This window comes from Nocardiopsis sp. CC223A (genome assembly GCF_030766825.1).
In the GTDB taxonomy this organism is placed as follows: domain Bacteria; phylum Actinomycetota; class Actinomycetes; order Streptosporangiales; family Streptosporangiaceae; genus Nocardiopsis.
Genome location: NZ_JASFDV010000017.1, coordinates 1 through 95,887 on the forward strand (window position 1 = coordinate 1; position 95,887 = coordinate 95,887).

The 95,887-nt window shown below is 73.3% G+C and carries 96 protein-coding genes and 3 pseudogenes; 46 read left to right on the forward strand and 53 right to left on the reverse strand.

The genetic code is table 11. The features are described 5' to 3' along the window. Positions 1–9: 9 nt before the first annotated feature. Positions 10–456, reverse strand: a complete 447-nt coding sequence (locus QJS33_RS09165; RefSeq protein WP_306367455.1) for an iron chaperone — start codon at positions 454–456, stop codon at positions 10–12. A gap of 200 nt (positions 457–656) precedes the next feature. On the opposite strand from QJS33_RS09165, the gene QJS33_RS09170 reads away from it, so the two are divergent. After that, positions 657–1,205, forward strand: coding sequence for a PadR family transcriptional regulator (locus QJS33_RS09170; RefSeq protein WP_306367456.1), 549 nt, complete (start codon positions 657–659; stop codon positions 1,203–1,205). Continuing rightward, complete coding sequence (locus tag QJS33_RS09175; RefSeq protein WP_306367457.1) at positions 1,202–2,254, forward strand: serine hydrolase; 1,053 nt, start codon at positions 1,202–1,204, stop codon at positions 2,252–2,254. The genes QJS33_RS09170 and QJS33_RS09175 overlap by 4 nt, the downstream gene beginning before the upstream one ends. On the opposite strand, the gene QJS33_RS09180 is transcribed toward QJS33_RS09175, so the two are convergent. Continuing rightward, a complete protein-coding gene (locus QJS33_RS09180; protein WP_306367458.1) occupies positions 2,190–3,125 on the reverse strand; it encodes a helix-turn-helix transcriptional regulator in 936 nt (311 codons plus the stop codon). The two genes, QJS33_RS09175 and QJS33_RS09180, sit on opposite strands and share 65 nt — an antisense overlap. 87 nt (positions 3,126–3,212) lie before the next feature. Between QJS33_RS09180 and QJS33_RS09185 the strand changes: the two genes are divergently transcribed. The 4 genes from QJS33_RS09185 to QJS33_RS09200 all read left to right on the forward strand — a co-directional run bounded on the left by QJS33_RS09185 (position 3,213) and on the right by QJS33_RS09200 (position 7,598). Then, positions 3,213–4,007: an SDR family NAD(P)-dependent oxidoreductase gene (locus QJS33_RS09185; protein WP_306367459.1), complete on the forward strand. Its 795-nt coding sequence runs from the start codon at positions 3,213–3,215 to the stop codon at positions 4,005–4,007. A 125-nt stretch (positions 4,008–4,132) separates the two neighbouring features. Continuing rightward, positions 4,133–4,627 (forward strand): NUDIX hydrolase, encoded by a 495-nt coding sequence (locus QJS33_RS09190; RefSeq protein ID WP_306367460.1) that lies wholly within the window; start codon positions 4,133–4,135, stop codon positions 4,625–4,627. Between the two features lie 136 nt (positions 4,628–4,763). After that, positions 4,764–6,983: a molybdopterin-dependent oxidoreductase gene (locus QJS33_RS09195; protein ID WP_306367461.1), complete on the forward strand. Its 2,220-nt coding sequence runs from the start codon at positions 4,764–4,766 to the stop codon at positions 6,981–6,983. Positions 6,984–7,142: 159 nt separating this feature from the next. Then, positions 7,143–7,598 (forward strand): nitroreductase/quinone reductase family protein, encoded by a 456-nt coding sequence (locus QJS33_RS09200; RefSeq protein WP_306367462.1) that lies wholly within the window; start codon positions 7,143–7,145, stop codon positions 7,596–7,598. A 16-nt stretch (positions 7,599–7,614) separates the two neighbouring features. On the opposite strand, the gene QJS33_RS09205 is transcribed toward QJS33_RS09200, so the two are convergent. Continuing rightward, positions 7,615–8,019, reverse strand: a complete 405-nt coding sequence (locus QJS33_RS09205) for a hypothetical protein (RefSeq protein WP_306367463.1) — start codon at positions 8,017–8,019, stop codon at positions 7,615–7,617. 230 nt (positions 8,020–8,249) lie between these two features. Here QJS33_RS09205 and QJS33_RS09210 point away from each other — a divergent pair, with 230 nt between their 5' ends. Genes QJS33_RS09210 through QJS33_RS09220 form a run of 3 tightly spaced genes read left to right on the forward strand, consistent with a single transcriptional unit; the run spans position 8,250 to position 9,979 of the window. Next, positions 8,250–8,585, forward strand: coding sequence for a helix-turn-helix transcriptional regulator (locus QJS33_RS09210; RefSeq protein WP_306367464.1), 336 nt, complete (start codon positions 8,250–8,252; stop codon positions 8,583–8,585). A 47-nt stretch (positions 8,586–8,632) separates the two neighbouring features. After that, the gene (locus QJS33_RS09215; protein WP_306367465.1) at positions 8,633–9,499 is read left to right on the forward strand and encodes an SDR family NAD(P)-dependent oxidoreductase; all 867 of its coding nucleotides are present in this window, start codon (positions 8,633–8,635) and stop codon (positions 9,497–9,499) included. Between the two features lie 9 nt (positions 9,500–9,508). Beyond that, positions 9,509–9,979 (forward strand): MerR family transcriptional regulator, encoded by a 471-nt coding sequence (locus QJS33_RS09220; protein WP_306367466.1) that lies wholly within the window; start codon positions 9,509–9,511, stop codon positions 9,977–9,979. Here QJS33_RS09220 and QJS33_RS09225 read toward each other — a convergent pair. Together QJS33_RS09225 and QJS33_RS09230 are read right to left on the reverse strand one after the other, a co-directional pair. Further along, complete coding sequence (locus tag QJS33_RS09225) at positions 9,976–11,136, reverse strand: GDSL-type esterase/lipase family protein (RefSeq protein ID WP_306367467.1); 1,161 nt, start codon at positions 11,134–11,136, stop codon at positions 9,976–9,978. The genes QJS33_RS09220 and QJS33_RS09225 overlap by 4 nt on opposite strands. A 10-nt stretch (positions 11,137–11,146) precedes the next feature. Continuing rightward, positions 11,147–11,725 carry a TetR/AcrR family transcriptional regulator gene (locus QJS33_RS09230; RefSeq protein WP_306367542.1) on the reverse strand — a complete coding sequence of 193 codons (579 nt, stop codon included), beginning with the start codon at positions 11,723–11,725 and terminating at the stop codon, positions 11,147–11,149. A gap of 598 nt (positions 11,726–12,323) precedes the next feature. Here QJS33_RS09230 and QJS33_RS09235 point away from each other — a divergent pair. Next, positions 12,324–13,163, forward strand: a complete 840-nt coding sequence (locus QJS33_RS09235; protein WP_306367468.1) for an alpha/beta fold hydrolase — start codon at positions 12,324–12,326, stop codon at positions 13,161–13,163. On the opposite strand, the gene QJS33_RS09240 is transcribed toward QJS33_RS09235, so the two are convergent. Beyond that, complete coding sequence (locus tag QJS33_RS09240; protein WP_306367469.1) at positions 13,152–13,958, reverse strand: TetR/AcrR family transcriptional regulator; 807 nt, start codon at positions 13,956–13,958, stop codon at positions 13,152–13,154. The genes QJS33_RS09235 and QJS33_RS09240 overlap by 12 nt on opposite strands. Positions 13,959–14,028: 70 nt before the next feature. Between QJS33_RS09240 and QJS33_RS09245 the strand changes: the two genes are divergently transcribed. Next, positions 14,029–16,296, forward strand: coding sequence for an excinuclease ABC subunit UvrA (locus QJS33_RS09245; protein ID WP_306367470.1), 2,268 nt, complete (start codon positions 14,029–14,031; stop codon positions 16,294–16,296). 120 nt (positions 16,297–16,416) lie between these two features. Further along, positions 16,417–16,557: a hypothetical protein gene (locus QJS33_RS09250; RefSeq protein ID WP_306367471.1), complete on the forward strand. Its 141-nt coding sequence runs from the start codon at positions 16,417–16,419 to the stop codon at positions 16,555–16,557. A 180-nt stretch (positions 16,558–16,737) separates the two neighbouring features. Here QJS33_RS09250 and QJS33_RS09255 read toward each other — a convergent pair whose 3' ends face one another. Continuing rightward, positions 16,738–17,694 (reverse strand): GlxA family transcriptional regulator, encoded by a 957-nt coding sequence (locus tag QJS33_RS09255; protein ID WP_306367472.1) that lies wholly within the window; start codon positions 17,692–17,694, stop codon positions 16,738–16,740. Between the two features lie 70 nt (positions 17,695–17,764). Here QJS33_RS09255 and QJS33_RS09260 point away from each other — a divergent pair, with 70 nt between their 5' ends. Next, positions 17,765–18,814 carry a saccharopine dehydrogenase NADP-binding domain-containing protein gene (locus tag QJS33_RS09260; RefSeq protein ID WP_306367473.1) on the forward strand — a complete coding sequence of 350 codons (1,050 nt, stop codon included), beginning with the start codon at positions 17,765–17,767 and terminating at the stop codon, positions 18,812–18,814. Between the two features lie 75 nt (positions 18,815–18,889). On the opposite strand, the gene QJS33_RS09265 is transcribed toward QJS33_RS09260, so the two are convergent. Beyond that, the gene (locus tag QJS33_RS09265) at positions 18,890–19,621 is read right to left on the reverse strand and encodes a hypothetical protein (RefSeq protein WP_306367474.1); all 732 of its coding nucleotides are present in this window, start codon (positions 19,619–19,621) and stop codon (positions 18,890–18,892) included. A 378-nt stretch (positions 19,622–19,999) separates the two neighbouring features. On the opposite strand from QJS33_RS09265, the gene QJS33_RS09270 reads away from it, so the two are divergent. Continuing rightward, complete coding sequence (locus tag QJS33_RS09270; protein WP_306367543.1) at positions 20,000–20,542, forward strand: sugar O-acetyltransferase; 543 nt, start codon at positions 20,000–20,002, stop codon at positions 20,540–20,542. 61 nt (positions 20,543–20,603) lie between these two features. On the opposite strand, the gene QJS33_RS09275 is transcribed toward QJS33_RS09270, so the two are convergent. Further along, positions 20,604–22,487: an ABC transporter ATP-binding protein gene (locus QJS33_RS09275; RefSeq protein WP_306367475.1), complete on the reverse strand. Its 1,884-nt coding sequence runs from the start codon at positions 22,485–22,487 to the stop codon at positions 20,604–20,606. A gap of 216 nt (positions 22,488–22,703) precedes the next feature. On the opposite strand from QJS33_RS09275, the gene QJS33_RS09280 reads away from it, so the two are divergent. Next, the gene (locus tag QJS33_RS09280; protein WP_306367476.1) at positions 22,704–23,264 is read left to right on the forward strand and encodes a GNAT family N-acetyltransferase; all 561 of its coding nucleotides are present in this window, start codon (positions 22,704–22,706) and stop codon (positions 23,262–23,264) included. Positions 23,265–23,270: 6 nt separating this feature from the next. Here QJS33_RS09280 and QJS33_RS09285 read toward each other — a convergent pair whose 3' ends face one another. Then, positions 23,271–23,690: a MarR family winged helix-turn-helix transcriptional regulator gene (locus QJS33_RS09285; protein WP_306367477.1), complete on the reverse strand. Its 420-nt coding sequence runs from the start codon at positions 23,688–23,690 to the stop codon at positions 23,271–23,273. A gap of 74 nt (positions 23,691–23,764) precedes the next feature. On the opposite strand from QJS33_RS09285, the gene QJS33_RS09290 reads away from it, so the two are divergent. Next, entirely contained in the window at positions 23,765–24,253 is a 489-nt protein-coding gene (locus QJS33_RS09290) for a macro domain-containing protein (RefSeq protein ID WP_306367478.1), read from the forward strand. A gap of 121 nt (positions 24,254–24,374) precedes the next feature. On the opposite strand, the gene QJS33_RS09295 is transcribed toward QJS33_RS09290, so the two are convergent. Then, complete coding sequence (locus QJS33_RS09295) at positions 24,375–25,124, reverse strand: SDR family oxidoreductase (RefSeq protein ID WP_306367479.1); 750 nt, start codon at positions 25,122–25,124, stop codon at positions 24,375–24,377. Positions 25,125–25,213: 89 nt separating this feature from the next. On the opposite strand from QJS33_RS09295, the gene QJS33_RS09300 reads away from it, so the two are divergent. After that, complete coding sequence (locus tag QJS33_RS09300; RefSeq protein ID WP_306367480.1) at positions 25,214–25,687, forward strand: Rrf2 family transcriptional regulator; 474 nt, start codon at positions 25,214–25,216, stop codon at positions 25,685–25,687. Positions 25,688–25,690: 3 nt separating this feature from the next. Here QJS33_RS09300 and QJS33_RS09305 read toward each other — a convergent pair whose 3' ends face one another. Then, on the reverse strand, positions 25,691–25,855 hold the full coding sequence (locus QJS33_RS09305) for a hypothetical protein (RefSeq protein ID WP_306367481.1): 165 nt from the start codon (positions 25,853–25,855) through the stop codon (positions 25,691–25,693). A 304-nt stretch (positions 25,856–26,159) separates the two neighbouring features. On the opposite strand from QJS33_RS09305, the gene chrA reads away from it, so the two are divergent. Further along, positions 26,160–27,386: a chromate efflux transporter gene (gene chrA / locus QJS33_RS09310; protein WP_306367483.1), complete on the forward strand. Its 1,227-nt coding sequence runs from the start codon at positions 26,160–26,162 to the stop codon at positions 27,384–27,386. A 60-nt stretch (positions 27,387–27,446) separates the two neighbouring features. Here the strand turns inward: chrA and QJS33_RS09315 are convergent, their stop codons facing one another. The 3 genes from QJS33_RS09315 to QJS33_RS09325 all read right to left on the reverse strand — a co-directional run bounded on the left by QJS33_RS09315 (position 27,447) and on the right by QJS33_RS09325 (position 29,682). Then, positions 27,447–28,163, reverse strand: coding sequence for a response regulator transcription factor (locus QJS33_RS09315; protein ID WP_306367484.1), 717 nt, complete (start codon positions 28,161–28,163; stop codon positions 27,447–27,449). A gap of 202 nt (positions 28,164–28,365) precedes the next feature. Further along, positions 28,366–29,163 carry a class I SAM-dependent methyltransferase gene (locus QJS33_RS09320; protein ID WP_306367485.1) on the reverse strand — a complete coding sequence of 266 codons (798 nt, stop codon included), beginning with the start codon at positions 29,161–29,163 and terminating at the stop codon, positions 28,366–28,368. Positions 29,164–29,259: 96 nt separating this feature from the next. Further along, positions 29,260–29,682: a helix-turn-helix domain-containing protein gene (locus QJS33_RS09325; protein WP_306367486.1), complete on the reverse strand. Its 423-nt coding sequence runs from the start codon at positions 29,680–29,682 to the stop codon at positions 29,260–29,262. Positions 29,683–29,856: 174 nt separating this feature from the next. On the opposite strand from QJS33_RS09325, the gene QJS33_RS09330 reads away from it, so the two are divergent. Then, on the forward strand, positions 29,857–30,342 hold the full coding sequence (locus tag QJS33_RS09330; protein ID WP_306367487.1) for a VOC family protein: 486 nt from the start codon (positions 29,857–29,859) through the stop codon (positions 30,340–30,342). 61 nt (positions 30,343–30,403) lie between these two features. Here QJS33_RS09330 and QJS33_RS09335 read toward each other — a convergent pair whose 3' ends face one another. Next, complete coding sequence (locus QJS33_RS09335; protein WP_306367488.1) at positions 30,404–31,159, reverse strand: cyclopropane-fatty-acyl-phospholipid synthase family protein; 756 nt, start codon at positions 31,157–31,159, stop codon at positions 30,404–30,406. A gap of 31 nt (positions 31,160–31,190) precedes the next feature. Then, positions 31,191–31,949 carry a (2Fe-2S)-binding protein gene (locus QJS33_RS09340; RefSeq protein ID WP_306367489.1) on the reverse strand — a complete coding sequence of 253 codons (759 nt, stop codon included), beginning with the start codon at positions 31,947–31,949 and terminating at the stop codon, positions 31,191–31,193. Between the two features lie 184 nt (positions 31,950–32,133). Here QJS33_RS09340 and QJS33_RS09345 point away from each other — a divergent pair, with 184 nt between their 5' ends. From QJS33_RS09345 to QJS33_RS09355, 3 genes are read left to right on the forward strand one after another with little or no spacing between them, the layout of a single operon-like run. Then, positions 32,134–33,450, forward strand: a complete 1,317-nt coding sequence (locus QJS33_RS09345; RefSeq protein ID WP_306367544.1) for a sensor histidine kinase — start codon at positions 32,134–32,136, stop codon at positions 33,448–33,450. Continuing rightward, positions 33,447–34,187 carry a response regulator transcription factor gene (locus tag QJS33_RS09350; protein WP_306367490.1) on the forward strand — a complete coding sequence of 247 codons (741 nt, stop codon included), beginning with the start codon at positions 33,447–33,449 and terminating at the stop codon, positions 34,185–34,187. Before QJS33_RS09345 ends, QJS33_RS09350 begins: the two co-directional genes overlap by 4 nt. 47 nt (positions 34,188–34,234) lie before the next feature. Further along, a complete protein-coding gene (locus QJS33_RS09355; RefSeq protein WP_306367491.1) occupies positions 34,235–35,209 on the forward strand; it encodes a DUF4097 family beta strand repeat-containing protein in 975 nt (324 codons plus the stop codon). 3 nt (positions 35,210–35,212) lie between these two features. Here the strand turns inward: QJS33_RS09355 and QJS33_RS09360 are convergent, their stop codons facing one another. Continuing rightward, entirely contained in the window at positions 35,213–35,596 is a 384-nt protein-coding gene (locus QJS33_RS09360) for a hypothetical protein (RefSeq protein ID WP_306367492.1), read from the reverse strand. A 128-nt stretch (positions 35,597–35,724) separates the two neighbouring features. Here QJS33_RS09360 and QJS33_RS09365 point away from each other — a divergent pair, with 128 nt between their 5' ends. Further along, complete coding sequence (locus QJS33_RS09365) at positions 35,725–36,738, forward strand: Gfo/Idh/MocA family protein (RefSeq protein WP_306367493.1); 1,014 nt, start codon at positions 35,725–35,727, stop codon at positions 36,736–36,738. On the opposite strand, the gene QJS33_RS09370 is transcribed toward QJS33_RS09365, so the two are convergent. The 4 genes from QJS33_RS09370 to QJS33_RS09385 form a co-directional block, all read right to left on the reverse strand. Then, positions 36,719–37,618 (reverse strand): GNAT family N-acetyltransferase, encoded by a 900-nt coding sequence (locus QJS33_RS09370; RefSeq protein WP_306367494.1) that lies wholly within the window; start codon positions 37,616–37,618, stop codon positions 36,719–36,721. The genes QJS33_RS09365 and QJS33_RS09370 overlap by 20 nt on opposite strands. Before the next feature lie 100 nt (positions 37,619–37,718). Further along, on the reverse strand, positions 37,719–38,675 hold the full coding sequence (locus QJS33_RS09375; protein ID WP_306367495.1) for a YafY family protein: 957 nt from the start codon (positions 38,673–38,675) through the stop codon (positions 37,719–37,721). A gap of 89 nt (positions 38,676–38,764) precedes the next feature. Beyond that, positions 38,765–39,169, reverse strand: coding sequence for a RidA family protein (locus QJS33_RS09380; RefSeq protein ID WP_306367496.1), 405 nt, complete (start codon positions 39,167–39,169; stop codon positions 38,765–38,767). A 780-nt stretch (positions 39,170–39,949) separates the two neighbouring features. After that, positions 39,950–40,423, reverse strand: a complete 474-nt coding sequence (locus QJS33_RS09385) for a small multi-drug export protein (RefSeq protein WP_306367497.1) — start codon at positions 40,421–40,423, stop codon at positions 39,950–39,952. 236 nt (positions 40,424–40,659) lie between these two features. Between QJS33_RS09385 and QJS33_RS09390 the strand changes: the two genes are divergently transcribed. Together QJS33_RS09390 and QJS33_RS09395 are read left to right on the forward strand one after the other, a co-directional pair. Next, positions 40,660–41,781: a sensor histidine kinase gene (locus tag QJS33_RS09390; RefSeq protein WP_306367498.1), complete on the forward strand. Its 1,122-nt coding sequence runs from the start codon at positions 40,660–40,662 to the stop codon at positions 41,779–41,781. A 20-nt stretch (positions 41,782–41,801) separates the two neighbouring features. Next, complete coding sequence (locus QJS33_RS09395) at positions 41,802–42,407, forward strand: response regulator transcription factor (RefSeq protein WP_306367499.1); 606 nt, start codon at positions 41,802–41,804, stop codon at positions 42,405–42,407. Positions 42,408–42,666: 259 nt separating this feature from the next. On the opposite strand, the gene QJS33_RS09400 is transcribed toward QJS33_RS09395, so the two are convergent. Together QJS33_RS09400 and ddaH are read right to left on the reverse strand one after the other, a co-directional pair. Further along, complete coding sequence (locus QJS33_RS09400) at positions 42,667–43,710, reverse strand: NAD(P)/FAD-dependent oxidoreductase (protein ID WP_372339619.1); 1,044 nt, start codon at positions 43,708–43,710, stop codon at positions 42,667–42,669. Positions 43,711–43,786: 76 nt separating this feature from the next. Then, positions 43,787–44,533 carry a dimethylargininase gene (gene ddaH / locus QJS33_RS09405; protein WP_372339621.1) on the reverse strand — a complete coding sequence of 249 codons (747 nt, stop codon included), beginning with the start codon at positions 44,531–44,533 and terminating at the stop codon, positions 43,787–43,789. Between the two features lie 166 nt (positions 44,534–44,699). Here ddaH and QJS33_RS09410 point away from each other — a divergent pair, with 166 nt between their 5' ends. Both QJS33_RS09410 and QJS33_RS09415 read left to right on the forward strand, forming a co-directional pair. Continuing rightward, positions 44,700–45,818 carry an FAD-binding oxidoreductase gene (locus tag QJS33_RS09410; protein ID WP_306367501.1) on the forward strand — a complete coding sequence of 373 codons (1,119 nt, stop codon included), beginning with the start codon at positions 44,700–44,702 and terminating at the stop codon, positions 45,816–45,818. A gap of 77 nt (positions 45,819–45,895) precedes the next feature. Then, positions 45,896–46,177: a YiaA/YiaB family inner membrane protein gene (locus tag QJS33_RS09415; protein ID WP_306367502.1), complete on the forward strand. Its 282-nt coding sequence runs from the start codon at positions 45,896–45,898 to the stop codon at positions 46,175–46,177. Between the two features lie 58 nt (positions 46,178–46,235). Here QJS33_RS09415 and bioB read toward each other — a convergent pair whose 3' ends face one another. Further along, positions 46,236–47,297, reverse strand: a complete 1,062-nt coding sequence (gene bioB / locus QJS33_RS09420) for a biotin synthase BioB (protein WP_306367503.1) — start codon at positions 47,295–47,297, stop codon at positions 46,236–46,238. 190 nt (positions 47,298–47,487) lie between these two features. Next, positions 47,488–48,126 carry a CHRD domain-containing protein gene (locus QJS33_RS09425; RefSeq protein ID WP_306367504.1) on the reverse strand — a complete coding sequence of 213 codons (639 nt, stop codon included), beginning with the start codon at positions 48,124–48,126 and terminating at the stop codon, positions 47,488–47,490. Between the two features lie 452 nt (positions 48,127–48,578). Here QJS33_RS09425 and QJS33_RS09430 point away from each other — a divergent pair, with 452 nt between their 5' ends. The 3 genes from QJS33_RS09430 to QJS33_RS09440 are packed head-to-tail and all read left to right on the forward strand — an operon-like array spanning position 48,579 to position 51,302. Beyond that, positions 48,579–50,006 (forward strand): sugar porter family MFS transporter, encoded by a 1,428-nt coding sequence (locus QJS33_RS09430; protein ID WP_372339620.1) that lies wholly within the window; start codon positions 48,579–48,581, stop codon positions 50,004–50,006. A gap of 32 nt (positions 50,007–50,038) precedes the next feature. Then, the gene (locus QJS33_RS09435) at positions 50,039–50,956 is read left to right on the forward strand and encodes an AraC family transcriptional regulator (RefSeq protein WP_306367505.1); all 918 of its coding nucleotides are present in this window, start codon (positions 50,039–50,041) and stop codon (positions 50,954–50,956) included. After that, positions 50,895–51,302, forward strand: coding sequence for a VOC family protein (locus QJS33_RS09440; RefSeq protein WP_306367506.1), 408 nt, complete (start codon positions 50,895–50,897; stop codon positions 51,300–51,302). Before QJS33_RS09435 ends, QJS33_RS09440 begins: the two co-directional genes overlap by 62 nt. Before the next feature lie 42 nt (positions 51,303–51,344). Here QJS33_RS09440 and QJS33_RS09445 read toward each other — a convergent pair whose 3' ends face one another. Next, positions 51,345–53,006, reverse strand: coding sequence for an ATP-binding cassette domain-containing protein (locus QJS33_RS09445; RefSeq protein WP_306367507.1), 1,662 nt, complete (start codon positions 53,004–53,006; stop codon positions 51,345–51,347). 327 nt (positions 53,007–53,333) lie between these two features. Next, the gene (locus tag QJS33_RS09450; protein WP_306367508.1) at positions 53,334–53,549 is read right to left on the reverse strand and encodes an SHOCT domain-containing protein; all 216 of its coding nucleotides are present in this window, start codon (positions 53,547–53,549) and stop codon (positions 53,334–53,336) included. A 153-nt stretch (positions 53,550–53,702) separates the two neighbouring features. On the opposite strand from QJS33_RS09450, the gene pabB reads away from it, so the two are divergent. Genes pabB through QJS33_RS09470 form a run of 4 tightly spaced genes read left to right on the forward strand, consistent with a single transcriptional unit; the run spans position 53,703 to position 58,666 of the window. Continuing rightward, positions 53,703–55,697: an aminodeoxychorismate synthase component I gene (pabB, locus tag QJS33_RS09455; RefSeq protein WP_306367509.1), complete on the forward strand. Its 1,995-nt coding sequence runs from the start codon at positions 53,703–53,705 to the stop codon at positions 55,695–55,697. Between the two features lie 53 nt (positions 55,698–55,750). Further along, entirely contained in the window at positions 55,751–56,362 is a 612-nt protein-coding gene (locus QJS33_RS09460) for a DUF4291 domain-containing protein (RefSeq protein ID WP_306367510.1), read from the forward strand. After that, positions 56,359–57,114 carry an MBL fold metallo-hydrolase gene (locus tag QJS33_RS09465; RefSeq protein WP_306367511.1) on the forward strand — a complete coding sequence of 252 codons (756 nt, stop codon included), beginning with the start codon at positions 56,359–56,361 and terminating at the stop codon, positions 57,112–57,114. Before QJS33_RS09460 ends, QJS33_RS09465 begins: the two co-directional genes overlap by 4 nt. Positions 57,115–57,160: 46 nt before the next feature. Continuing rightward, positions 57,161–58,666: an amidase gene (locus QJS33_RS09470; protein ID WP_306367512.1), complete on the forward strand. Its 1,506-nt coding sequence runs from the start codon at positions 57,161–57,163 to the stop codon at positions 58,664–58,666. A gap of 50 nt (positions 58,667–58,716) precedes the next feature. On the opposite strand, the gene QJS33_RS09475 is transcribed toward QJS33_RS09470, so the two are convergent. After that, a complete protein-coding gene (locus QJS33_RS09475; RefSeq protein WP_306367513.1) occupies positions 58,717–59,670 on the reverse strand; it encodes an NADP-dependent oxidoreductase in 954 nt (317 codons plus the stop codon). 70 nt (positions 59,671–59,740) lie between these two features. Between QJS33_RS09475 and QJS33_RS09480 the strand changes: the two genes are divergently transcribed. The 4 genes and pseudogenes from QJS33_RS09480 to QJS33_RS09495 all read left to right on the forward strand — a co-directional run. Beyond that, positions 59,741–60,700, forward strand: a complete 960-nt coding sequence (locus QJS33_RS09480; RefSeq protein ID WP_306367514.1) for a GlxA family transcriptional regulator — start codon at positions 59,741–59,743, stop codon at positions 60,698–60,700. A 131-nt stretch (positions 60,701–60,831) separates the two neighbouring features. After that, positions 60,832–61,494, forward strand: a complete 663-nt coding sequence (locus QJS33_RS09485; RefSeq protein ID WP_306367515.1) for an NADPH-dependent F420 reductase — start codon at positions 60,832–60,834, stop codon at positions 61,492–61,494. 59 nt (positions 61,495–61,553) lie between these two features. After that, complete coding sequence (locus QJS33_RS09490) at positions 61,554–62,024, forward strand: MarR family winged helix-turn-helix transcriptional regulator (protein ID WP_306367516.1); 471 nt, start codon at positions 61,554–61,556, stop codon at positions 62,022–62,024. Positions 62,025–62,048: 24 nt separating this feature from the next. Continuing rightward, a pseudogene (locus QJS33_RS09495) lies at positions 62,049–62,258 on the forward strand (GNAT family N-acetyltransferase); the annotation flags it as partial. Between the two features lie 120 nt (positions 62,259–62,378). On the opposite strand, the gene QJS33_RS09500 reads toward QJS33_RS09495, so the two are convergent. The 5 genes from QJS33_RS09500 to QJS33_RS09520 all read right to left on the reverse strand — a co-directional run bounded on the left by QJS33_RS09500 (position 62,379) and on the right by QJS33_RS09520 (position 66,065). Next, a complete protein-coding gene (locus tag QJS33_RS09500) occupies positions 62,379–63,077 on the reverse strand; it encodes a hypothetical protein (protein WP_306367517.1) in 699 nt (232 codons plus the stop codon). Between the two features lie 650 nt (positions 63,078–63,727). After that, positions 63,728–63,931 (reverse strand): hypothetical protein, encoded by a 204-nt coding sequence (locus QJS33_RS09505; protein WP_306367518.1) that lies wholly within the window; start codon positions 63,929–63,931, stop codon positions 63,728–63,730. Positions 63,932–63,968: 37 nt separating this feature from the next. After that, positions 63,969–64,091: a hypothetical protein gene (locus QJS33_RS09510; protein ID WP_306367519.1), complete on the reverse strand. Its 123-nt coding sequence runs from the start codon at positions 64,089–64,091 to the stop codon at positions 63,969–63,971. Between the two features lie 40 nt (positions 64,092–64,131). Continuing rightward, positions 64,132–64,785 (reverse strand): flavin reductase family protein, encoded by a 654-nt coding sequence (locus QJS33_RS09515; RefSeq protein ID WP_306367520.1) that lies wholly within the window; start codon positions 64,783–64,785, stop codon positions 64,132–64,134. Between the two features lie 128 nt (positions 64,786–64,913). Beyond that, positions 64,914–66,065: a winged helix DNA-binding domain-containing protein gene (locus QJS33_RS09520; protein WP_306367521.1), complete on the reverse strand. Its 1,152-nt coding sequence runs from the start codon at positions 66,063–66,065 to the stop codon at positions 64,914–64,916. 767 nt (positions 66,066–66,832) lie between these two features. Here QJS33_RS09520 and QJS33_RS09525 point away from each other — a divergent pair. Both QJS33_RS09525 and QJS33_RS09530 read left to right on the forward strand, forming a co-directional pair. Further along, positions 66,833–69,181: a phosphoketolase gene (locus QJS33_RS09525; protein WP_306367522.1), complete on the forward strand. Its 2,349-nt coding sequence runs from the start codon at positions 66,833–66,835 to the stop codon at positions 69,179–69,181. Next, the gene (locus QJS33_RS09530; protein WP_306367547.1) at positions 69,181–70,263 is read left to right on the forward strand and encodes an acetate/propionate family kinase; all 1,083 of its coding nucleotides are present in this window, start codon (positions 69,181–69,183) and stop codon (positions 70,261–70,263) included. The genes QJS33_RS09525 and QJS33_RS09530 overlap by 1 nt, the downstream gene beginning before the upstream one ends. A gap of 63 nt (positions 70,264–70,326) precedes the next feature. Here QJS33_RS09530 and QJS33_RS09535 read toward each other — a convergent pair. Beyond that, positions 70,327–70,872: pseudogene (locus QJS33_RS09535) on the reverse strand (pyridoxamine 5'-phosphate oxidase family protein); the annotation flags it as partial. 219 nt (positions 70,873–71,091) lie between these two features. On the opposite strand from QJS33_RS09535, the gene QJS33_RS09540 reads away from it, so the two are divergent. The 3 genes from QJS33_RS09540 (at position 71,092) to QJS33_RS09550 (ending at position 73,924) form a co-directional block, all read left to right on the forward strand. Then, positions 71,092–72,093, forward strand: a complete 1,002-nt coding sequence (locus tag QJS33_RS09540; RefSeq protein ID WP_306367548.1) for a tyrosine-type recombinase/integrase — start codon at positions 71,092–71,094, stop codon at positions 72,091–72,093. A gap of 21 nt (positions 72,094–72,114) precedes the next feature. Beyond that, on the forward strand, positions 72,115–72,915 hold the full coding sequence (locus QJS33_RS09545; RefSeq protein ID WP_306367549.1) for an exodeoxyribonuclease III: 801 nt from the start codon (positions 72,115–72,117) through the stop codon (positions 72,913–72,915). 244 nt (positions 72,916–73,159) lie between these two features. Continuing rightward, the gene (locus QJS33_RS09550) at positions 73,160–73,924 is read left to right on the forward strand and encodes an alpha/beta fold hydrolase (RefSeq protein ID WP_306367550.1); all 765 of its coding nucleotides are present in this window, start codon (positions 73,160–73,162) and stop codon (positions 73,922–73,924) included. Positions 73,925–73,989: 65 nt separating this feature from the next. Here QJS33_RS09550 and QJS33_RS09555 read toward each other — a convergent pair whose 3' ends face one another. The 3 genes from QJS33_RS09555 to QJS33_RS09565 all read right to left on the reverse strand — a co-directional run bounded on the left by QJS33_RS09555 (position 73,990) and on the right by QJS33_RS09565 (position 76,798). Beyond that, positions 73,990–74,739, reverse strand: a complete 750-nt coding sequence (locus tag QJS33_RS09555; RefSeq protein WP_306367523.1) for a class I SAM-dependent methyltransferase — start codon at positions 74,737–74,739, stop codon at positions 73,990–73,992. A gap of 164 nt (positions 74,740–74,903) precedes the next feature. Beyond that, positions 74,904–75,551 carry a response regulator transcription factor gene (locus QJS33_RS09560; RefSeq protein WP_306367524.1) on the reverse strand — a complete coding sequence of 216 codons (648 nt, stop codon included), beginning with the start codon at positions 75,549–75,551 and terminating at the stop codon, positions 74,904–74,906. Further along, a complete protein-coding gene (locus tag QJS33_RS09565; RefSeq protein ID WP_306367525.1) occupies positions 75,548–76,798 on the reverse strand; it encodes a sensor histidine kinase in 1,251 nt (416 codons plus the stop codon). Before QJS33_RS09565 ends, QJS33_RS09560 begins: the two co-directional genes overlap by 4 nt. Positions 76,799–77,143: 345 nt before the next feature. Between QJS33_RS09565 and QJS33_RS09570 the strand changes: the two genes are divergently transcribed. Continuing rightward, positions 77,144–78,517 (forward strand): amino acid permease, encoded by a 1,374-nt coding sequence (locus QJS33_RS09570; RefSeq protein WP_306367551.1) that lies wholly within the window; start codon positions 77,144–77,146, stop codon positions 78,515–78,517. 199 nt (positions 78,518–78,716) lie between these two features. Here the strand turns inward: QJS33_RS09570 and QJS33_RS09575 are convergent, their stop codons facing one another. Next, positions 78,717–79,124 carry an ankyrin repeat domain-containing protein gene (locus QJS33_RS09575; RefSeq protein ID WP_306367526.1) on the reverse strand — a complete coding sequence of 136 codons (408 nt, stop codon included), beginning with the start codon at positions 79,122–79,124 and terminating at the stop codon, positions 78,717–78,719. Between the two features lie 135 nt (positions 79,125–79,259). On the opposite strand from QJS33_RS09575, the gene QJS33_RS09580 reads away from it, so the two are divergent. Further along, complete coding sequence (locus tag QJS33_RS09580) at positions 79,260–79,778, forward strand: hypothetical protein (protein ID WP_306367527.1); 519 nt, start codon at positions 79,260–79,262, stop codon at positions 79,776–79,778. A 100-nt stretch (positions 79,779–79,878) separates the two neighbouring features. On the opposite strand, the gene QJS33_RS09585 is transcribed toward QJS33_RS09580, so the two are convergent. From QJS33_RS09585 to fdxA, 6 genes are all read right to left on the reverse strand, one after another. Continuing rightward, entirely contained in the window at positions 79,879–80,505 is a 627-nt protein-coding gene (locus QJS33_RS09585; RefSeq protein WP_306367528.1) for a LysE family transporter, read from the reverse strand. Between the two features lie 46 nt (positions 80,506–80,551). After that, positions 80,552–81,505: a zinc-binding alcohol dehydrogenase family protein gene (locus QJS33_RS09590; protein WP_306367529.1), complete on the reverse strand. Its 954-nt coding sequence runs from the start codon at positions 81,503–81,505 to the stop codon at positions 80,552–80,554. 8 nt (positions 81,506–81,513) lie between these two features. Further along, the gene (locus tag QJS33_RS09595) at positions 81,514–82,605 is read right to left on the reverse strand and encodes an alanine--glyoxylate aminotransferase family protein (RefSeq protein WP_306367530.1); all 1,092 of its coding nucleotides are present in this window, start codon (positions 82,603–82,605) and stop codon (positions 81,514–81,516) included. 68 nt (positions 82,606–82,673) lie between these two features. Then, positions 82,674–83,048 (reverse strand): cupin domain-containing protein, encoded by a 375-nt coding sequence (locus QJS33_RS09600; protein WP_306367531.1) that lies wholly within the window; start codon positions 83,046–83,048, stop codon positions 82,674–82,676. A 16-nt stretch (positions 83,049–83,064) separates the two neighbouring features. After that, a complete protein-coding gene (gene amrS / locus QJS33_RS09605) occupies positions 83,065–84,501 on the reverse strand; it encodes an AmmeMemoRadiSam system radical SAM enzyme (protein ID WP_306367532.1) in 1,437 nt (478 codons plus the stop codon). A gap of 66 nt (positions 84,502–84,567) precedes the next feature. Continuing rightward, a complete protein-coding gene (gene fdxA, locus QJS33_RS09610; protein ID WP_306367533.1) occupies positions 84,568–84,903 on the reverse strand; it encodes a ferredoxin in 336 nt (111 codons plus the stop codon). Between the two features lie 519 nt (positions 84,904–85,422). Between fdxA and QJS33_RS09615 the strand changes: the two genes are divergently transcribed. Further along, positions 85,423–85,812, forward strand: coding sequence for a hypothetical protein (locus QJS33_RS09615; RefSeq protein WP_306367534.1), 390 nt, complete (start codon positions 85,423–85,425; stop codon positions 85,810–85,812). A 121-nt stretch (positions 85,813–85,933) separates the two neighbouring features. Here the strand turns inward: QJS33_RS09615 and QJS33_RS09620 are convergent, their stop codons facing one another. From QJS33_RS09620 to QJS33_RS09655, 8 genes and pseudogenes are all read right to left on the reverse strand, one after another. After that, entirely contained in the window at positions 85,934–87,280 is a 1,347-nt protein-coding gene (locus tag QJS33_RS09620) for a hypothetical protein (protein WP_306367535.1), read from the reverse strand. A gap of 128 nt (positions 87,281–87,408) precedes the next feature. Next, positions 87,409–88,629 carry a site-specific integrase gene (locus tag QJS33_RS09625; protein WP_306367536.1) on the reverse strand — a complete coding sequence of 407 codons (1,221 nt, stop codon included), beginning with the start codon at positions 88,627–88,629 and terminating at the stop codon, positions 87,409–87,411. A 23-nt stretch (positions 88,630–88,652) separates the two neighbouring features. Further along, positions 88,653–89,153, reverse strand: a complete 501-nt coding sequence (locus tag QJS33_RS09630; RefSeq protein ID WP_306367537.1) for a hypothetical protein — start codon at positions 89,151–89,153, stop codon at positions 88,653–88,655. 10 nt (positions 89,154–89,163) lie between these two features. Then, on the reverse strand, positions 89,164–89,487 hold the full coding sequence (locus QJS33_RS09635; RefSeq protein ID WP_306367538.1) for a hypothetical protein: 324 nt from the start codon (positions 89,485–89,487) through the stop codon (positions 89,164–89,166). Positions 89,488–89,641: 154 nt separating this feature from the next. Then, positions 89,642–93,238, reverse strand: a complete 3,597-nt coding sequence (locus tag QJS33_RS09640) for a TM0106 family RecB-like putative nuclease (protein ID WP_306367539.1) — start codon at positions 93,236–93,238, stop codon at positions 89,642–89,644. A 165-nt stretch (positions 93,239–93,403) separates the two neighbouring features. Beyond that, positions 93,404–94,141, reverse strand: coding sequence for a septal ring lytic transglycosylase RlpA family protein (locus QJS33_RS09645; protein ID WP_306367540.1), 738 nt, complete (start codon positions 94,139–94,141; stop codon positions 93,404–93,406). A 293-nt stretch (positions 94,142–94,434) separates the two neighbouring features. After that, a complete protein-coding gene (locus QJS33_RS09650) occupies positions 94,435–95,583 on the reverse strand; it encodes a protein phosphatase (RefSeq protein WP_306367541.1) in 1,149 nt (382 codons plus the stop codon). Between the two features lie 110 nt (positions 95,584–95,693). After that, positions 95,694–95,887, reverse strand: a pseudogene (locus QJS33_RS09655) (sirohydrochlorin chelatase); the annotation flags it as partial.

Below are 95,887 nucleotides of genomic sequence, written 5' to 3' on the forward strand. Positions count from 1 at the left end.
GGGCGGGCCTCAGCCCGCCGCCCGCCGCACCAGCTCGGAGATCCGCTTCTCCACCTCGTCGGTGATCTCCACCAGGGCGAACGCGGTCGCCCACATCGGCCCCTCGTCCAGCTGCGCCGGGTCGTTGAACCCGAGCGTGGCGTAGCGCGCCTTGAACTTGGCCGCGCTCTGGAAGAAGCAGACGACCTTGCCGTCCAGCGCGTAGGCGGGCATCCCGTACCAGGTCTTGGGCGCCAGGGCCGGGGCTTCGCGGGTGACGATCGCGTGCACGCGCTCGGCCAGGACCCGGTCCTCGTCCGGCATCTCGGCGATCTTGGCGAGCACGTCCCGCACGGCCTCGGCCGCCTTCTCCTCGCGTGTGGCCCGCCGCGCCGCCTTCTTCTGCTCCTGGGCGTGCTCCTTCATCGCGGCCCGCTCCTCGGCCGTGAACCCCTCGTACCCGCCCTTGTCCGCCATGATCGCTCCCCGTGGTCGTGGATGGTGTGTCCGGGCCGGTTCCTCCCGGCCCCCTGTGACCACCATCTTTCCCCGGCACAGGGCCGGGGCGCCTCCGTGGTGACCACGGAGACCGCCACGGAACGCGGGTCCGCGTCGTTCATGCCTTAGGGGACAGCACAACTATTGGACCATGCACATATGTGAGCTATCCTCTATGCATGTCACTGCGGCACGCCATCCTCGGGATCCTGTCCATCCGGCCCATGAGCGGCTACGACCTCAAGAAGGCCGTCGACGGCAGCGTCGGCCACTTCTGGACCGCCGACCGGTCGCAGATCTACCGCACCCTCTCCGCGCTGGTGGACGAAGGACTGGCGTCCCGCGGCACCGTCGTGCAGGAGGGCCGCCCCACCCTGCACCCCCACACCGTCACCGACGCGGGCCTGGCCGAACTCGACCGGTGGCTCGCCTCGCCCCTGAAGACCCCGCCCACCCGGGACGCCTTCCTGGCCCGGGTGTTCTTCGCCGACCGCCTGCCGCCCGAGGACATCCGCGCACTCCTGGACGCCCGCCGCCGGGAGGTCGCCGCGGAACTGGCCGAACTGGAGGCCGTCGAGACCCCGGACCCCGCCGACCTGCCCGCGGGTGTCACCGAACTCGGCTACGCACTGCGCCTGGCCGCCCTCGACAACGGGATCGCCCACGCCCGGGCCGAACTCGCCTGGCTCGACGCCACCGAACGACGACTGGAACGGATCACCCCATGAGCCCGCCCCCCGCCGCCCGGCTGCACCGGATCGCCGCCCGCTACGCCGCCAAGCCCACCGTGTCGGCGTTCGCCGCCGCCATCGAGCAGCCCTCCACCGGGTTCTCCTGGAGCCACGGCGACACCGAACGCCCCTACTTCATCGCCAGCGTCACCAAGCTGTACACCGTCGCGGTCGTCATGCAGCTGTGCGAGGAGGGCGCGCTCACCCTCGACACCCCCGCCGCCGACCTGATCGGCGCGGACACGATGCGCGGCCTCAACACCCACGGCGGCCGCGACCACGGGCCGCGCATCACGGTGCGCGAACTGCTGGCCCAGACCTCCGGCATCCCCGACTACTTCGAGCAGAAGCGCCCGGACGGCACCACCTTCCTGGCCGACACGCTGCGCGCCGACGCCGCCTGGACCTCCGACGAGCTCATCGGCATGGCCCGCGGCCTGCCGAGCCCGTTCGCCCCCTCGACCCCGGGCCGGGCGTTCTACAGCGATACCAATTACCAGCTGGTCGGGCGCATCATCGAGGCGGTCACCTCCGGGAGCCAGGAGGCCGCCCTGCGCACCCGGATCACCGGCCCGCTCGGCCTGCACGACACCTGGATGCTCACCCCCGACACCCTGGACCGCTACGGCGAGGCCGCCCCGGTCCTGCACCGCCGCCGGGCCCTGCACATCCCCGAGGCGATCGCCTCGTTCCCGCCCGACGGCGCGATCGTCTCCACCGTCTCCGACCAGCTGAGGTTCCTGCGGGCGTTCACCGGCGGGAAGCTGTTCCCGGAGCACCGCCTGGCCGAGATGACCGCGCACTGGAACCCGGTCTTCTCGCGTCTGGCCCCCATCGACTACGGGATCGGGATCATGCGGTTCCGGGTGCCGCGCGTCCTGTCGCCGTTCGCGCCGGTCCCGGCGATGGTCGGCCACTCCGGCGCCTTCGGCAACGCCCTGTACCACCTGCCCGAACGCGGCCTGTACGTGGCCGCGACCGTCAACCAGATGGAGCCGCGCTCCCTGGTGCACAACCTGGTGGCGCAGCTCGTCGCCCGGCTCTGACGGGCCGTCCGGGCCCGGTTCGGCCGGACGCGTCCAGCCGCTGGGTGCCGACCACCGAGAGCAGCCGCAGCGCGCCCTCCGACGGGGAGCCGGGCTCGGCCGTGTAGATCACCACCCGCTGGCCCCGGTCGGCGACGTCCAGCACGTCGCAGTCCAGGGTGAGGGGCCCGACCAGCGGGTGGTCGACGGTCTTGCGCAGGGCGGGCATCGGGTCCACGTCGTGGGCGTCCCACAGCCGGGCGAACTCCGCACTCCCGGCGCGCAGGTCGCCCACCAGGGCCGCCACCCCGGGATCGTCGGGGTAGCGGGCGGCGGTGACGCGCAGGTCCCGGACCGCGGCCCGCGAGAACGCCGCCAGGTCCGACAGCCGGTACCGCCGCCGGTCCGGCCCCGGCGGGGCCAGGAAGACCTGCCGCACGAGGTTGCGCTCCTCGCGGGACAGGGCGGAGAAGTCGCCCATCAGCGCGGTCGCCAGGTCGTTCCAGGCGATCACCTCGTAGGTCGCCGACAGCACGACCGCCGCCGCGCCCGGCAGCTTGTCCAACAGGCGCAGGAGGCTCGGCCGCACCTCGCGTGAGGGGCCGGTCGGCGGTCCGGGCGGGGAACCGGCGAGGTAGTGGAGGTGGTCGCGTTCGGCGTCCGACAGGCGCAGCGCCCGGGCCAGCCCGGCGAGCACCTCACGTGAGGGGTGCGGGCCGCGCGCCTGCTCCAGCCGCGTGTAGTACTCGGTGGAGATGTACGCAAGCTGCGCCACCTCCTCGCGGCGCAGCCCCGGGGTGCGGCGCCGCGGACCGGCGGGCAGCCCCACGTCGGCGGGGGTGATGCGCTCACGCCTGCCGCGCAGGAAACCGGCCAGTCCTCGTCTGTCCACCCTCTCAGTGTGCCCGGGCTCGGCGCGGCCGAGCCAGGTACCGCCGGTACCTGGATCCGTTCCCGCACCGGGGCCACGCTCACCGGCATGGACACTGCAACCGCACATGACACCGACACCTCCGGCCTGCTGGCGGGCCGGACCGTTCTCGTGACCGGCGCGAGCCGGGGCATCGGCGCCGCCGCGGCCCGCCTGTTCGCCGCCGAGGGCGCCCGGGTGCTGCTCACCGCCCGGACCGGGGAACGGCTCAAGGCGGTGGCCGAGGAGATCCGGGCCGCCGGCGGCACCGCCGAGTACACGGTCTGCGACCTGGCGGACACGGACGCCGTCCGTGCCGCGGTCGGGCACACCGTCGACGTGTACGGCCGACTCGACGCCGCCTTCAACAACGGTGCCACCGCCGTGCCGCCCGGGCCCCTGGACCAGGCCTCCGAGGCCGACCTGGACCACGTCTACACGGTGAACCTCAAGGGCACCTGGGCGGCCGTGGCCGCCCAGGTCGCCGCCATCCGCGCGACCGCCGGCACGGGTTCCATCGTCAACTGCTCCTCCGTCGGCGGCTGGCGGGGCAACCCCGCCCTGCCCGCCTACGGGGCGATGAAGCGGGCGCTCAACAGCCTCACCGAATCGGCTGCGGTCACCTACGGGCCCGAGGGCATCCGCGTCAACGCCGTCGCGCCCGGCACCACGCTGACCGACATGGTGAGCGCCTGGGAGGAGGTGGCGCCCGGCGTCGTCGACCTCCTCAACTCCCGGACCCCGCTGCGCCGGGCGGCCGCGCCGGAGGAGATCGCCCAGGCCGCCGCCTGGCTGCTCAGCGAGCGGGCCTCCTACGTGAGCGGGGTGGTCCTGCCGGTGGACGGGGGGCTGCACACGGCGTGACCCCGCCGCACGGCCGGGACACGACACGCAGGGAGGGGTCCGTGGCGGCCCTGCGCCGCGGTCGGTGGCGCCCACACCCTGGACGTGGTCTACGCTCGGGCCCGTGAGCGACGGCGGGCGGTGCGATGGACGAGGAAGAGGAGCGGCGGTTCTTCGCGGGCCTGCCCGCCACCCGGAGCGCGGCCGGGGCGCTGATCCTGTCCCCGGCAGGCGAGGTCCTGCTTGTAGAGCGCCCCTACCGGCCCGACCGGCCCTGGGGCCTGCCGGGCGGGATCGTCGAACGCGACGAGTCCCCGCTGGCGGCCTGCCGCCGGGAGCTGGAGGAGGAACTCGGGGTCCGGGCCGCCGTCCGGCGGCTGGTGGCCGTGGACTGGGTGCCGGGTGAGGGCGTGCGGACCACCGCCCTGCACTGGCTGTTCACCGCCGACCTGCCCCCGGGGGCCGAGCCGCGGCTGCCCCCGGAGGAGCTGTCGGGGTGGATGTGGGCGGCCCCCGGCCGCATGGGCGACCTGCTGGCCCCGAACACGGCCCGCCGGGTGTCGGCGGGGCTGGCCGCCGCCGCGGCGGGGGAGACGGTGTACCTGGAGAACGGGCACCCGGTGCCGGACGGGGAGCGCTGAGCCGGTCCGGCACCGGGTTCCCGTGTCCGGTCCGCCCGGACGGTGCCGCGGTGGGCGCCCCGACCTGTACACCCGGTGCGGGCGGCGGTAGTGTCACCCCAAACCGACTGTTCGGTATGTCGACGGGAGTCCCCCCATGGAAACGGCGCTTCGGATCTGCCCGCTGTGCGAGGCCACCTGCGGCCTCACCCTCACCATCGACACCGGGCGGGTGACCGCCGCCCGCGGCGATCGCCGGGACGTCTTCAGCTCGGGGTTCGTCTGCCCCAAGGGCGCGACCCTGCCCGCCCTCGACAACGACCCCGACCGCCTGCGCCGCCCCATGGTGCGCGAGGGCGAACACTGGCGCGAGGTCGACTGGCCCGAGGCGTTCGCCGCCGTCGACGCCGGGCTCTCCGGGGTCGTACGCCGCCACGGCCGCGACGCCGTCGCCGCCTACCTGGGCAACCCCAACGTGCACACCCTGGCCGGACAGCTGTACTCGGGGCTGCTCGCACGCACCCTGGGCAGCACCAACGTCTACAGCGCCAGCACCGTCGACCAGATGCCCAAGCACGTCTCCTGCGGGCTGATGTTCGGCGACCCGCTGGCCATCCCCGTCCCGGACCTGGACCGCACCGACCACCTGCTCATGCTCGGCGCCAACCCGGTCGAGTCCAACGGCAGCCTGTGCACCGCACCCGACTTCCCCGGCCGGCTCAAGGCGCTGCGCGCCCGCGGCGGGCGCCTGGTCGTGGTCGACCCCCGGCGCACCCGCACCGCCGACCTCGCCGACGAACACGTCCCCGTCCGGCCCGGAACCGACGCCTACCTGCTCTTCGCCATGGCCCAGACCCTCTTCGCCGAGAAGCTCGCCGACCCGGGAGCCCTGGCCGGTCACGTCGAAGGCCTGGAACAGGCCCGCGACCTGGCCGAGGAGTTCACCCCCGAGGCCGTCGCGCCCGTCTGCGGTGTGGACGCCGACCGCATCCGCGCGATGGCCCGCGACCTGGCCGCCGCGCCCACCGCCGCCGTCTACGCCCGCGTGGGCACCACCACCGCCGAGTTCGGCACCCTCACCAGCTGGCTCGTGGACCTGCTCAACCTGATCACCGGCAACCTCGACCGCCCCGGCGGAGCCCTCTTCCCCCGCCCCGCCCACCGCCCGGCCGGTCCCGGCCGCAGCCGCCCCTTCCGGCTCGGACGCTGGCGCAGCCGCGTGCGCGGCCTCCCCGAGGCCAAGGGCGAACTGCCCGCGGTGACCCTCGTCGACGAGATCGCCACCCCCGGCGCCGGACAGGTGCGGGCGCTGGTCACCGTGGCCGGGAACCCGGTGCTGTCCACCCCCGGCGGCGACCGCCTGGACCGGGAGCTGGCCGGCCTGGAGTTCATGGTGAGCGTGGACCCCTACCTCAACGAGACCACGCGGCACGCGCACGTCATCCTCCCGCCAGCACCGCCCAGCCGCACCCCCCACTTCGACCTCGCCTTCGCCGAACTGGCGGTGCGCAACACCGTCCGCTACTCTCCCGCGCCCCTGCCCCTGGGCGAGGGGGAGGCCGACGAGTCGCTCATCCTGCGCCGGCTCGTGCAGATCGCCGCCGGCCAGGGCCCGGACGCCGACCCCGACGCGGTGGACGAGGCCGAGACCGCCCGGATCCTGGCCCGCGCCACCGCCGACCCCGACTCGTCCGTGCACGGACGCGACCCCGCCGAACTGGCCGCCGCCCTGTACCCGGGAACCTGGTCCGAACGCCGGGTCGACCTGCTGCTGCGCCTGGGCTCCTACGGCGACGCCTTCGGCGCCCGCCCCGACGGGCTCACCCTCCAGAGCCTGCTGGACGCGCCGCACGGCGTGGACCTGGGTCCGCTGGACCCCCGCCTCCCCGAGATCCTGGCCACCGCCTCCGGCCGCGTCGAGGCCTGCCCCGCCCCCGTGGCCGAGGACGTCGCCCGCCTGAGCCGGGGCCTGGCCGCACGCCGCCACTCCCTGGTGCTCGTGGGCCGCCGCCACCTGCGCTCGAACAACAGCTGGTCGCACAACGTCCCCCGGCTCACCGGCGGCAGCAACACCTGCACTCTGCACGTCCACCCCGACGACGCCGAACGCCTGGGCCTGGCCGCGGGCGCCGAGGCCACCGTGCGCAGCGCCTCCGGCGAGGTGAACGCCCCCGTCGAGCTCACCGACACCGTCGCCCCCGGCGTGGTGAGCCTGCCGCACGGCTGGGGGCACGGCCTGCCCGGCACCCGCATGACGGTCGCCGCCCGGAACCCGGGGGTCAACGTCAACGCCGTCACCGACCCCTCGGTGGTGGACCCCCTTTCGGGCAACGCGGTCCTCAACGGCGTCCCCGTCGCGGTGCTGCCCCACGGATGACGTCCGCGGGGGCCTCCCGGGCTCCGCGGCCGAGGGCGCCGGCCGGGGCGGTGCGCGCCGCCGCAGGCCGGGACCACGGACCGGGCCCGGCCCGCACCCTCAGGGATTCCTGAGTCGGCCGTGAGTCCGCCCGAACCCCGGGCGGGCACTCTCACGGGTATGAGCACACCCGAGGACGACCGTCCCATCGACAGCCCCGACCCGTCCGTCGCCGAGCACGTGCGCCGGTACATCGCCACCGGCGGCGCCAGCGGCTACCTGGAGGGCGGAACGACCAACCTCGTCCTCACCCACCGCGGCCGCGCATCGGGGCGGCTCTACCGCACCGGCCTGTTCTTCGGCACCGACGGGGACTCCCTGGTGCTGGTCGCCTCGGGGGCGGCGATCACCCACACCCATCCGCAGTGGTACCTCAACGTCACCGCCCACCCGGAGGTGGAGGTCCAGGTCCGCGACCGGCGCCTGCGCGTGCGCGCCCGCACCGCCCGGGGCGCCGAACGCGAACGCCTGTGGGCCATGATGGCCGACCGCGCCCCGGTCTACCGGACGTACTACGGGCCGCGCACCCGCCGCACCATCCCGGTGGTCGTCCTGGACCCGGTCGGCCCGGCCTGACCGCTCCCGGGCGGCGTCAGTCCCAGAGAACCGACCACACGGCCATGCCCTCCGGCACCGGCGGCACGTCGAGGTGGTCGCCCACCAGGCCCGGGATCACGCCGCTGGACTCCAGGCCCTCGATCCACCCGGTACAGGTGACCTCGTCGGCCGCCGTGCACAGCGCGACGGCCTCCGCGGCCACCTCCTCCAGGTCGAGGGTCTCGGGGTGGAGCTGGACCCGCACCCACGCCACGTCGCCGCGGCGCTCGATCCCCCGCAGCCGACCGGCCAGGATCGACAGCGGCGGCCGTCCGTACCCCCACTGGTTGGGTGCGATGGACTCCTCCTCGGTGTTGCCGTCGAAGAACTCGTCGAGTGTGAGCAGGGGCATGGCGCCCGCATCGGAGGTGCGGGCGATCACCCGGGCCGCGGAGATCATGCCGCGATCCTCGCACGCCCGTCCGACACCGCCCCGCCAGGAGCGGGGCGGGTCGCGCGATCCGCGCAGGCCGGCACCCCGGGCCAGGGCGTTCGGCCGGGTCGACGGTCCCGTCACCGTCGGCCTGCTGCGGCCGTGTCGCCCGCGCGCCGGATGCCGACCCGGGTCGCGCCGCCTTCCGTGATCGGGTTCGCGGCACCGGACTTCGACCCCGTTCGTACAATGGCCGCATGCACACCGAGCGCATCCCCCGCCACCCCGACGTCGCGGCCCTCACCCTGCAGCGGCTCTTGGAGGCGCTGGTGGACCCGGTGCGGCGCAGCATCGTCGAGCAGCTCTACGACGCCCCGGCCGACGTCGCCTGCGGGGGCTTCGACCTGCCCGTCAGCAAGTCCACCGCCACCCACCACTTCCGGACCCTGCGCGAGGCCGGGCTCATCCGCCAGTACTACGAGGGCACCTCACGGATGAACACGCTGCGCCGGGAGGAGATCGACGCCGCCTTCCCCGGCCTGCTGGACGCGGTCGTGGCCGCGGACCGGGCCGAGCGGGCCGCCGCCCGCTGAGATCCGGGTTTGCGTTCGAGTGCGCTCGAAGGCCTAGCGTCGCCCCCATGACGACGACACCGAACACCTGGATCATCACCGGCGCCTCCCGCGGCCTGGGGCGCGCCCTGGCCGAGGCGGCCCTGGCGGCGGGCGAGCACGTGGTGGCGGCGGTGCGCCGCCCCGAGGGCGTCGCCGACCTGGCCGCCGACCACCCCGACCGCTTCCTGGCCCTGGCCCACGACGTCCGCGACACCGACGCCGCCCCGGTCCCGGCCCGGGCCGCCCTGGACCGGTTCGGGCGCATCGACGTCCTGGTCAACAACGCGGGCCGGGCCGTGGTCGGCGCGGCCGAGGAGGTCGGCGACGCCCCGCTGCGCGAGCTGATGGACCTGCACCTGTTCGGCCCCGCCGCGCTGGTCCGCGCCGTCCTGCCCGCCATGCGCGCCCAGGGGTCGGGGACGATCGTGCAGATGAGCAGCCAGGGCGGGCGGATCTCCTTCCCCGGGGTGTCGTCCTACTCCGCGTCCAAGTTCGCCCTGGAGGGCTGGTCGGAGTCCCTGGCCGGGGAGGTCGCACCGTTCGGGGTGCGGGTGATGCTGGTGGAGCCCAGCCGGTTCCGGACCGGGTTCAACGACGCCGACGTGCTGGAGTTCGCCGCCGACTCGCCGGTCTACCGCGACGTGCTCGCGGCGGTGCGCGCCGACATGGCCGGGGCCGACGGCCGCCAGGAGGGCGACCCCGAGCGGGCGGCCGAGGTCATCGTGTCCCTGGTGCGCGGCGGCGAGGTGCCGCTGCGGCTGCCGCTGGGCCGCGAGGCCGTCGAACGCCTGAGCGCGGCCCACCGGCGCGGCCTGGCCGAGGTGGAGCGGTGGGCCGAGACGGCCCGCGGTACCGACTTCGCCGGGGTACCGGCCTCGGTCCGGCCGGTCTAGTCTGACGCCATGGCCACCGATGAGCTGATGAACCGGGCCCTGGCCGCGCTGGAGGACGGCGCCCCGCCCTCGGTCGAGGCGATCCACCGGCTCACCGACCGGGCCGTCGGCGCCGGGCCGATGACGATCGCCGAGGTCGCCGAACGGTTGGACCTGTCCCCGCACACGCTGCGCTACTACGAGCGCGAGGGGCTGGTCCGGGTGGCCCGGGACGCGGGCGGGCACCGGGTGTACGACGCCGAAGCGGTACGGCGCCTGGTGTTCCTCACCCGGATGCGGCTGTCCGGGATGGCCATGCGCGACCTGCGCCGCTACGTGGGACTGGTCGACGCCGGGGAGCACACGGTGCCCGAGCGGCTGTCCATGCTGGTCGAGCACCGCGAGGCCACCCGCCGCCGGATGCGCGAACTGGCCCTGTCCCTGGCCGCGATCGACTACAAGATCGCGACCTACGGGGGAGCGACCGGCCCCGACGTCTAGGCCGGCGGGCCGCCGGCCCCCAGGACCAGGTCGGCGAACCGCTCGCCGATGCGGCGGTGCGCAGCGGTGTCCGGGTGCAGGGAGTCGGGCATGGGCAGCTCGGCCGCGTCCGCCTCCCCGTACAGTTCCAGGCCGTCCAGGTAGTGCAGGTGCGGGTCCCGGGACGCCCGCTCCTTGACGATGCGGGCCAGCTCGCGGCGGATGTCGGTGAGCGCCAGCCGTCCGGCCGCGCGCTCGGCCGCGTCGCCCTGGGCCAGGTAGGACAGCCGGCCCTCGGCGAGGGCGGACACGTCCATCTGCGTGGGGCCGGGCACCTCCTCGTGGATGGCGCAGTGGATCGGGGAGACCACCAGCAGCGGCGTGTCCGGGTGGCCCTCCCGGACGGTGTCCAGGAACCCGTGCACGGCCGGGCCGAAGGCGCGCCTGCGCATGGCGTCCTGGTTGACGACGTTGATGCCGAGCTTGACGCTGATCACGTCCGCCGGGACACCGCGCATGGTGCGGGCGGTGAAGGGGTCCACCACGGCGTTGCCGCTCAGGCCCAGGTTGACCAGGTCGACCCCGGCCCGGGCGGCGGCGACCGCCGGCCAGATCGCGGTGGGGCTCGCCGCGTCCGAGCCGTGGCTGATCGAACTGCCGTGGTGCAGCCACACCCGCCGACCGCGGTCGGCGGCCGGGGCCACGGGCGCGTCGGTGCGCAGGGCGACCGGGGTGGTGGCCTCGTTGTGCGGCAGCCAGATCTCGACGTCCTTGTCGCGGTCGGGCAGGCCGGTGAAGCGCACGGTCCCCACCGGGCCGGGGCGGTGTTCGACGGCCCCGGTGGTCATGTCGATGACCAGGGTGTCCCCGCCGTCCACGCGCCCCTGGGCGGTGAGGTGCCCGTCCACGAGCAGGTCGTAGACCCCGGCGGGGCGCGGCGGGGCGCCGACGTAGGAGCGCTTGGTGGGCAGGGCGTCGAGTTCGACGACGGTGGCGCGGGTGCGCAGGGCCAGGCGGACGCCGGAGGTCTGGGCGGCGATGTCGGCCATCAGCGGGTCGGGCGCCTGGGCCAGGGCCCACTCGGGCAGGCGCACCGGGCGCGGCCCGTGTTCGGTGGGCCGGATGTCGACGGCTCCGCGCAGCAGGTCGGCGGTGACCGGGGTGGTGGTGAGGTCCATGGCGGGGTTCCTAGTGATGGTCGGGTGCGGGCCAGTTGCGCAGCAGGGAGTCGAGGGCGTCGATGGTGCGCGACCAGGTCGCCCCGGTGTCGGGGGCGCTGTGGTCGAAGCCCCCGCCCATCTCCAGGCTCACGTAGCCGTGCAGGGTGGCGCCCAGCAGCCGGACGGCGTGGGTCTCCTCGGCTTCGGGCAGGTCGTAGCCGCGCAGGACGGCGCGGGTCATCCGGGCGTGCCGGGGCCCGGCACTGGCGGCGGCGGTGCCGGGGTCGAGCCGGAACCGGGTGGCGGCGTAGCGGCCGGGGTGCTCGCGGGCGTAGTCGCGGTAGACGTTCGCCAGCGCGGCCAGGGCGTCCCTGCCCGAGCGCCCGGCCAGGGCGTCGGCGGCCCGGTCGGCGAGCTCCTCCAAAGCCAGCAGGGTGATGCGGGTCTTGAGGTCGTGGGAGTTCTTCAGGTGCGAGTACAGGCTCGCCGCCTTGACGTCGAACCGGCGGGCGACCTCGGAGAGGGTGACGTGCTCGAACCCGGCCTCGTCGGCGAGATCGGCCCCCGCCCGGACCAGGAGTTCGGTGCTGAGCCCGGCGCGTGCCATCATGACTTCCCCTTTCGACTACAGCAACCCTACATCTACCTAAAGGCTTTAGGTAGATGATGGATTCCCATAGGAAGCGGGACCCCGGTCGCACCGACCGGCCGGGCCGCCCGCGCAGAGCCCGGGTCAGGAGCCGTCGCCGGTGAAGTAGTGGGAGATGTCCTCCCAGGTGAAGGGGTCGTGCCAGGCCGGGGCGCCGGTGAGCCGGCCCGACATCGCGGTGACGGCCTCCTGGGGGAGCCGGTGTACGCGCGGTGGCGCTCGGCGGGGCCGCCGTCGCGGTATTCGAGCCGGTACCCGCCCTCCCGGTACCTCCACAGCACCTGCACGTAGTCGTCGTCATCGCGGTCGACGATGAGGAATTCGTTGCCCCTCTCCAGGTTGGTCGCCATCGTGTCCACGTCCTGCGGAGTGGGGCCGTGGACCGTCCGCCCGCTCTCGTCCCATGCCTCGGTCGTTATGGGGGTGCGTATCGGCCATGAGCGCGACATCCGCGGTCAAAACTCCCCATCATCCCCTTTGACTCCCCTTGTTTGGGAAGTTTAGAGTACTTCAAAGACTCCAATGGGGAGTTATGGGGAAGGAAGGGGGAGTTCCGATGAGTGTGATCTACCGGTCGGCGGCCGGGGAGCGGGAGATCCGGCGGCGGTACCGGGAGGCACTGGAGGCCTGGCCGGTGCCCGCCGAGCAGGTGCGCGTGCCCACCCGGGAGGGGGAGACGTTCGTCCTGGTCTGCGGCCCCGAGGACGCGCCGCCCGTGGTCCTGCTGCACGGCTCGGGCGCCGACTCCTCGGTGTGGGCGGGCGACGCCCCCACCTGGTCGCGGCACCTGCGGATGTACGCCGTGGACCTGGTCGGCGAGCCCGGGCTGAGCGCCCCCGCGCGCCCCGCCCTGGACTCCGACGCCGTCGCCCTGTGGCTGGACGACGTCATGGCCGGGCTCGGACTGTCCCGGGCGGCCTTCGTCGGGATGTCCCTGGGCGGGTGGACCGCCCTGGACCACGCGATCCGCCGCCCCGGGCGGGTCGAGCGGCTGGCGCTGGTGTGCCCCGGCGGCATCGGCCGCCAGACCCCGCTGCGCATGGCGCCGGCCATGGCCTGGACCCCGTTCGGCCGGTGGGGGAGGCTCCGCTCGGTGCGGGCCGTGCTGGGCCTGCACGAACCTGAGCACGCGCCGCTGGTGCGGGACGTGGCCGCGGTCTTCGGGGAGTTCCGGCCGCGCACCGAGACGCTGCCCGTGTTCTCCGACGCCGCCCTGCGCGGCCTGGACATGCCGGTGCTGGCGGTCATGGGCGGAAAGGACGTCATGATCGACTCCGCCGACACCGCGCGGCGGCTGCGCGCCCACGTCCCGCACGCCGACGTCACCGTGCTGCCCGGCGTCGGCCACGCCGTCATCGGGCAGGGCCCCGCGGTGCTGGACTTCCTACGGGGCTGAGCGCCCCGAGGCGCCCAGGTGCGCCTCCAGGGAGTCCAGGACCGAGGCCAGCCCCGACCGGAACGTCTCGCGCGCCTCCTGCTCCAGGTAGGGCTCGGACTCGTTCTCGTTGGTGAACGCCCCCGCCTGCGCCATCAGGGCCAGGGTGGGAAAGCGCGCGTCGAAGTCCGGGGCGACCTCCTCCAGCAGACCCGACCGCTCGTGCCACCACACGTCCTCGGGGATCCCGGTGACCGCCTCCGCCCGGCGGGCCTCGGCCGCGACCTGCACCTGGCCGCGCACCAGGTTGAACAGGGTCCCGTAGGTGGTGCGGATGCGCACCGGGGGCAGGCCCGCCCGGTGCAGCACCGCCGCCAGCGACTCGAAGAGCCGGTACTCGTTGGGGCCCAGCACCGGGCGGGCGGTGGAGACCTCCAGAGCCCAGGGGTGGCGCAGGTAGAAGTCCCACAGCCGCACGGCCCAGGCCTCGGTCGCGGTGCGCCAACCGGGGGAGCGGTCGGCCTCCGCGGCGTCGGCGGGCTCGCCGAAGACGTGGTCGTACATCAGCTCGACGAGTTCGTTCTTGCTGGCCACGTAGGTGTACAGGGACATGGCGGTGCGGCCCAGGCGCTCCCCGACCGCCCGCATGGACAGCGCCTCCATGCCCTCGGCGTCGGCGACCTCCACGGCGGTGGCCACCACCAGGTCCACGGTGAGTTCGGGCCGGCGGCCGGCGGCGCGGGGCGCGTCCCCCGGGGTGCGCCACAGCAGGGACATCGCGCGGCGCGCGTCACCGCGTCCGGGGTACACGACCACGATTGTCCTCCTTATGCCATAAACTCGATCAGCCTGAGAGTTTATCGCATAAGGAAACCTGGAGAGCAGCGTGCGAACCGAGCATCCGGCCGACGGCCACGACACCATCCAGGTCCGCGGCGCCAGGGAGAACAACCTGGCGGGGGTCGACGTCGACATCCCCAAGCGCCGCCTGACCGTCTTCACCGGCCTGTCCGGCTCCGGCAAGTCCTCCCTGGTCTTCGGGACCATCGCCGCGGAGTCACAACGGCTCATCAACGAGACCTACACGACCTTCGTCCAGTCGTTCATGCCCAGCGTCGGCCGCCCCGAGGTGGACACGCTGCGCAACCTCAGCGCCGCGATCATCGTCGACCAGGAGCGCATGGGCGCCAACTCCCGGTCCACCGTGGGCACCGCCACCGACGCGGCCGCCATGCTGCGCGTCGTCTTCAGCCGGGTGGGCACCCCCCGCCTGGAGCCCTCCAGCGCGTTCAGCTTCAACAACGCCGAGGGCATGTGCCCCGAATGCGAGGGCCTGGGCCGGGTCAACACCATCGACATCGACGAACTGGTCGACGCCGACCTGTCCCTGAACGAGGGCGCCATCACCGCCCCCGGCTACGGGGTGGGCACCTGGTACTGGCAGGTGTTCGCGAACTCCGGGCTGCTGGACCCCGACAAGAAGGTGCGCGACTACACCGAGCAGGAACGCGAGACCTTCCTGCACCACCCGGTCACCAAGGTCAGGATCGGCACCACCAACATCAGCTATGAGGGCCTGGTCCCCAAGATCAAGCGCACCTACCTGGCCAAGGACCGCGACAAGATGCAGGCGGGGCTGCGCGCGTTCGTCGACCGCGCCGTCACCTTCTCCACCTGCGCCGAGTGCGACGGCACCCGGCTCAACGCCGCCGCCCGGTCGGTGAAGGTCGCCGGACGCAGCATCACCGAGTGCTCGGCGATGCAGATCGACGACCTGGCCGCGTTCGTGCGCACCCTGGACGAGCCCTCGGTCAAGCCGCTGCTGGACGGGCTGGGCCACACCCTGGACTCCCTGGTGGAGGTCGGCCTGGGCTACCTGAGCCTGGACCGGGAATCGGGCACCCTGTCGGGCGGGGAGTCCCAGCGGGTGAAGATGGTCCGCCACCTGGGCTCCAGCCTCAGCGACGTCACCTACGTGTTCGACGAGCCCACCATCGGGCTGCACCCGCACGACATCGAGCGGATGAACAGCCTCCTGCTGAGCCTGCGCGACAAGGGCAACACCGTCCTGGTGGTCGAGCACAAGCCCGAGACCATCTCCCTGGCCGACCACGTCGTGGACCTGGGCCCGGGCGCCGGCCCCGCGGGCGGGCACATCACCTACACCGGCGACGTGGCGGGTCTGCGCGCCTCGGGCACCCTCACCGGCGACCACCTGGACCACCGGGCGCGGCTGCGCGAGAACGTGCGCACCGCCCGCGGGGCGCTGTCCATCACCGGCGCCACCTCCCACAACCTCAAGGACGTCAGCGTGGACATCCCCCTGGGGGTGCTCACCGTGGTCACCGGGGTGGCCGGGTCGGGCAAGAGCTCGCTCATCCACGGGGCGCTGCCGGGCCGCGAGGGCGTGGTGGTGGTCGACCAGTCGCCGATCAAGGGGTCCCGGCGCTCCAACCCCGCCACCTACACCGGGTTGCTGGACCCGATCCGCACCGCCTTCGCCCGTGCCAACGGGGTCAAGGCGGCGCTGTTCAGCGCCAACTCCGAGGGGGCCTGCCCCGAGTGCAAGGGCGCCGGGGTCATCTACACCGACCTGGCGATGATGGCCGGGGTGGCCACCACCTGCGAGCAGTGCGAGGGCAAGCGGTTCCGCCCCGAGGTGCTCGCCCACACCCTGCACGGCAAGAACATCGGCCAGGTGCTGGCCATGTCGGTGGTGGAGGCCCGGGAGTTCTTCACCTCCGGCAACGCCCGGGTCGTCCTGGACCGGCTGCACGACGTGGGTCTGGGCTACCTGGGCCTGGGGCAGCCGCTGACCACCCTGTCGGGCGGTGAGCGCCAGCGGTTGAAGCTGGCGATCTCCATGGCCCGCCAGGGCGCGGTGTACGTGATGGACGAGCCCACCACCGGCCTGCACCTGGCCGACGTGGACCGGCTGCTGGCCCTGCTGGACCGGCTGGTGGACGACGGCAACACGGTGATCGTGATCGAGCACCACCAGGCGGTGATGGCGCACGCCGACCACATCATCGACCTGGGCCCGGGCGCCGGGCACGAGGGCGGCCGGGTGGTGTTCGAGGGCTCTCCGGCGGATCTGGTCGAGAAGTCGGACACCCTCACCGCCCGCCACCTGCGCACCTATCTGGGCCATTGACCCCACCGGGGTCGGCGCCGCCGTGCGCCGGCCCCGGCCGCAGCGGCGCCGAGAACGGCCGGTAAACCGGTTCCACCGACCTTTGAGCTTGAGGTTGACGAACCTGCCCGGCAGAGCCGGGTGAGCCTGGGCACCGCCCTGGCCCAGGGCGCCTACACCGCCGCCCGGCGGGCGGCCGCCGAAGCCCTGTCCGAGGGCACCTACGGGGAACTGGACGGCGCCCTCGACTTCGGCACCCTGAACGGCCACTTCGTCCGCTGACCCTTTCCCGCGGTCGTTCCCGGCGGTCTCGGCGGTACACCGGCGGGCAGGCCCACCGACGACCCGCGGGCGGCGGTGGCGGAGTTCCCGGCGGGCGGGTGGAGCGATCCCCTCCCCGGGCGGACCTGTGACGCGGGCACCGTCCCCCCCGGGGCAGGTGGTCGGCGGGTCGGGAGCCGTTCAGTCGCCGGGGTGCCGGGCGCGAAAGGCCGAGCGGTAGGCCAGGGGGCTCACCCCGACGGCGCGGTGGAAGTGGCGGCGCAGCGTGGTGGCCGTGCCCATGCCGCAGCGGGCGGCGATCTGCTCCACGGTCGCGTCGGTGCTCTCCAACAGCTCCCGGGCCAGGCCCACGCGCTGGCGGTGCAGCCACTCCAGTGGGGCCGCCCCGGTCTCGGCGTGCATGCGCCGGGCCAGCTGGCGCGGGCTCAGCCCCGCCCGCCGGGCCAGGTCGGCCACGGTCAGCGGCCGGTCCAGCCGGGCGTGGGCCCACTCCAGGGCCCCGCCCAGACCGTCGCGGGTGCGCGGCACCGCGGGCGGGGCGATGAACTGGGCCTGCCCGCCCGGCCGGTGGGCCGGTGCGACCAGGCGGCGGGCCAGCCCGTTGGCCGCGGCGGCCCCGTGGTCGGTGCGCACCAGGTACAGGCACAGGTCCAGCGCCGCGGTCTTGCCCGCCGCCGTCAGCACCCGACCGCCGTCGGTGTACAGGACGTCGGCGCGCACGTCCACACGCGGATGGCGGCGGGCCAGCTCCGCGGCGTGCATCCAGTGCGTGGTGGCCACAAGTCCGTCCAGCAGCTCCGCGGCGGCCAGCACGAACGCCCCCGTGCACAGAGACACCATCCGCCGCCCGGCGGCATGGGCGGCGCGCAGCGCCGCCAGGAACACCGGGTCGGGTTCCTCCAGCGGCCGGTGCGAGGCGGGCACGACCACGGTGTCCACCCCGGCCAGGTCCTGCCAGCGGCGGGCGGGCACCCCCGGCAGCAGGGGCGCGGGCGCACCGTCGGCGGTGTGCGCGCTCAGCCGGTACCAGTCGCCGTCGGCGGACAGGTCGGAGCGGTCCACCCCGAAGACCTCGGCGGCGATCGCCGTCTCGTAGGGCATGGTGTGCTCGTGCAGGGCGATCCCGACCGTGTGCATGTCCGAAAGTGTACGCAGGGAGTCGGATCGGACACTGGCCCGCGGGTCCTCCGGGGCGAAGGATGGGGCCATGAACTCCTCCGAGACGCATCCGCCCGCGCGCGGCAAGGTAGTGGTGTACGGGGCCTACGGGCACACCGGCCGGTTCGTGGTGGCCGAGCTGCTGCGGCGCGGGCTGGAGCCGGTGCTCTCCGGGCGCAGCGCGGACCGGCTCGCCGACCTGGCCCTGGACCACCCCGGCCTGGAGGTGCGCCCCGCCCCGGATACGCGGGCCCTGGGCGGGGCGGTGGCGGGCGCGGCCGCGGTGGTCAACACCGCCGGGCCCTTCCTGGACACCGCCGGACCGGTGGCGGCGGCCGCCGTCGCGGCCGGGGCCCACTACCTGGACGTGACCGCCGAGCAGCCCGCCGCCGCGGCCACCCTGCGCGATCACGGCGCGACCGCCGCGGCGGCGGGGGTGGCGGTGCTGCCCGCGATGGCGTTCTACGGCGGACTGGCCGACCTGCTGGCCACCGCCGCGGCCGGCGGCGCCCCGGTGCGGGAGGTCACCGTGGCCGTGGGCCTGGACGGGTGGCGGCCCACCGCGGGCACGCGCATCACCGGCGAGCGCAACACGGCCCCGCGCCTGCTCGTCGACGGCGGCCGACTCGTGCCGCTGGAGGAGGTCGCGCCCGGCGGGCGCGACTGGGACTTCCCCGCGCCGCTGGGACGGCAGGCGGCGGTCCCCCTGCCCTTCTCCGAGATCGTGCTGCTCCACCGCCACCTGGGTGCGGACCGCATCACCTCCTACCTCAACGAGGCGCCCCTGGCCGAGCTGCGCGACCCGGCCACCCCCGGCCCCGAGGCCGCCGACACGACCGGCAGGTCCGCCCAGCGGTTCGCCGTCGACGTGCGGGTGCGCGTCGACGGGGCCGAGCGGCGGGCCACCGCCTCGGGCCGGGACATCTACGCGGTGACCGCGCCGCTGCTGGCCGAGGCGGTGGTGCGCCTGTTGGACGGTCGTGTCCGCGCCGTCGGGGCCCTGGCCCCCGGCGAGGTGTTCGACGCCGCGGACTTCCTGGCCGCGCTGGCCCCCGACCCGCTGGCCGTCACCCTGCCCGCGGCGGTGCCGGTCGGGTAGGGCCGCCGCGGACACCGGGTGTTCCCGGTGCGGCCGCCCATCGGTGCGGCCGCACCGGACCTGTGAGGGGGCAGGTCAGGAAGCCCGCTCCACCAGGGTCTTGAGCCGGCCCAGGCGCTCGCGCCAGGACTCCTTGGCCTCGGCGACCGCCTCCGGGCCGGCCAGCCGCGACTGCTCCACCGCCACCGACACCCGGTCGGGGTCCTTGGCGGTGAGGTAGAAGACCACCCGGGTGCCGTCGCCCAGGTCGGCGGTGACCCGCTTGGGCGGGTTGTCCGAGCGCACCGTCAGGCCCGGGCCGGCCAGCCACCGCTCGCGGACGTCCTTCTTCGACAGCGCCGCGAAGACCTCCTCCATCGGCGCGCGCACCGTCTTGGAGGCGCTGGCCGAGTACCCGTCCCTGCGCTGGCCGGGGGCGCGCATCCCGCGCTCCTGTTCGTAGGCGACCGTCAGCGACTGGGCCCACCAGCCCGCAACGCCCTGCTCCCGCACCAGGTGGGCGGCGATCTCCTTGTGGGTGCGCCCGGTGGCGCCCCAGGCGTCCAGCACGGCGAACCACTCGTCGTAGCCGCGCCCGGTGCGCTCGCGCACCGCCTCGGAGGACACCCGCGCCCGCATGGCCGCGGTGGCCGGCTCCGCGGCGGCGGGCGTGCTCGGCTCCGGCACCGGGGCGAGGGGCGTCCGGCTCTCCCCGGCTGCGGGGCGGGCCCGGTCGGGGAGCAGGTGGGCGCGGGCCGCGGTGTAGCTCTCCCCGGTCTTGGCCATCCGGGTGCGCACCTGCTGCTTGAAGGACTTGTGCCTGGTCATGACGGCTCCTCGGCGACGGCGAACCGACCCACGCTCGTCCGCCCCGCCGGTAGGGCGCATCAGACCGGCGTCCCGAGGACTCGAAGTCCCCTTTGCCCCCTCTCAGCCGACGGCGTGGGCGCCGGAACCGGGGGTTGGGCGCGGAACGGCGCCGACCTCCAGGATACTGCGTCCCCACCCGTTTCTCCAGCTCCGCCCGGCCCCTGTGGACGCCCCCCGAACATCCTGCCCAGGGGCGGCGGGCACGGAACGGAAGGTGCCCGCCCTCCTCCCGGGAGGCCCCCGTTTTTCCACGTGCCCGCAGAGCTCTTCGGCGGCTAGGGTGCGGGGGTCGATGAACGCTGGGAAAGGACCCGTGTGGCCAGTCAGAAGGAACGCATGCTCGCCGGTGAGCTCTACCGGTCCGACGACCCCGAGCTCCAGGCCGAACTGATCCGCGCGGAAAAGCTCGCGCACCGCTACAACACCATGGAGCCGGACGACCCCGCCCGTCGTGAGACGCTCGCCGAACTCCTCGGCGACCTGGGCGAGGACACCTGGATCCGGTCGCCGCTGCGGGTCGACTTCGGCTACCACATCACCATCGGTCCCCGCTCGTTCGTCAACTGCGGGGCGGTGATGCTGGACGTGGCGCCGATCCGGATCGGCGCGGACGTGCAGATCGGCCCCAACGTCCAGCTGCTCACCCCCACGCATCCGATCGAGCCGGGCCCGCGCCGCGACAAGTGGGAGGCGGCCGAGCCCATCACCATCGGCGACAACGTGTGGCTGGGCGGGGGCGTCATCGTCTGCCCTGGGGTGAGCATCGGTGAGAACACGGTGGTGGGCGCGGGTGCCGTGGTCAGCCGCGACCTGCCCGCGAACGTGGTGGCGGTGGGCAACCCGGCCCGGGTGATCCGCGAGATCGACCCCGGCTCCTGACCGGGGACGAGGGGACCGTCCCCCGGCGTGGCGCCGCCGGGGGACGGGGTCGGGCGGCCCCTCAGCCGGGGGCGGCGGAGGGCTCCTCGGTGGCGAACTGGGTGCGGTACAGCTCCGCGTAGCGGCCGCCCCGGGCGAGCAGCGCGGTGTGGTCGCCGCGTTCGACGATCCGCCCGTCCTCCACGACCAGGATGGTGTCGGCGGCGCGGATCGTGGCCAGCCGGTGGGCGATCACCAGGGCGGTGCGCCCCTGGAGGGCCTCGGCCAGGGCGGCCTGGACGGCGGCCTCGGAGGTGGAGTCCAGCGCCGAGGTGGCCTCGTCCAGGATGACGACCGCGGGGTCGCTCAGCAGCAGCCGGGCGATGGTCAGGCGCTGGCGCTCCCCGCCGGAGAACCGGTAGCCGCGTTCGCCGACGACGGTGTCCAGCCCGTCGGGCAGGGAGGCCACCAGGTCGGCCAGGCGGGCGCGGCGCAGGGCGTCCCAGATCTCCCCGTCGGTGGCGCCGGGGCTGCCCAGGGTCAGGTTGGCGCGGATGGACTCGTGGAACAGGTGGCCGTCCTGGGTGACCATGCCCAGGGAGCCGCGGATCGTGGAGAAGGACAGTTCGCGCACGTCCCGCCCGCCCAGGCGGACGGTGCCGGAGTCGGGGTCGTACAGGCGCGGCGCGAGCTGGGCGATGGTGGACTTGCCCGCCCCGGAGGAGCCGACCAGGGCCACGGTGGTGCCGGGTTCGACGGTGAAGGACACCTCGTGCAGGACCCGGCGCCCCTCGGCCGGGTCCAGCACGGTGACCTCCTCCAGGGAGGCCAGGGACACCTTGTCGGCGGCCGGGTAGGCGAAGGAGACCCGGTCGAACTCCAGGGACGCCGGTCCCGGCGGCAGGTCGGCGGCGTCGGGGACCTCGCGCACCAGCGGCTCCAGGTCCAGGATCTCGAAGACCCGGCTGAAGGCGACCAGGGCGCTCATGACCTCCACACGGGCCCCGGCCAGTGCGGTCAGCGGCGCGTACAGGCGGGTGAGCAGCATGCCCATGGCCACGACGGTCCCCGCGTCCAGGTCCCCGGACAGGGCGTGGAACCCGCCCAGCCCGTAGACCAGGGCCAGCGCCAGGGCCGAGACCAGGGTCAGGGCGGTGAAGAACACCTCCTGGACCATGGCGGTGCGCACGCCGATGTCGCGGACGCGGTCGGCCCGGCGGGCGAATTCGGCGGATTCGCGTTCGGGGGAGCCGAAGAGCTTGACCAGGGTGGCGCCGGGCGCGGAGAACCGCTCGGTCATCTGGGTGCTCATGGCGGAGTTGTGCAGGGTGCGTTCGCGTTCGATGCGGGCCAGCCGGGCGCCCATGCGGCGGGCGGGGTAGACGAACACGGGCAGCATGACCAGCGCGGCCAGGGTGATCCACCAGGACAGGGTGAGCATCACGGCCAGTGCCAGGACGAGGGTGACCAGGTTGCTCACCACCCCGGACAGGACGCTGCTGAAGGCCCGCTGGGCGCCGATGACGTCGTTGTTGAGGCGGCTGACCAGGGCTCCGGTGCGGGTGCGGGTGAAGAACGCGACCGGCATGCGCTGGACGTGGTCGTAGACGGTGGTGCGCAGGTCCAGGATGAGGCCCTCGCCGAGTCCGGCCGACAGGCGTCGCACGATCAGGCCCAGGGCGGCCTCCAGCAGGGCGACGGCGGCGATGAGCCCGGCCAGCAGCAGGACGGTGCGGGGCGCGCCGCCGGTGACGATGGTGTCCACGACCCGGCCGGCCAGCAGCGGGGAGGCGACCGCCAGGACGGAGACGGCCACGCTCAACGCGAGGAACCAGGTCAGGACGCGGGTGTGGGGCCGGGCGAAGGCCGCGATGCGGCGCAGGACCGGTAAGGAGAAGGGGCGGCGGTCCTCGCGGGCGTGCATGGCGTGGTAGATCGAGTTCCACGCGGCCATCTCCATGCTCATGGGCGGTCACCGGTTCCGTTCGGGGTGGGCGGATATCCGAACGCTATGACCTCAACCAATATTGAGGTCAACCTGCGCTCCCGGGCTCGGTCGACGAAGACCCGAACAGTGACCGAAACACCCTTTGGTGCCCGATGTGATCAAGGTCCGGATTCTGGGCACCGCGTTCGGACCGTTAAGGTGTGAGCCCAGCGACACCACCACGGGGGGACACGGGTGACCACGGACAGCACGGAGAAGACCACCGGTCCGGAGTTGACCTACCGTCGCGCCGGGCGGGACGACGTGCCCGCCCTGGTCGACCTGGTCAACTCCTGCTACCGCGGCGACGCCTCCCGCCGCGGGTGGACCACCGAGGCCGACCTGCTGGACGGTCGGCGCGTGGACGCCGAAGGGCTGAGCACGCTGCTGGAGCGCACCAACACCCTCATCCTGCTCGCCGAGGCCGACGGGGCCCTGGTGGCCTGCTGCGAACTCCAGCGCGGTGTCAACGGCGCCTACTTCGGGATGTTCTCGGTGCGCCCGGACATCCAGGGCGGCGGCCTGGGCCGGCGCGTCCTGGCCGAGGCCGAGCGCACCGCCTCCCAGGAGTGGGGCTGCCGCCTCATGCGCATGAAGGTCCTCAAGCAGCGCCCGGAGCTGATCGCCTGGTACGAGCGGCGCGGCTACACCAACACCGGCCGCACCGAGCCGTTCCCCTACGGGGACGAGGCCTTCGGGCTGCCGCGCCGGGACGACCTGGCCTTCGTGGAGCTGACCCGGGAACTGCCCGCCTGAGCGGACTCAGAAGGCGTCGGGCCCGGCCTCCAGGTTGGCCGACATCCGTTCCAGAACGCTCACGGCGGCCCGGTACTCCTCGGCGCCGATACCGCGCGAGAGGCGCTCGCGGGCCCCCTTGACCTTGGTGAACAGGTCCTCGTGCGCCCGGCGGCCCGCGGCGGTCAGGTCCAGGGCGACCAGGCCCTCCAGCCAGCCGCGCCGGCGCAGCTCCTCCACCGCGGGGGCCACGCTCACCTCGCTCTCGTCCAGGAACGCGGCGAGCCTGCGGTCCAGGTCGGCCAGGGTGCCGGGCTCCTCGTACAGGGAGTGGAGCACCTGCCAGTGGCGGCGGCCCAGCGCCTCCCCGGCCAGGGTCCGGTCGAAGTCGTTCTCGATGAGCCGGTCCAAGTGCTTGAGCCAGTAGCCGATGGGCAGGTCCGACATGCTCTCCCCCTTGATCGCGTGCGCGGCGGTGGCCGCCCCACGTGGTGTCCTACCCGCCCGCTAACGTGGCCGACATGTCCGACACCCCCGCCCCGCTGCGCATTATTCGCGGCGACGCCACCAGCCCCCAGGCCGCCGGACCCAAGATCATCGCCCACGTGTGCAACGACCGCGGCGGCTGGGGCAAGGGGTTCGTGCTGGCCCTGTCCAAGCGCTGGACCGAGCCCGAGCGCGACTACCGCACCTGGCACCGGGAACGGGCCCGCAACGGCTTCGGCCTGGGTGCGGTGCGCCTGGTGCGGGTCAAGGCCGACACCTGGGTGGCCAACATGGTCGGCCAGCACGGCACCAGGCGCGGCAGCGGCGGACCGCTGGTGCGCTACGAGGCCATCGCCGCCTGCCTGCGCACGGTGGCCGACCACGCCTTGGAGCTGGGCGCCACCGTGCACATGCCGCGCATCGGCTGCGGCCTGGCCGGCGGGAAGTGGGAGCGCGTCGAGCCACTGGTCCGAGAGGCCCTGTGCGCCCGCGGCGTGGCCGTCACCGTCTACGACGCCGACTGACCGGCGGGCCCCCGACGGTGACCGCCCCCGCGGCGCCGTCGACGGCCCGGGGCCACAGGTGCCGTCCCGGCCGCACCGCGAGGAGGCGGCGCCCACCTCGCTCCGATCCTCCGGGCACGTCCTACGGGGCCGTCCGGGCGGCGAGCCACTCCTCGAAGGTGGTCGGTGCGATGCGCGCGTCCTCACCGGGCAGCAGCACATCGCCCGCCATGGACGTCCCGAAGACCCCGGACCAGGTCGGCACCAGGTCCACCCGGCGCCCCTGGGCGTGCAGGGTGCGCCGGGCCATGTCCACCAGGTCCTGGGTCCGGGGACCGGCGATGTCGGCGTGGCGTCCGAGCGGTTCGCCCACCGCGACCTCGGCGAGGATCTCGGCGACGTCGGCGGGGGCGATCGGCTGCACCAGCAGCGGGGCGATGTCGGCCACGCCGTCCCGTTCGGTCCACCCGGCCACCATGGCGGCGAAGTCGTGGAACTGGGTGGCGGGCACGATGGTCCAGGGCACCGGGCCGTTCTCCACCAGGCGCTCCTGCTCACGCTTGCCCGCGTAGTGGGGGTTGCCCTCCACCCGGTGGATGCCCACGATCGAGAGCAGGACGTGGTGACGCACTCCGGCGCGCTCCTCGGCGGCGAGCAGGGTGCGGGTCAGGCGCGCGAAGCGCTCCACCGAACCGTCGCGGTCGGCGGGCGCGATGTTGGTGGCGTCGACGACGGCCTCCACCCCGCGCAGGGCCTCGTCGAGCCCGTCCCCGGTGGCCAGGTCCACGCCGAGCGAGCGGCTGATCCCGACGACCTCGTGGCCCTGCCGGCGCAGCACGGCGGCGGTGAGGGAGCCGATGTTGCCGGTGGCCCCGGCGACGGCGACGCGCATGGCGTTTCCTTCTTTCGCTCGTTGGTGATCGTCGACCCGAACATATCGTGGACCAAATAGATCCACAATATCTTCGATAGGCTGCCGGGATGAAGCTTCCCGCGAGCACCGAATGGGTCCTGCACTGCGCCACCGCCCTGGCCCAACTCGAACCGGGGGACACGGCGTCGACGGCCCAGCTGTCCCGGTACTTCGACCTGCCCGCGCCCTACCTGGCCAAACAGCTCAAGGCCCTGGTCAGGTCCAGTGTGCTGAGTGCGACGCCGGGCCCCCGGGGCGGGTTCCGGCTCGCCCGGCCCGCCGAGGAGATCGACCTGCTCCAGATCGTCGAGTCGGTCGACGGCGCCTCCTCGCCCTACCTGTGCGCGGAGATCCGGCAGCGGGGGGCGGGGGCGCTGCCGCGCGAGGAGTGCGAGGACACCTGCGTGCTGGCGCGGAAGATGGCCGACGCGCACCAGGCGTGGCGCCGGAGCCTGGCCGGGAGCAGCCTGGCCGACATCCTCGCCACGCTGCCCCCGGGCGCCCCGGCCCGCACCCGCGCCCGCCTGGCCGCGGCGCGCTGACCCCTACCGTTCGCCGTTCAGGTGCCGGGCCGGGAACCGGGCGGCGGCGTCCCCGGCGGACGCCGGGACGTTCCGGTGGCGGGGTGCGTGCCGCTCGACGGCGACGCGGTCGCCGTCGTGGCCGAGCGGGCGGGGCCGGGTGAGGTCGAGACGGCGTTCGTCGCGCACGACCGGACCCGTGTACCGGGTTCCGGGGCCGGTCGTCTTCGGCGACGCGCCGGAACGGTTCCGTACGGGATTCCGCACGCCCCGGTACCGCCCCCGGCCCGAGGAGGCGGGCGGAGAGGTACCCGATGGAGCGGATGAACCGTGAGGGCAGGGGTCCGTGAGCCCCGCCCGGCGGGCACTCCGACGCACTCCGATATCGTTCTGCGATGTCGGAGCACGTCATCTCTGCGTGAGCCCTCCCGGGAAGGAACCGCACCGTGCACCCACCCCTGACCCCACCGGCGCCCTCCACCGCGGCGCCCAGGTGAGCGAGGCGAACCCGACGACACCCACCGCGGCCCCGGCGGGGCGCGGGACGGTCGGTGAGGTCTTCCGGGCGTTCCTGCCGCTGGGCCTGACCTCGTTCGGAGGTCCGGTGGCGCACCTGGGCTACTTCCGCGAGGCGTTCGTGGTGCGCCGCGGCTGGCTCACCGAGGCCGCCTACGCCGACCTGGTGGCGCTGTGCCAGTTCCTGCCCGGCCCCGCCTCCAGCCAGGTCGGCATGGCCCTGGGGCTGCGCCGAGCCGGATACGCGGGGATGGCCGCCGCCTGGGCGGCCTTCACCCTGCCCTCGGCCGTGCTCATGGCGGGCTTCGCCCTGGGCGTGCAGGCCATCGGCGCCGAACCCGGGGCCGGATGGCTGCTGGGCCTGAAGGCGGCGGCGGTGGCCGTGGTCGCCCACGCCGTCCTGGGCATGGCCGCGAGCCTGGCCGCGGGGCGCCGCCCGGCCACGATCGCGGTCGCCGCCCTGGTGCTGGTCCTGCTGGTGCCCTCGGCCCCGGGCCAGGTCGCGGCCATCGCCCTGGGCGCCCTGGCGGGCCTGTTCTGGCTCTCCGCGCAGGCGCCCGCCGACCACGACGCGGCCGGGGCCGGCGTACCGGTGCGGCGCCGCACCGCCGCGGCCTGCCTGGCGGTGTTCGCCGTCCTGCTGGCGGGGCTGCCCGTGCTGGCCGCGCTGACCGGCAACGCGGCACTGGGCACGGCCGACGGCTTCTACCGCGCCGGGTCGCTGGTCTTCGGCGGGGGGCACGTGGTCCTGCCGCTGCTGGAGGCCGAGGCGGTGGGCTCCGGAGCGGTGGACCACGCGTCGTTCCTGGCCGGGTACGGGGCGGCGCAGGCCGTTCCGGGGCCGCTGTTCACCTTCTCCGCCTACCTGGGGGCGCTCATGCCCGTGGCGGGCAGCCCGCTGCTGGGCGCGGCGCTGGCCCTGGTCGCGGTCTTCCTGCCCTCGGCGCTGCTGGTGGTGGGCGCCCTGCCGTTCTGGGAGCGGCTGCGCGCGGACGCACGCGCCCGGCGCGCCCTGGCGGGCGCGGGCGCTGCGGTGGTGGGGGTCCTGGGCGCGGCGCTGTACGACCCGGTCTTCCTCCAGGGCGTGGTCTCGCCCGCGACGATGGCGCTGGCCGCGGTCGCGTTCGTGGCCCTGGCGGTGTGGCGGGCCCCGGCCTGGGCGGTCGTCGCGGCCTCCGGTGCGATCGGGTTCCTGCTCCTTTGACCCGCGCGGTACCCGCGGACGGTACCGCGCTCAGCCGGTCCCCCGGTCTCCCGGCACCTGTCAGGGGGAGACGTATCCGGCGCGCACGGCGTAGATCGCCGCCTCGGTCCGGGAATGGACCTGGAGTTTCTCCAGGATGTTGCGGACGTGGTTCTTCACGGTGTTCTCGGTGATGAACAACCGTTCCCCGATCGTCCGGTTGTTCAGCGACCGGGCCACCAGCTTCAACACCTCCGCCTCCCGGGGGGTGAGCTGGGGGAGGGTCACCGTGACCTCCGGTGCGGTCTCCTGCTTGGCCAGCTCCGCGAACTCCCCGATGAGCTTGGTCGCCATGGACGGGTTGATGGAGGGCCGCCCCGCGGCGATCGTCCGGATGGTCTCCGAGATGTCCGTGACGGCGATCTCCTTGAGCAGGTAGCCGCTGGCGCCGACCTTGAGCGCGTCGAAGAGGTCGGACTCCTCGTCGCTCATGGTCAGCATGATGAACTTGGTGTGCGGCACCGCCTCGCGGATGCGCGGGCAGGCCTCGATGCCGCGGGCGTGCGGCATCCACACGTCCATGAGGACCACGTCCGGGCGGGAGTCGGCGGCGAGCCGGACGGCCTCCTCGCCGTCCCCCGCCTCACCGACCACGTTGATGTCGGCCTCCTCGTCCAGGACGGACACCAGACCGCGCCGGAACAGGGCGTGGTCGTCCACGACCATGACCCGGATGGGTCCGGACGGGTCGGGGGTGCCTGTGATCGGCTGGTCGGGGGTGGGGGGGTGGGGGCTCACGGGGACTCCTTTTGTGCGGCCCGGAACAGCTATTTCTTCCTGTCGCCTTCCCGGCCCTCGCGAGAGAGGACCCGGCGCGGAAATCGCATTGATTCTCCTCATGGGGTGAGCGCGTCCATGTTCTCACAGGAGCCCCGGCCGAATACGGGATTCGTTTTTTCGCCCCCGAATTCGGTCAGGGGTTCGGGGGCGGCCGCCCGTCTCAGACGCGGCAGAGGACGGTGCCGCGGGGAATGACGAAGACCGCGTCGGGGTCCTCGCTCCACGCCGCCCATCCGGCGGAGATGCCCTCCAGGTCGGCGGGGGTGGCGAATCCCTCCGCGACCGCCTGGCGGGCCAGGTCCGATTCCAGGATGCGGCGCGACCACATGCCGCCCCACCAGGAGCGCCGCTCGGGGGAGGAGTGGTCCCACAGTTCGGCGGCGTACTCGACATCCTCGAACCCGGCTGCGCGGGCCCAGGCGCGCAGGCGCCGGCCCGCGTCGGGCTCGCCGCCGTTGCCGCGGGCCACGCGCTGGTACAGGTCCATCCACGCGTCCAGTTCCGGCGGCCGCGGGTACCAGTACATCCCCGAGTAGTCGCTGTCGCAGGCCGCCACCACCCCGCCCGGGGCGGTCACCCGGCGCATCTCGGCCAGGGCCCGCACCGGATCGGCCACATGCTGGAGCACCTGGTGGGCGTGCACCACGTCGAAGGAGGCGTCGGGCAGGTCCAGGTCGTGCACGTCGCCGACCCGGAACTCGATGTTCCCGGCGCCCTCCTTCTCGGCGGTCGCACGGGCCAGCTCCACGGCCTCGGCGGAGGAGTCCAGGGCCACCACCCTTCCCGGTGCCACGCGCGCGGCCAGGTCGATGGTGATGGTGCCCGGCCCGCACCCGATGTCCAGCAGGGAGCGCCCCGGGGTCATCTCGGCGAGCGCGTACCCGGCCGAGTTGGCGGCGTTGCGCCAGCGGTAGGAGTCGGTGACCGAGGGGTGCTGGCCGTGGGTGTAGCGCGTCATCGTCGCCCTTTCCGTCGGGGACCGCCCTGTTCGCGGTGCCCCGACCCTACACCCGTCGTCTCTAAAAGTGAGATGAAAATATCAATATGCGAGACATCAATTCTGGGCGACCCGCTCCACCAGGTCCAACAGGGTCGCGGTCCCCGCCGCGTCCCCCAGGAACACCAGCCGCAGACTGCGCGCCCCCGGATCGTGCACCGCCTGGACGTGCACCGGCGGCCGCCCCTGCCCCGGGGCGGCCGCAGCCGCCGTGACCAGCGTCGTCACCCGGTCGACCCGCTCCCGGTCCACCCCCTCCAGGCGCACCACCGCCGACACCTCCACCGAGACCGGCCCCGACGGCCCGTCCGCCGCCACCGGTCCGCCGCCGAACGCCTCCAGGTCCTCGCGGCGGATCCGGTACTGCTTGCCGATGCGCGTCGCCGCCAGCCGCCCGTCGCGGATGTAGCCGCGCACGGTCTTCACATGCAGCCCCAACAGCTCCGCCACCTGGTCCACCGAGTAGTACCGCTGCTCCACGGAACATCCCTTCACCACCGGATATCCCTCGATCATAGGGCGCCACAGGGGAGGATGAGGGAACTTGGGGCAGCCCGGGAACGGCCGGGAAAAACCCGCGCGGACCGCGATGATTTCCGGCCCGCCCCCGGGTCCGTACCTGTGACAGAGCAGCGCACCCGAAGGGACACGATCATGACCGAGCTCAACAAGATCACCCCCTGCCTGTGGTTCGACACCCAGGCCGAGGAGGCCGCGAACTTCTACGTGAGCGTCTTCGACGACGCCCGCATCCTCAGGACCACCCGCTACGGCTCCGGCATGCCCGGACGCGAGGGCTCGGTCATGACCGTCGACTTCGAGGTCCAGGGCCAGCAGATCACCGCCCTCAACGGCGGCCCGGAGTTCACCTTCAGCGAGGCATTCTCGCTCCAGGTCATCTGCGACGACCAGGCCGAGTCCGACCGCTACTGGTACGCCCTCATCGAGGGCGGCGGGCAGGAGGGCCCGTGCGGGTGGCTCAAGGACCGCTACGGGTTCTCCTGGCAGGTCTTCCCGCGCGAACTCGACGACCTGGTCACCGACCCCGACCCGGGCCGCGCCGAGCGGGCCACCAAGGCCATGCTCTCCATGGGCCGTATCGACGTCGACGAGGTGCGCCGCGCCGCCGACGCCGGCTGACCGGTACCCGGGGCCGGGTCCGCTCGGCCGGGGCACGCCTCCCCGGCCGAGCGGACCCGCCTCAGACCCGGACGAGCGTCAGGTACGCCATCCCCATCACCTCGCGCCAGCCGTCGACCCGGGCCACCCGGTGCCGCTCGGACAGGGCGCGGATCTCCTCGGCGTCGGGGGAGCCGGAGTTCTCCACCAGCCACTCCTCCCACGCCTTGGCGTGCCGGTTCTCGAAGTCGTCCCACTCCGACAGGGACGCCTGCGACAGCGCCCGCAGCCGGAACCCGTAGGACAGCGCAAGGTCCACCAGGCCGCGCACCGTCCGGTACTGCGCGCGCGGGGTGTCGTACATGGCCGCCAGCTCGGCGTCGGTGGGCTCGCGCGTCCAGAAGCACTCGCCGAACAGCAGCCGCCCGCCCGGCCGCAGCAGCCCCGACAAGGCCTCCAGGGCGTTGGCCGTGTGGGTCACCGGGTCGCCGCCCCAGGCGTGGGTGGAGCCGATGTTGAACACCACGTCGGCGTTCGCCCCCGCCCATTGCCCCGCGTCGCCCACCACGAGTTCCACCCGGTCCGCCAGCCCGCGCTCGGCGGCGTTGGCACGGCCGTGGGCGATGGCGCCCTCACCGATGTCGATGCCGAACCCGGTCGCGGTCGGCGCGCTCGCAAGGGTGCGCAGCAGCAGCTCCGCCCACCCGCACCCCACGTCCACGACGTGTCGCCCGTCGAGCGGCCCCAGGGTGCCGATCAGCCGGGCGGAGTGGTCGTCCGACAGCGGTCCGTTGAAGTCGCAGTCCCGGTACAGGGGAGCAGGCTCGGGAGTGGTCATCCGGGCAGGCTGTCACGGCCCCCGGCCCGTGTCACCCGGATTTCCCCGGGGCGGTGAGCGCGCAGTCGCCGCAGTACCCCGAGCCGGGCACCCGGTAGTACAGGCAGCAGGTGGTGCGCCGGAACACCGCCGCCCCGCCGGCGTCACGGCCGGTGTAGGAGCCGGTCCCGGCCAGCGGCGGGGCCGCGGTCAGCAGGCGCACCACCTCCTCGGCCCCCTCCCGCACCGCGGGCCGGTCCGCGCCCAGCGAACGCGCCGCGCCCGCCAGCGCCGAGGCGGTGTTGCCGCGCAACAGCCCCGGGGCCACCCGGCCCGTACCGCGGGGCACCCCGCCCAGGGCGGCCGCCACCGGTTCCAGCACCCCGGCCAGGACGGTGGCGGCGATGTGCCCGGCCACCGCCGCGGGCTCGGGCGCGATCGGGTCCGCCCACCGCTGGGAGGTGCGCAGCACCACTGGCCCGGCCGCGCCCGGGTCCCGGTGGAAGGCGTCCACCCGCAGCGCCGCCCCGTGGCACAGCGCCGCGGCCAGCACCGGCGACAGCAGCCGGGTGGCCAACCCCTGCTGGAACAGCGAGGCGCCCACCCGCCACTCCACCTCCCGCGCCCGGACCCCGGCGAACCCCGCCAGGCGCTCGCGCACCCGCTCCACCTCCACCGCCACCGCTCCCGGGTCGGGGACGCCCAGCGCCCGCCACCGGGGCCCGGGCGGCTCCGCCTCCAGGGCGAACATCATGTTGATCCGGCCGATGTCGACCAGGACCGGCACCACCTCGACCCGCCCGTCGCCCACCCTCGCCACCCTCCCTCACATCCCCGCGCGGCCCGGGTAGTGCCACCACCACCCCGCGTCCACGTGCTGATGGGATCGTGTCCCGGACCGCCCCGAACCTAGATTGGGGTACGTGACCGGTCACAGCCCACCCATCGCGCACCCCGGCGGCCCGCCCGGGGACCCCGCCGGGTTCGCGCGCGCCATCACAGCAGCCTACGGGGCGCCCTGGCGCACACGCGCGGCCGAGATCGCACACCTGATGACCTCGCTCGCACTGTCGCTGTTCTACCTGGTGCCCGCGGTCATGATGGTCGTCTCCGCCTCCTGGGTGGGGTTCGCGATCGCCCCCGGCGCCGGCGACCTCTGGCAGGGGGGACCGCTGGACGCCCTCACCGAGGCACTGGCCATGGTGGTCCTGCTGCCCGCCGCAGCGACCCTGCTCGCCCGGCTGGCCTGCCGGGTACAGCGGCACCGGCTGAGCACGGTCTTCGGGATCGTGGAGACCGCCCCGCCCGACCCGCTGGCCCCCTACGGCCGCTGGTCGCGGCTGTGGCGGTTCGTGTTCGGGCGCGAATCCTGGTCCATGGTCGTGTACACCACCGCCGCCGGCCTGCACGGGCTGCTGTTCGGCGGGGTCGTGGTGGCCCTGGTGGTGGGCGGCCTCGCCGTCGCCGTCGGCGTCCTGGTCGGCGTGGTGTTCATCCTCGTCCAGGGCCAGCCCTCGGACCTGGGCGGCCCGCTGGTCCAGGTGGTGCTGGCCCCGCTGGCCGTGCTCGTGGGGGTGCGCCTGGCCCCGTACGCGGTGTCCACCGAGGTGGCGCTGCACCGGGCCCTGCTGTTCGACGCCCCCGAGGTGCGCATGCGCCGCCGCCTCTCCCACGTCCAGGACAGCCGCCTGCGCATGGTCGACGCCGCCGAGGCCGAGCGGCGCCGCATCGAACGCGACCTGCACGACGGCGCCCAGCAGCGGCTGCTCGCCCTGACCCTGACGCTCACCCGGGCCCGCGCCCGCGTGGGCACCGACCCCGACGCCGCCCTGGAGCTGATCACCGAGGCCCAGCGCGAGTCCCGCGAGGTCATGGAGGACCTGCGCGAGGTCGCCCGCGGCCTGCACCCCCGGGTGCTCACCGACCACGGCCTGTCCGCCGCCCTGCCCGTGGCCGCCGGGCGCTCACCCGTCCCGGTCAAGGTCGAGGTGGACCTGCCCGAGCGCCCCTCGGCGCGCGCCGAGGGCGTCGCCTACTACGTGGTGTGCGAGGCGCTCACCAACGTCGCCAAACACTCCGGCGCCTCCCGCGTGACCGTGTCCGCCCACCGCGTGGAGCGGCCCGCCCGCCGGGGCGGGGACCTGCTGCGGGTCACCGTCACCGACGACGGCGCGGGCGGCGCCGAACCCGACTCCGGCAGCGGCCTGTACGGCCTGTGGGACCGGGTGGACGCCGTCGACGGCGTCCTGACCGTGCACAGCCCGGCCGGTGAGGGCACCGTCCTGACCGCCGACATCCCTTGGGAGGCATGAGAACCGTGTTCCACGGCCACGACGCGCGAACGGCCCCGGGCGGGGCCGCGCGGGAGACCGGCGCCCCGGACGAGGGGCCGCGGGTCATCATCGCGGAGGACTCGGTGCTGTTGCGCAGCGGCATGGTCCGGCTGCTGGAGGACGCCGGGGTGGAGGTGCTGGCCCAGGTCGGCGACGCCGACACGCTGCTGGCCGCGATCGGTGCCCACCCGGACGTGGACCTGTGCCTGGTGGACATCCGCATGCCGCCCACGTTCTCCGAGGAGGGCATCAAGGCGGGCATCCGCATCCGCGAGGAGCACCCCGACGTGGCGGTGCTGCTGCTGTCCCAGCACGTGGTGAGCCGCTACGCCGCCGAACTGTTCGGCGGGCGCGACATGTCCAAGGTGGGCTACCTGCTCAAGGACCGGGTCGCCGACATCGACGAGTTCCTGACCGTGCTGCGCCGGGTGGCCGGCGGCGGCGCGGCGATCGACCCCGAGGTGGTGTCCCAACTGCTCAGCGGACACCGGGGCAGCGCCCTGGACCGGCTCACGCCCCGGGAGACCGAGGTGCTGGAGGTGATGGCGCAGGGGCTCAACAACGCGGGCATCGCGGCCCGGCTGACCGTCACCGAACGCGCGGTGGAGAAACACATCCGGTCGATCTTCACCAAGCTCGACCTGGGCCAGGACGACCACGACCACCGCAGGGTACAGGCGGTCCTGCACTACCTGCGCGACCACGACCGGAACTGACCGGCACCGGACACGAGGGGGCGAGAGCCCGAACGGAGAGGAAGAAAGTGACATTCAAGGCACGGGGGCTGTACGCCTCGTCGAGCAAGGAACCCGGCACGGGGTTCCGCGTCGGACCGTGGCTGGTGCTGGGCGGCGTCCTGGTGGTGGCCCTGATCGCGGTGACCGCGGTCTCGGTCCTGGGCAACGTGGGCGTGGACCGGGGGGACCGGCAGGACTCCTTCGCCGCACCCGAACGCGTGGTCGTCGAGAACGAGACCGGCGGCCGGGTGACCCTCACCGCCGCCGACGGCGATGAGGTCCGGGTGGACCGGGAACTGCACGGCACCCCCCTGACCGAACCCGACGAGGACATCGAGGCCGAGGACGGGGCGCTGCGCATCGACGCCGAGTGCTCCGGTGCGTGGTTCCTGGGCGGCTGCTCGATCGACTACGACATCGCGGTGCCCACCGGGGTGGCCGTGCGGGTGGAGACCGTCGGCGGCGAGATCACCGCCGACGGCATCGAGGGCGGAGTGGAGGTGTCCACCGTCAGCGGGGCGGTGGCGCTCACCGACATCACCGGTGACGTACGGGTGGAGTGCACCAGCGGGCAGGTCGTGGTCTCCGGGCTCTCCGGCTCCGCGGACCTGGAGACCACCAGCGGCGCCATCAAGGCCTCCGGGGAGGGCGACCGGCTGCGCGCCGTCAGCACCTCGGGCGTGGTCGACCTGGCCGACTTCACCGCCGGGGCGGTGGAGGCCGAGTCCACCAGCGGCTGGGTGGCCGTGGGAGGCGGGTTCGACACCGCCGAGGTCTCCTCGACCTCCGGGGCCGTGGACGTCGACACCGCCGATCCGTTCCAGACCCTGGTGGTGGAGACGACCAGCGGCTCCGTGGACGTCCGGATCCCGGCGGGCTCCTACGACGTGACCGGCGAGTCCGTCTCGGGCGGGCGCGACATCGGGGTGGGCACCTCCTCCTCCGGTCCGCGCGTCCAGGTGGACACCGTCAGCGGCAGTGTCCAGGTCCGCGAGCGCTGAGGCTCAGCCGCGGGTGAAGCGCAACGCCGCCCAGTCCGAGTCGATCGGCACCTGGGCGGCGGGGCGCCACCCGTCGTCGACCAGCACGTCCCAGCCCTTGTCCGCGCGCAGGTCGGTGATGATGGTGCCGCCGGGCCGGGGGTGGCACACCCACACCACCGTGGCCGGGGACAGGGTCTTGAGGATCGGGTGGACCTCGCGGTCCACCGTCGCGCGGTCCAGGGCGAACAGGTGCACGGAGTCGTACTCCGCCCCGTCGATGGGGCCCAGGTCGACGTGCACGTCGGGCGGCGGTTCCAGCAGCCGCAGGTACCGTTCGGGGGCGTTGAGGACGAGCAGCCGGTCCCCGGTGCGGACCCCGAGCCTGTGGGCGAGTGTTTCCGACATGTCCCCCTCCGAATCCTGGCGGGCGGTCCCCGTTCCGCCCTAGAGGTCACCGTACGGGTCACGTGCCCCGAAACCGAGGACCGGCCCCCGTCGCCCCGGAGATGAGACCGGGTTTTTAGGATGCACCCATGACAGATGAGAACGGCGTACTGCGCTGGGGCGTGCTCGGCACGGGCGGGATCGCCCATTCCTTCATGGAGGGCCTGCGGGCCACCCCCACGGCGCGGGTCACCGCGGTCGGCTCGCGGACATGGGAGCGCGCCCAGGAGTTCGCCTCGGCCTGGGACGTGCCCCGCGCCCACGGCTCCTACGCGGAGCTGGCCGCCGACCCCGACGTGGACGTGGTCTACGTGGCCAGCCCCCACCCCTGGCACCACGAGCACACCCTGCTGTGCCTGAACGCGGGCAGGCACGTGCTGGTGGAGAAGCCGATGGCGATGAACGCCTTCCAGGCCGCGGAGATGACGCGGGCCGCCCGCGACAACGGGGTGTTCCTCATGGAGGCCATGTGGACGCGGTACCAGCCGATCCACCGGCTGGTGCGCGACCTGGTCGCCGACGGCGCCCTGGGCGAGCTCACCCACCTGTCCGCCGACTTCGGGGTCAGCGCCCCCTACGACCCCGACCACCGGCTGTTCAACGCCGACCTGGGCGGCGGCGCCCTGCTGGACCTGGGCATCTACCCGCTGTCGCTGGCCTCGTGGTATCTGGGCGAGCTGACCGTGGTGGGCGCCACCCGGCGCCTGTCACCGGACAACATGGTGGACGTGCACACCGCGATGCTGGTGCGCGGGGAGCAGGGCGCCACCGCGCACCTGGCCTGCGCCTCGCTCACGGCCCTGCCGGGGACGGCGGTGCTGGCCGGGACGCGGGGGCGGGTGGAGATCCCCCTGTTCTGGGCGGCCACCGAGGCGGTGCTGTACCGCGAGGGCCGCGAACCGGAGACGTTCCACCGCCCCTTCCGCGCCAACGGCTACGAGTACGAGGCCGAAGAGGTCGCCCGGTGCGTGGGCGCCGGGCTGTCCCAGAGCCCGGACATGACCTGGGACGAGAGCCTGCGCCTGGCCTCGGTGATGGACCGGGTGCGCGACATGGGCGGGCTGGTGTACAGCGCGCCCACGGTCAAGGCCGTGCCGTTGTGAGCAGTCCGGCCGTCTCGGGGTGGACCGGCGCGGTGACCGTGCCGCCGCGCCGGGGCCGCCCGCCCAGGGCGGGCATGCGGCGTACCCGGGAACGGGCGGCGCGGGCCAGGGCGCAGCGCGCCAGCGCGACGGCGTCCAGGTGCGCGACCACCATGAGGGCGTCCTTGGGGCCGACGGTGCGGGCGAAGAGGTCGTCGATGTCGCTGTGCCCGCTGCGCGGTCGCACCCCGTAGATGTCGCCGTCGAACACCCGGTAGGCGTCGCGCACGACCAGGCTGTCGGGGTCCAGGCCGGGGCCGTCGCCGAGCCACTCGGCGGCTTCGGCGGCCGTGCGCCGGACCCGGGCGGGGAGGGGGCGGCGCGTGTTGGGGAAGACCCGGCGCGGGCCCAGGTTGTGCAGCCAGCCGGCGTAGACGGCGGGGTGGCGGGTGCGCATGACCACGTCCACGCCGCGCAGCGGGCGGGTGCGGATCTCCCGGGTGAGGAAGTGGGTCATCAGCGCCGAGGTGAGTCCGGAGCGGCGGTGGGCGGGCACCACTCCGGTGGCGTCCAGGTACATGGCGGGGCGTCCGGCCAGGCGCAGCCGGTGGTAGCCGCCCCAGCCGACGGGGACGCCGCCGGGGTCCAGGATCAGGGCCAGGGAGGTGACGCGGTCGAAGAACCCGCCCTGGACGCGGGCGTGCCAGTAGGCGGAGTGGTCGGCGCCGAAGGCGCGGGCGGCCAGGCCGCGCAGGATCATGTGGAGGCGCCGGCGGCGGTCGTCCGACAGGGCGGCGGGGGAGTCCCAGCGGGCGATCCGGTAACCGGGGCACAGGTCGCGGATGGTCGGCAGGGCGTCGAGGGCGGGTGTGGGGCGAAGGGCACGGTCCCGGGTGAGCACGCGAATCCCACTTTCATTACTCTAGGAAGCCAATTGACTGCCCACAGTAGTTGTTCCGGGGTGTGCTCGCGCGGACTTCACCCGGGACGACCCCGCCGGATCAGTCGGCGGCGCGGCGCAGGCGGGCGGCCAGGGCGCTCATCTCGGTGCGCAGCTCCTCGGGTTCCTCCACGCGCATCTCCACGTCGAGCATGGCCAGGTAGCAGGCCATGACCTGGAACGAGTCGCCCGCCACGTCCAGGATGCAGGAGGCCTCGTCCACCGCCTCCAGGCGGCCGTACTCGCCGATGCCGCGCCCGGTCGCCTCCTCGACGCCGATCAGCAGCCGCACCCGGGCCTTGTGCGGCCACATGTGGAAGTTCATCCGCTCGGCCAGATAGGCGGCCACCCCCTGCTCGGGCGGGTCCCGCGGGGGCACCCGCGGCCCGGTCGGGGTGAGCGGGCGCATCCGGTCCACCCGGAAGGTGCGCCAGTCCTCGCGCTCGTTGTCCCAGGCCACCAGGTACCACAGCCGCCCGCGCGAGACCAGGCGGTGGGGTTCGGTGACGCGGCGCGAAACCGTGCCGTCGTGGCGCTCGTAGTCGAAGCGCAGCCGCTCCCCGTCACGGCACACGCCCGCTACCAGGGCCAGCACGTCGGCGTCCACGGTGGGGCCCCTGCCCGGGATGGGGACGGTGAAGGCGCCCAGGGCGTCCACCCGGCGGCGCAGCCGGGAGGGCAGCACCATGAGCAGCTTGGCCAGGGCGCGCACCGAGGTCTCCTCGATGCCGCTCACCCCGCCCTGGGCGGCGGTGCGCAGCCCCACCGCGACGGCGACGGCCTCGTCGTCGTCCAGCAGCAGCGGCGGCAGCGCGGCGCCCGCGCCCAGCCGGTAGCCGCCGCCGGTGCCCATGGTGGCCTGGATCGGGTAGCCCAGCTCGCGCAGCCGGTCCACGTCGCGGCGCACGGTGCGGGCGCTCACCTCCAGGCGGTCGGCGAGTTCGCCCCCGGGCCAGTCCTTGCGGGTCTGGAGCAGGGACAGCAGGCGCAGCAGGCGTGAGGACGTGGTGGTCGACATACCCGCAGTCTGCCAGGGGTGCAGGACAGATCGTGTCCGCCACCTGCGGGGGATCGGGGCGGCGCGCACGGGCGCGGGGCGGTCTCGGCTCAGCCGGCCACCACGGCGACGGCCTCCACCTCCACCAACTGGTCGTCGTAGCCCAGGACGGCCACCCCGAGCAGGGTGGAGGGGGCGTCGTGGTCGCCCATGTGGGCGCGCACCACGTTCCACGCCGCCACCAGGTCCTCCTGGCGGGAGGAGGCGACGTGGACGGTGGTCTTGACGACGTCGGTGAGCGCGGCCCCGGCGTCGGCCAGGGCGGTGCGCAGATTGAGCATGACCTGCTCGGCCTGGCCCGCGACGTCGCCGACGGCGACGGTGGCCCCCTGCTCGTCCAGGGGGCAGGCCCCGGCGGTCCACACCGCGCGCAGGGGCCCGGCGGCGGTGGCCGCGTAGGCGTAGTCGACGGACTCGGTGAGGGTGGCGCTGCGGACGAGGCGGACGGCGGTCATGGGTCTCCCGGGGTCGGTGGGGTTCTCACCCGTCTTCAACTCGGCCGGGGCGCCGGTGGTTCCGGTCTCTGCCGTCGGCAGAGGCGTCAATCATTGGGCTCAACGCCCTGCGGGCCGTGGGCATCGACACCGACGCCCTGTTCCGCCGCCTGGAGGAGGCCTTCGGCCCCCAGGCCCTGACCCCGCCCGCCGAACCCGCCCCGCCCAAGCGGCGCGGCCGCCTGGCAGCCCCTTCGACGCCAAGGCCGGGAAGGTCCTGGAGCCGTCCCTGCGCGGGACCATCGCCGCGGGGCACCGGTCCATCGACTCCGCCCACCTGCCGCCTCGGTCCCGGCCTCCCACGGCCTCACCTACGACCACGCCCGCGAACTCCTCGACGCGGCCTCCTGAAAGGCCAGAAAGCGGAGAGTGGAGGACAAAAAACGTCCTCTGCTCTTCCTGATGTGGGACACATGACCGACAGCGCGGCCATTCACCCCTTCCGCATCGACATCCCCGAGCGCTTCGGCGTCCAGGGCGGCGACCTGGGCGGGAGTCTCACCCGACGTCGCCCGACTCGCCCCCGACCGGGTGGTGGGCGGACGTCAACGGCGGCCCGGGCATGCCGCCGAGAACGTGTCCGAGGAGGGGCCGGCCTCCCTCACCGAACTGGAGCGCGACCGCCTCGCCCGCATCGGCGAGGTCATGGCCGAGCAGTTCGGCTACATCTCGATCCAGGGCACCCGGCGCTGACCGCGCGGCCGAACCGCCGGTGCCCCCGCGGACGGGGGCACCGGCGGGTCAGGCCAGGACCGCCACGCCCAGCGTCGCCAGCGTGCCGAACCCGACACCCCACAGCACGATCGCCACCGCCTGCCAGAACACCACCGCGCGCCGGGACGCGCCGAAGGAGACGGTCGCCGCCGCGGTGATCTGGCTGGGCAGCGCCAGTGGACCCAACAGGGCCACCCCGGCCACGCCGTACCGGTCGAACCGCTTCCTCAGCTTGGCGCGGCGGGGGGAAAGCGCGGTCTCGGTCCGGTTCCCGCGCACCCTGTTGCGCAGTCGTGCGGCCACGGACACCACGAACAGCATGGACACGATGTTCCCGGCGACCGCGGCCGGGACCGCGACGTAGACCGGGAGACCGGCCACCACACCCAGGGCCGCACCGCTGTAGGACTCCACGAAGGGGATCATCCCGAGTACGACCACCACCGCCCATTGCAGGGCCACGGGAAGCCGGGTGGTGAAGTCCTGGAGGAACTCGATCATCGGAAAAGGCCTTTCGGTGGGTCGGTGGCGGAGTCGCCGTACGTCCCTCACCATCGCCCGCCGCCCCCCTCTTCCGGCAGTGCGTCCGCGTCACCTGCGCACCGTGACATCCGCCCGGGTGGGACCGTGACGCCGTGTCACTGGTGGGCGCACCCCCGGCCCGGCCAGACTGGGGGCGCGCCGCGCCGGGGTCCGCGGGCGGGCGCATCGGCGAGCGCGGACACGAGGGGACGCGCATGGCGTCGGAGCAGGCCGAGGAGACGCAGGGGCGACTGCGCAGGCTCAACATGGACATCGTGTCCGCGGCGATCGCCGCCGTCGGGGCGCTGCTCATCGCGACCGACGCCGCCTCCCTCCCGGAGGGCATCGCCCTGGGCGCGGGCCTGGCCGCGGCCATGATGGTCGTCAACCGGTGGGCCGCGGGCCGCGGACCCCACCCCGCGCTCCTGATCGCCGTGCTGGTCTTCGTCACGGCCGTGTGGGTCGCCGGGGTCCTGGCGGCCGACGCCGGCACCGCGGTCTACAGCGTCGCGGTCGTGGCCACCGTCGCCGTCTCCAGGCTGCCGCGCCACCGACGGGCGGCCGCCGCGGGGTGCATCGCCTCCGGCGCCGCCCTGGTAGCGGTGAAGGCGGCGCTGACACCCGAAGACCCCCTGGAGACCGTGCTCCGGTACGGTGTGGCCACCGCGGCCGTCGCCGCGACCGGGTTCGTCCTCGTCTCACTCGTCTTCGCGGTCCGCGACAACCTCGCGGAACTGGAGCGGGCGCGCGAACGGGAGGCGGAGATGGCCGTCATGCGCGAGCGCGTGCGCTTCGCCGGCGACCTGCACGACATCCAGGGCCACACCCTGCACGTGGTCAAACTGAAGGTCGCCCTGGCCCGCAAACTCCTGCGCGCCGACACCGACCGGGCCGAACGGGAGCTGGACGAGGTCTACGACCAGGTCGGGGACACCATCGCCCGGACCCGGGACCTCGCCTACGCCCAGCGCCGACTCAACCTGTCCGCGGAGCTGGAGAACGCCAAGAACCTGTTCGAGGCCGCGGGCATCCGGGTCGAGGTCGAACGCCGGGGCGAGGTGGACGAACGCTCGGCGGAACTGGTCGGCCAGGTCCTGCGGGAGACCACCACCAACATCCTGCGCCACGCCCAGGCCCGCCGGGTGCGGATCACCCTCGCCGAGACGGGCATCATCATCACCAACGACGGCGCGGGGCGGGGACCCGCCCCCGCCCTGCGCGGGCTGGCCGCCCTGGGGGAGCGGGTCGCCGGGGCCGGGGGCACCCTGACCGCACGACGGGAGGACGGTCGGTTCCTGACGGCCGTGTCCTTCCCGGCCGCGGGCACCGACCGTTGACCCTTCACGAGAGGACACCGATGACGACCACCGTGGTGCTCGCCGACGACGAGGCCCTGCTGCGGTCGGCGCTGGCGGCGCTGCTGCCCCTGGAGGGGGACATCGCCGTGCTCGCCGAGGCCGCCGAGGGCACGGCGGCCGTGGAGGCGGTGCTGGAGCACCGGCCCGACGTGCTCGTCATCGACCTGGAGATGCCCGGCACCGACGGACTGGAGGCCGTCACCCGGCTGCGCCGGGAACGGCCCGAACAGGTGATCCTCATGCTCACCCGGCACGCCCGTCCCGGGGTGCTGCGCCGGGCGCTCAAACTCGGCGTCCAGGGCTTCGTCAGCAAGGCGGCCGACCCCGCGCACATCGCCGAGGTCATCGCCGCCCTGCACGGGGGCCGCCGGTGGATCGACCCGGACGTGTCGGCGCTGGCCGTCATCGACGACTCCCCGCTCACCGACCGGGAGGTCGACGTGCTGCGCGAGACCCGGGAGGGGTACTCGGTCGCCGAGATCGCCGGACGCCTGCACCTGGCCGAGGGCACCGTGCGCAACTACCTGTCCAACGCGATGCACAAGACCCAGACGCGCACCCGGCACGAGGCCGCCCGCTACGCCCGCGAGCACGACTGGCTCTGACCCCGGCCAGGGCGGGGACCCCCGCCCGGCCGGGGTCCCCGCGTCAGGTGCGGCGGCGGGCCCGCAGCACCGAGTCGTGCAGGAGGGTCCGGTGCCCGCCCCGGCGTCCAGCGCCCGCCCCGGGGCCGGCCCGGACACCTCGGCCACCAGCTACGGATTGGGCGGCGCCCCCTGCCCGTGGCCGTGTTCCCGGTAGCGGTCCTCCCGGTAGGCCCGGTCGAACTCCTGCGCCATGGGTCCCCTCAGTTCCGCGTGCGGGTCACAGCCCGTGGCGGTGCTCGCCCGCCACCGCCTCGTGCACCCGGGCCTCGGCCGCGGCCGAGAACGGCCGCCGCGCGCGCATCCGCTCGACCGCGCGGTCGGCCTCCTCCATCACCAGGTCGGCGTTGATCTGCGCGCCCGCCATGGTGCCCGCCGCGGCGGCCGCGCCGACCTGGGCCATCAGGTCGGTGACGTTGCCCGCCGCCCACACCCCCGGGACCGCGGTGCGGCCGCCGGTCTCCACGGGCACGTGCTCGCCCAGGCCCATCGGGTGCTCCTGCACCGTCAGGCCCAGGTCGGCCAGGAAGGAGGTACGCGCCACCATGCGGGTGGCGACCGTCAGGGCGTCGCGTTCCACCACCCGGCCGTCGGCCAGGCGCACCCCGCTCAGCCGGTCACCGTCGGTCTCCACCGCGACGACCTCGCCCTCGACCACCTCGATGCCGCGCGCCGCCAGCCGGTCGCGGTCCTCCGCGCCGACGGGCGGCGCGGTGTGGGCGAAGAACACCACGTCATCGCTCAACTGCCGCATCAACAGGACCTGGTGCACCGACATCGGGCCGGTGGACAGCACGCCGATGCGCTGTCCACGCACCTCCCAGCCGTGGCAGTAGGGGCAGTGGATCACATCGCGCCCCCACCGCCCCCGCAGACCCGCCACGTCGGGCAGCTCGTCGGACAGGCCGGTGGTCACCAGCAGGCGGCGCGCCCGCAGCACGCGCCCGCCGCCCAGCGTCACCGCGAACAGGCCGTCGTCGCCGCGGGACGCTCCCACGACCTCGCCCTCGATCACCACACCGCCGTAGGAGCGCAGCTCCTCGCGGCCCCGGGCCACCAGCTCGCGGGGGGCGATGCCCTCCCGGCCCAGCAGCACGTGCACGCCCTCGGCGGGGGAGTTGCGGGGCTCGCCCGCGTCCACCACCGCCACCGAACGGCGCGAACGGGCCAGGGCCATCGCCCCGCTCAGCCCGGCCGCACCGCCGCCGATCACCACCACGTCGTAGTCGTAGGCGCCGTTCTCCGTCACCTCGATCACCTCCACGACCAGGATGCGACCCGAACCGCAAAAACCACAAAAATCTTTGCCGTAACGGCAAACGATTCGGTGGTGGGGGCGATCACAGATCGGGGACCAGCACGCTCAGGCAGGTCACACACGCCTCCAGCTTCTCGAACTCGGAGATGTCCACCGGCAGCACCCGCCACCCCTGACCGGCCAGCTCGTGCACCGTGCCGCGCGCCGCCGCACTGATCATCACGTCCCGGCCGCCCAACGGCAGCACGTGCGCCCCCGGCTCCTCCGCCGGACGGCGGACCGGCGGCAGCGCCGAGACGTCCACCGCCTCCGCCAACCCGATGACGGTCCCGTCGCCCAACGCCGTCACCGCCGACTTCAGGTGCAGGACACCTCCCAGCCCCACCCGCCGCACCTCCCGGCCCAGCGGTTTGAGCAGCCGCTCCAACTGGGCCGCGCCCGCCTCGTCGGTGCGCCCGCCCAGGCCCACGTACACGGTGGTGCCCACCTGGAGCACATCACCGCCGTCCATCGTCCCCGGAGCCTCGATCCGCGCCACCCGCAGCCCCAGCCGCCGCACCGCGGCCTCCACCCCGTCGACCTCCCCGCGCCGCTCGGGCGCCCCCGACCGGGTCAGCACCGCCAGATCGCCGCACACCACCACCGCGTCCTCCACGAACACCGAGTCGGGGTGCTCGGGCGCCGGGTCCACCTCGAACACCCGCCACCCGGCCGAGGCGAGCACCTCCTGGTAGATGGTGTACTGGCGGGCGGCCAGCACCGGATCGACCTCCACCCGGTCGATGTGGGTGACGATGCCCTGCGCCAGGTTCGGTCCGGGACGGCGCATCAGGGCGACGCCGGGGGAGTACGCGTTCACGTGGTCCTACCTCCAGGGATGGGATGCGCTCTCGGTCAGAGCGCACAACCTATCGCCGCCCCCTACCCCGGACCCGGACACGGCACGCGGGTCTTTCGGCTTGTTCACACGGGCCCCGCACGGCAGGGTGGAACCCATGGACGTGATCGTGGTCGGCGGCGGCATCGTGGGCACCAGCGCGGCGTTCCACCTGGCCGGGAGAGGCGTGTCCACCGCACTGGTGGACGCCTCCCACACCGGGCAGGCCACCGCCGCCGGGCAGGGCATCGTCTTCCCCTGGCCCTTCCCCTGGGAGGACCCCGGGCTCCAGGCCTTCAAACTGGGGGCCGCCGCCCACCTGCCCGGACTCATCGCCGAACTCGCCGACGACGGCCAGGTCACCGGGTACGAGCGCGTCGGCGGCATGTCCGTGGACCTGGAGGGCGACGACGCGGGCTACGACCTGGTCTCCACCCTGGCCGCCATGCCCGGATACGAGGGCATGGGCCGGGTCGAGCGGCTGGCCCCCGGCGAGCCCCGCGAACGCTTCCCCCTGCTGCCCGCGGCCTACCGCGGCGTGTACATCGAGGGCATGGCCCGCGTCCACGGCCGGGTGCTGCGCGACGCCCTGTTCAACGCCGCCGAGGAACGCGGCCTGCACTACCGCAAGGGCGACGCGCACCTGCTGTGGAACGGCCACCGGGTGAACGGGGTGCGGGTGGGCGGCGAGGACCTGGAGGCGCCGACGGTGATCGTGGCGGCCGGCGCCTGGTCCGGGCGCCTGCCGTCGGTGGCCGGGGTGGAGCTGCCGGTGTTCCCCGTCCGCGGTCAGATCACCCACTTCGCCCTCCCCGGCACCGACACCCGGCCCTGGCCGGTGGTGCGTTTCGGCGATCGCGCGAGCCACGCCGTCGCGTTCGGCCCCGACCGCATCGTCGCCGGCGGCACCCGCGAACCCGAGGCCGGGTTCGACCGCCGCGTCACCGCCAAGGGCCTGGCCGAGAACCTCACCACCGCCCTGGAGCTGATGCCCGACCTGGCCGAGGCCACCGTGGTGGAGACCCGGGTGGGCTTTCGCCCCGGCACCCGCGACGGGCTCCCCCTGCTGGGACCCCTGGAACGGCTGCCCGGGGTGATCGTGGCCACCGGCCTGGGCGGGGACGGGCTGTCCCTGGGCGCCTACCAGGGCGTGGTCGCCGCCCGCCTGGCGATGGGCCGCGAACCGGGGGAGGACCTGTCGGCGCTGCGCCCGGACCGGCCCGCCGCCCCGGTCTGACCTGGAAGGGCGACCACCGGACGGTATTGAGTAGGTGTACTCAGGCGCACCGCCCCGCCCCGGGGGACCATGGACCCATGAACCCGTTCGCTCCCGCCCCCCGGTCCACCCGCCAGTTCTACCTCCAGTCCGTGATCTCCTTCGCCGCCGCCTCGGTCGGGCTGGGCGTCGGGGTGGTCTTCCTGCCCGTCGACCTGTGGATCCGCGCCTTCCTGGGCATGGGCCTGCTCTACGTCATCACCTCGACCTTCACCCTGGCCAAGTGCGTGCGCGACCGCCAGGAGGACCAGGCCGCCGCCGCGGCCGCCGAGCAGTACCAGTCGTGGAACGGCGCCGAGCAGGTCCCCCAGCCGCGCTGACCGCACGCGCCGCCCCCGCCCCGGTTCCGGCGGCGGGGGCGGCGCGTCGGCACCCCGGTCAGGCGTTGGGCGGAAGAGCGGTCCCGGCGCCCCGCCGCCGGGGCCGCAGCAGGTCGTGGCGCTCGGCGGGCAGGGTCGGCTCTCCCGCCCCCTGCACCTCGAACCCCGCGTCCGCGATCATCTCCAGGTCGGCCTTGCCGGCCTGCCCCTCGCTGGTGAGGTAGTCGCCCAGGAACAGCGAGTTGACGATGTGCAGCGCCAGCGGCTGCAACGAGCGCAGGTGGATCTCCCGGCCGCCCGCCAGGCGCACCTCCACGTCCGGGAACACGAACCGGGCCGCCGCCAGGATGCGCAGGCACCGCTGCGGGGTCAGCTCCCAGGTGCCCTCCAAGGGGGTGCCCTCGAACGGCATGAGGAAGTTGACCGGCACCGAGTCCGGCCCCAGCTCCCGCAGCGCGTACAGGGCGTCGATGAGGTCGTCGTCCCCCTCGCGCATCCCCGCGATCAGCCCCGAACACGGCGAGAGCCCCGCGTGCTTGGCCTGCTCCACCGTCTCGACCCGGTCGGCGAACTCATGGGTGGTGCAGATGTCGGCGTACCGCTCCTCGGAGGTGTTCAGGTTGTGGTTGTAGGCGTCCACGCCCGCCTCGCGCAGCCGTTCGGCCTGCCCCTGCGACAGCAGCCCCAGGCAGGCGCACACCTCCACCCCCGGGTGCTCCCCCTTGATGCCCTCGATGGTGGGGGCCAGCCGGTCCACGTCGCGGTCGGTGGGGCCGCGGCCCGACGCCACCAGGCACACCCGGGTGGCCCCGGCCCGCACGCCCTGCTCGACGACCTCGCGGGTCTGCTCGGGCTTGAGCCAGGTGTACTTGACGATCTCGGCCTGAGAGCCGAGCCGCTGGGAGCAGTAGAAGCAGTCCTCCGGGCACAGACCGCTCTTGATGTTGACGAGGTAGTTGAGCTTGACCCGGCGGCCGAAGTAGCGCAGCCGCACCCGGAAGGCGGCGGCGACCAGGTCCATCAGGTCGTCGTCACCCGAGCTCAGGACGGCGCGCAGTTCGTCGCGGGAGGGGAGTTCTCGGCGCAGCGCCTTGTCGGCGAGGTTCTGGTAGGTCGTCACAGGACACGATCTTGAAGGCACGGCCCCGGGTCGCGCACCCCCCCGATGCGCCAAAAACACCGGTCGACTTCTTGTCGGGGAGAGATCGTGTTCGTACCGGCCCCGATGCGCTACGGAGTGTGCCCGCGCCCCCGGTCCGGCACGGGTGCGGCGCCGGTGGGGAGTGAACGCCTCCCCACCGGCGCAACGGTCAGCGCAGCGGGCCGCAGGCGGTCGGGTTGGTGGCCTCCATGGGCAGGTTCGGGTCCAGGTCGCTGGCACCCAGGACGTCACCGTAGGTGCCGTCGCCGTCGTAGTCGATGCCGTGGATGACGACCACGGCGTTGCCGGCGCGCACGGCGTCGGCCGCCGCCTGGGACAATTCGAAGGTGCGGTCGTAGTCGATCATGCCGTCGGGGGCGGTCGGGAACCGGTCCACGGCCAGTGCGCTGGCGGCGGAGGTGTCGCCCTCGGTGGTGATGGAGGTCTCCACTCCGCCGTAGGCGTCGACACCGTCCAGGGTGCTCAGGGCGCGCTTGCCGTTGTGGATCCCGGCGTCGTAGTCGGTGGGGCACTCGCCGCGGCCGCCGATGTGGATGTGCTGGGCGTGCGGGTGGTCGACCAGGACGTCGTCCACGGTGATCCTGACGCGGGCGGTGAGCCCGTCCAGCCAGATCGTGGCGGTGCCCGATGCCTGGGACCGGTTGACGGTGACCGGTTCCAGTACGGCGGTGTACTCCTCCATGCCCGGGTAGCCGGGGACGTCGTCGGCATGGGCGGCGGCGGCGCCCAGCGGCAGGGTGACTGCGGCGGCCAGGGCGGCGTGGGTGATGCCTCGGATGACTCGCACGGGTGTCCTTCCACGGGTTCGTCTTCGGTCGTGCTGACCGCACCGTAGCAACACTTTCTGCAATCAGATGGTTACATTAAGCGAGTTTCGCCGTTCCCGGGAACATCAGAGCCCCCTTTCTCGCGAATTCCCACCAGTGTTCCGCCGCCGCGCCGTGTCCCGACCGACAGCTTCCCGAGCCTGCGCGACCGGAACCTGGGCGGCTCCTACCCGATCTACGCCGGGTTCTCCCTGCTCTCCCTGCTGTTCGCGTGGAGATTCGCCCAGGAGACCGAGGGCGAGACCCTGGAGGAGATGACCGGCCGACCGGACGCACCGCACCCCGGGCCAAGGGCCGGACATGATTCGCCCCGGTTTCGACCGGACCGGGGCGTCGCACTCCGCCTCCCGGGCCCTGCCGGACCACCCTGACGGAAGAACCGGCGGCGGGGGCCGCCGCGGAAGGGGGCGGAGTGTCCAGGACCGACGGAACGGGTACGCCCGGCGACCTCGCCGCAGGCGGCGACCTGGCGAAGGTGACCATGATCGCCGCCGCCGCGGCCATGGGCGGATTCCTGTTCGGCTACGACAGCGCCGTCATCAACGGCGCCGTCGACGCCATCCAGGCCAGATTCGGCGTCGACTCGGCGACCCTGGGCTTCACCGTCGCCTCCGCCCTGCTCGGATCCGCGGTGGGCGCGGCGATCACCGGCGGCATCGCCGACCGGTACGGGCGCATCCGCACCATGCGCATCGCCGGCGTGCTGTTCGCGGTCAGCGCCCTGGGCATGGCGCTGCCGTTCGCGATCTGGGACCTCATCCTGTGGCGGGTGCTCAGCGGCATCGCCATCGGCATGGCCTCGGTCATCGCCCCCGCCTACATCGCCGAGATCGCCCCCGCCGCCCACCGCGGCCGCCTGGGCTCCCTGCAACAGCTCGCCATCGTGCTGGGCATCGCCGTCTCCCAGCTCGCCGACTACCTCCTCGCCCTGGCCGCGGGCGGCAGCGCCGAGGGCATGCTCGGCCCGCTCCAGGCCTGGCAGTGGATGCTGGGCGCCGAACTGGTACCCGCCCTCATCTACCTGGCACTCACCCTGGTCATCCCCGAATCGCCCCGCTACCTGGTGCGCATCGGGCACACCGACCAGGCCAAGGAGATCCTCGCCAAGGTCGAGGGCGGCGGCCCCGCCCGCCTGGACCGGCGCGTCGCCGAGATCCGCCGGGCACTGGGATCGGAGGTCCGCCCCAAACTGAGCGACCTGCGCGGCCGGTTCGGGCTGCTGCCCATCGTGTGGATCGGCATGGCCCTGTCGGCGTTCCAGCAGCTGGTCGGCATCAACGTCATCTTCTACTACTCCTCGTCGCTGTGGCAGTCGGTGGGCGTGCCCGAAGGGGACTCGCTGCTGCTGAGCCTGTTCACCTCGGTCATCAACATCGTCGGCACCGCCGTGGCCATCACCCTGGTGGACCGGATCGGCCGCAGGCCCCTGCTGCTGGTGGGCTCGGCCGGGATGGCCGTGGCGCTGGCCGTGGCCGCCTACGCGTTCGGGCACGCCACCACCGTCGGGGAGGAGGTGGCCCTGAGCTTCGGCTGGGGCGTGGTGGCCCTGACCGCCGCCAGCGCGTTCGTGCTGTTCTTCTCCCTGTCCTGGGGCGCCGTGGTGTGGGTGCTGCTGGGTGAGATGTTCCCGCTGCGCATCCGCGCCGCCGCCATGGGCGTGGCCACCGCCACCCAGTGGCTCGCCAACTGGGCCGTCACGGTCAGCTTCCCGAGCCTGCGCGACTGGAGCCTGGGCGGCTCCTACCTGATCTACGCCGGGTTCGCGGTGCTGTCACTGCTGTTCGTGTGGAAGTTCATCCAGGAGACCAAGGGCAAGACCCTGGAGGAGATGACCGGCTGACCCGGGCGGGCCCGCTCTGTTAGCGTCGAAGCATGGACGAGCCGGAGCGGGCCTGGGAGTTCGCCGCCGCCCCCACCGGAACCGCCCCCGGGGTCGTGTCGATGGTCGGCTACCGGACACCGGCGGTGGCCGAGCCGGTCCACCTGGGCCTGCCCTCGGCCACGGTCACCTTCATCGTCGGCCTCGACGAGGGCGTGCGCGCCGCACCCGACGCCCCCTCCCTGGCCACCGCCCGCCCCGCCCCCGTCATCCTGGGCGGGCTGCACCTGCGGGCCTCCCACGTGCACCAGCAGGCCGGTCAGGCCGGAGTGCAACTGGCCCTGCACCCGCTGGCCGTGCGCTCCCTCTTCGGGGTCCCCTGCGCCGACCTGGGCGTGGACGACTACGACGGGCTGGCCCTGGCCGGCCCGCGCGGACGCGAGCTGCACGAACGCCTCACCGACACCGCCGCCTGGCCGGAGGCGTTCGCACTCATCGGCGCCCACCTGCGCGAACGGTACCGCGACCGGCGCCCGCGCCCCGAACTCGTACGCGCCTGGCGACTGCTGGAGCTCTCCCGCGGCCGGGCCCGCGTGGGGGAGGTGGCCCGCGGCGTGGACCTGAGCCCCCGCCACCTGGGCACCCTGTTCCACCGCGAGGTCGGCCGCTCACCCAAGACCGTGGCCTCCCTCATGCGGTTCGACCACGCCCGCCGCCGCATCGCCGCGCACGTCCACCGCGACGGGCGCACCGACCTGGCCCACGTCGCCGCCGCGACCGGGTACACCGACCAGGCCCACCTGACCCGGGAGTTCCGCCGCTTCACCGGGCTGCCGCCCGCCGCCTGGGCCGCCCGGGAGCTCCGAAACGTACAAGACACCCCGCCCGCGGGCGGGGGAGCCTGGGACCATGAGCACGCAGAACAGCACCACCGTCCGGCCGCGCCTGTGGGCGACCCTCCAGGCGCGTGACGCCGCCGCCCTCATCGCCTTCTACACCGAGGCGTTCGGGTTCACCGCCACCGCCCGCCACCACGACGCCGCCGGGCGGGTGGCCCACGCCGAACTCCTGTGGCCCGAAGGCGCCGGCGGGATCATGCTCGGCGACCACACCCCGGAACGGGAGTGGTCGCGCGAGCCCGGCACGGCCGGCTGCTACGTGGTCACCGCCGACCCCGACGCCCTGTACGCACGGGTCACCGACCACGGCGCCGACATCGTCCGGCCGCTGAACACCACCGACTACGGCTCCCGCGAGTTCGTCGTCCGCGACCCCGAGGGCAACCTCTGGTCCTTCGGCGACCACCCGGGCGAATGAGCACCGTGCGCCCCGCCGCGACCCGCGGCGGGGCGCACGGGTTCACTCCGCAGACCCACCGGCCAGCAGGGCACGCACCCCCTCCGCGGTGGTCTCCACCAGCTCCCCGCCCACGAACAGCCACCGGGTGACCCCGATCGACTCCAGGAACGGCAGGTCGTGGCCGGCCACGACCAGCGCACCCTCGTAGGCCTCCAGTGCCCCCGTCAACTGCCGGACACCGGACACGTCCAGGTTGTTGGTGGGCTCGTCCAACAGCAGCAGCTGCGGTGCCGGGGAGGCCAGCAGCAGGGCCGCCAGCGCCGCCCGGAACCGCTCACCGCCCGACAGGGTCCCCGCGACCTGGGCCGAGCGCGCCCCCCGGAACAGGAACCGGGCCAACTGGGACCGGACACGCTGGTCCGCCACCCCCGGCGCCAGCCGCTCGACGTTCTCGGCCACCGTCAGCCCGTCGTCCAGCACGTCCAGCCGCTGGGGCAGGAACCGGGCCGGGACGAACACCCGCGCCGACCCCTCCCGCGGCTCCAGCTCCCCGATCAGGGTGCGCAGCAGGGTGGTCTTGCCCGCCCCGTTGCGGCCCACCAGGGCGATCCGCTCGGGGCCGCGCACCCACAGATCCGCACCCGACAGCACCCCGTGCACCGGGGTCAGGCCCTCGGCCCGGAGCACCTCGCGCCCCGAGGGCACCGCTGTCCCGGGCAGCTCCACCCTGATCTCGGCGTCGCCGCGCACCGCCTCGGCCGCCTCCTCCCGGCGCTCGCGCGCCTCCTGCATCCGGTCCTCGTGGACCCCCTTGAGCTTGGCCGAGGACTCCTGCGACCAGCGCTTGAGGTTGCCGGCGACGATCTTGGGGACACCGCCCCGGGCCTGCACCCTGCGGTTCTGCTTCAGGCGGCGGGCCAGCTTGACCCGCGTCTCCTCCAGTTCCCTCTGCCGGCGCCTCATGTCGGCGTCCGCGGCGCGCAGGGTGCGCTCGGCCGCCTCCTGCTGCACCGCCAGCGCCTCCTGGTAGTCCGACCAGCCGCCCCCGTACCAGGTGACCGACCCCGAGCGCAGCTCGGCGATGCGGTCCACGCGCTCCAACAGGTCGGTGTCGTGGCTGACCACGATCAGGGTTCCGGTGCGCCAGGAGTCCACGGCGTCGTAGAGCCGCCTGCGGGCGAACAGGTCGAGGTTGTTGGTGGGCTCGTCCAGCAACAGGACGTCGGGGCGCTCCAGCAGCAGGGCGGCCAGGCGCAGCAGGACGGCCTCGCCGCCGGAGATCTCCCCGACGGTGCGGTCCAGGTCGATGCCGTCCAGGCCGAGTCCGCCCAGGGCGGCCAGGGCGCGCTCCTCGACGTCCCAGTCGTCGCCGACCGTCTCGAAGTGCTCCTCGGACACGTCGCCGGACTCGATGGCCGCCAGCGCCGCACGGGTGTCGGCGATGCCCAGGGCCCGGTCGACGCGCAGGCCGGTGTCCAGGGTGATGTTCTGCGGCAGGTAGGCCAGGCGCCCGTGGACGGTGACCGATCCCGACGCGGGCCGCAGCGCCCCGGCCAGCAGGCGCAGCAGGGTCGACTTGCCCGAGCCGTTGGTGCCGACCAGGCCGGTGCGGCCGCGGCCCACGGCCAGGGACAGGTCCTCGAAGACGGGCGTGCCGTCGGCCCAGGCGAAGCCCAGGGCGGAAACGGCCACGGAGGCACCGGCGACAGTGGGTTGGAACATGGTTCTCTCGCAATACGGAAGCGAAGTGACAGGGCTTCGTATGCGAGCACCACGCGGCCGGGGCCGACAGGAGAAGGTGAGAGGGTCCCGTTGGGGGACGGCTCGTGCACCGAGGTTCCATCCACGCGGTTCCACCGACGGCCCGGGGCCGTGGCGGGCGACCGGCCAAGGGCCGTGCCGCGTGATGATCGCGAACCTCAGATGCGCAACGTCCACCTCATTCGTAGACAACAGGACGGCCGTCACTGTACACGCTCCACCGCCTGCCGCCAACGGCCGAACCCACACCCGTCCCGGGAATTCCCGCGCGGGGCGGGGCACGGGCGCTCACTCCAGGTCGATCTTGCGCTGGAGGTACTCCTCGCGGCCGATCTCCCCGCGCGCGTATCTCAGCCGCAGCTCCTCCTGGGCCCGGTCCACCCGGGGGCGCTCCCGGTCGGGGGCGGCCCTCTCGGCGCGCCCCGAGGCCGAGACGGTGACCACGAGGTACACGCCCAGCACCACCAGGACCAGGATCACGACCGTGACGAAGAAACCGGTCACCGCGAACTCCCTTCTGTGAGGGGGAGGCCCTCACCTTCCTGTGTACCCGGGCCGCCCCGCCCGCACCAGGGCCCGCCGCCACCTGTGGAGAACCCCGGACCCGGGCGGGCGCCGTATCCTGGAATGTCGCCATCCACATCAAGAAGGGGCGGGATGCGCGTTCTGCTCGTGGACAACCACGACTCCTACACCTACAACCTCTTCCAGCTGATCGCCGAGGTCGCCGGGACCGAGCCCGTCGTGCTCACCAACGACGACCCCGCCTGGGACGGGTTCGACTTCGCCGACCTGGACGCCGTCGTCGTCTCGCCCGGCCCGGGCCGCCCCCAGCACCCCCGCGACCTGGGCCGCGTCCCCGAACTGCTGGCCGCCACACCCCTGCCGGTGCTGGGGGTGTGCCTGGGCCACCAGGCCATCGCCCACCTGGCCGGGGCCGCCGTCCAGTCCGCCCCCCAGCCCCGGCACGGCCACCTCACCCGCGTCCGCCACACCGGCACCGGCCTGTTCGCGGGCATCCCCCAGGACTTCACCGCCGTGCGCTACCACTCACTGGCCGTCCCCGAACCCCTGCCCGCCCCGGTGGCCGCCACCGCCTGGGCCGAGGACGGCGTGGTCATGGCCCTGGAACACCGCGACCTGCCCCGCTGGGGGGTGCAGTTCCACCCCGAGTCGATCGCGGGGGAGCACGGCGCCGCCCTCATCGGCAACTTCCTGGACCTGGCCCGCCCCCACCGCCCGGCCGCGGCCCCGCCGGTGCGCACCGGGCCGCCCGCGGTCACCGCCCCCGCCCCGCGCACCCGCGTCCTGGAGGCCGCGGTGGACACCGAGGCGGCCTTCGCCCGCCTGTACGGCGAGGCCGAGTACGCGTTCTGGCTGGACAGCTCCCGCCCCCAGGGCCCGGCCCGGTTCTCGTTCCTGGGCGCGGCCACCGGCGAGGTCCTCACCTACCGGGTGGGCGGCCCCGTCCGCATCCAGAACCCCGACGGCACCACCGCCACCGAGCCCGGCACCGTGTTCGACGCCCTGGAACGCCGCCGGCGGCCGCGCACCCCGACCCCGCTGCCCTTCGAGTTCACCGGCGGGTACGTGGGCTACTTCGGCTACGAACTCAAGGCCGACTGCGGCGGCACCGCCGCCCACACCGCCGCCACCCCCGACGCGGTGTGGCTGCGCTGCGACCGGTTCATCGCCGTGGACCACCACCAGGGGCGCACCCACCTGGTCTGCGCCGACGACGGCCCCGACGGCGACACCTGGCTGGCGGCCACCGCCGCCGCCCTGGCCGACCTGCCCCCGCTGCCCGACCCGGCCCCGGCATCGGACCCCGTGAACCCCGCCGACCTGCTGGAACGCCCCCGCCAGGGCTACGTCAACGACATCAAGGAATGCCTGGGCCAACTGGCGGCGGGGGAGAGCTACGAGATCTGCCTGACCAACCGCCTGCACGCCCCCGCCACCGGCACCGACCTGGACTTCTACCGCCGTCTGCGGGCCGCGTCCCCGGCACCCTACGCCGCCCTGCTGCGCCTGGGCGGGATGAGCGTGCTCAGCGCCTCACCCGAACGCTTCCTGCGGGTGACCGGCGACGGCGAGGCCGAGAGCCGCCCCATCAAGGGCACCGCCCCCCGCCACCCCGACCCGGCCGCCGACGCCCGCCTGGCCGAGGAACTGCGCACCGGCGCCAAGACCCGCGCCGAGAACCTCATGATCGTCGACCTGCTCCGCAACGACCTGGGCCGGGTGTGCGAGGTCGGCACGGTCCGGGTGCCCGCGTTCATGTACACCGAGTCCTACGCCACCGTCCACCAACTGGTCTCCACCGTCCGCGGACGGCTGCGCGCCGACGTGTCGGCGGTGGGCGCGGTCCGCGCCTGCTTCCCCGGGGGGTCGATGACCGGCGCCCCCAAACTGCGCACCATGGAGATCATCGACACCCTGGAGGGGTCGGCGCGCGGCGTCTACTCCGGCGCCCTGGGATACCTGTCGGACACCGGCGCCGCCGACCTGAGCATCGTCATCCGCACCGCCGTCCGCCGGGGCGGGGAGCTGACCATCGGCGCGGGCGGCGCCATCGTGCTGGACTCGGACCCCGAGGACGAGTACGAGGAGATGCTCCTCAAGGCCGCCGTCCCCCTGCGCGGCCGCTGACCGCCGCGAAATCGTGTTGCGCGCCCGGGACGGATGCGGCCAGGGTGAGCACCGTGAACACCGAGATCCCCCGCCACCGGATCCGCGCCCGGTACACCGATACCACGGTGACCGTCTACCAGGCCTACTCCCCGCGCCTGGGGCTGCCCGCCGCCCGCGACGGCCGCTTCCCCGCCGAGTGGAAGCGCGGCCGCATGACGTGGATCAAGCCCTCGTTCCTGTGGATGATGTACCGGTGCGGGTGGGCCCGCAAGGAGGGCCAGGAGACGGTGCTGGCGGTGGAGATCACCCGCGAGGGCTTCGAGTGGGCCCTGCGCCACGCCTGCCTGTCCCACTACAAGGCCACGGTGCACGCCGACCGCGACGCCTGGAAACGCGCCCTGGCGGCGGCCCCCGCCCGGGTGCAGTGGGACCCCGAACGCGACCTGCACCTGAGGCCCCTGGACCACCGCTCCCTCCAACTGGGCCTGGCGGGCGAGGCCTCCACCCGCTACGCCGACGAGTGGATCGTCTCCATCACCGATGCCACCCCCACCGCCCACCGCATCCACGACCTGGTACGCGGCGGCGAGGAGGAGGCGGCCGCGGCGCTGCTGCCCGCCGAGCGCCCCTACCCAGAGGCGCCCGGCCTGCTGGACCACCTGCGCCCCGGAGCCATGGCATGACGATGACGGTGACCGTGCTGGGCACGGCCGCGCCCGCCCCGCTGCCCGGCCGCCCCTGCTCGGGGTACCTGCTGCGGGCGGGGGAGCGGTCGGTGTGGGTGGACGCCGGGTTCGGAACCCTGGCGGCGCTGCGCGCCCACGCCGACCCGGCGGCCCTGGACGCGGTGTGGATCTCCCACCTGCACGCCGACCACTGCGCCGACCTGGCCGCGGCGTTCTACGCGCTGCGCTACGGCGGCCTGGACCCGGCGGGGCCGATCCCGGTCTACGCCCCCGCAGGGCTGGCACAGCGGCTGGCGGGGTTCTTCGGCCGCCCCGACACCGCGTTCCTCCAGGGCACGTTCACCTTCCACGACCTGCACGAGGGCCACCGGGTGCACCTGGGCGACCTGGTGCTGACGGCGCACGCGGTGGTGCACGACGTGGAGGCCTACGCACTGCGCGCCTCCCACGCCGGGCGCACCCTGGCCTACAGCGGCGACAGCGCCCCGGGCCCGGGACTGGTGGCCGCCGCCCGCGCCGCCGACCTGTTCCTGTGCGAGGCCGACCACGACGCCCCGCCGCCGGGGCGGGAGCGGGCGCACCTGACCCCGGAGGAGGCCGCCGCCGCGGCCGCCGAGGCCGGCGCGGCCCGCCTGCTCCTGACCCACACCGGCCCCTCCCTGACTCCCGGACGGGCCGCGGCCCGCGCCACCGCCGCCCTGGGCCGCCCGGTCGCCCACGCCCGGGAGGGCCGGACCTGGCAGGTGTGACCGCACAGAACTAGAACACGTTCCACGACGGTGTTAGGTTCCGTGCATGCGAGTCGACGAATACCTGCAACACGATGCCGTGGGCCTGGCCGAGCTCATCGCCACGGGCCAGACGAGCGCCCCCGACGTGCTGGAAGCCGCGATCAACCGCGCCGAACAGGTCGAACCCCGCCTCAACAGCCTCGTCCTGACGATGTACGACGAGGCCCGCCGCCGGGCCGCCCACCCGCCGCAGGGCCCCCTGGCCGGGGTGCCCTTCCTGCTCAAAGACCTCTTCCAGGACTACGCCGGATTCCCCACCTCCGCCGGGAACCGCGCCCTGCGCCGCGTGCCCGCCACCGCACACGCCGAGATCGTCCGCCGCTGGCTGGACGCCGGGCTGGTCCCCTTCGCCAAGACCAACGTGCCCGAGTTCGGGGCCAAGGGCATCACCGAATCCCGCGAGTTCGGACCCGCCCGCAACCCCTGGAACACCGCCCACACCCCCGGCGGGTCCTCCGGAGGCTCGGCCGCGGCCGTCGCCGCCGGCGTCGTGCCCGCCGCGGGCGGCAACGACGGCGGCGGCTCCATCCGCATCCCCGCCGCCTGCTGCGGCCTGTTCGGCCTCAAACCCGGCCGCGGCCGGGTCCCCTTCGGCCCCGCCTCGGGCGAACCCATGCACGGCGCCGCCGTCAACGGCGTCCTGACCCGCACCGTCCGCGACAGCGCCCTGCTCCTGGACGTCATGGCCGGACCCGAACCCACCTCCCCCTACCCCATCGCCCCGCCCGAACGCCCCTACACCGCCGAGGTCGGCCGCGACGCGGGCAGACTGCGCATCGGCTTCACCGACCGCTCACCACTGGGCACCCGCGTCCACCACGAGGCGGTACGCGCCGTCCGCGACGCCGCCGCCCTCCTGGAGGCACTGGGCCACGACGTGTCCGAGGCCGAACCCGCCATCGACGGCCGCACCCTGACCGAGGACTTCCTCACCCTCTGGTACGGATCCATGGCCGCCCTGGTCGACGGCATCAAGGCCGACACCGGCTGCACCGACGACGACTTCGAACCCGACACCCTCATCCTGGCCGCCATGGGCCGGGCCCGCAGCGCGGGCGACTACGTACGCGGCCACGACCGCTGGAACACCCACACCCTGGCACTGGCCGACTTCCACTCCCGCTACGACCTGCTGCTGACCCCCACCATCGCCGGTCCGCCGGTGACCATCGGCCGCCTGGACCCGCCGGCCTGGCTGCGCAGCGCCGAACGCCTCCTGGTACGCACCCGCACCGAATGGCTGGTGACCCGCACCGACCTGGTCACCACCGAGGTCATGAACAACCTGGCCGCGACCCCGTTCACCCTCCTGGCCAACCTCACCGGCACCCCCGCCATGTCGGTGCCCCTGCACTGGACCGACGCCGGACTGCCGCTGGGCGTGCAGTTCATCGCCCCGGCCGCGGGGGAGGGGCTGCTGCTGCGCCTGGCCGCCCAACTGGAACAGGCCCGCCCCTGGGCCCACCGCCGCCCCGGCGGCGTGCCCTTCCCCGAACCCGCCACCGCCTGACCGGCACACGAGAGGGGCCGCCCCCGCACGAGGGGCGGCCCCGCCGCCGGTCAGACCTCCAGCACCAACTTGCCGGTCACATGACCGGTATCGCCCAGCGCGTGCGCCCGCGCCGCCTGCGCGAGCGGGAACACCTCCTGCACGTGCGCCCGCAGCAGGCCCCGCTCCACCAGGTCGGCCACCGCGGCCATCCCCGCGTGATCGGCCTCCACCAACAGACCCGCCACCCGCACCCCCAGCTCCTCGGCCCGGGCCCGCTGCCCGGGGACCACCGGCAGGATCGACACCGCGATCCCGCCCGGCCGCAACACCCCCAGCGACCGGTCCAGCACCTCACCGGCGAACGGGTCCAGCACCACGTCCACGTCGCGCACCACCTCGGCGAAGTCCACCTCCCGGTAGTCCACCACCTCGTCGGCCCCCAACTCCTTGAGCAGACCGTGCTTGGCGGCACTGGCCGTACCGATCACATGCGCCCCGCGCGCCTTGGCGATCTGCACCGCCACATGCCCCACCCCGCCCGCGGCCGCGTGCACCAGCACCCGCTGCCCGGGCCGCACGTCGGCGGTGTCCACCAGGGCCTGCCAGGCGGTCAACGACACCAGCGGCAACGCCCCCGCCCGGACGTGGTCGATCCCGGCGGGCTTGCGCGCGAACGCCCGCGCCGGCCCCACCGCGTACTCGGCGTGCGAGCCGACCCCGTACGGGTACGGCAGCATCCCGAACACCTCATCGCCCGGCTCGAACAGGGTGACCCCGAAACCGACCTCCTCCACCACACCGGCCACGTCCCAGCCCAGCACCAGCGGCAACCGGTCCAGGAACCCGGCGTGCGCCCGGTGCTTCCAGTCGGTGGGGTTGACCCCCGCGGCGCGCACCCGCACCAGGATCTGACTCGGCCCGGGCGCCGGCCGGGGCAGGCGCACCTCCCGCAGCACCTCGGGGCCGCCGTAGGCGTCCTGGGAGATCGCCCGCATCATCGCTTCATCGCTCGTGTGACTCATGGGAACCAGCCTGCTCACGTCCGGGCCGACGCACAATGGCATGATCGCCATCTTTCGATACGATCGTGCCATGAGCGCCGAACCCCGCCCGCACCGCGTCGCCGTCCTGGCCCTGGACGGCGTCTACCCCTTCGAACTGGGCATCCCCGCCCGGGTGTTCGGCTCCGCCGACGGCCGCTACCTGGTGCACACCTGCGCCCTGGACGGCCCCTCGGTGCGCACCAACGCCGACTTCTCCGTCACCGTCGACCACGGACCCGAACTCCTGGCCCGGGCCGACACCGTCGTCATCCCCCCGTTCGACACCGAACGCATCACCCGCACCCCCTCACCCGCACTGCACGCGGCCCTGACCACCCTGCGCCCGAACACCCGCCTGGTGTCCATCTGCACCGCCGCCTTCGTCCTGGCCGCCACCGGACTGCTGGACGGACGCCCCGCCACCACCCACTGGGCGCTCACCGACATCTTCCGCGCCTGGTACCCCCGCGTGGACCTGGACCCCGACGTACTGTTCGTCGACGACGGCGACCTGCTCACCTCCGCCGGAGCCGCCTCCGGCGTGGACGTGTGCCTGCACCTGGTACGCCGCGACCACGGCAGCGAGGTCGCCAACCACGTCGCCCGCATGTGCGTCGTCCCACCCTGGCGCGACGGCGGCCAGGCCCAGTACATCGAGCACCCGGTACCCGCCCCCGACCGCACCGGCACCGCCACCACCCGCCAATGGGCCCTGGAACACCTGGACACACCCCTGTCCCTGGCACGCCTGGCCGCGCACGCACGCATGAGCCGCCGCACCTTCGTACGACGCTTCACCGAGGAGGTCGGCACCAGCCCGGGCCGCTGGCTCACCGCCCAACGCGTGGAACGCGCCCGCCACCTGCTGGAGACCACCGACCTGACCGTCGACGAAGTCGCCTCCCGGGTCGGGTTCGCCACCGGAGCCTCACTGCGCCAGCACCTGCGCACCGCCCTGGGCGTCTCCCCGGCGGCCTACCGGCGCACCTTCCGCCGCACCGCGAGCTGACCTCCCCACTATTCCCGTCGGAACCATAGGATCTCCGATACCGGACACCGAAAATCCTCATTGGTCATCCCACGGGCACGGCCCTAACGTCGAAGACACCACAACGCCACAACAAGCGAGGAGACGGTCCCATGCGGATCGGCATCATCGGAGCGGGCAACATCGGCGGCAACCTCACCCGCGGACTCACCTCCCTGGGCCACGAAGTGCGGATCGCCAACTCACGCGGCCCCCACACCCTGGCCGACCTGGCCGCCGAGACCGGCGCCACCCCGACCACCGCCGCCGAGGCGGCACACGGCGCCCAGGTCGTCGTGGTCACCATCCCGCTCAAGAACATCCCCGACCTGCCCGAGGACCTGCTCGCCGAAGCCGCCGAAGACGTCGTCGTCATCGACACCAACAACTACTACCCGCGCGAACGCGACGGCCGCATCCCCGCCATCGAGGACGACGAGATCACCGAGAGCCGCTGGGTACAGCACCACCTCGGCCACCCGGTCGTCAAGGTCTTCAACGGCACCTACGCCTCGGACCTGCTGGAGCGGCCGCGCCCGGCCGGAGACCCCGCGCGCATCGCCGTTCCGGTGGCCGGCGACGACGAGGCCGCCAAGAAGACCGTGCGCGACCTGGTCGACGCACTGGGCTTCGACACCGTCGACGCCGGGGGCATCGACGACTCCTGGAAGCAGCAACCCGGCACCCCCGTGTACGGGCTGCGCGGCTCGGCGGAGGAGGTCAGGGCGGCACTGGCCGCCGCCTCGCCCGAGCGACCCGCGAACTTCCGCGGCTGACCCACGGGCCGGGCGACACCGCCCGGCCCCTCCCCGGGCAGGCCGCTACCATGGCCGCCATGAGCACCACCGACCCAGCCCCGGCCGACGTCCGCGATTTCGGACACGAACTGGGCGTGCTGGTGCGCGGCTACCATGCCGCCGTCGACGAGGCCATCGGCGACCTGCCGCACGGGCCGCGCGGCTACCGGATCCTGTCCGCGGCGGTGGACGGCGAACCCCTCAGCCAGCTGGCCCTGGCCACCCGGCTGGGCATCGACCGCACCGTGATGACCTACGTCGTCGACGACCTGACCGCGGCGGACCTGGTGGAGCGCCGCCCCAACCCGCGCGACCGCCGCCAACGGCACATCGTCGCCACCGACCACGGCACCCGCACCCTGCGGGAACTGCGCACACGGGTGGTGACCGCCGAAGAGCCGCTGCTGGCCGGACTGGAACCGGGGGAGCGGCAGGTGTTCCGGGAACTGCTGCACCGCGTGGCCGCGGGACTGGAACCGGTGACGGGCGACACCGACGGCCCCTGCTGACGGCCGCCGCCGGACCCCGCCGCCCGCGGACTGGGCCTGGGCACCCTCCTGGTCGAGCAGTGCCTGGACTTCGCCCGCCGGTCCGGCTTCACGCAGATGACCCTGTGGACCAACAGCGTCCTGACCTCCGCCCGCCGCATCTACCAGGCCCACGGATTCGCCCTCACCGACCAGGAACCCCACCACTCCTTCGGCACCGACCTCGTCGGCCAGAACTGGTCACGCACCCTGTGACGGCGCCCGCCGCCCGGACGGCGGACACCGCAAGGAGGGAACGGCCGGACCTCGACGACCCGGTGCGGCCACGCAGCGCCCGCGACCACTCCTGCCTCGCCAAGATCCACACCCGCCCCCTCAGAACAGCCCCCACTCACCCCGCACCCGGTCGTACACGGCCCGTACCCCCGGCTCCCGCACCTGAGGAAGCCGCGCCAACACATCCAAGAACACCTCCCGGTCCGGCCGCGACCGCCGACAAGAGAGCATCTCCACCGACACCTCCCCGCGCAGCACCTCCTCGGGCACCCGACCCGACACCACCGCCAACTCCGGCCCGCCCGGCAACGCCAGATGCGCCCAGGCCCCCGCGGCCAGCGGAACCACCGGAACCGACCCGCTCGGCCGCCACACCGCACCCGACCGCGGATGCACCGGGACCACCAGCACATCCGCATCCGGCTCGCCGACCCCCGGCCCGGCCAGCGCCACCCGCAGCCGCGAGGCCCCGACCGGGAACAGCGCCTCCCACGCAGCGGAGAACAGCACGGACAACGGCCCCTCCCACACCATCCGCACACCCGCGGCGACCGCCACCAGACGCGCCAGCGCCACCCCCGCCGCCGCCTCCCACACACCTTCGTACGCAACAGCCCTGTTCCACAGCTCCAGCGGCCGCTCCGGCCAGGGCCCACCGGGCGCTTTCTCCCACCGGGCCGCCGCCAGCGCCTCCTCCCACCCAGGACACTCCGAGTCCCCGCCCACACGCCTCACCGCGTCCGCCTCCAGACGCACCGACTGCCACAGCGAACAGTCATCGATCCGCGCCCCCACCATCCGGCCGCACCTCGTGCACGCCAGATTCGGCCCGGAGGATCCGTCCAGCCCACAGCAGTACCCCACGCACCGCTCCGGAACCAGCACCGTCCCGCGCACATCACCCGGAGCCAGCACCACCGCACCCGCCGCACCGAGCGACACCCTGTACACGGGAGCGAACACCCCGAGTGCGGCCGCCCCCGCCTCACCCACCTCATCCCACGGCCGCCACGGCGGACCCCACCGGGCCGGGTCCACCGCATAGGTCCCAGGCTCCATCAGCACCGGCATCAGCACACCGTTGCCCCACTGCCGGTGCGCATGGTCGGGCAACACCACCCGCTCCACCGGCGCACTCAGCGTCGCCCCGCACCCCGCGCACACGAACACCACCAGCGAACCCCCACTCGTGCCGCACCCGGCGGGGGAGAGCCCCCGCCCCTCTGTCGGACCGATACGGCCGATCCTGTCAGGGTCGGACACCGGCCGGACCGCCTGCACCGTCCCGTTGGCCACATCCGGCTCCGCCGCGCTGAGCACCAGGCCCCGCGCGTCAGGGCAGACCCCGCCCGGACGCCCGTTCATCCATGCCGAACGCGGCACCGGCGGGGGAGCACCGCACACCGAACGGCCCCGGAACACCCGTTCCGGGGCCGAGCCGCCGCGACTCAGTCGGACCTCACGTCCAGAGCGACCACACGATGACCGTAGACGAGCAGCGTCATGCAGTAGCCGAGCCCGCTCATACGCCGCACGAACGGATCGGAATGGTCGGGGCGGGGCCGGGCGAGAATGTCCGGGGCGTCGGCGGCCGCCAGAGCGAGCAGGGCCTCACCCGCACGGATGCGCGCCCGGAGCGGCAGACCGGCCATCTGATCGCGGACCGCGCCGGACAGGGTGATGTCCGCTTCACGCGGCGTCGGAGGCCCGGACGGTGACGCCCTCCGGCGGCAGGTCGGCGTGCGTGCGCTCCAGAGCGCGCCGAACGACGGCGTCCAGGTCGGGCGCGGTGTCGGGAGCACGGTTCTGCACGGGCCCTCCAAGGTCATCCGGCGCTCACGAGGCGAACGTATCAAGACGCGGGGGAGAGGGCCGTCTCCGAACGATGTGAGTGCCCCAGCTCGCCCCCGAGCCCGAAATAGTGGCGGAAGCTGTAGACCAGCGGCCGCCACCGCACGGGATCGACGTGGTGCGTGCCGGGCACCACCACGCGCTCCTGTGCGTGGACGCGCACCACCTCGGCCTCGACCACGACGTGGCCACCGGAATCGTCCGGTCGCACCCGGCGGGCCCTCGCCTCCAACTGCAACGGGCATTCGGCCACACGCGGCGGACCCACCAGGTCCGCCTCCTGAGCGGTCAGACCCGCCGCACCGAACTTGTCCGCCTCGAAACGGCACCCCGGCGGCTTCCCCCCGGGAACGGGGTACCGCCCGGTCAGCGGCGCCAACCGCTCCACGTGCCCCCACAGGTCCTCCGAAGGCAGGTTCACCACCAGCTCCGGGCGTTCCCCCAGGTTGCGGGCCGTCTGGCCGGTGGCCCCCAAGCCCAGGACCACCGTCATACCCAGGGCCCACACCGAGGAGATGGGGGCCAGGTTGGGTGTCCCGTCGTCGTTGAGGGTGGAGATCAGGGCCACCGGGGTGCCGAAATAGAGGATGCTCGGTTCGATCCGCAGGTGGTCACGGGAGTCGGTCGGCGCGTACACGTGTTCGTTGGAGGTCATGGTCAATGACCCTAGGCAGGGGACACTTCGGCAGACGACGAAGTGTGCCGGCACGAACCACCCGGGCGGGTGCCGGACGACCGACACCCCGCCGGGCCGGGGGCCCGGGGGAGAGGAGACCCCACCGTTCAGGCGTGCGGCCCCACCGTGACGGCACCGAAGGTCAACCGCGGCACCGCCTCCAGGACCTCACCGATCCGCTCCACCCGCTCGGCCAACGCCTCGCGCCGGGCCGCCGAGAGCGGAACCAGCGCCTCCACCGTCACATCCAACCGGCGCCCCGAACGCCGCTGGTGCCACACGCCCGCGGCCACCCCGTCCAGGTACAGCACCGGGTGGTTGCCCGCCTGGCCCGCCGCCAGCACCCGCTGCCGGGCCGCACCGGGAAAGACGATCTCGCGGGGCTGCGCTCCGACCGTGTAGGCATCGAAATAGGGGAGGAGCAGTACCTCCGGAACCGGCCCCGGAGCCGCCCCGGCGTCCCCCGCCACCCGGTAGGCGACCGTCCCCTCCACCTCCACCGGCTCGATCCGCCCCTCCAACGACGCGAACAGCCCGACCGCCCACCGCTTGGGGGCCGCCAGCCACTGGGCGAAGTGCTGCGGCGTCGCCGGGCCGTACGCCCGCAGGTAGGACGACACCACATGTTCCAGAGCCGTGTGGGCCTCCGCCGGAGCGAAGCCCGGCAGCCACCGGCGCGGACTCGTGTAGGTCACCTTGCGCTCCCGCATCGGCCCGAAGCACAGCGCGCCCCGGTTGGCCAGGGTCTGCGTCGCGGCCCGCCAGCGCGGCCACTTGTCCTGGAAGGCGTCCACGACCCGGTCCGCCGCCCAGGAACCCGCGTGCGCGGCCAGCGCCTCGGTGAGCTCGTCGACGGTCAGCTCCCGGTCGGCGAGGATCTCGGCGACGGCGGGCACGAGTTCCCCGACCTGCTCCGGCGTGAGCAGGCCATGATGGGCGGCCCTGGGGTTGCCCGCGCGTTCCGCGGCGGCCAGCGCCGCGGTCCACAGGGGGAGTTCGCGGGCGGGCAGCAGGTGCACGGTCCCGCGCGGCCCGAAGGTCTTGATCAGCTCGTGCGTGTCCCACAGCGCGGACCGCACGTGGGTGCGGTCCGCGCCTCGGAGACGCAGTCCCACCGACAGCTCGGCCGCCGACATCACCTGGGCGTGGGCGCCGCACATCGCCGAGACGGCGTCGGCGGCGTTGCCACCGGGAGCGGCGAGCCCGTGCCGCCACAGGCGTCGCGCGGTCATGTCCTGCCAAGTGGTGGGGGCGCCCATCGTGCTCCTCGGGGGTGGCTCCGTGTCCGGTGCCTCACTCTAGGAACAGTGGAGGTCGGGATCTGTCCTCCATGCGAAAGCGGGGAAACCCTGCGGGGAGGGCCCTTCCGAGCTTTACTTGACATAATGTGCATTATCGGCGCTGGGCGGACGGGCTGCGAGAGGGGCTGGAACGCCCATGGCGCAGGCGTTCCAGCAGTCCGCCGCCGCTCGGGCGCCCCGGCCCCTGTCGTGAGTCGGCCCGCCTTCGCCGACCCCGGGGCGCCGAACGCGCCGTCCGTCGAGAGGTTCGGCGCGGGCTTCTGCGCGCGACCTTCGGACACGAAAAGTGACCACCGACTCCACAGGGTCACATGCGCTGTGGGCGCTCCGGTCCCACCGCCGAGACCTCCCGTGAACCGATGGCCCGGACGACCCGTCGCCCTGCGGGAACGGCACCTCGGGGGCTTCCGAGCGCGAGCCCGCCGACTCCCGCCCCCACTCCCCGCTCCCGAACTCCCGGGCTTGCCGAGTTTTGATGCATAACATGCTTTATGCATCATTTGCGTGTCTTTGTGAAGTTCAACGACAAACAGGTGCTATGTGGATCTCTGGCCGTTTCGGGGCGCCCGATCCCGTCTCCCTCCGAAGGTCACCGATCCGGCTCGGCGTCTGGAGTTCGGTGAGCCCCCGCGGTTACCGTGACCCTGATCGACGAGCCCCTCCCCCTTCCCGCGGAGCCCGCCGATCCCCGCACTCCCCCGCCCACACCATCCAGGGAGGAACGCATGGGACTCGGCCAGGACGAACTACAACGCATCGACGCCTACTGGCGCGCCGCCAACTATCTTTCCGTCGGCCAGATCTACCTGCTCGACAACCCCCTCCTCCGGGAAGAGCTGCGCCCCGAGCACATCAAGCCCCGCCTCCTGGGCCACTGGGGCACCACCCCGGGGCTCAACTTCTGCTACGCCCACCTGAACCGGGTCATCAAGGCCCGCGACCTCGACATGATCTACGTCATGGGCCCCGGACACGGCGGCCCGGCCGCCGTCGCCAACGCCTGGCTGGAGGGCGGCTACAGCGAGATCTACCGGGACGTCAGCCGCGACGAGCCGGGCATGAAGCGCCTGTTCCGCCAGTTCTCCTTCCCCGGCGGCATCCCCAGCCACGTCGCCCCGGAGACCCCGGGGTCCATCCACGAGGGCGGTGAGCTGGGCTACGCCCTGGCACACGCCTTCGGCGCCGTGTTCGACAACCCGGATCTGGTGGTCGCCTGCATCGTCGGCGACGGCGAGGCCGAGACCGGGCCGCTGGCGGGCAGCTGGGACTCCAACAAGTTCCTGGACCCGGTGCACGACGGCGCCGTCCTGCCGATCCTGCACCTGAACGGCTACAAGATCGCCAACCCGACGGTGTCGGCGCGCATCCCCGAGGACGAACTGCTGAAGCGGTTCGAGGGCCACGGCTACCACCCGATCATGGTGAGCGGTGACGACCCGGTGTACATGCACGGGCGGATGGCCCAGGCCCTGGACGAGGCGATGGACCGGATCGCCGACATCCAACGGGTGGCGCGGACCTCGGGGCTGGAGCGGCGGGCGACGTGGCCGATGATCATCCTGCGCTCCCCCAAGGGGTGGACGGGCCCCAAGGAGGTGGACGGGGTCCCCGTGGAGAACACCTGGCGGTCGCACCAGGTGCCGCTGGCGCAGGTGCGCTCCAATGACGAGCACCGGCGGATGCTCCAGGAGTGGATGCTGTCGTACCGGCCCGGAGAGCTGTTCGACGAGGCGGGCGCCCCGGTGGAGGAGCTGCGCGGGTTGCCGCCGGTGGGCGCGCGGCGGATGAGCGCGAACCCGCACGCCAACGGGGGCCTGTTGCTGAAGGATCTGCGGTTGCCGGACTTTCGGCGCTACGGGGCGGTGTTCGAGGGGCACGGCACCCACATCAGCGAGGCCACCCGGGTGCTGGGGCACTTCCTGCGCGACGTCATCCGCCGCAACCCGGACAACTTCCGGCTGGTGGGTCCGGACGAGACGGCGTCGAACCGGTTGTCGGCGGTGTACGAGACGACGGACAAGGTGTGGGAGGCGCAGATCCTTCCGGTGGACGAGCACCTGGCCCGGCAGGGCCGGGTGATGGAGGTGTTGAGCGAGCACCTGTGCCAGGGGTGGCTGGAGGGGTACCTGCTGACGGGGCGGCACGGGCTGTTCAGCTGCTACGAGGCGTTCGTGCACATCGTGGACGCGATGTTCAACCAGCATGCGAAGTGGTTGAAGGTGACGCAGGGGTTGGCGTGGCGGCGGCCGATCGCGTCGTTGAACTACCTGTTGACCTCGCACGTGTGGCGGCAGGACCACAACGGGTTCACGCACCAGGATCCGGGGTTCCTGGACGTGGTGTTGAACAAGCCCTCGTCGGTGGTGCGGGTGTACCTGCCGCCGGACGCGAACACGCTGTTGTCGATCGCCGACCACTGCCTGCGGTCCAAGGACTACATCAACGTGGTGGTGGCGGGCAAGCAGCCCGCGTTGGACTACCTGCCGATGGAGGAGGCGGTCCTGCACTGCACGCGCGGGATCGGGATCTGGGAGTGGGCGAGCACGGACGGGGGCGGGGACCCGGACGTGGTGCTGGCGTGCGCGGGTGATGTGCCGACGTTGGAGACGCTGGCGGCGGTGGACCTGCTGCGGCGGCTGTTCCCGGAGCTGCGGGTGCGGGTGGTGAACGTGGTGGATCTGATGCGGTTGCAGCCGGCGAGCGAGCATCCGCACGGGATGCCGGATGCGGAGTACGAGGCGCTGTTCACGTCGGACCGGCCGGTGATCTTCGCGTTCCACGGGTATCCGTGGCTGGTGCACCGGTTGGCGTACCGGCGTCGGAACCATCCGCACCTGCATGTGCGGGGGTACAAGGAGGAGGGCACCACGACGACGCCGTTCGACATGGTGATGCTGAACGACCTGGACCGGTTCCATCTGGTGATCGATGTGATCGACCGGGTGCCGGGGCTGGGTGAGCGGGCGGCGCACGTCCGGCAGCAGATGGTGGACGAGCGGTTGCGGCACCGGGCCTACACCAGGGAGCACGGTGAGGATCCGGCGGATATCAGGGATTGGGTGTGGCCGTACTGATGCGGGTGCTGGTGGTCAATGCGGGGTCGTCGACGCTGAAGTTGAGCATGCTGGACTCCGATGACGCGGAGTTGGGGTCGGAGACGATCGAGCTGGTGGCCGGCGGGTGGGATCCGGTGGCGGTGCGGGGTTTTCTGGAGGGGGTGCCCTCCCCCGACGTGGTGGGTCACCGGGTGGTGCACGGGGGTCGGGAGTTCGCGGCTCCGGTGCGGTTGGACGCGGGGGTGGTGGAGCGGTTGGCGGCGTTGACGCCGCTGGCCCCGTTGCACCAGCCCAAGGCGTTGGCGGGGATCGCGGCGATCACGGAGGCGGTGCCGGGGGTGCCGCAGGTGGCGTGTTTCGACACGGCGTTCCATGCGTCGTTGGGGCCGGAGGCGTTCACGTACGCGGTGCCGTCGGAGTGGCGGGAGCGGTTCGGGGTGCGGCGGTACGGGTTCCACGGGTTGTCGCACGCGTACGTGTCGGGGGTGGCGGCCCGGCGGACGGGCGGGCGTCGGATCGTGACGGCGCATCTGGGTGCGGGTGCGTCGTTGGCGGCGGTGCTGGATGGGCGGTGTGTGGACACGACGATGGGGTTCACGCCGTTGGAGGGGCTGGTGATGGCGACGCGCTCGGGCAGCGTGGACCCGGGGATGGTGCTGTGGTTGCAGCGTGAGGGCGGGTTGGGTGCGGATGAGGTCGCGGAGGGGCTGGAGCGCGGCGGGGGCCTGACGGGGTTGGCGGGGACGGCGGACATGCGGGAGGTGCTGGCGGGGGTCGGCCGGGGCGAGGAGCGGTCGGTGTTGGCGTTCGGGGTGTACGTGCACCGGTTGCGGGCGTCGGTGGCGGCGATGGCGGCGGCGTTGGGCGGGTTGGACGTGTTGGTGTTCACGGCGGGTGTGGGTGAGCGGTCGGCGCCGGTGCGGTGGGCGGTGGCGGAGGGGTTGGGTTTTCTGGGGGTGGTGGTGGACCGGGCGGCGAACGAGGGGGTGTCCGGGGAGGCGGAGATCTCGGGGGCGGGGGCGTCGGTGCGGGTGTTGGTGGTGCCCACGCGTGAGGATGTGCAGATCGCGCGGGGTGCGCGGGAGGTGGTGGGGGTGTAGTCCGCTCCCCCGTACGGCGACGGGCGCGGGCCGTGGGGCCCGCGCCCGTCGCCGTGTGCGGGTCAGGCCGGGGAGGCCGTCGATGCCGGTGGCGTTGCGGTCGCGGTGGTAGTCGGTGAAGTAGGCGGGGTCGCGTCGCCGGTGGTCGCGGTCGAGGATGTCGCGGTCGGCGCGCAGGTCCATGAGCGGGACGCAGAAGCCGCAGGAGTCGGAGATGCGGTGGACGTCGACGACGATGACGGCGCGTTGGCCGAGGGTGCGTTCTTTGGGGAAGTGGGCGCGCAGGGTGGGGAATTCGGGGTCGTCGGGGGTGACGGCGTGTCCGGTGCCGTGGGGGCGGACGATGGTGGGCGGTCCGGTGAAGGCGCAGGACATCAGGATGATGCGGCCGTTCTCGCGCAGGTGGGAGATGGTCTCGATGCCGGAGCCGGTGTAGTCGAGGTAGGCGACGCGGTGGGGGTTCAGGACGGCGAGGGTGCCGTTCATGCCTTTGGGTGGGACGTTGATGTGGCCGTCGTGGGCCAGGGGTGCGGTGCCGACGAAGAAGACGGGCCGGTCGAGGAGGAAGCGGGCCGTGCGGTCGCTGATGGAGTCGTGGATCTTGGCCATGGGCTTGAGTCCGGCGGTGCCCGGCATGTGACGCATGGGGTTTTTGTGGGGTTCGGTTGTGGTGCGCGGGGTTCCCTCTCCCCCGGCTCGCCTCGTCCGCGGCCGGAGGCTTTCGCGGCGGTTGTCGCGGGCCCTTCGTCGTGTGCGCGGGGAACGTGTGTTCTGGTCGGTGGTCGTGCCGGGTGGGCGGTGGGGGGCGGTTTCGGGAATGCTGTGGGCATGAGCGAGCGTCTGGTGGATGCGGTGGAGGAGTATCTGGTGGCGCGGCGGGCGGCCAAGCCGTCGGAGCACACGGTGGCGGCGTACCGGCGGGACCTGCTGGGGGTGTTGGGGTGCGCGGCCGGTGTGCGGGGGGTGGAGCCCGGGGTGTTGCGGTGGGCGGACCTGGATGTGGCGACGCTGCGGGGGGCTTTCGCGGAGTTCGCGGCGTCGCGGGCGGCGTCGAGCGTGTTGCGGGCGTGGTCGACGTGGAACGGGTTCTTCGGCTTCTGGGTGTCGGAGCGGGTGGTCCCGGGGAATCCGATGTCGGCGGTGCCGCGGCCGCGGGTGCGGCCGTCGGGTCCCAAGCCGTTGCGGGGGGAGGACACGCCGGAGCGGTTGTTGGAGGCGTTGGCGCACGGGGCGCGCAAGGCGCGGGATCCGTGGCCGGAGCGGGATCTGGCGGTGTTGGCGTTGGCGTTGCTGACGGGGATGCGGTCGGCGGAGATGTTGGCGTTGCGGGTGGATTCGGTGTCGGGGCGGTCGGGTGAGATGCGGGTGCGGGTGGTCGGCAAGGGCGGCGGTGAGCGGGTGCTGCCGATCGAGCGGCCGCTGGAGGTGCTGTTGGAGGCGTACCTGGCCACGCGGCGGGAGCGGTTCGGGGCGGTGGCGGGGTCGGATCCGTTGCTGGTGGACAACCGGGGTGAGGGGTTGCGGCGGGGCGGGTTGCAGTATCTGGTGCGGCAGTGTTACCGGCACGCGGGGGTGAACGACCGGGTGGCGCGGGGGACGTTGGTGCACGCGCTGCGGCACACGTTCGCGACGCGGTTGGCCGAGGACGGGGCGTCGGTCACCGAGATCATGCATCTGCTGGGGCATGCGTCGGTGGCGTCGTCGCAGGCGTACATCGAGGTGACGGCGCGGGCGACGCGGGATGCGGCGTCGTCGAACCGGACGTACGGGGTGGTGCGGCGGTTGGTGGCCGGAGGTGATCGCGGTGAGGCCGTGGGTGGTGCTGGCTAGGCTGGGTCCGTGCAGCAGACGATGGTGATCTCGACGGTGAACGTGAACGGGTTGCGGGCCGCGGCGAAGAAGTCGCCGGGGTTCGTGGACTGGTTGTCGGCTTCGGCGGCCGATGTGGTGTGCCTTCAGGAGGTGCGTGCGGAGGCGGCGCAGTTGCCGCCGGAGGTGGCCTCTCCCCCGGGGTGGCATGTGGTGCTGGCTCCGGCCGAGGCCAAGGGGCGGGCCGGGGTGGCGGTGTATTCGCGGGTGGAGCCCGATGCGGTGCGGGTGGGGTTCGGCGAGGCGGAGTTCGAGGCGTCGGGCCGGTATCTGGAGGCGGATTTCGGCCGGGTGTCGGTGGCGAGCCTGTATCTTCCCTCGGGTGATGTGGGGACCGAGCGCCAGGAGGAGAAGGAGCGCTTCATGAAGGCGTTCCTGCCGTATCTGGTCGGGCGCCGTGCGGAGTTGGAGGCGCAGGGCCGGGATCTGGTGGTGTGCGGGGACTGGAACATCGCGCACCGGGAGGTCGATCTGAAGAACTGGCGCGGGAATGTGAAGAGTTCGGGGTTCCTGCCCGAGGAGCGGGCGTGGATGGACCGGGTGTTCGGTGAGGCCGGGTACGTGGACGTGGTGCGGGAGCTGTTCCCGGACCAGGAGGGCCCGTACTCGTGGTGGTCGTACCGCGGGCGTGCTTTCGACAACGACACGGGTTGGCGTATCGATCTGGCATGTGCAACGCCGGGTATCGCGAACCGCGCGGTCAAAGCGTATGTCGAACGCGCGGCGTCGCACGCGGAGCGGTGGTCTGATCATGCGCCCGTAACGGTCGTTTTCGGCGTGTAGAGCGTCCCGGCTTGATCCTTTGTGCACCAGTGCCCCCGCGTCCGTACAGGGTGTGGGGGCGTTCGCGCAGGGGCGGTGGACCCGGCTTGTCGATGTCCGGGGCGAGCCATGTGTTCACAGCTCGTCCGGGGGTTGGGCTCGTCGTGCGAAGCGGGTATCCCGGTATCGTGCGGGGCGTTGGTCCGATCATGCGCCGGTGACGGTGCGCTACCAGGTGTGAGGGGTGGGGTGCGTGGGTGTTCCGGTGGGTGTTCCGATTGTTCTGGTGCACGGTCTGCGGGTGTCGGGGAGTATGTGGCGGCCGCAGGTGGATCTGTTGACGGAGCAGGGTCGTCGGGTGGTGACGCCCGATCTTCCGGGTCACGGGTCGCGGCGGGGTGAGGATTTCTCGCTGGGGCGTGCGGTGGACGCGGTGGTGGAGGCGATCGACGGTGTGGGCGGTCGGGCTCTGGTGGTGGGGTTGAGCCTGGGCGGGTTCGTGTCGATCGCGACGGCCGCGGCGGCGCCGGGGAAGGTGTCGGGGTTGGTGGCGGCCAGTTGTACGGCCAAGCCGGCGCAGTCGTTGGCGCAGGTGTACCGGATTCCGGCGGTGTTGATGGATCGGCTGCCGGACAAGGGTGCGACGTTGAACGAGCGTTTTCACCGGTTGACGTTGCGGGACACGGCGGCCGAGGCGGTGTTGGACGGCGGTCTGGCGGTGGAGGCGGCGACGGCGGTGATCGACGCGGTGGCGGAGATGGACGCGTTGGCGGCGTTGGAGCGGTATCCGGGGCCGGTGTGGTTGGTGAACGGGGCCCGGGATCATTTCCGGATCCATGAGCGGCAGTTCTTCGACGCGTGTGTGGAGGGGCGTTTGTTGAACGTGCCGCGGGCGGGGCACATGGTGAGTCTGGATCAGCCGGTGGATTTCACGCGGATCGTGTCGGATGCGGCCGATGTGGTGTGGGTGCGTGAGAATGCGGCGGCGCGTGAGGGGCGTTCGCTGGAGTCGGATCTGAAGTCCGACTGATCCGGGGACAGGTGTGCGGGGGGTGGCCGGGGCCGCCCCCCGTTTTTCGTGCGCGGTGGTCCCGGTCAGGGGGTGGCGTGTGCGCGGGGCCGGGTGGTGGCGGGGGACGCGGGGTGGGGGTGGGCGGGCAGGTGGAAGAAGATCGCGGGGTCGGTGCGGGTGGGGTGCAGGGGGGTGTGGAGGTCGAGGTCGGTTTTGAGGTCGGCCAGGGCGCGGTGGGTGTGGGGTGCGCGGGCGGCGGAGGCGGTGAAGTAGCCGGTGGTGTTGTTGGCGAGCCAGGACAGGACGAGGGCGCCCTCGGTGAAGGGCGGGGTGTGGGGGTGGCGGAAGACGCCGTGGACGGCGATGGGGGTGTGGGGGTCCAGGGTGGGCAGGAGGTGGTGGAGGTACCAGCGGGCGAACCAGCCGCCGTGGGTGCTGTCGAGGGTGAGCAGTCCGGTGTGTTGGGGCAGGTGGGTGAGTTTGGCGCGGACGTCGCCTTTGGTGTGGGTCCAGTGGTCGGGGTCCATGCCGGGTGGGAGGTGGTGGGGGTGGGGGTCGTGGGTGTCGAAGGTGTGGAGGTGGCCGGTGCCGTTGTGGTGCAGGGCGGTGAGGGTCCAGGCGGTGGCGGTGCTGTGCGCGGTGCCGATGCGGACGACGTGGTCGGGGGTGTGGTGGCGGATGAGGAGGTAGGTGATCTCGGCTTCGATGTCGTCGGGCGCGGGGGTGGGCGGCGGGTCGGTGGGCAGGGCGCGGATGTGGTCGCGGGCGCGGGCGAGGTCGTCGCGGTGGGTGCGGTAGAGGGTGCTGATGTGGTCCAGGTCGATGGTCGGCACGGTGCTGCTCCCGGTGGTGCGACGAAGTGTGATTGCCGAAAGTAGCAGTCTCGTAACCTTGTGTTGGGGTTGTGGTGGGCGTGTCGTCGTGCCGGGCGGGCGGGCGGGGTGGGTTCGTCGTGGTTCGCCCCTCCCCCGCCGTTCCCTCTCCCCTGTGGCCGGGGTCAGCGGCGGGCCTGGACGAGGCCGGCGTCGTAGGCGGCGATGACGGCCTGGGTGCGGTCGCGGGCGTCGAGTTTGGTGAGGATGTTGGAGACGTGGGTCTTGACCGTCTCGGTGCCCAGGTGCAGGTGGTGGGCGATCTCGGTGTTGGTGAGCCCCTGGGCGATGAGGGTGAGGGTCTGTGACTCGCGGGGGGTGAGGGTGGCCACGGCGCGGGCGGCGGGGGTGGTCTGGGCCGGGTGGGTGGCGGCCAGGTCGCGCAGGGCGGCGGGGAAGAGCAGGTTCTCTCCGCGGTGGGTGATGCGGATGGCGGCCAGGATGTCCTCGGGCGGGGTGCGTTTGAGGAGGAAGCCGGTGGCGCCGGCGCGTAGGGCGTCCCAGACGTAGGCGTCGTTGTCGAAGGTGGTCAGGACCAGGACGCGGGGTGCGTGGGGGCGGGCGGTGAGGGTGCGGGTGGCCTGGATGCCGTCCAGGCGGGGCATGCGCACGTCCATGAGGACCAGGTCGGGGTGGGTGCGGGCGATGAGGTCGGGGACGCCGGCGCCGTCGTCGGTCTGGCCGACGGTCTCCATGTCGGGTTCGGCGTTGATGAGGGCGGCGAGCCCGGCGCGGATGAGGGCTTCGTCGTCGACCAGGGCGATCCGGATCATGGGGTGTCGGTGTCTTTCCAGTTCAGGGTGAGGTCGAGGGTCCAGTGGGTGGGGTCGGTGGCGGGGTGGGGTCCGGCGGTGAGGGTGCCGCCGAGCAGGTGGGCGCGTTCTTGCATGCCGGTGATGCCGCGGCCGCCGGTGCGGCGGCGGCTCAGGGGGCGGCGGGGCGGGAGGGGGTTGGTGGCGGTGAGGTGGAGGTGGCGGGGGGTGATGTCCAGGGTGAGGTCGAGGGGGTGGTCGGGTGCGTGGGTGAGGGCGTTGGTGAGGGCCTGTTGGGCGATGCGGTAGGTCTCGCGGGAGAGCAGGGAGGGGACGGTGTCGGGGTCGCCGTTCAGGGTCAGGTGCAGGGGTGTGCCGGTGTGGGAGGCGGTCTGGGCCAGGTGGGTGAGGTGGGTGAGGTCGGGGGGTGGTGCGGTGGGGGCGGGGGTGTCCTCGCGCAGGATGCCCAGGGCGTGGTCGAGGTCGGCGGTGGCGGTGCGGGCCTGGTCGGCGATGTGGGTGAGGGCCTGGCGGGCGAAGTCGGGGTCGGTGTCGATGAGGCGGGCGGCGGTGGCGGATTGGAGGGTGATGACGGACAGGGCGTGGCCCAGGGAGTCGTGGAGTTCGCGGGCCAGGCGGTTGCGTTCGGCCAGGGTGCGGGCGCGGGCCTGGGCGTCGGCGAGCAGGCGGGCGGGTGAGGGGCCGAGCAGATGGGGGGCGAGCAGGGCCAGAAGGTGGCCGGTGAGGGCGATGGCGGCGATGAGGGACAGGAGCAGGGCCAGGCCCAGCAGGGGTCCGGTCAGGCCCTGGGCGACGGTGCGGGGGTCCGTGGTCAGGGGGGTGATGGCCAGGAGTGCGGATTGGGTGAGGCCGGTCATGGTGGCCAGGCAGACGGCCAGGCCGGTGAAGGTGTGCAGGCACAGCCACAGGGCGGCGCGGGTGCCGGGTGCGGGGGGTGTGTCGGGGAGGCGGTCCAGGGGGCCGTGCAGGAGGGCGCGGGCGAGTTGGTGCTGGGCGGCGGCGACGCTGGGGATGCGGGCGGTGGCGATGAGGGCGGCCAGGGTGATGACGGTGGCCAGGGCCCAGGCGGCGGGGGTGGGCTGGTTCTGGGTTCCTCCCCTGGTGATGAGGCCGGCCAGGACGAGGGCGGCCACGGCGTAGGGGGTGAGCAGGGCGCCGCCGATGATGAGGTAGGCCCAGCGCCGGTAGGTGTGGGCGCTGGTGAAGGGGTGTGCCGCGGTGGTGAGCGGTCGCATGAGGTGGCGCACAGGGTGATGGTGGCACAGCGTGGTGGTGGTGCGCCTCCCCCGCGGTGGGGATGGCCTGGTCCGGTACGGACCGGTGGGGTGGCGGGGGTCACGCTACGGGGTGGTAGCGATCGCCGGTGTGGGTTGCGTCGATCACGTGAGCGAAGGTTGTCCGTGTTTCCCTGTGATGTGCCCCATATTGATGGGTTGATGGGGTGTTTTCTGCGGGGTCGATGCTCCTCGGAGTGACGGTGTGCTCCTAGTGTTGGATGTGTGACGAGCAGTACAACACCGCCCAACCCTGCGGCGAACACCCCAGAACAGTCCACCACCACCGGACTGGCCCACACCCTGCGGCGCCGCCACATGGCGCTCATCGCCATCGGCGGATCGGTCGGGGCGGGCCTGTTCATCGGCTCCGGCGCGGTCATCCAGACGGCCGGCCCCGCGTCCGTGGTCTCCTACGCCATCGCCGGCGCCCTGGTCTTCCTGACCCTGCGTGCCCTGGGCGAGATGGTCGTGTCGGTCCCGGCCGGTGGTTCCTTCTCCGACTACGCGCGCCTGGCCTTCGGCCCGCGCGCGGGCTTCACCATCGGCTGGGTCTACTGGTGGATGTACGCGGTCCTGGTGGCCGCGGAGTCCGTCGCCGGCGCCACCATCCTGTCCGGGTGGATCCCCGGCGTCCCGGCCTGGATCCTGGCCCTGGCGGTCCTGCTGTCGATGACGGCCGCCAACCTCGTCTCGGTGCGGGTCTTCGCCGAGACCGAGTCGTTCTTCTCCCTGGTCAAGGTCGCCACCATCGTGGCGTTCCTGTTCATCGGCGGCGCCTGGGCGCTGGGCCTGTGGCAGGGCGCCGACGGTTCCTCGATCGCCAACCTGTGGCAGCACGGCGGGTTCGCCCCCCAGGGGTGGACGGCCGTGCTGGCCGCCACCGTGGTGGTGCTTTTCGCCTTCGGCGGCGTGGAGATCATCACCGTCGCCGCCGGGGAGAGCGCCGAGCCCGAGCGCGGGGTGGCCGCGGCGGTCACCAACGTGCTGTGGCGCATCGGCCTGTTCTACGTGGCCTCGATCCTGGTCATCGTGGCGGTGCTGCCGTGGGACACCGTGGAGCCGGGGGTCAGCCCGTTCGTGGCGGTCATGGAGCACGTCGGTATCCCCGGTGCGGCCCTGATCATGGAGATCGTGGTGTTCATCGCCGTGCTGAGCGTGCTCAACGCTGCGATGTACACCTCCTCGCGGATGCTGTTCACCCTCACCCGCCAGGGGGACGCCCCGCACGTGCTGCGCGGGACCAGCCGGCGCGGTGTGCCGGTGCGGGCGATCCTGCTGGGCACGGTGGTGGGGTACGTGGCCGCGGTGGCCGAGTACCTGTTCCCCGGGCACGTGTTCCCGTTCCTGGTGGCCTCCATCGGCGCGATCCTGCTGGTGCTGTTCCTGACCATCTGCGCCTCCCAGCTGGTGGTGGGGCGCCGGGTCCGGATGCGCGAGCCGGAGCGGTTGGGGTTCGCGATCTGGGCGTTCCCGTACCTGACCTGGGCGACGCTCGTCGGCCTGGTGGTGATCGGGGTGGCGATGCTGATCATCCCCGAGCAGCGTCCGGCGCTGCTGACGTCCCTGGGTGCGGTCGTGGTGGCGCTCGTCGCCTTCGAGGTGCGGCGGCGGTTCGGTACCCCGCCCTCGGACCGCATCCTGCCCCTGGACGGGCGGGGCGGCGCCGACGGGCTGCGCCAGGACCCCTGACGGGTCATGTCCCGTGGAGTGGTGTGGGAACAACGGTTGTTCCAACAAGAACGAATCGCCGACCAGCGCGCCGTTACCTCTGGGGCCCTGGAGTCGAACGAGGTCACACCACCCGGTGGGACACCATGCCCTGACGCCGTCGTCCGACGTCCGAACGCGGGCGCCGCTCCCCCACCGGGGTGCGGCGCCCGCCGCGTGTTCAGTGCCCTTCGGGGCGGGCGTCCAGGAGGGCGAGCAGGTCGGTGCGGCCGAAGACGCGGGCGGTGTCGCGGGCGCCGGGGGTCCCGGCGTCGGGGTCGGCGCCGTGGGCGACCAGGAGGGCGATGATCGCCTCCTCGCCCTTGAAGACGGCGCCGGCCAGCGGGGACTGGCCGCGGTCGTTGAGGCGGTCGGGGTCGGCGCCGCGTTCGAGCAGGGCGGCGACGGTGGTGTGGTGGCCGTGGTAGGCGGCCAGCATGAGCAGGGTGTCGCCCTTGTCGTTGGTGAGGTTCACCGGGACGCCGGCGTCGATGTGGGCGGTCAGGGTGGCGGTGTCGCCGGTGCGGGCGCAGCCGAACAGGCGGGTGGCCAGGTCGACGACCTCGGGGTCGGGGTACTCGTCGGTCACAGGGGAACCTTAGCGGCGGCGGGGGGTGCGGGTGGTGGACCGGGGGGACCGAGTGGTCCCGGTCGGTAGTGGTTTGCGTGCTGAACACCGGTTTTGTCGCTAAGGTGTCGCGCAACCCCTGAGAGGAGCACCCCCGTGCGACATGTCGTCGGCTTCCTGTCCGGTCTGATCCTCGCCCCCGTCCTGCTCTTGGCCTGCGGTTGGGCCTTCTCCCACCTGCGCTCTCTGCACGCCGCCGAGCGCGGTGTCCTGGACGGCAGCGGTCCGCTGGTCCTGGCCGGTCTGGTGGGCGTGGGGATCATCGTGGCGTTGCTGGCCGTTCCCCCGCGGCTGACCCCGATGCTGCCGTTGTCGGTGGCGCTGGTGCTGGGTGCGGCGACGGGGGTGGCGCTGCTGCGCGGTCACCTGTTGGAGCGGCTGCCCCCCGTCCCCGGCCTGGAGGGCGCGCTGGATCTGCTGCCGCTGGGCGTGTTCGTGCCGGTGGCGCTGGTGCTGGCGGCCACGGTGTCGGTGGGCGGGCGCTGGCGGCGCGATGAGGAGCACGAGGTCACCGCGGAGGAGTACTTCGAGGGGCTGTACGAGGAGGGTGGGAAGCCGCAGGCCCGGACGCATGCGGAGCCCGAGGAGCAGCACGTGCCCCGGCACCGGGCCTGAACGCCCCTCCCCCGCACGGCTGCGGGCCCGCGCCCCGGGGTGTCGGTGAGGAGCGTGTCACCAGGCGCCGACCGGCCCGCGAGCAACGCAGGGCGCGGTGTCATGGGGCCAGGACCCGCCACGCCAGGACGGCGGCGAACAGCAGGAGCCCGATCGCCGCCGCCATGTCCACCCCGCGATGAAAGCGGGGGCCGGTGAAGCGTCCCAACACGGACGCGGCCAGGGACAGCAGCGCGAACCACGTGAAGGTCCCCGCGCCCACACCCACGAGCATGGCCCACGGGGTGAGGGAACCCATGTCGGATGTGGCCGAGGAGACGGCGGCGAAGACCGCCGCCCAGGCCAGGATCGTCAGCGGATTGCCCGCAGTCGCGACCAGCCCCACCACGAACGCCGCCCGGGGCGAGGTGAGTTCGCGGTCGTCCTGCCGCTCCGTCGGACGGGACAGGGCACTGCGCAGGGCACGCAACGCCAGCACCAGCAGGACCAGCACGCCGAGCATTCCGACCGCCGTTCCCAGGGTTTCCCAGGTGGTGAGCAGTGCGGCCACGCCCGCGATACCCAGGAGGGCGTATCCGACGTCGACCAGCGCCGCCCCCGCGCCGATGGCCAATCCCAGCGCGATACCTCCGCGCAGAACGCTGCGCAGGCACAGCAGCCAGATCGGGCCGACCTGGGCGGCGACCACGAAGCCGAATCCGAAGCCGGTGACCAAGGTGGTCGTCACGATTCCGATCCCTTTCCAGGGGAGGAGGACGGGTGAACGTCGATGCTCAGTCGAGGCCCACATCGACGATGGTCTTTCCGATGACGGCCCGTCGACGCTCTGGCTCCAACTCCGCGGGAAGCGCGCTCAGGGACACCCGGTCACTCACCGGGATTCGCATGTTCCCGTCCGCCAGTGCGCGCAAGGCATCGCTGATACCGGAGCGGACCTCATCAGGTCCTTCCATGACGCCCCCGTAGCCCAGCGCCCGGATGTTCCTGCGGTAGAAGGATCGCACGTCAAGCTCCGCCGCCGCCGAGAAGGAGGCACCGTAGACGACGAGGGTGCCGTAGGGGTCCAGGAGCCGGGTGGCGGCCGTGGTGTAGTCTCCGCCGAGCGGGTCGAGCACCACGTTCACTCCCAGTCCCTTCGCGGCCGTGACCAGCTCTTCCGCCGAGCGGGCGATCACGGTCCCGGCGCCCATCCGGGCCACTGCCTCAGCCTTGTTCGGGTCACCGGTCTGGCCCCAGACCGTCGCTCCCGAGCTCAGGGCGAGCGACGTCGCGGCCGTGCCCACGCCCCCCGTCGCCCCCAGGACCAGGACGCGGTCCTCGGCTGTGACTTCGGCGAGTTCGTACACCACGCGGACAGCGGTCCGGCCGCACACGGCCGCGCAGGCCGCCTGGACCGGATCGACGCCTTCGGGTACCCGGATGAGCGAACCGCGTGGGACGACGGCTCGCCGGCTCCAGGTACCGTCACGGAACAGGCCGACGCCGTGGCCGTGGACCACGAACAGATCATCGCCCCGGCGTCCGACCCCTTCCACGCCCAGTGTGCGGGGCACGGGGGCCTCACCGGCCACCTGCCCGGCGAGTACATAGGTGTCCAGGGGGTTGATCGACGCGTACATCATGTCGATCACGACTTCATCGGCTGCGGGAGGTCCCTGTTCGGTCTCCTCGACACGAAGGACACGGTCGGGTCCGGTCAGTCGTGCGGCGAGGACGGTCTCTGCCATGGTCTTCCTCAGCGGTTCGGGGGAGAGAGCAGCCGACGGAGCGTGCCGACGGTCCGTTCGATGTCCTGTTCGTCGACGTTGCCGAGGTGACCGATACGAAAGGTCTCCCCGGCCGCGCTCGGATGCGTGCCCGCTTGGAGGAGCACACCGTGCTCGGCGGCACCACGGAGCAGTTCTCCGGCGGTCAGGTGGGGCGGAGCGCGGTAGACGCTCACCCCGTTGGCGCGGTCGCCGTCCGCGGCGACGAAGTTGCGCAGACCTTCCGTTTCCAGTGCCGAGCGCAGCCGCAGCGCCAGGCGTCTGTGCCTGTGCACGCGTTGGGCCCCCTCCTGGATGACCAGTTCCAACCCCCGGGTCAGGGCGCCGATCAGGTTGCCGGGGAGCGTCTGGTGGTAGACGAAGCGTGCTTCCAAAGCGGCGCGCATCACCGGGAGCCAATTGCGAAGGTCCAGACTGAAGTGTCGCGGTGTCCACGTTCGCGATGTGAGCACGTCCACGGCCCGGGGACCGAGTGAGGCGAGGTAGAGACCCGCGGGGACGCCCAACGCCTTGGGTGTGGAGGTGAGGTAGGCGTCCACTCCCCACGCTTCTTGGTGCACGAACTCCGCTCCGGCCGCGGACACCCCGTCCACCAGTACCAGTGCACCGTGTTCCCCGGCGACCCGGGCCAGGTCGCCGATCCCGGTCCGCACACCGCTGCTGGAATCGACATGGGTGATGAGCAGGGCTTGGTGGCGCTCTGCTCCCAGGAGCCGATCGATCTCCCCTGGATCGGGTGGGTGTCCCGGCTCGGAGGTGTGCACATGCGTGGGCAGGCCGAGTCTGACGCAGATGTCGTGCCAGCGGTTGCCCCACATGCCCGTGGACACCACCAGCACGGGTGTCCGGGGGGTCAGGAGGCTGGCCGCCACGCTCTCCATTCCCGCCGTTCCCGTCCCGGGGAGCACGAAGGGCACGGCCGCGGGGGCGTCGAGGAGTTGCCTGGTCAGCAGCAGGGCCCGTTGCAGGTCCTGCACGGAGGCCGGCGCGTCGATGGGGTCCGCGGCGTGCGCCAGACGGCGTAGCACCGAGGGGTGGGGCCGTGTGGGCCCCACCACCATGGGCAGGGGGTCACGCCGAAGGCCCGGCCCGGAGTCGCCGGAAGCGGGGACGGTGCTCGAAACGTCCCTCACTCGTCGCCCGCCCATTCCACGTAGTCCTCCCGGTAGGGAGTGAAGATGTCGAGTGCCACGGACCTCTCCAGCGCCCACACCTGGTGTTCCACGCCTCCCCTGACGACGAAGCTGTCTCCGGGGCCGGCTTCGAAGGTCCGGTCTCCGGCAACGACGCGGATGTGCCCTGAGACCAGGTAGGCGAGCTGTTCGTGCGGGTGGCTGTGACGGGGGAAGACCGATCCCTTCTCCATCACGTGCTCGACGAGCATGAGTTTGTCGTTGTGGGCGAGGACCCTGCGGGCCAGGTCCGGGAACGCGATGCGCGGCTCGACATCTGCCGAGGCCACGATGACCACGTCGTCGGTTCGGGGGGACGCATGCCGGGTCATGAACGTACTCCTTCGCCTATCGGGCGGGGCGGACATAGAGGGGAAGGGGGGTGATGTCGGCGTTCTGGGTTCCGGCCGCCGCCTCGGTGGTGGGGAAGTGGGCGCGGTCGAAGACCTGGTGGAGGCTTGAGGTGCATCCGTTGGGGACCGCGACGACCACCCCGATCTCGTCGTTGAAAGACTCCGCGCTGATGAACCGGTAGCTCTCCTGCGGCGCCAGAGCGATCCTCGTCCACCCGGTGTCGGGGTTGTCCCTGCGGACACGGCGGTGGAACACTTCCTGCGGCCTGTCGCCGGTGTTCTCCACCTGGACGTGGACGGCGCGGATGTCCCCGTGCCAGTCGAAGCGGGCCGAGTCGTAGGTCTCGTGAGTGGGGAGTTCGTCCAACGGGGCCTGGGCCGCCACGGGATCCGGTACGCGCTTGATGTGCGCGTCGAGTCCGCACTCCGAGCACCTGCCGTCCGGCGTGACCCCGATCAGTTGCGCGTTCAGGCCGTACCGGGTGATCTGGAGCAGGCCGCAACCGCGACACCAGGTGTTGGTGGATTCGGTGTCGTAGACGTTTCCGAGGTAGACGTGATCCAGGCCCATGTCCAGGGCCACGCGACGTGCGTGCTCCAGCCGTTCCACCGGCGTGCGGATGGTGTTCGTCATCTTGTAGTCGGGGTGGAACCTCACGAAGTGGGTGGGAACCTCCGGCCCGAGGCGTTCACCGACGAACCCGGCCATGTCCCTGGCGTTCTGTTCACTGTCGCTCAGATCCGTCACCATGAGGGTGGAGACCTCGACGTGGCGTCCCGCGCGGTAGACCTGTTCCGTCGCTTCGAGCACCGGCTCGATCCACCCCTTGGTGATCTTCCGGTAGTACTTCGGATCCATCGATTTGATCGACACCGAGAAGATGTCGATCACCGGGATGAGCTCCTCGACGGCCTCCGGTGAGATGAAGAAGGCCGACTTGTACAGGTTGATGATCCCCTTGCTTTTGGCGAGGCGGGCGGTCTCTGTGACGAACTCGTGCCATACGACCGGGTCGTTGTAGGTCCAGGAGATGACCTGAATGCCATGGCGCTCGGCGATGTCCACGACCTCTTCGGGGGTGTAATAGAAGACGTCCTTGTCCTCCACGAAACGCGCCTGGGACGTCTTCCAGTTGTGGCAGTAATCGCAGTTGAGCATACATCCGATGTTGCCCATGGAAAGGATGCGTGCGCCCGGCTCATAGTGGAAGACCGCTTCGGTCTCGATCGTCTCCTCGGTGGCGTGGACCGACCGCCCGTAGTTCAGGCTCACCAACTCACCGCCCCGGTTGGCGCGGACCATGCAGAAGCCGTGCTGCCCGGGTCTGATCTTGCAGTTCCTGGGACTGAGATGGCATCTCACCACCTTGTCCCCCAACTGTTCCGCCAGCTGGGCCGGGTACCCGTGCTCCTGCCATGCCTTCTTCGTCATCGTGCTCTCCTGAATGGTCGATCGGTTGTCCGAGGCGCCGGTGGCCGCCCTCGTGCGCCCCTGTGCTCAGGAGGCCTGTCCGTTCCTCGGCAGGGCCGACACGTGTGGGTGATCGGCGAGCGAGTGCTTGACGTTGTTCGCTCCGCCCGGGCCGTCCAGAGAGTTCACCCCGCCGAAGAACTCCGCGTTGACCTGGGAGTACGCCTGCCATTCATCGGGCAGTTCCGCTTCCTCGTAGATGGCTTCCACCGGGCAGACCGGTTCACAGGCCGTGCAGTCGATGCACTCGCCGGGATGTATGTAGAGGCTGCGCTCGCCCTCGTATATGCAGTCGACCGGGCAGACGTCGAGGCAGGCCTTGTCCTTGATATCGACACAGGGTTCGGCGATGACGTATACCATGTCCCACTTCCGAGAAGAAGATCATTAGTCTCACGCCGGGCGATCTTTGGGAATTCAGCCTAGGGTGGGGAATTTTCGCAGTCAACGTCTCTTTGGAGGGAAATCTTCAATCCGACATCCATGGGGCTGGATTTTCTTGTGTTACAGAAATTTACCGCGCCCCGCTTTTGTTTATATGTTGTTTCTTCCCGGTGAACTTCCGAGTCGGGGCCCTGCCCCCTTGCAGAGGCGCGGAGTCCGGAGCCCCCCTCGGTGAGGGGCGAGGGAAGACCTGCGTTCAACCGGGAAAATCCCGGGTGCGAACAGTTGGTGCAAGCCGTCGGTGAACAGATCCGCTGCGCGTCCACAAAATGTCGGTCACGCTCTCGTTCGAGCGAGATGTTCCAGGGAGGGGTCCGGGTGGGAACGGAACGGTGAGTCCCGACGGCCGTCACATCTGTCGGCACCCGTGGGGGCGCGCCACCCTGTCGGTATGGACGGTGACGCGGTGGACTCCGTCAGAGCCGAGGTGGAGCAGGTGTGCGCGGACGGCAGCAGGCCACCGTCGAGGGCGTGGTGGGAGGCGCCGGGATCGGTGGGGACGAGATGAACCTGCACCTCGGCCGGGACGGAGGTGTGGACGACCGCCTCGGTACCGGGGACGGGGAGTTCGGCCCGTTCACGGCCGAGTGCTCGGGGGAGGTCCACGTCCACGCCGGTGATGGGGTGAGTGCCCGCTTCACCGTCGGCGGCCAGGGGGTCGTCTTCCTCCTTGACGGTGAGGAGTTCGCCACCGTGACGGGCGAGGACGGCGGCGAAGTCGAGTGGGGTGCGGGTTCGTCGTTCTCCGTCGGGACGCTCCGGGAGTTCGTCCGTGAGGATGGTCGGGACGACCGGGTCACCTTCAGCGGATCGGTGGATCGCCCCTGACGATGCGGCACGCCGCCGACGCCGCGCCGTGTCCTTCAGTGCCCAGGCGTCGGCGCCGGACTCATCGGCATCGGCCGCAGCACCGCCTTCGGCCGGTCCCGCAGCCGTGTCCCGGCGGGGTTCAGCGCCAGGTGGGGCCCCAGGCGGAGCTGTTGGAGACCCCGGGTGGCAGGGGCGGCAGGCCGGTGCCCGTTTCGGGTCGCGCGGGCGGCTCGGCGGCGGGCGGCGCCGGGCGCGGGGGGTCGGGTCGGGCCGCGGGCGGCTCGGGCGCCGGAGCGGGGGCCGCCTGTGGTTCGGGGCGCTGGGGCCGGGGCTCGGGTTCGGGGGCCAGGAAGCCGCGGACGCGGTCGGCGCCGGTGGCCTCCTCGGCCAGGACCGGCTCGGGGATGGGGGTGGAGTCGTCGGTGGCGTCGGGGATGGCCGGTTCGGCCGGGGCGACCCGCTTCCACCACAGGTCGGCCTCCTCGGGCGGCAGCTCGCCCTCCACCTCCAGCCAGCCGGTGACCAGGGGGTGGCGGCGGTGGGCGTTCCAGGAGCGGGGGTAGGGCTGCTCGTCCAGGACCAGGACGTGTTCGCCCTCCAGGGTGGGGATCTCGGCGGGGACTCCCTCGTTCCACACCCAGGTGCCGTCGTGGGCGACCAGGTTCCACCAGCCGCGCACGGTGCGGGCGGCCGGGTCGGGGTCGCCGTCGCGGAAGGCGCGCACCCAGCGCGGGTCCGGGGGGTCCCCGGCCAGGCCCATGCCGTTCGGGCCGATCAGGGCGTCGGCGAGCAGGGTGTGCAGCTGGAAGTTGTCGCCGATGCCGTCGAACAGGACACGGAAGGCGCGGCCGGAGTGGCGGTCCAGGACCAGGGCCGAGCCCGCCTCGGCCATGCGCAGCAGGGCGCGGACCTCCTGAAGGTCGGGCAGGTGGTCGCCGAGCTGGTTGGCGACGGCGACGAGTTCGGCGTGCAAGGTGGGGTCGCGGCGTACGTGGGAGCGCACGGTGGAGCGGGTGAGCATGGTCTTGGCGGCCAGGGCGTGGCGGGCGATGGTCCACCAGCACATGGTGGCGCCGGGGGCGTCGGCGCCCAGGTCGGTGGCGACGCGGTTCTCGTCGGCGGCGGTGACGGAGTCGGGGTCGGGCGGCTCTCCGCCGCCGGTGCGCTGCCAGGCGCGGGCGAAGACGATGGCGCCGCGGCCGATGGCGCGCAGGCGGCGCAGGACCTCGGGGCCTGCGGGGCCGGGGTCGGTGCCCGTTTCGACGAGGGCTCCGGCGACGACGCACAGGTCGGCGGTGATGCCGGGGGCGGCGTGGTCGCCGGTGAGGAGGGGCGCCAGGGCCTCCAGGGCGAGTTCGCGTTCGGAGGCGGGGATCTGGGAGGCCAGGACGAGCACCCGGTGGACCGCGGAGGGGAACTGACCGGGGTCGGCCGCCACCGAGGCGTCGATCAGTTGTTGGAATGCGGCGCGGAATTCGTCGACCATGGGCCCGTCCCCTTTCTCACTCAACCAACCTAATGTGTCGTGAGTGAAGGATCGCACGATAAGTGCGGTTTTCCGTCCTCACCGGTGGGTTCGTTGACGATTCGAGACGAGGCCCCACCCGGCCCGCCTCACAGTCCCAGGCGGGTCACCGCGTTGTCGTCCAACGGGTCCGCGCTGCGGATGTAGTCGTGCACCGTGCGCGGGTTGGTCCAGCGCCCCTGACGCATGATCTCACGGTCGGCGGCACCTCCCAGTGCGGCTTGGGTGGCGAATCCGGCGCGCAGGGAGTGGCCGCCGAACGCGTCGGGGTCCAGCCCGGCGCGGGCGGCGTACTTCTTGACCGTGTCCCCCACCGACTGGCCGGTCATGGCCTTGCCCCCCAGGGCGCCGTGGCGCGAGACCGGCACCAGCAGCGGGCGCCCGGAGCCGTCGGCCAGCGGCGCCAGCGCGGCGGTGTCCAGGCCGGCGCACCGGTGCGCGGTCGCGGGCGGCTCGGTGGCGGCGCGGGCCAGCAGGGCGCGCACCGCGTCGGTCCCGCCCGCCAGGTGGGCGGTGCGCAGCTCGGCCCAGTCCGCCAGCGCGCACACCGGGCAGGTGTGCCGGTGGCGGCCCCGGGGCAGCGCCACGACGTGGCCGCGCCGACCCTCCTGGTCGGTCTTGGTGGCGCCCAACGCCACCAGCAGCGTCGTCGCCCCGCCCACCGGGTCGGTGCGCACCGTGATGTCGTCGAAGGTGATGCCCGCCAGCTCCGAACGGCGCAGCGCCCCCGCGAACCCGGTCAGCAGCAGCACCGTGTCGCGGCGCCGGGTGATACCGCCCGGGTGTTCGGGGCCGGGGCGGTGGGCCAGCAGCGCCTCCAGGGTCGCCAGCACCACCGGGTCCTTGCGGCGGGGGCGGGCCCGGCGGGTGCGGCGGATACCGCGCAGGGTCAGGCGGACCACCTCGGCGCGGGTGGGCGAGGCCAGCCCGTGGGCGCCGTGCACGGCGGCGATGGCCGCGGCCCGGCGCTCGATGCTGGCCGGGGCCAGCGCCGGGCGCCCGTCGGGGGTGCGGGCCTGGGCGCAGGCGGCCAGGTACACCGCGACGTCGACCGCCTCGGCGGGCAGTGCGGTGCGCCCCTCGGCCAGGCACCAGGCGGTGAACGCGGTCCAGTCGGTGCGGTAGGCGCGCAGGGTGTTGGGCGACTGGGCGTTGGCCAGGAACCGGCCCAGCGCCCGGGCCTGGTCGTCGTCGAAGCGCTCGCGCACCCGCTCCAGGGCGCGGGCGTCCACCAGGACGCTGTGGGTGCCCGCGGCCAGGCGGGTGCGCACGGCGTCCGGTAGGGCCACGGCGTGTTCGGGGACGTCCACGGGGCCTTCCTCGTCTGGGCGGGTCAGCCGGACAGGTGGGTGCGCAGGGCGTCCCACAGCTCGGTCGGGGGCATCGCCCAGAAGACCAGTGCGGCGGAGACGGCCAGGGCGGCGGTGAACCCGATCGCGGCGATCCTGCGGCGCAGGACGACCGCGGCGATCGCCGAGAGCGCGGGCACGACCAGGGCCAGCACCAGCAGCCAGATCAGGGCGGTGCCGATGGAGTCGACGGCCCCGGCGGCGGCGCCCGGGTCGCCCGGGTCGACGGCGGCGGCGTCCAGGGTGGTGAACAGCAGCACCGCGAGCGCCAGCGGGGAGCCCAGGCCCCACACCAGGGCCAGCACCACCCACAGGGCGGTGATGCGCCGGTCGGGCGGGTCGTGGACGACCAGCGGGGTACGCGACACCCTGCCCCGGGCCCGCGTTGCGGACTCCTCGGCGGTCTCCTCGTCGGCGCGTTCCGGGGCGGGGCCGCGGTCGTGGTCCCGGCGCGGTTTGCGCTGTCTGCGTTTCTTGGGTGACACGCCCGGGAGCCTACCCGCCCAGGGGGGTGAAGTGGATCAGGGACACGAACACCAGCGGCCAGGCCAGCAGCACCAGCGACCACAGGGCGGCCCTGCGGTCGCCCGCGACGGTGGCCACGGCGGCGGCCAGCAGGGGGATGCCGACGAAGGCGCCGAAGGAGAGGGTGAACCACTCGGCTGCCGACCCGGCGTCGGAACGGGCGTTGGTGCCCATGAGGTACCCGACGGGTCCCAGGGCGAGGGCCATCAGGGCCAGGATGAGGACGACGACGCGGATTCCGGTGGGGTGGCGGGTGTTGCGGCCACCGCCGGAGGCGGAGGGACTGTCGGACACGGGGGCCGGGGTGCCTTTCGAGAACGGGTCGGGGTGGGCCGTCGCGCACGCGCGGCGCACGGCCTCGCGATCGTGCGGACCGGCCGTGGCAGGGGGCGTGCTCAGTAAAACGTACTCCACCCGGAGGGTGTCCGAAACCGGTGACGGGGTGTCGTCACCGGTGGTCGGGCCAGGGACGGGCGGCGCCGCTCAGGCGGGTGAAGGACGCCAGCAGGCGCAGTTCCTCGATGCTGCGCGGGGCGGTGGTGGCCAGGTGCGGGGAGTGGACGAGAACGGCGATCAGCTGGGCCCGGGACAGGGCCACGTTGAGGCGGTTGCGGTCCAGGACGAACGCGGTGCCGCGGCTGGTCTCGGCGGCGTCGGAGGTGGTCATGGAGCAGATGACGGCCGGGGCCTCCTGGCCCTGGAAGCGGTCGACGGTGCCGACCCGGATCCCCTCCAGGGCGGGGTCGGCCTCGGCGGCGCGGGCCAGGGCGCGGCGCAGGGCCCGCACCTGGAGGTTGTAGGGGGCCACCACGAGGATGTCGTGGCCGGTCAGCGGCCGGGGCTGGGCGTCGGGGCCCGGGGTGACCTTGTCGGCGACCAGGGCGGTGGCTGCGGCCACGACGGCGTCGACCTCCTCGGGGCTGTGGGTGGTGCGGCCCCGGTGGTCCACCACGTGCGCGTACAGGCCGGGTTCGTGGGCGGACAGGGCGCGCAGGGCGGTGGTGGGGTGGGCGTGCAGGCGGCCCTGGTAGGACAGGTCCGAGACGGGGGCGCACACGGCCGGGTGCATGCGGCGGGTCTGGTCCAGGAAGTAGCCGCGGGCGGGGTCGATGATCTGGCGGCCGCCCATGAGGTGCTGTAGGGCGGAGGCGTCGGCGCCCTCGCCGTGGGTGCCCTGGACGACCTGGGGCAGCTGCTGGGGGTCGCCCAGCAGGACCAGGTCGCGGGCGGCGGCGGAGACGGCCAGGGTGTCGGCCAGGGCGAACTGTCCGGCCTCGTCGATGATGAGGACGTCCAGGGGGTCGGCGACCATGGAGGCGTTGGCCATGGCCCAGGCGGTGCCGCCGATGAGGACGGGGCGGCCCTCGGCGGTGCGCCCGGTGCGCCATCCGGCCAGGGCCTGGGGGGTGGTGGGCTGGTCCCAGGGCAGGTCGGGGTCGGCGTCCTTCTTGGACTTGGCGCGTTTGGCCGCGGGCAGGTCGATCCCGGCCTCGGCGGCGGCGCGCAGGGCCGCGGACATGACGTTCTCGACGGCCTTGTGGCTGGTGGAGCACACGCCCACGCTCTTGCCCTGGCGGGCCAGGTGGGTGATGAGGCGGCCGGCCAGGTAGGTCTTGCCCGCCCCGGGCGGGCCCTGGACGGCGAGGTAGGAGTGGTCCAGGCGGTCGACGGCGGCGATGGTGGCCTCGATGAGGTCGCCGCCGTGCGCGGCCGGGTCGGGCAGGGGCCCGGCGGGGGTCAGCCGCGGGGGGATGCGGCGCAGCAGGTCCAGCCCGGCGTGGCGGGGCCACTCGGGCAGGTCCGCCAGGGCCCGGCCGGCGACGATCTCCAGGGCGCCGTCCTTGGGTGCGGGGTTGACCGGTGAGCCGGGCAGGACGGCGACGGGGTTGCGGAAGTGCAGGGCGTCGGCGTCGCAGGTCTCGACGATGGTGAGGCTGTCGGGGCGGGCCTCGCCGACCGAGGCGGTGGCGGCCAGCGCGGGCTGCCCGGGGGCGCCGGGGTAGAGCAGGTGGACGTCCTGGCCGGTGGTGAAGGGGTGGGGGTGGGAGGTGTCCAGGCGCATGAGGATCTCGCGGCGGGCCTTGCGCTGGCGGCCGGTGGGTTCGATCCACTCCCCCGCGCGGACCTGCCAGGGGACGGCGCAGTCGGTGTCGGTCTCCAGGTCGGTGAGGGGGGCGTTGGTGCGGCGGTAGTGCTCGCGCCAGGGCGGGAGGTTCTCGCGCTGGTAGTAGCCGACCAGGGCGGCCAGGGCGGCGCGGGCGGTGTCCTCCTCGGTGCGTTCGGCCGGGTCCTGGGGCACCCGGTCCAGGAGGGGTTCGGTGAGGGCGGCCTGGCGGGCCAGGCGTTCGGCGCGTTTGCGGGCGCGTTCGGCCTCGGCCTCGGTGAGTTCGAGCTGGACCACGGGGCGGTCGGTGATGCCCTGGAGGGTGCGGTGCTCCTCCAGCCAGTCGCGCAGGCGGGCGGTGGAGTGGCAGTCGTCGCGGTTGTAGGCGGCGATGTCGGCCAGGACCTGGGCGGCGCGGTCGTGCTCGCCGGCCTCCAGGGCGGCCAGGTACGCGGCGTAGGCGTCGATGCTGGAGGTGGCGGTGGTGACGCCGCCGGAGCGGGCGTCGGGCAGGTAGAGGGGTTCGAGGTACTTGATGGAGTAGGAGCGCTGGGAGACGCGCAGGCTTTTGCGGACCACGGTGTACAGGTCCACCAGGCGGTGTTCGCGCAGGAGCCGGTTGACCTCCTCCTCGCGGGTGGCGAACTCGGAGCTGAGGTGTTTGAGGCGGTCGACCTCGTAGGAGGCGTAGTGGTAGATGTGCGCGTCGGGGTCGGCCTCGATGCGGGCGCAGGCGAAGTCCACGAAGTCCTCCAGGGCCTTCCTCTCCTGGGTGCGGTCGTGGGCCCAGAAGGTGTGGAAGGTCTCGGCGCCGTGCTCGTCCTCGGTGGTGGCGCCGAAGAGGTATTCCAGGCCGCGTCCGCCCTCGCGGGAGTGGTAGGGGTAGCCCTCCATGTCGAAGAAGACGTCGCCGGGGCTGGGGGCGGGCAGGGAGGCCAGGCCGTCGGGGGCGAACACCTCGGCGGTGACGGTGCCCTGGGGGTTGTCGGGGGTGCGGGTGGTGTCCTGGCGGACCTGGAGGCGGGCCTGGGCGCGCAGCTGTTCGAAGGAGCGGCGGGGCAGGGCGGCGGGGCGCCGGTCGTCGTCGGCGCGGGCCAGGTCGTCGATGGTGCCGATGCCGGCGTCGATGAGTTTGGCGGCCTGGTCGGTGCGCAGTCCCGCGACCAGGGACAGGTGGCGGGCGGCGGTGCGCCCGGAGGAGCACCAGGTGGAGTAGCCGCAGCCGTCGCAGGAGGGGCGGGGGGCGCCCCAGGTGGGCGAGGGCAGGGCGGGGTCGGTGGCCAGGGAGTCCAGCAGCCGGTCGGTGACGGTGCCCAGGATGGGGGTGAAGTCGATGGTGTCCAGGCTGTGGGTGTGGCCGTCGCCGGTGAGCAGGTGCATGCGGCGGGGGGTGCGTCCGGTGGCGACGGCGACGGCGTGGGCGTAGGCGGCGAGCTGGACGACGGCGCCGGGTCCGGGGCGGCGGGCGAGTTTGGTGTCCCAGGGTTCGTAGGTGAAGGGCGCGTCGGGGTCGGCGTCGGGGCGGGGGGAGCCGGTGGCGGGGTCCAGGTCGGCGCGGATGAGGAAGTCGGCACGGCCGTGGAAGGCGACGGGGACGGGTCCGCGGGAGGGCAGGGGGTGGTGGAAGCAGCCCTGGTAGATGACGGGGGCGCCCTGGGCCATGGCGTGGGCGGTGGCGGTGGCGGCCTCGGCCAGGGAGGTGTCGTCGGGGTGGGGGTCGGGGATGTGGACGACGTGGCCGAACAGGGCGGTGAGGCGTTCGAGTTCGGCCTGTTCGTGCAGGAGTCCGTGGTGTGCGACGAGGGGGTCGACGGGTTCGGGGGCGGGTGCGCCCTCCACCCGGGCCGCCAGCGCGGCTTTGAGGGCGCTGCGGTGGTCGCATTCGAGGGTGTCGACGAGGTCGGTGGGTGAGACGACCCAACCGGTGGTGGTGCGGAACAACGCCCCTGCTCCCTCGCGTGTCGGTGGATGATCTTGCGAATGACGGGGATTGTGCCACGGGGTGGGGACGTGCGGGGGCTCACACGCGGATCCCGCGGTGCCGGAAACGCCGGGCGCCCCGCATCCCCGTCGAGGGTGCGGGGCGCCCGGCGGGCACGGCGACGGCTAGGAGACGACCTGCCACTGCACCTGGCCGACACCGGCTCCGGTGCCGATGATCTGGTCGAACGCGGCCGTGGACAGGTCCAGGCAGCGCCCGGCGATGAAGGGTCCGCGGTCGTTGATGCGCACGGTCACCGACGCGCCGTTGTCGGGGTTGGTGACCTGCACCATGGTCCCGAACGGCAGGGTCTTGTGCGCGGCGGTCATCGCGTTGGGGTCGAAGGTCTCCCCGTTGGCGGTGGTGCGGCCCGCGAAGTCGGCCCCGTAGAAGGAGGCCTCGCAGGTGCCGCCCTCCCCGGTGGGCTCCCCGCCGCCACCGCCACCGCCACCGCCGCCGGTGGAGGTGTCCTCCTCCGGTTCGGGCTCGGGCGCCTCCTCGATGTCGGAGGCGTCGGCGCTGGTGGACTGGGTGGCCCCGGCGACGGCGTCCTCGGCCCCCTGGGCGGCCCGGGCGTCCGGCTCGCCCTGCCCCTGGGCGGGGACGAGCGGGTCGGGGTCGGCCTCGGGGATCACGGTGGCGTTGGTGGCGTTCTCGGGTCCCGCGCCGGTGGCCACGACGGCCGCGGTGGCGGTGCCGCCCACGAGCAGGGCCAGGCCGGCGGCGCCGGCGAGGATGAGGGTGCGCTTGCGGCGGGCGCGCTTGGCGGCGACCCGGGGACCGGCGGGTGCGGTCCCGCGGGTGGCGTCGAGGAAGGTGGTGTCCTCGTCGACCGTTGCGGTCTGGGGCTGGTGTTCGCCCACGTCGGAGTCCTTTGAACGGGAACAGGGCAGGGCGGGCCGCTCGGTGGCCCGCGCACGGCATCGCCCATGGGAAAAGGAGGGCGGGGGGTGTGCGCCGGGTGTAGGGCGCCCGTCGGTGCCGGGCCGTACCGGGGCCCGGCCGCGGGGCCGGATGAGGGACCGCCGGGTGGCGTCACGCGGGGTCTGAGCGCAGAGCCTAAGGGGTAACGCTGGGGTAACGGTACCGGAAAGCGATGGTTTGTGGAACTTCTCACCGTGTGATTGCGGGCGGTCCTTATCCGGTCACAGGGCGGTCAGCCGGTGATGCGGGGGTCGGGCAGGTCGGCGCGGCGCGGCGGGATCCCGTCGGGGAACAGGGTGGCGGCCGGGTCGGTGAGGTCGTGGCCGCTGAGGCGGGCGACGGCGCGGGCCAGGGCGGGGTTGTCCAGGTGCCCTCCGACGGTGCGGATGAGCAGGGCCAGGGCGGGCAGGACGGGGGCGCCCAGCCCGGCGGCGGCGTAGCGGGCGGCCACGGCGGGGGTGCGCGAGGCCCCGGCCCAGCAGTGCAGCAGGACGCGTTTGCCCTCGGCGCGCAGGGCGGCGACCGCGGCGGCGGCCTCGTCCAGGGCGAAGTGCAGGTTGGCGTTGACGCGCGGGCTGTCGTGCAGCCACACCCGGATCCAGTCGGCGGGGGCCAGGTGGGGGGCGTCGGTGGGGTGGGTCCGGCACAGCGAGACCACGGCGTCGACCGTCTCGGGGTGGGCGCGCAGGTGGTCGATGTTGCCGAGCAGGACCTCGGGGTCCAGGGGGTGGGGGACGGCGAAGGGCGGCAGGCGGCGCGGTTCGGCGACCAGGACGCCGGCGTGGGGCCACCGGTCGGCGCGGGGGCCGCGGGCCAGGGCGAAGGTGTCGACGAGCAGGGTGTGGGGGTCGACCGTCCCGGACAGGACCCGCAGCGCTTGCAGGGGGACGGCGGACAGGCCCCAGCGGGCCCCGGCCAGGGCGCCGGTGTACATGGCGGCCAGGTCCCCGGAGGCGGTGTAGGCGGCCCAGACGGCGTCGACCAGGTGGGTGCAGGCGAAGGAGCCGCGGTGGGGCGCGTGGTCCGGTACGGGGGTGCGGGCCAGGGCCAGCCAGGAGGCGCCGCGGGGGTCGTCGACGGGGGCGTGCTCCAGGTCGGGTGAGCGGTCGGGGGCGGCACCGGTGCGCACCAGCGTGCGCAGGGCGTCGGTCCAGGCCCGGTCCAGGGGGTCGGCGACGGGCGGGGAGCGGTGGTCCAGCGCGGTGCGGGCCAGGGCGGCCAGCCGGGCGGGCGGGGAGGGCGCCGGGTCCAGGAACCGGGCGAGCAGGCCGGGGTCGGCGCCGACCAGGGCCGTTGCGGCGGCGGCCCCGGTCAGAACGCCCATGGCGCGGTCCCAGACGGGTTCGCGGACGTCGTCGGGTAGGGCGGGTGGGACGGGCATGGCGCTGCCTCTCGGGGGGCGGTGGCGGGTCCACCGGGATGTGTTCCCGCTCAGCGGCGGATGCGCACCCGGTTGCCGCAACCGGCCACCCTTTCGCCCCGCCCCCGCGATCACGCGGGTTGGGGGATGGCGGCCTCGGCGTAGCGGGCGGCGACGGCGTGGGCGATGGCCGCGTCCGGGCACAGGGGGTCGGCGACCACGTCGGCCCCGGCGGCGGCCAGCCGCCGCTGGAACAGGCCGGGGGCCAGCAGCCAGGACGCCAGGGCGACGCGGCGGTGGCCGCGGGCGCGCAGTTCGGCGACGC

Bases quoted from the DNA above. Each gene is read 5' to 3' on its own strand.
- QJS33_RS09165 (WP_306367455.1), bottom strand. From the start codon at position 456: ATGGCGGACAAGGGCGGGTACGAGGGGTTCACGGCCGAGGAGCGGGCC.
- QJS33_RS09170 (WP_306367456.1), top strand. From the start codon at position 657: ATGTCACTGCGGCACGCCATCCTCGGGATCCTGTCCATCCGGCCCATG.
- QJS33_RS09175 (WP_306367457.1), top strand. From the start codon at position 1,202: ATGAGCCCGCCCCCCGCCGCCCGGCTGCACCGGATCGCCGCCCGCTAC.
- QJS33_RS09185 (WP_306367459.1), top strand. From the start codon at position 3,213: ATGGACACTGCAACCGCACATGACACCGACACCTCCGGCCTGCTGGCG.
- QJS33_RS09190 (WP_306367460.1), top strand. From the start codon at position 4,133: ATGGACGAGGAAGAGGAGCGGCGGTTCTTCGCGGGCCTGCCCGCCACC.
- QJS33_RS09195 (WP_306367461.1), top strand. From the start codon at position 4,764: ATGGAAACGGCGCTTCGGATCTGCCCGCTGTGCGAGGCCACCTGCGGC.
- QJS33_RS09200 (WP_306367462.1), top strand. From the start codon at position 7,143: ATGAGCACACCCGAGGACGACCGTCCCATCGACAGCCCCGACCCGTCC.
- QJS33_RS09205 (WP_306367463.1), bottom strand. From the start codon at position 8,019: ATGATCTCCGCGGCCCGGGTGATCGCCCGCACCTCCGATGCGGGCGCC.
- QJS33_RS09210 (WP_306367464.1), top strand. From the start codon at position 8,250: ATGCACACCGAGCGCATCCCCCGCCACCCCGACGTCGCGGCCCTCACC.
- QJS33_RS09215 (WP_306367465.1), top strand. From the start codon at position 8,633: ATGACGACGACACCGAACACCTGGATCATCACCGGCGCCTCCCGCGGC.
- QJS33_RS09220 (WP_306367466.1), top strand. From the start codon at position 9,509: ATGGCCACCGATGAGCTGATGAACCGGGCCCTGGCCGCGCTGGAGGAC.
- QJS33_RS09225 (WP_306367467.1), bottom strand. From the start codon at position 11,136: ATGGACCTCACCACCACCCCGGTCACCGCCGACCTGCTGCGCGGAGCC.
- QJS33_RS09230 (WP_306367542.1), bottom strand. From the start codon at position 11,725: ATGGCACGCGCCGGGCTCAGCACCGAACTCCTGGTCCGGGCGGGGGCC.
- QJS33_RS09235 (WP_306367468.1), top strand. From the start codon at position 12,324: ATGAGTGTGATCTACCGGTCGGCGGCCGGGGAGCGGGAGATCCGGCGG.
- QJS33_RS09255 (WP_306367472.1), bottom strand. From the start codon at position 17,694: ATGCACACGGTCGGGATCGCCCTGCACGAGCACACCATGCCCTACGAG.
- QJS33_RS09260 (WP_306367473.1), top strand. From the start codon at position 17,765: ATGAACTCCTCCGAGACGCATCCGCCCGCGCGCGGCAAGGTAGTGGTG.
- QJS33_RS09265 (WP_306367474.1), bottom strand. From the start codon at position 19,621: ATGACCAGGCACAAGTCCTTCAAGCAGCAGGTGCGCACCCGGATGGCC.
- QJS33_RS09270 (WP_306367543.1), top strand. From the start codon at position 20,000: ATGCTCGCCGGTGAGCTCTACCGGTCCGACGACCCCGAGCTCCAGGCC.
- QJS33_RS09275 (WP_306367475.1), bottom strand. From the start codon at position 22,487: ATGAGCATGGAGATGGCCGCGTGGAACTCGATCTACCACGCCATGCAC.
- QJS33_RS09285 (WP_306367477.1), bottom strand. From the start codon at position 23,690: ATGTCGGACCTGCCCATCGGCTACTGGCTCAAGCACTTGGACCGGCTC.
- QJS33_RS09290 (WP_306367478.1), top strand. From the start codon at position 23,765: ATGTCCGACACCCCCGCCCCGCTGCGCATTATTCGCGGCGACGCCACC.
- QJS33_RS09295 (WP_306367479.1), bottom strand. From the start codon at position 25,124: ATGCGCGTCGCCGTCGCCGGGGCCACCGGCAACATCGGCTCCCTCACC.
- QJS33_RS09300 (WP_306367480.1), top strand. From the start codon at position 25,214: ATGAAGCTTCCCGCGAGCACCGAATGGGTCCTGCACTGCGCCACCGCC.
- QJS33_RS09320 (WP_306367485.1), bottom strand. From the start codon at position 29,163: ATGACGCGCTACACCCACGGCCAGCACCCCTCGGTCACCGACTCCTAC.
- QJS33_RS09330 (WP_306367487.1), top strand. From the start codon at position 29,857: ATGACCGAGCTCAACAAGATCACCCCCTGCCTGTGGTTCGACACCCAG.
- QJS33_RS09335 (WP_306367488.1), bottom strand. From the start codon at position 31,159: ATGACCACTCCCGAGCCTGCTCCCCTGTACCGGGACTGCGACTTCAAC.
- QJS33_RS09350 (WP_306367490.1), top strand. From the start codon at position 33,447: ATGAGAACCGTGTTCCACGGCCACGACGCGCGAACGGCCCCGGGCGGG.
- QJS33_RS09360 (WP_306367492.1), bottom strand. From the start codon at position 35,596: ATGTCGGAAACACTCGCCCACAGGCTCGGGGTCCGCACCGGGGACCGG.
- QJS33_RS09365 (WP_306367493.1), top strand. From the start codon at position 35,725: ATGACAGATGAGAACGGCGTACTGCGCTGGGGCGTGCTCGGCACGGGC.
- QJS33_RS09375 (WP_306367495.1), bottom strand. From the start codon at position 38,675: ATGTCGACCACCACGTCCTCACGCCTGCTGCGCCTGCTGTCCCTGCTC.
- QJS33_RS09380 (WP_306367496.1), bottom strand. From the start codon at position 39,169: ATGACCGCCGTCCGCCTCGTCCGCAGCGCCACCCTCACCGAGTCCGTC.
- QJS33_RS09385 (WP_306367497.1), bottom strand. From the start codon at position 40,423: ATGATCGAGTTCCTCCAGGACTTCACCACCCGGCTTCCCGTGGCCCTG.
- QJS33_RS09390 (WP_306367498.1), top strand. From the start codon at position 40,660: ATGGCGTCGGAGCAGGCCGAGGAGACGCAGGGGCGACTGCGCAGGCTC.
- QJS33_RS09395 (WP_306367499.1), top strand. From the start codon at position 41,802: ATGACGACCACCGTGGTGCTCGCCGACGACGAGGCCCTGCTGCGGTCG.
- ddaH (WP_372339621.1), bottom strand. From the start codon at position 44,533: ATGCGCCGTCCCGGACCGAACCTGGCGCAGGGCATCGTCACCCACATC.
- QJS33_RS09410 (WP_306367501.1), top strand. From the start codon at position 44,700: ATGGACGTGATCGTGGTCGGCGGCGGCATCGTGGGCACCAGCGCGGCG.
- QJS33_RS09415 (WP_306367502.1), top strand. From the start codon at position 45,896: ATGAACCCGTTCGCTCCCGCCCCCCGGTCCACCCGCCAGTTCTACCTC.
- QJS33_RS09435 (WP_306367505.1), top strand. From the start codon at position 50,039: ATGGACGAGCCGGAGCGGGCCTGGGAGTTCGCCGCCGCCCCCACCGGA.
- QJS33_RS09440 (WP_306367506.1), top strand. From the start codon at position 50,895: ATGAGCACGCAGAACAGCACCACCGTCCGGCCGCGCCTGTGGGCGACC.
- QJS33_RS09445 (WP_306367507.1), bottom strand. From the start codon at position 53,006: ATGTTCCAACCCACTGTCGCCGGTGCCTCCGTGGCCGTTTCCGCCCTG.
- pabB (WP_306367509.1), top strand. From the start codon at position 53,703: ATGCGCGTTCTGCTCGTGGACAACCACGACTCCTACACCTACAACCTC.
- QJS33_RS09465 (WP_306367511.1), top strand. From the start codon at position 56,359: ATGACGATGACGGTGACCGTGCTGGGCACGGCCGCGCCCGCCCCGCTG.
- QJS33_RS09470 (WP_306367512.1), top strand. From the start codon at position 57,161: ATGCGAGTCGACGAATACCTGCAACACGATGCCGTGGGCCTGGCCGAG.
- QJS33_RS09475 (WP_306367513.1), bottom strand. From the start codon at position 59,670: ATGAGTCACACGAGCGATGAAGCGATGATGCGGGCGATCTCCCAGGAC.
- QJS33_RS09480 (WP_306367514.1), top strand. From the start codon at position 59,741: ATGAGCGCCGAACCCCGCCCGCACCGCGTCGCCGTCCTGGCCCTGGAC.
- QJS33_RS09485 (WP_306367515.1), top strand. From the start codon at position 60,832: ATGCGGATCGGCATCATCGGAGCGGGCAACATCGGCGGCAACCTCACC.
- QJS33_RS09490 (WP_306367516.1), top strand. From the start codon at position 61,554: ATGAGCACCACCGACCCAGCCCCGGCCGACGTCCGCGATTTCGGACAC.
- QJS33_RS09500 (WP_306367517.1), bottom strand. From the start codon at position 63,077: ATGGTGGGGGCGCGGATCGATGACTGTTCGCTGTGGCAGTCGGTGCGT.
- QJS33_RS09505 (WP_306367518.1), bottom strand. From the start codon at position 63,931: ATGGCCGGTCTGCCGCTCCGGGCGCGCATCCGTGCGGGTGAGGCCCTG.
- QJS33_RS09515 (WP_306367520.1), bottom strand. From the start codon at position 64,785: ATGACCTCCAACGAACACGTGTACGCGCCGACCGACTCCCGTGACCAC.
- QJS33_RS09520 (WP_306367521.1), bottom strand. From the start codon at position 66,065: ATGGGCGCCCCCACCACTTGGCAGGACATGACCGCGCGACGCCTGTGG.
- QJS33_RS09525 (WP_306367522.1), top strand. From the start codon at position 66,833: ATGGGACTCGGCCAGGACGAACTACAACGCATCGACGCCTACTGGCGC.
- QJS33_RS09530 (WP_306367547.1), top strand. From the start codon at position 69,181: ATGCGGGTGCTGGTGGTCAATGCGGGGTCGTCGACGCTGAAGTTGAGC.
- QJS33_RS09540 (WP_306367548.1), top strand. From the start codon at position 71,092: ATGAGCGAGCGTCTGGTGGATGCGGTGGAGGAGTATCTGGTGGCGCGG.
- QJS33_RS09545 (WP_306367549.1), top strand. From the start codon at position 72,115: ATGGTGATCTCGACGGTGAACGTGAACGGGTTGCGGGCCGCGGCGAAG.
- QJS33_RS09560 (WP_306367524.1), bottom strand. From the start codon at position 75,551: ATGATCCGGATCGCCCTGGTCGACGACGAAGCCCTCATCCGCGCCGGG.
- QJS33_RS09570 (WP_306367551.1), top strand. From the start codon at position 77,144: ATGGCGCTCATCGCCATCGGCGGATCGGTCGGGGCGGGCCTGTTCATC.
- QJS33_RS09590 (WP_306367529.1), bottom strand. From the start codon at position 81,505: ATGGCAGAGACCGTCCTCGCCGCACGACTGACCGGACCCGACCGTGTC.
- QJS33_RS09595 (WP_306367530.1), bottom strand. From the start codon at position 82,605: ATGGTGGTGGGGCCCACACGGCCCCACCCCTCGGTGCTACGCCGTCTG.
- QJS33_RS09600 (WP_306367531.1), bottom strand. From the start codon at position 83,048: ATGACCCGGCATGCGTCCCCCCGAACCGACGACGTGGTCATCGTGGCC.
- amrS (WP_306367532.1), bottom strand. From the start codon at position 84,501: ATGACGAAGAAGGCATGGCAGGAGCACGGGTACCCGGCCCAGCTGGCG.
- fdxA (WP_306367533.1), bottom strand. From the start codon at position 84,903: ATGGTATACGTCATCGCCGAACCCTGTGTCGATATCAAGGACAAGGCC.
- QJS33_RS09620 (WP_306367535.1), bottom strand. From the start codon at position 87,280: ATGGTCGACGAATTCCGCGCCGCATTCCAACAACTGATCGACGCCTCG.
- QJS33_RS09650 (WP_306367541.1), bottom strand. From the start codon at position 95,583: ATGCCCGTCCCACCCGCCCTACCCGACGACGTCCGCGAACCCGTCTGG.